Here is a 115,343-nt window from a genome sequence, read left to right as displayed (position 1 = left end):
TCCACGAAACGCTGACGATCGATCGCCAGATTAGCGTCAAGCCGAATCAAGGTAGCTCTCACTCTGTTTCGCATCTGCGGGTTGATGATGGAGTACCTTCTCTTGCCGCTTCTTCGGCCGATCTCGGTTGGAAGCTCCATGGCCCAATGACCTTCACAAGGACAGGCAAGCGAAAGTGCGTAGGCAAGCAGGCCCGCGTAGTCGGTATGGATCTCCTTGGATCCAGGGCTCACATTATCGTGATATCGACGTACGACAGTGTCGATCACGCGGCCGACGCTGTAGCGACAACGGTCATTGATCACGCAGTTCTCGCGACGGCCGATGCGGGTATTCGATTGCACAACGAACTCCTGGTGCAAGGAAGTTTCTTCCCATGCACCAGCCGAGGGCGGCTGGGATGGCCGCCAGGCTGCACTTCCTTATTCGCAGGCCTGACGGCCAAACTTTCAGAAGTCGCGCTGTTCGATTGTTTCACCGAGCCAAAGCCCGCAGACGAAAATCTACGTCAGGCCAGCCGGCTCGTCAACCTTTCGCGTAGCAGGTCGGACACCTCGGCGGCAGCACCGCGCACGTTGTCCACGATAACGAGGGTATCCCCCTTTCCACCCGAAACAGACCGGGAGTAGTCGTGACCAACACAGTGGGTCCAATCAACACCACCGCCGCGGATACTGCGGCGAACTCCGGCAGCGGCCTCGCTGCATCGCGGAGCAGGTTGCGGTCGGTGAATGCCTCCGCACTCGAGGGGTTGTGCGCCCTGCCTCTTGCGGCGTTAGCAACGCTTGGGGCAGGGCTGGTGCTCGTGCAGTCCGCCGCCACCGCGGCCGAGTTCGTCTTCCTGCGGTCCTCGCTGGCATTGATCATGCCGGAACAGCCTGCGGCGCTCAGATCGGTGATCTCCGCTGGAATTCTGCTAGGGTACGCGACTTTATGGTTCATGGTGGGTCACCGCTTGGCCGCAGCTCAGGATGCCAAGATCGCAGGCAGCACTGCGAAATCCGGTGACGGAGTAAGAGCATTCGGGGTGCTCGGCATGCTGTACGCAGTCCTTGCCTTATTGGCCTTGGGCGGACTGACGTGGCGACGCTCCTCGGTTTTGGCCGACCGCGAGGCTGCGAAAGCCCGCGCCACCGCGGATACCGGTAGCGGCGTTCTTGGTGGGTCCGCCTCAGGCGGAGTCGATCCCGCGGTGGCCGCACAGAAGGCCCACGACTCGGCACTGATCTCCGACGCTCTGTTCGTCGGCGGAGTGATGCTGATGTTGGCGGCTGTCTCGGTCGTCGTCGGTGCCGCGTTCCACCTGCTCGTGCGGGCCTGGCGAGTGGTCGCCGCGGAAAAGGTAGCCGCCCGCGCAGAGCGCACCGCCCGTGTTGCTGACACCGTGCGTCACCGCGCTCATTGCGACCTGTTGAGCCGAGACCGGATGCGGGAGGACCGTGCCGTTCTGGCCGAACGCTACCTCGATGCGTTGAACGCGCGGTTCGAGCATGCTCGCCGTCACGCACGTGTGTATCTAGCGGTGCGCCTGGGTGATCCGTCCATGACCAGCCACATCATCACCGACCCTGAACCCTCCGATTCACGGCCCACCGAACCGGGTATCGCCCTTCCGAAGACCGCGCCTGACTTCCCCGAACTCGACGCACGCTGACATCTCTGTTGCTGCCGGCGGCCACCACCGCCGGCGGCTGTGGACCACGTCTTGTCCCCGACATCACCGGTGGACCCCCCATACCTCAGGAGTTGACCCATCGTGTACTCGACCAGTCGCAGATTGATCCGCCGCCTCACGGCCGGTGTCACAGCAGCCTCCACCGCGGTACTGCTCACCGCGTGCGGTACCGATGTTCCAGAGCCAACCACCCCGTGCGGGATGATCACTGATCTCTCCGAAAGTGCGAGGGCCGTCACCGATAGCGCCCGCGCGGTGGTCACCAGCTTCGCCACCGAGGAAGGCTGCGCCTCGATTCAGGTGATTCCCATCACTTCGAACTCGTCAGGTGAACAGTGCTCGGCCACCCCGGTCTCCCTTACGAACCTCACTGCAGCTCGCGACAACCCAGACGGTATCGCCGCCGAGGTTGAAGACGTCAAGATCCCGGAATTGTTCGGACGTATCCGTGGTCTCGCCGACTGCATCGCCACTGCCGGCACAGGAGGAGCGTCCGACATCACGGGCGCTTTCCGCCAACTCGACCGGATTCTCGGCGCGGGGCAGACGCCGACGGTCTTGGTGGTCAGCGATCTGATGCACAACATCGACGTCGCACTGGAATCTGCACCCCAGGACACGCCCGAGGAGCGCACGGCCCTGGCCGCTGCGATCGCTGAACAACTCCCCGACCTTTCGGGGTGGGAACTTATTTCTGTCGGTGGCGCGGCAGGTACAACTGGCATCGGCGCGAAGCGATCGGACACTGTTCAGAGGGTCTGGGAGGAAGCGGTAACCACCCGCGGAGGCACATGGACACAGGCGGCGATGTGAGTCCAGGTCACCACCCGTCCACCTGGGTCGGTCGGTTGAATGATCGGCACATCGAACCTCAACCCAATACAGTCGGCTATTCAAGTGTCCGCGCTACCGGCGCGACCGACCCGGGAGGACCGCAGTTGCGCCAGTGGTACATCCACGTCGACTTGACCGGAATACAATCCTACGTCTACCGGTCCCGCACGCTTCTCGACGGCATCGGACGTGCCGCGCAGATCGAGGACCTCACCGATCCGGCCTGGCTCGAAAGCCACCACATTCTCGAGTCCGGTCAGCACCTCGTCCATCGTGGTGCCGGAGCGATAACATTCGGCGTCGACGACACCTCGTCAGGTGAGAGCGAGGTGCCCCCGGAAACCGTTCGCACCCTCGTGAGCCGCTATACCCGCGCTGTTTTCGATGTATCCGACGCGCTCTCCCCGGTGGTAGCGATCCAACTCGTCCCCGATAAGCAGGCCCCGCATGACGCGCTCGACCTGGCAGCGAAGTTGCTCGTCGCGGCCCGCCACACCACGCTCCCGCACCTGGCCGGGGCTCTTCCACATGCCGCTGTGGCCTGCACGATCACAGGAGTGCCCGCCACCACCGAAAGACGCAGACCCGACGGCACCGTTGTTCCGGTCGCCGACGAAGCACTACGCGCCCGCAGCCGCGGAAGAGACTGGCACCGCGAGCGGCAGGAGCAATGGCTTTCCGCCGCACCACTGCCTAGCGGCCTCGAATTTGCCCTCCCTACAAGCATCGACGCACTCGGGCGCAGCGAATCGGTGACCAGCCACATCGCAGTACTCGTCATCGACGTCAACGACCTCGGAGCAATACTCGCCTCGGTTGAACATCGTGACACCGCGACCGTCGCCGACGCCCTGCGCGGCCTCACCAACGGCATGGTCCAAGCGATGATCGACCGCGTCGCTATTGCAGTGACCGTTCGTGAGGAACCGGACGGCACTGCGGTCCCCTGGGTCAGCGGAGCGCCGGTCGCTCTCGAATTCCCATTGCACCGCTCGGACAGCGACGGAATAGACGAGATCGATGACGTCGACGCCAACGACGCAAGAAAGTGGTTGCTCCCGATACGCCCTTGGGTAACGGCCGGTGACGACGTGGTCCTGGTCTGCGAGTCGCGCATCGCTTGGACCCTCGCCGCCGCTGTCATCGACTGGCTCGACTCTGCCGACACCGCGCACACAGATGAACACGACCCGCGCACCCGGTTGCGCAAGGCGTCCCCGGTCTTCGGTCGCGACGACCATCTCGCTGTCACCGTAGGTATCGGAATCGCTGTCGTACCGGTCGGATACTCATTGGCTGCAGCACACGACCTCGCTGCCGGGTTGTGCACCTCCGCGAAACAGACACGGCGCTTGCACCACAGCACCGATGGTGGCCACATCGTCGACTGGTACCGGGGCACCGCCGACCCTGCCGTCGTGTTGTCCGATCGCGCGGATCCAGGCGGCGGGCTTCGCCCCTATCACTCGCCCCCGCCGTGGCAGCCTCACCGAAGCAACTCGGCGACGTGGGAGCATCTTCTCACTGCACTCGACCCCGCCCGCACCGATGGGATACGCGGCACCGGGACCTGGGCGGACCGTCGTAGCTGGGTCAAGACAGATCTCCGTGCCGCCGCACTCGCCAGCGACCCCACGACCGAATCCCTCGACGGGGTCATCGCTGCGAAGATTGCCCGTGAAGTCGCGCTCACCGGCACGACCCTGCCGACTCCTCGGCTCCTACTCGCACCGGTCCCACCGACCTGGGCGCCCAAAGGAAGCATCGTCGTCGACGTGATCGATCTGCTCGACGACCACCTGATCCTGACCGACCACCGACTCGATCCCGCACCGCAGAAGGACCCGGCGGAACAGGATCATCCGGCCGCGCAGAACCATCTCGATGAGGCTCAGTCATGAGCGAAACCGAAGTCGAACAACCACGCTCGGTCCCGGCCGAGCTGACCATCCGTCTGCTGACCCCGGCGCAGATCGGAATCGCTACCACTGATCCGCTCGACGTCGACCTGGACGTCGTCGTCGACGACACCGGGCTGCCGTACATCCCTCGCCATCGCATCGCCCAACGGCTGCGTGAGGTGGGCTCCATCGCCGCCCTGTCCGATGCCAACGCTGTTGGCGCGACCACCAGACTGCTCGGAGCCGCCCGATCGACCACTGGGCGCCGACTTCTGCGAATCGGACATGCTCACCACCCCACGGACGTCCGGATCACAGTGGCGCGATCGGTTGCCGCCGACCGTGGCACCCACGGTGCGGCAGCGCGACTGCACACTCGAATTCGTGACGCCTACACCACTATTGTCACCTCGACGCAGATCAGTGACGACGGCGCACCCACTCCTGGCACGCTCCGCACTGTCCGAGCCGTCCGCGCCTCGCTGATTCTCCACGCCCCGCTGCAGTGGCTCGCGCCCCCGACCGAAGCCGACGTCACCCACCTGGCTCGGTTGTGTGTATTCCTCGATCAGATCGGAGCCGGTCAGAGCCGAGGCCCCGGACAGATCGAATGTGCGCTCGACTGCGACCGCGAACACACCGTCGCACTGGCTTTTCCCACCACGCCTACCGTCACCACAGCACTCGGCGGGAGTACCCGATGATCACCTTCCTCGATGTCACATTCGCCCTACGCGAACGGGCACTGCTCAATCCCAGCGCACGCGGAGTTGCGCCGCGCACCAGCCACGAGATTCCCGGTGCAGCTCTGCGCGGGATGATTGCCAGCGCTTGCACACAGGACGAGCTGAGCATTCTCGTCGCCAACGAAGGAGTCTGGTGTGCACCGGCCCTACCGCTTTTCCAACCCACCAACACTCCGGTGCTCGCGTACCCTGCTGCCCGCAGCACGCTCGTCGATAACACTGTCGGCGCCCGCCACGGCACCATCCATGACGCACGCGACCTTCCGAACCTCACCGATGTCACCGACTGGACCACACCCGCCGGCCCCACCATCACCGACCGCGGCACCCTACGCCCAGCACCGACCCCAACCACCGTCATCGACCGGATGCGCCGTAGTGACACCACCGACACCACTGCACGCTCAGGACCATTCACCGAAACGGTGCTCGCACCAGGTACCGAATTCAAAGCGACTTTCCGTATCGTCGACGAACGCGCGCCCGACATCCTGATCGAAGTCCTGAACCGCAGCACACTGACCGTCGGCGCCAGCTCCGACGGTGCATACGGCGGGGACCTCGTGGTCCTCGGTCACCGCGTCCACGAGCACCCCTGGCCTGAGCCCCAGCGAAACACGGCTGAGGGAGAAACCCTCGACCTGGTGTTGGTCACCCCTGCACTGGTCCGCAGCTCATGGACCGGCGACTACGATCCATCCGCAGTCGGCGACGCGCTCGTCGAGTCCATCGACCGCCATACCGCAACCGACGGTGCCGCCCACCCTGCAAGGCCCGCTTCGGTCGCTGCGACCCGCGTCGGCGGCTTCAATCGAATGTTCGGTGGGCCTCGCCCAGAACACTGGGCGGCCGACGCAGGCAGCGTCGTCTCGATTACCACCACCATCGACATCGACGCGGACACCTGGACCGCGATACTGACCAATCGCATCGGTGACCGCCGAGCCGACGGATACGGACTTGTGCGCATGAGCACCCCCGCGACGCGGGCGACCACCATGACCGTCCCCACTCACCGCAGTGGTACTGCGGCCGTGCGGCTGCCCGACGGGACTCCCATCGCCGACGACACACCGGTATCCAACACGCCGGCAGTGCAGTCGCTGCAGGACCGCCTTTTCCGTGGTCATGCAACACCCCGCATCACCGACGATGCGCGCGTGATCGCACGTACCGCCACCTCACCGCCGTCTCGGCACACTCTCTCCCGGCTGCTCGCGGCCCTTCCCAGCCCCAATCCCGACACCGATACCGCGACTGCTGAACTGGACACGCTCATCCGCACCATCGCTTCCTTCCCTGACCGCGGAGTCGCACACAGTTCCCTGATCCGCTGCAGGCTTCGCGTCGACCCGTGGGCCCTGCCTTCCGGCACCACCACGCCGAACACCATCACCCTGGCCCGGTGGATCGCCGACGCATCCCAACCGAACGGCACCGCCCCTCTCGATCCCTACGACCTGGTCGATGTAGCCCTCATCACGGACACCACCGCCAACGACACTGCCCAAGACTGGATCAAAAACCACCGACCCCTCCTTGCCCATCTAAAGGTGCGCCGCTTACTGCGCGCGCTCCGTACCAGCGAGGCAACTTCATGACCGCCGCAGGCCCGGTGATAGTCCACGTCCGAGCACGCGTGCACCTACGTAGCGACACCACGCTGTCCACGGGACGCGGCACCGCCGGTGCAGAACTCGTCCGAGACGGCTCCACCGGGCGACCAATATGGCTGGGCACCAGCCAAGCCGGGCTCCTGAGACATCACCTACAAGCCGTCGCCGGACTCGATGTGGCGAACCGCCTGTTCGGCACCGGTGACCGACCCAGCACCGTCCATACGTTCGACGCAGTCGCCCACAACCCCGAGCAGGTCACCCCGGCCATCGGATTTCGTACCGGTAATCGCACCGATCCTGCCACTGCTACCGTGGCCCCCGGCGCAGTGTTCACCGACGAGGTCCTCCAACCACCAGCCGCGTTCGACTGCGAGTGGGCCCTGCATATCGACTCCACGCGCGCCGACGCCGCCCACTGGGTCGCCGCGTTCGCTGTCGCGCTGACGGGTCTGACCAACGGGTCCATCACATTGGGGATGCGCAGCGGGCGAGGCCGTGGCAGCGTCTTGGCCGACTCGTGGACAATCACCGTCCACGACCTGCGGACAGCTCACGGTGTACGCGGATGGTTTCTCCGAGACCGCGTCGATCCCGGCCGCGATCTCACAGCCGAGAACTCCGAGATCAGGACTGCCCTCGATTCCGCGTGCGCCGCGGCGCCGAAACCGGCCCGCATCACCGGTGTTGCCGACGCATTCGACTCGATCGACGCAGCCGACCGCCGCAACCAACTCACTCTCACCATGACGCTCGCATCTCGAGAACTGTTGGCCAACAATGCTTCACACCCTGCAACGTTGCTGCACGGCTCCCCGCCCGACCCCGCACGCGCTGACCTCGGCACTGCCGAACGCCCGCTGCCCGTGCAGCGAGCGCCGTTGCACCGTCCCCGAAGCGGCGGCGACCCTGTAAGTGTCGACTCCGGTACAGCACTGCACAATTGGTTCGCACGGCACGCCCGATGGATCCTCGGCGCTCTTGCCGCCGACTCCACCGACCCCGACGCGTCACAGACGCGAGCGGAAGCGCTCCACGCCGAGCTGTTCGGAGCACACGGTTCCACGGCGCGCCCATCACGAGTGCGAGTTGACGAGCCACCGCTGGTAGGCGGAACAGTCGAGACCCTCCCACGCGTGCGAATCAACCCACTCACCCTCGGGTCGGTCGAAACAGCGCTGTTCGCCGACCGCGTCCTTGTGGGCGCCACATCGACAGCCACCGTGAGGATCCGCTGCACCGAAGACATACTCGACGTCACCACAGGCTTGTTCGCGTTGATTCTGCGCGACCTCACCGACGGCCACGCACCTCCCCTCGGCGGTGGTGTCAGTGTCGGTCACGGCCGCCGCATTCTGACCGCCGCCACCATCACCGGGCCGCGGGAGATGTTCCCTACCTGGGAACGGTTCCGAGACTCCACTTCCCGTGTCGCCGCAGTCACCGCACTGATCGACTTCATCGACCGAGGCCAGGAGATACCGTGACCACGCCCACCATCACAGGCCTACGACTGACCACCGTCGCACGGGATCAGGTCCTCACTGCCCTCACCACGGGCGCTGCGCCGACGCCGCCGGATACCGACAACATCGACGGAGCGGGTGCCGCACCGACGTGGTGGATGATCGCCGAACGCCCCGGTGACGGTTATACCGTCGGCCGGCTCGCACCCGGCGACAGCTGGCATTTCGCCGACACCTTCGGAGCACCTGCACGATTCGACCCCTCCACGTTCATGCACCTACGCATCTTCACCAGTGGCACAGAATGTCTCGTCGTCGGCGTCGACACGCCGGCCGTCTGGCGAACCGCCATAACCACTGAACCGAACACCCCCACCACACCGCGCATTCGAAGGGTGCTGCTCGAGCAATCCAATCGGCCCTCTGTCGCTGCCTACCCCCAGAACAGTCCCGCGGTCACCGTCATCGTCGATCCCGCCACCGGCAGGAGAACTGTTGTACCCGAACCACGCAGCAGCACTGCGCCACTGACGCTGACCATTCGGGAACACTTCGCCGCAGACCCGAGAACCGGCGCCGTCCGCGTTGCCGCCGTGTGCTTCGACCACTACACCGCCTGACGCGGACCGACCACACTTCTTTACGACCGGAAGGCGAATGATGACCGCCCCCTACACCTTCATCCCGTTCACCCCACCGCTGCCCTCCGTTGCTCTCGACGTCGACCGCTCGAGTGCACGACACGACCGCCCAGTGACCGGCCGACTCAGCGGGCACATCGATCTCACCATCACCGCACTGAGCCCGGTGTTCATAGGTTCCGCCGAGCGCGAGGAACGCCACCTCACACTCGGTGGACACCCCGCCATCCCCGGATCGACGCTCAAAGGTCTACTCAGGTCGACACTCGGTTCGATGATCGGAACAAACATCGGCTCACAACCGGAAGGGCAGAAGCACTTTTGGTACCGCAATCCCGTTGAACCCCGAGTCAACAGGCGTACGGACACAGCATTCGAGCGCGCCGACAAGGCCCGAATCGCCGCACTCGCACAGCGCTATCACAAGCGCCGCGACGGCCAAGGCGCGCCCGGTAGACAGAGAATCGGGCTGCTCGTTGCCCGCGAAGACGGACGCTACGAGGTCATCGAGAGCGCCCGATTGCGGCTGAAGCTACCCGAGCACGTCCGCAGCTCTCACACCACTCACTACGCGTCGATCCCGAAGGTCCGCCGCGCCGTCCTCTCGCGCGACCTCGGAATCGGAACGTTCGAGGCATCGAATGAGACATTGCGCCACATCAACGACCGGCTGATCCACGTCGTGTGGGCAGCGGTATGGGCGCGCGGAGCAGACTTTAAACAAAGAAATGATTGGGTGGCGCGACCACGGACGATGCGTTGCGTACCGTATGCGGTCGGGTCCACCGCCAAGCATGCCCAACAGAATGCTCTTGCTCGGCTGCGGACCGACCGCACCAACGAATCGGTGCCCGCCGACTGCATCGATGCGGAAACGGCGTTCGACAGTTTCCTCGATGAGTACGGGTTCGAGGATGGCCGAACCGGAAATCCGGACACCGCCGAGATGGTCCTTCACGCCACCGGCCTAGTTCACGATGGCAATACGTCCACCGTGCACGCCTACCTGTTCAGCATTCCCGGCACCTACGCTGACGACTGGATCGCCGACACGTGGATCGCGGATGAAACCAAAGCCAACAAAGGCAATAGCCAACGTCGCGATACCCTCCGAGTACCGCCGGAAGTCGTCAGGACGCTCGATGACCCCGACCAACTTACCGAGTACCAGAACGCGCTTCCCGACTGGAAGCAGTTGGCCGACATGCACGGTGCGGGTGCCGAGGGTCTGCCAGTGTTCTTCGACACCGCCACCCACGACGTCTCCGGCCGAACAGTCGAGGAGGTGGTCCGAATCGGCCGCGCAGGCGGCTTTCGAATCCCTGCCAGCGGCACAGTCCTTCAGACCGTTCCCCCGTACGTGCACCACCGACCTGGCAAACTCGCCGACGAAGGAGCTGACGCCGTCCAGGCTTTGTTCGGCGACGTCGACGGCACCGACGCGATCGCGGCACGAGTGCACTGCGGACACGCTCTATCCGACTTCGGCAGTGCCACAGAACTGAGCAGGGCAGCGATTCCGTTGTTGAGCCCGAAAATTCAGGCCTGGCATACCCGGTTACGGCAACCAGCATCGGACACACCTTCGGGGCAAGTGACTTACGACATCGAAGGAGATATGTCCTATCGTGGCCGAGAGGTCTATCTACATCGCTGGGACCAACCAGCCTCGGCAGGCCTCGAGGCGCACGCCAGTGAATGGACAAAGGCAGTCACCGCCCACGCCGAGATTGCTCCAGAAGGTGCAACCAACACCGGTGAGAGCACCGATACCACCATTCGCCCCGTCGCGCCCGGCACCGTCTATACCGGCCGGATCACTTTCGTCAACCTCACCAGCGCCGAACTCGGCGCACTGCTCACCGCCATCACTCTCGCCAACCCCGCCAGCACCGGCAGTCCGGAACCAGTCAGAGCCCACAAAGTCGGCGCCGCCAAGCCCCTCGGCCTCGGATCAGTACATCTTGTTCCGCAACTTTTCCTGCGAGGCACTCGCCGGTACCGATGGACGGACCAGTCCGACATGCCAGCACCGAACCCGGCAGACCACTCTGTGTATGTCGAGGCGTTTCGCGAGGCGCTGAGAATCCACCACGGCGGAGACAGCAACTGGGTGAGCGCTGCAGACCATGAAAAATGGCCAGCCACCATCGCCGCGGTCTTCCGCGCAGCCCAGTGGGCCCAACGTCCTCCCCGACACGCCACCCGAGAAATGACGGTGAAAGAGCATGCCGCGCGCCGGGTACCCCGGCCGCTGGAGACGCTGCCATTCACGGGACCACCGATACACCAACCCCCTGCCGTATCCAGCCCACCCACGAGTTCGGCGAAACCCACACCAGCCACCGCACCACGGAAAGTACCGACGAAAGCGCATCGACCGAAGCCCGGTGACCGCCGCCGCCGGTAGCAACCGCCACAACGGTGGCCCACTCCAGCGTCGTATGCAACTGTTACATCGTGAATGCGCCCCCCACGACGCTCGGCAACACCAGAACGTTGGTAGCGTCGGTCGGCACCAGTCCGTTGCCGATCGTGCTGTCGGTTAGAACCATCGTCCCGCAGAGGCTGATCCTGGTTCATTCGACCGCGACAAGAGCGGTAGCCGTACGTCTCGTGAGTGTGCTCAGTGACCTGGGGCAGTTCGACATCGAATTGGTCGATTGCGGGGAAGGGACATCGTTCGCCGACACGTACCGCTCGCTGACTGCCGCTAGCGGAGTGCCATCGTCGTTACGGTCCCTCCTCGACGGCATCCCCTACCTACTCGACTACACCGGCGGGACATCGGTGATGGTCGCCACGGCAGTCGCTGTCCATATCGAAGACCACCACGGAGATATCCCGAACCTGCGCTTCTACGTCGATGACACCACCGGCGTACTCGTCTCCGACGCAGGTGTCAGCTATCCCATCTCCGCAGACATCACGATCGGCGACAATGCCGCCCTGCACGGGTTCACCGTCGACGGCTGCTTCGCACCACCCGGCTACAGCCCACCTACCGATTCCGAAGTGGCGCCTGCCAGGAGTGAGATCGAGGCCCGCGCAACGCGGGGAGAGGACGAGGACGGCGTCCAAGATATTCCCTGCGTGAGAAACGCATTGGCTCGCCAGTTCACTGTCGTCGCTCCTGGTGAACAACCAGTGCACTCTGCCGAATTGGTCGCAGAGCGACTCGAGAAGGATCGAACGGCAGCAGGGTACGCACTCGAATTGATCACCTGTGCAGCCCTATTGCACGGTACGTGGGACGAAGTGGCTCTAGATGTCACGATCGGATACCCGATCGCCGCTGACGGCGCGCCCAAAGGCCCGGTCGCGCAATTCGACGCAATCGTTCGACGAGGACACCGCATCGTCACCATCGAGGTGAAGAGCTCGCAGAAGCACCTGTTCGAAAAAGCAGGATCCCGCTTGGCCGCGTCTGCACTCGTCTTCGGCGGAGCTACTCGCGTGTTGTCTGTATCCGGCGAGGCCGTTGCCAGCGAACACACCGCCCACCAGAGTTGGGCACCGATCCTCGCCGACCTCGTGCACTGGGACATCCACCATCTCGATATCGCCGACAACTCGTCCGATGCCGGAGAGAAGCTCGACAAAATTTTGCGTGTACTTTCTCGAAGTGATTCCCAAGCAAGAAAATTCGACTGGGATGAGCTAGCTCGGAACGTCGAGAGACTGCAGCGCGCTCGACGACCTGGACCACCTCGCTCGTTGGGTCAACCCTCTGCCGATACTTCACCATCATGGAACGAGCTACTGGCCTCCCACCCGCCTGCATACATTGCAACCGCACTCGGCAACAGTCCACTCGCCGTGTCGCGAGCACTGTCTTTGGGAATCAAGCAGAAGCTGGTCGGAACCACGAGTGCCCTGAACGCCTACAACAGTTTCGCTCCAGAGCAGGCTCAAACAGTGAGTCTCGGTGAGATACTCAGTTTCGAAACGGTACGAAGCACGCTCCACACAGCGCTGTCAACGGGCGCTGATCCTGCGGCATTGGTCATCACACCTTCAACGAAATCAACGACCTCGGCCATGGTCTCACTCGCCGCAGCCACGCATCACGACCTCGTCCACGTCGACGCGCTCCGCGATACCGTGCAGTCCTGGCGTCACGGATCAGGAACGCACCGCAGCACCGAACTATGGGCCACCCTCTCGGACCCCGCTTACGGCAGCTTCGATCATGACGTGCCCCACGGCGATTGGCTCACCGTTTACAACGACCGAATCAGTGGTACCAATAACCCGAGTCGTAGACCGAGCGCCGACCTGTTGATCACCGCATGCCAGACCGTCCGAGACGCATCTCCTGGCAGTCGCGTCGTCTACAGTCCCCAACCCGCAGCGCAATGGTGGTCGCCTGCTTTGCTCCTCGGCGGACGTCGACTCCTCGCTATCGTCCCCGTCGCAGGTGTCGGAAAGAATGCGCCGTGGGACATAGCTGCTGCACGGCAGATGCTCTACGCCGTCGACCAGCACGTCAACCGCCTCGCCGGCGACGTCGGAGCCCTGCTCGTCCTCCTGCCCACAGAAGAGAATCGCGACGACCGCACGGCGGAGAGGCTCGCCGTCGATACTCGATTGCTGCGTAAAACACCACAGCCGTGGATCGGATACTGGTCGCCCACAGAGCCCGACAAACCAATTATTGCCAAGACAACCCTCGAGGAGATCGCGGCATTTCTCCAAACCTGATCCCCCTCGCGCAGACAGCGGTGAAAAAGAGTCCTGCGCAAACGTCCGGCGGCTGACCGAGTGCTGGTGTCCACGACAACACATGTGCCCCACCATTCACCGGACATCAGGACAGGACCCACCCCATGCCATCGCTACGTCGCCGCCACAAAGTACCCACCGAAACAGGGCTGACCGAGGCACCTGAAACTGCCCATAGTCGACTCACTCGCCGCCGTTCGCAGCGGACCTTCTACGCCGTCACCCCGACCTACTGGGAACGCTACCTCGCCCGCCAGACGGGCCGACGTGACGGCCGGCGCGGGACCATCCCCGACCCGGAACACGGGCACACTGCCCACAGCCACGGCATCGAATCCAAGTTCCGGACCACCGCCGAGATCGAACAAATAGAGCTCGCTCGGATCCTCGCCAAGACCGACGAACGTCGCGAACGCCTTGCCACCGAACTCGACCTGCTTCACGTCACACTCGAGGCGGCTCTCGATCGGGCAACCAATGCTCCCGAGCCAGCCAGCGATCCACTCGTGCCAGCCAACGTCGACGAACGACGCCGACATAGAGCTCGAAAGCGTCTCGAACAGTCCGCAACCGCTCACCTCGACGCCACCCGTACACGGCAGCGCGAGCTCCAGATCGAAATCGCGGCTATCGATGTCCTCCGTTCCCATCAAATCCACGTCACCGATCACCGCATCCACTGCGATCAGATGAGCCGTCAACAACTCATCGACGTGTACTGGCGCTCCTACCTCCACACGCACCCAGAACAGGCAGACGTTCGAGCTGGGTATCCGATACCCCAACTCGCACTACCGGCCCTCGACGCCGTCGCCACCCACCACACATCGAACGGACGCAAGTCATGATCCGCAAACGACGACCCCGCACAAGGCCAATCGATGACCAGCGATACTCCACCCGCCCTGTCGATGCTCCGATGAGCCTGCCGCTGATTACCCTCGACATCCCCACCGAAGAACAGCTGCGCGCCGATGCCGCGCACTGGATCGACCAAGCTGTCGCCACAGGCGCCGTCGACGACGCCAACCGAGACCTACTCGACGACTGGTTCGACACCCGAAAAACCAGCGCGCTCACGGCACTTCGAGAACTCATCGACCAACAACGACGCGTCGACGACGCCCTCGTCGACGAAGCCAGCGAACACCACCATCGCGCGCACACCGAGCACAGCGCGCTCGACACCCAAGCAATCGCACATCGCTCTCGTGCGGCCGAGGTTCGCTGCCACACTCTCAGGCCTGACGAGCACTCCGATAGCAGTCCGACCATGTGAGCACTCAGAGAAAGGAGCCCTCGATCATGGGACATCTACTTTCTGCCGCGGCGGCCGAACAGAACATCCTCGACGCCTGGCAACGCACCTTGGACCGCTCGCATGCCGAGCACATTCCTGCACCCGAGGTCGAGAGATTCCGTTCCGAACTGCTACGCAATCTCGCCGCAATCAGCACTGCGCTGCGGACGATGGAGTGGACACCGCAACCGCTGCGGAAAGCAACGATCCCGAAGGTCGATGGCACGCGGACCCTGCATATTCCGACCGTGGCCGACCGTATCGCCGAACGTGCACTCGCCGCGTGCTCACTCGAGCCGTCGATCATCGACTCCAACCCGACAGCTATGCCTTCAGGCCCGGTCTAGGAATCGTCGACGCACGTGAGGCGCTACGAGCTCGAATAGATGCCGGCAATCGTTGGGTCGTACGCACCGACATCGCAGACTACCTCGACGGACTCGACCAAGAACTGTGGACCAACGGGGCAGACATAGTCCGATACGCCGACGACATCGCGTGCGCCGCCGATACCCCTCAGCGAGCTCACGACCATCTCGAATGGATCCGAACGGTCGCCGGCCGTAGGACACTGCAACTGAATCAAGCAAAGACCGCAGTCCACGATCGGCGCTTCGTGCCCGCGGCACCAAGTTCGTCATCACCGCCCCACAGCACCCTCCCGTGATACATCCGGCGTCGAGAACCCGCATGATCGTCTGCAACGACCGCACCATGCTCACCACCGGGGCACTGACACTCGCTGCTCGCAGCGGAGTCAACATCGCAGTTGTCGACCGCTACTCGGGCCTGACCGCATTCCTGAACACACCCCACGACCGCAGCACGATCAGACGTGCTCAGTACACCTATGTCGACGACCCGACGCACAGGCTCGACATCGCGCGACGAATCGTCGATGCGAAAGTCGCAAACAGCGTCACCCTGCTACGTCGCACACCTGCACGTTGGCAACGCATCCCCCTCGATACAGCCGTCCGACTCAACCATCCCCGAGTATCGGCACGCACAGCACCAACGCCAGCTGCGCTTCTCGGCATCGAAGGAAGCGCAGCGCGCCTCTACTTCCACGGCCTCAAAGCCTTGATACCCGAGGACTACTCCTTCACCGGCCGACGCCGTAGACCGCCCACCGACCCCGTCAACGCAATGCTGTCTTACGGCTACACAATTCGGCTCGCCGAGACGACACGCGCACTGGAACTCGCGTCACTGGACGCGACGATCGGATTCCTACACACACCGCACCGAGGGCGACCAAGCCTGGCGCTCGACCTCATGGAGGAGTTCAGAACCCTCATCGTCGACACCGCAGTCCTACGGATAATCGCCACTCACGCCGTCACGCCGGAAGGATTCGACACCCCCCACTGGCTGTCGCATGGACAAACCCACGAAACATGCCCTGATCACAGAAATCGAACGGAGACTATCAACCCAAGTCAAACACCCACACCATCAGCGCGCGATGTCATACAGGGACTGCCTCGGCGAACAGGCCCGCCTCATCGCCAGAATCGTCTCGACCCCCAATATCCACTACACGCCAATGCCATGGCGCTGACACAAGGAATCCGACATGACATATGCGCTCGCAATGTACGACATCGCATGCAACCGGCGCCGCGCACGACTGTCAGACCTTCTCATCGAACTCGGCCCACGAGTGCAGCAAAGCGTATTCGAACTCGACATCAATAAATCTCGCGACCTCGCAGCACTCCGATCGAGCATCACCAACGTCATCGACCCCGCCGAAGACCAAGTCCGCCTTTACCAACTCCCCGCCATCGCGCCACACCGCACCATCATCGGCAACCGCACATTCCAAGAACGAATTCCCTACCTAATCCTCTGACATACTCACCCCCGATCTCAGTTGCTCGTATTCGTTCCCTTTTGTGCCCGTAGGCATTGGTTCCGTCGGTGACTTACTCGTCGGTGACCTGAGACCAGAGCTCTAAGTTTCTGTGCCCGTAGGCATTGGTTCCGTCGATGACTCAATGCGCGTGGACTCGAAGGAAACAAGATGGGTTTCTGTACCCGTAGATATTGGTTCCGTCGGTGACATCAACCTCGCGAGAAGCAGCTGGAATACGGTCCACGTTTCTGTGCCCGTAGGCATTGGTTCCGTCGGCGACAAAGAAAGCGACAACTTATGTCTGCAGGTGTAGTTTCTGTGCCCGTAGGCATTGGTTCCGTCGGTGACAAATCCGGCAATCAGAAAGACTGAAAACATGATCGTCGTTTCTGTGCCCGTAGGCATTGGTTCCGTCGGTGACGTCTACTGCGAGGTGGTTCTATGTCAAATCGAATGTTTCTGTGCCCGTAGGCATTGGTTCCGTCGGTGACTGAAAGTGAGTAATTATGGATCGCAACGTCACAGTTTCTGTGCCCGTAGGCATTGGTTCCGTCGGTGACGAAAGATCGTGTCGAACGCGATCAAGTACTGGTTTCTGTGCCCGTAGGCATTGGTTCCGTCGGTGATCCAAGATCACCAAGGAGCGAGACGAGCTCAAGAGTTTCTGTGCCCGTAGGCATTGGTTCCGTCGGTGACTCCTACATCAGGAGAACCTATGAACAATCTACCGTTTCTGCGCCCGTAGGCATTGGCTCCGTCGGTGACGCGCGCCGGCGAACGGAGAGATCAGCAAGTTGAGTTTCTGTGCCCGTAGGCATTGGTTCCGTCGGTGACCCTACCCGATTTTTCGGCACTGTGACCAGCAGTTCCTTGCTCGTCTTGCACGCACCCCCTCTGCGTTGTCTGAGCCGCCCGGCCGACTTGGTTGACCCCACTTGACCTGGCGAAATGGCTGCACGCATCGTTTGTTGCACGGATCAATTTTCCGGGTGCGACCTGAACCCGTTCATACTGCCATCCCAATCGCGTCGAGCGAAGCCGTCGGATGCGTGCCCGTCAGCACCCGAGTCGGCATCTTGGGCGGAGAACGCGGCGCTCGACCCCTCGACGCAGAAAGACCCTCCAACCGCGCGATATGATCGCAGGTCAGAGGGTCTATCAGCGCTCCCCCGGCTGGACTCGAACCAGCAACCGTCCGATTAACAGTCGGAAGCTCTGCCAATTGAGCTACAGGGGATTACCTAGCGGCTCCGCACTCTCGTGCGGGCCGTGAGAAACAATAGCGCACACACCCATGGGAGTACCAAATCGCCCTGGTCGGGACGAGTCAGGCAGGATGGAGGTACGCCGTGATGTGTATTCAGGAGGACTTTGATGATTCGTTTGGTTCTGGCGGCCGGGGCCGCGTACGTTCTCGGAGCCAAAGCAGGCCGTGGGCGCTACGAGCAGATCCGCAAGACTGCTGCGGTGGTCGCGAGTAGCCCTGCGACGAAGAAAATTATCGAGGTGAGCAGGCAGAAGCTGTCGGATTCGTTGAACACGCAGCCGCGACTCGAACCGATGAAGCCCATCGACGACGAGACTCAGCTCTACGTTCCTCAGGATCAACTCCGGAGGCGTTAGCCTGCGGCGGAGTCGTCCTCGACGTTGCCGATGGCCTGCTCGAGCAGGCTGCGTCGATACTGTTCGAGGGCGATGACATCGCCGAGCAGCGCGTAGTACTCGTCCGGGTTCTCCTGCGGCGACATGCGCTGCATCTTGGATTTGAGCTCGGCCACCTGCTCCCCCACCCACACCTCCTGCAGACGCGCGAGAACGCCGCCGATGTAGCGCGTGAGAGCGATCTCCGACACCGGAATGTGCTCGACGGCCAGTTCCATCACCAGAGACTTCACCACCGGCGTCTGAGCCTTCCTGGCGACGGCATCGACCCACTCACCTCCACCGAGCCCGGCAGCGGTACCGCCGGCAGCGATAACAGCTGCACTGACCGCCGCGTACGCGGCATGAGTGAACGTCTCCGGTGGCAGCGAATCGAACACCGATCCCGCGATCGCCGGATTCTGCAGCGCGGACTTGAGCGCCTCCCGCTGCGGCCAGAGCGCCGGGTCCTTCGGGTGCGGCCTGAGCGGCCCAGCGGGCACCTCGGTGCTCGGTGCCTGACGCTTCTCGAAGGGCACCCGCTTACCCTTCGTCTCGCCGCCCCCGCGGGCATTCTTCTTGGCCTCGTCGCGCACCCGGGCCAACACCATCGCGGTGTCGTCCCAACCGGTCCAACCGGCAAGTTGGCGAGCGTACTCGTCGCGCAGGGAGGTGTCCTTGATGCGTGCGACCACCGGGACCGTTCGCCGGAGCGCCTCGACGCGCCCCTCGGGTGTGTCCAGATCATGTTCGCTCAGCAGCGATTTGACGACGAAGGCAAACATCGGCGTACGCCGAGCCACCAGATCGCGCACGGAAGCATCACCGGATTTCTGACGCAGCTCGCACGGGTCCATACCCTCGGGCGCGATGGCCACGAAGGTTTGCCCGGCGATCTTCTGATCGCCCTCGAACGCCTTCATCGCCGCGGCCTGACCGGCGGCATCGCCGTCGAAGGTGTAGATCACTTCGCCGCGAAAGTAACTGTCGTCCATCATCAGTCGTCTCAGCATGGCCAGGTGGTCCTCGCCGAAAGCGGTACCGCACGAGGCCACAGCCGTCTTGACACCGGAGAGGTGCATCGCCATCACGTCGGTGTACCCCTCGACGATGACGGCCTGATGCGATTTCGCGATGTCCTTGCGCGCCATGTCGAGACCGAACAGCACCTGAGACTTCTTGTACAGCATGGTTTCCGGCGTGTTGATGTACTTGCCGGGCATGGTGTCGTCGTCGAACAGTTTGCGGGCGCCGAAGCCGATGACGTCGCCGCTCTGGCTTCGGATCGGCCACACGAGCCTGCGACGGAACCGATCGATGGGGGTGCCGCGCTTGCCGGGACTGGCGAGCCCGGCGTCGACGATCTCCTTCGATTCGAACCCGCGCCCCAGCAGATGTTTGGTCAGTGTGTCCCAGCCGTCGGGCGCGTATCCGCAGCCGTAGGCGAGCGCAGCTTGGCCGTCGAAGTTGCGTTCGGTGAGATAGTCCCGCGCGGCTTGGGCGTCGGGACCGCTGAGCCTGCCCGCGTAGAACTCCTGCGCTGCCGCGTTCGCGGCGATCAACCTCGCTCGCGTCCCTCGATCACGTTGGACCGATGGCCCTCCGCCCTCGTAGGTGATGGAGTAGTTCAGCCTGTCCGCGAGTTGCTCGACGGCCTCGACGAAGGAGATGTGTTCGATCTTCTGCAGGAACGAGTAGGCATCACCGCCCTCGCCGCAGCCGAAGCAGTGGAAATGCCCATGGTTGGGACGCACATGGAACGACGGCGACTTCTCGTCGTGAAACGGGCACAGGCCCTTCATCGAGTCGCCGCCCGCGCGCTTGAGCGAGACGTAATCGCCCACCACGTCTTCGATCCGTGTGCGTTCGCGAATGGCGGCTACGTCGCGTTCAGGTATTCGGCCGGCCACGAAGAGCAGTCTAGTCCCGAGCTAGACACCCTAGACAGCCCGTCGCCCTGCAGGATCAGCCCCAGCTGGCTTGAGCTCCCAGGCTGCGCTTGTCGATCAGTTCGAGCCTGCTCTCGGTGTACGAGGCGATCTGATCGACCACCACCCGGGTGCGCTCGGAGTCGCTGCCGGCGCGAGTGAAAGCGGGCACGAACACGGGGTCCAGCTCCCCCGGTGCCGAGCGCTGCAGCCACTGCGCAACCCGGTGAATGCGGTCCCGTTGCCGTTCCTGACGAATCTTGTGTCCGGCATCGGACATCACGTACCGCAGCGCCATCGTCTTGAGCAACGCCACCTCCGAGCCCACGATCGGCGGAATCACCAGATCAGCGTCGTACCTGGCCAGCGGATCCGTTCCCCACTTGCCCCGGGTGGCGTCGATGGCAGCGGTCGCGAATCTTCCGACCAGCTCACTCGTCAGGTGTTTGAGCGCCACCGAGGCTTCCAACGTGCCGTCGAATTGCCCTACGGCCTTGACCACGGGCATGAGGGACAGGCGGGTTGCTGCCTCGATGAGTTCGTTGGCATCGAGGTCCCGAAATTCCCGGACACCCAGCTCGGCGAGTTCGCGCTGATCGGCCGGATCGCCCAACGCCCGAAGATCGATCCGTGCGTCGATGACACCGTCTTCCACGTCGTGAACGGAATAGGCCACATCGTCGGCCCAGTCCATCGATTGCGCTTCCAAGCATCTACGACGGTCGGGGGCGCCGTCGCGAACCCACTCGAGGAAGGGCGCATCGTCGTCGTACGCGCCGAACTTCGCCCCGGGCGCCGGACGCAGCCACGGATACTTCGTCGCGGCGTCGAGGGACGCCCGGGTCAGGTTCAGCCCCACGCTGCGGCCGTCCCCGTCGAGAATCTTCGGTTCCAGCCCGGTCAGGATGCGCAGGTTCTGCGCGTTACCCTCGAAGCCGCCGCAGTCGGCGGCAACCTCGTCGAGCGCCCGTTCGCCGTTGTGCCCGTACGGGGGATGCCCGATGTCGTGCGCGAGCCCGGCGAGATCGACGAGGTCTGGATCGCAGCCGAGGCCCTCACCGATACTTCGACCGATCTGCGCCACCTCGAGCGAATGCGTCAACCGCGTCCGTGGAGTGTCCCCGTCTCGCGGCCCGGTGACCTGGGTCTTGTCGGCAAGTCTACGCAGCGCGGCGCTGTGCAGAACGCGCGCGCGATCGCGGGCGAAGGCGCTGCGGTGCGAGGCGTTCTCCCGGCCACCGTTTTCTCGCACGCTGTTGATTCCGGCTGTCTTGGACGATTCGAGAACGAATCGCTCGACGTCGTGTTCGGTGTAGTCGCTCATGGTCACTGACCTGCCGTGTACGCGAAGTCCGCGGTGAAGTGCGTCAGCTGGTACCAGAGCAGTGCACCGGTCTCACGGGCTATTCCGTGCGCCTGAGATTCACGGGTGTAGACCGCGGGCCCGGTTCGAGTTGGCGCCGTCCACGCATCGAGCCCGGCATCTCGCGCCATCGTTCGCGTGCGCAGCGAATGCCATGGGTCGCTCACCAGAACCACCGAGGACAGCCCGCGTGCGAGAAGCAACTCGCTCACCGCCTCGATGCTCTCCAAGGTGTCCGAACCTTGCTCGACAGCGACGATGTCCTCGGCCGGCACGCCCTGCTCGATCAGATAGTTCCGCCCGGATGCCGCCTCGGTGTACAGGTCACCTTCCTGCTTGCCGCCCACCGTGACCACCTCGGGGGCAACCCCCTGCTCGTACAGCGAGGCAGCCTGCGACAGCCTTGCCTCGAAGACCGTCGAGGGTGTGCCCGAGTACTGCGCCGCGCCGAGGACGACGATGGCATCGGCCGGGGAATAGTCGTCGATGCGCGCCACCTGCCACACCCGAACTGCTGTGCCGCCCACGACGATCAGCGCCATCAGCACGACCCCCGCGACGAGACGGACAGTCCATCGACCGAGCGTGCCGAAGAAGCCGAGCCGCTCCGGCTCGTGCTCGGTGTCCCCATGGGCCTCCCCGTATGGGTCGCCGTAGGGATCGCGGTCGAGAGTCGAGTTCACCCCACAAGTTTGCCAGCCGCGCACGACGGCGGGCATTGGGGCGCGCTCGAGCGTGGATCTGCGCCGTCCGAGAGCTGTGCGTGGTTGCACACAAGTTGCCTCGACAGGGCTGCTTGTGACCCCAGGACGCGACTTGTGTGCAGTCAGGACACATCGCCGCACCCTGCCTGCCGGTAGATTCAGTATTCATGGCAGTCGAACACGCACAGCCCGGATCCATTCACCCCCCGTTTCGGCGCCTTCTGGCATCGATCGCCCTCGGCTCGCTACTCGGGTTCGCAGTGCTCCTGGGTGCCGCGGGAACGGCGTCGGCCGAGCCACCGTCTCGCTTGGCAACGGAGATCACCGACACCGTGCAGGCCCTCGACGCGGGTGGCCGCGCGGACGTCGAAGCGTCGATCGACGACCTGTACGAGAGCAGCCAGCTTCGGTTGTGGGTGACCTATGTTGCCGACTTCGACGGGTTGTCACCCGAGCAGTGGGCAGTCAGCACTGCCGGCGCGAGCGACTTCGGACCTCGCGACGTGCTCCTGGCGGTGGCGACGGTGGATCGGGCGTACTACCTCGGCGTCAACACCTCACTGTCCCAGGTCTCCGCGAGCGAGCAGGAGAACATTCGAGTCAACGACGTCGAACCCGCTCTACGCGAAGAGGATTGGTCAGGCGCGGCCATCGCCGCAGCGGTCGCCCTCGAAGAGGCCTATTCCTCCAGCGGTGGCGGTTCCTCGGCTCCTCTGTTGATCGGAATCGGTGCGCTCGCAGTGGCCGGCGGCGGAGCCGTTTTCTACTCCTCCAGGCGAAAGAAAGCACGTATCGCAGCAGAGGTCGACGCGGTGGCCAAGATCGACCCGAGCGATCCGGTGGCACTGGCAAGCTTCCCCAACGACGTACTCGACACCCGCGCCAAGGAAATACTCGTCGAGACCGACAACGCGGTGCGTGCCAGCGCCGAGGAGCTCACGCTCGCGCGAGACGAATTCGGCGATTCCGCGGCTGCACCGTTCATCACGGCGTACGACAACGCCAAGAAGGCGCTGGCATCGGCCTTCGAGATTCGGCAGCGTCTCGACGACGCGATCCCGGAGACTCCTGATCAGCAGCGCGCAATGCTCATCGAGATCATCACCTCGTGTGGACAGGCAGACCGCGAACTCGATTCGCGCGTCGAAGAATTCGAGAGCCTGCGAGATCTGGTCGTCAACGCCGATGCACACCTCGACGAGCTGACCAGGGCCGTCGTGGAACTCAACGTGCGCATTCCGCAGTCCGCGGACACGCTCACCGAGCTGGAGTCCGAGTTCGCGGCAGCTGTGCTTCATTCGATCGCGGAGAACGTTTCCATGGCACGTGAAAGCCTGGAACTTGCCGAGGAGAACATCGCGGCCGGACGCAAGGCCGCCGCCCTCCCTCCAGGTAAGCAGGGCCCGGCCGTCGCGACGATCCGCACCGCGGAACGAGCAGTCGAGCAGGCGAAGGCGCTGCTGGATGGAGTCGATCATGCACGCGACGACATCCGGCACGCGATCGCCACCCTCCCCGAGGCGATCGCGGACGTGCGCCGCGACATCGAGGAGGCGCGTTCGTTGTCCGAGCACGGCGGTGCCGAACTCGAAGCCGCCAAGAACGCCGCCATAGCAGCGATGAAGAACGCCGAAGCGGCGCAAAAATCCGACCCCCTCGGCAGCTACAACGAGCTCGCCGCCGCGGATGCGGAACTCGAGCGGGTCATGGCCGACGCCTCCGCAGACAAAGTCGCGGAGGACCGGTTGCGTGCACGCCTGGCCCGTGACATCGCTGCGGCTCAGGCTCAGATCACCGCAGCCGCGGACTACATTTCGACGCGACGCGGCGGAGTGGGGGCGCAGGCTCGAACGCGTCTCGCCGAGGCCGAGCGTCATCTCGCGGCTGCGCTGCAGCTCGAGGACGAGAACTCCGACGAGGCGCTCAAGCATGCCCACGCGGCGGCGCAGCTGGCCACGCGTGCAACGCAGCTCGCCCAGGCCGACGTCCGAGATTGGGAGGACCGTCACCGCCCGCGCGGCGGCAGTGGCGGCGGGAACATCGCGGGGGCCGTGCTCGGTGGAATCCTCATCAACAGCGTCCTCCGCGGCGGCGGCAGTAGCGGTGGCGGCTTCGGTGGCGGAGGATTCAGCGGCGGCTTCGGGGGCGGCGGCGGAGGATTCGGCGGAGGCGGAGGTTTCGGAGGCGGCGGGGGCCGGTTCTGACCCACTGCCCCGTGTGTGCATGGTTACGTTCGGCGGTAACCATGCACACACGGGGGGTGTGAAGGTCAGGCGCCGAGCAGCCTGGTCGCGAGGTAACCCTCGACCTGATCGAGCGCGACACGCTCCTGCGCCATGCTGTCACGCTCACGGATCGTGACGGCCTGGTCGTCGAGGGTGTCGAAGTCGACCGTGATGCAGAACGGGGTGCCGATCTCGTCCTGGCGACGGTAGCGGCGGCCGATGGCTCCGGCGTCGTCGAATTCGACGTTCCAGTACTGCCGCAGCTGCTGCGCGAGATCCTTGGCCTTCGGTGTCAGATCGGCGTTGCGCGAGAGTGGCAGCACGGCCACCTTCACCGGCGCAAGTCGACGGTCCAGCTTGAGTACGACGCGCTTGTCCACGCCACCCTTGGCATTCGGTGCCTCGTCCTCGGTGTACGCGTCGACGAGGAACGCCATGAGCGAACGCGTGAGACCGGCAGCGGGCTCGATGACATACGGGGTGTAGCGGGTGTCGGTGGCCTGCTCGTAGTAGCTCAGGTCCTGGCCGGACGCCTTGGAGTGCACCGTGAGGTCGTAATCGGTGCGGTTGGCGACGCCTTCGAGCTCGCCCCACTCGCTGCCCTGGAAACGGAAGCGGTACTCGATGTCGACGGTCCGCTTGGAGTAGTGCGAGAGCTTCTCCGGCGCGTGCTCGTAGAGCCGCAGGTTCTCGGGATCGATTCCGAGATCGGTGTACCACTTCATCCGGTAGTCGATCCAGTACTGGTGCCACTCGTCGTCCTCGCCGGGCTTGACGAAGAATTCCATCTCCATCTGCTCGAACTCACGGGTGCGGAAGATGAAGTTTCCGGGGGTGATCTCGTTGCGGAAGCTCTTGCCGATCTGGCCGATGCCGAACGGCGGCTTCTTGCGCGAGGTGGTCAGGACGTTGGCGAAGTTGACGAAGATGCCCTGCGCTGTCTCGGGCCGCAGGTAATGCAGGCCCTCCTCGTTGTCCACCGGTCCGAGGAAGGTCTTGAGCAGCCCGGAGAAAGCGCGGGGCTCGGTCCACTGGCCCGGATCACCGGTTTCGGGATCGCGGATATCGGCCAGGCCGTTCTCGGGCGGGCGACCGTGCTTTTCCTCGTACGCCTCGATGAGGTGATCGGCGCGGTAGCGCTTGTGCGTGATGAGTGATTCGACGAGCGGGTCACTGAAGGTTTCGACGTGGCCCGAGGCCTCCCACACCTGGCGCGGGAGGATGACCGAGGAGTCGAGTCCGACGGTGTCCTCGCGGGTGGTGACCATGTTGCGCCACCACTGCTTCTTGATGTTCTCCTTGAGTTCGACGCCCAGCGGGCCGTAGTCCCAGGCCGACTTGGTACCGCCGTAGATCTCGCCGCAGGGGTACACGAGCCCTCGACGCTTGGCGAGGTTGGCGACGGTTTCGACTTTGGACTTGGGTGCCACTGGCGGAGCTCTCCATCTGGTGTTTTGTTCGAGGACAGGTGCGGGCAGATGCCACCGGTAGCCTATCGGGCGCGGCCCGTTTCTCCGAACACCCTCCGCTCGGTTGACATGCACAGCCATGCATATCAAAATGGAAGTGGTTTGCATTAACAGTCGCTGGACTACTGTGGGGCAGGCACCGAGCGCCGAATCGAAGGAGAACTCTGTTGGCAATTGTGGAGACAGACCCTTCCCCTGTCGGCGAGGACACTCACGACAGTCACACCCTGTCCAGCGACTCCGAACACGCACGTGATCCGTTCGTGTCGGCACCGCCCGCTCCCGTTCCACCCAAGGAAACTCTCACCGCCGCCGGTGACATCCTGCGCGCGCTCGCTGCCCCGGTTCGCATCGCGATAGTGCTTCAGCTTCGCGAATCCGAACGCTGCGTGCACGAGCTGGTGGGCGCGCTCGGCGTCACCCAGCCGCTGATCAGCCAGCATCTTCGGGTGCTCAAATCGGCGGGAGTCGTCCAGGGCGAGCGCAACGGCCGGGAAGTTCTGTACCGCCTCGTCGACGATCATCTCGCTCACATCGTCATCGACGCGGTCGCCCACGCAGAGGAAGGCTGAAGTCAGTGCCCGAGAAGTCGTCGACCGAAACCACCAGATCTCGCAAGCCCGTCGCCGTCGGCGTTCGTGCGACCAAGCAGCGCAGCGCGATCTCCGATCTGCTCGACGACATCGAGGAGTTCCGCTCCGCACAGGATCTGCACGACGAGTTGCGCAAACGTGGTGAGGGCATCGGCCTGACCACCGTCTACCGCACCCTGCAGACCCTCGCCGACGCAGGCACCGTCGACGTCCTACGCATCGACACCGGTGAGTCCGTCTACCGGCGTTGCTCGACCGGCCACCACCATCACCTGGTGTGTCGAGACTGCGGCTACACCGTCGAGGTCGAGGGCCCGACGGTCGAGCAGTGGTCACAGAACGTCGCCGAGGAAAACAAGTTCACCGACGTCAGCCACACTATCGAAATCTTCGGCACCTGCAGCGAGTGCAAGGCCAACTGAGCCGGGCGCACTCGACACCTCAGGGCAGCAAATTCTCGCGGGCTTTCTCCACACCGCCGAGGACGAGTACCAGCATCGTCATCAGAGCTTCGTCGTCCAAGCCGCTGGCGGGAAATATGTAGCGCAGCAACACGTCGGCCATCTTCTCGTGCACGTTGATCGAGATGGACCCGAACTGGGACTCTGCGTTTCGGTCGGCAACCTTCTTGTGCAACGACGCCTTGAGCGGGCGATCCCAGGCAAGCACTGCCGTCAGGGACAGCACTTCCAAACCGGGTGAAAGTTCCAACGATCGCAGCGAGCACAGCGCGCCGGCGTAGTCGAAGCCGAGCGAACCTTCTTCTCCCACTGCGACGGTCGCGAACTGTGACAGCGCGACCTCTGCTCGAGACTGCAACGACATCTGCTCACTCATACTTGACTCCACCGAATCTGCGGTCTCGCGAGGCGTATTCGACGCATGCTTCCCACAGGTCCCGGCGGTCGAAGTCCGGAAAAAGCTTCTTCTGAAATACGAACTCCGCGTAGGCCGATTGCCACAGTAGGAAGTTCGACGTCCGCTGCTCCCCCGACGGACGCAGGAACAGGTCGACATCGGGCATGTCCGCCTCGTCGAGATATTTCGCGACGGTCGCCTCGGTGATCTTCTCCGGATCGAGCTTGCCGGCAGCTGCCAGACGAGCGATTTCCTTGGTCGCGTCGGCGATTTCCGCGCGGCCACCGTAGTTGACACACATCGTCAGAGTCATGACGGTGTTCTTCTTCGTCAACTCCTCGGCGACCTCGAGCTCCTTGATGACACTGCGCCACAACCGCGGCCGACGCCCCGCCCACCGAACACGCACGCCCATCTCGTTCATTTCGTCTCGACGACGACGGATGACATCCCTGTTGAAGCCCATCAGGAACTTGACCTCATCGGGACTGCGCTTCCAATTCTCGGTAGAGAAGGCATACGCGGACAACCACTTCACGCCGATATCAATGCACCCGCAGACGGTGTCCATGAGGACCGCCTCGCCGCGTTCGTGCCCGGCCGTGCGCGGCAGGCCACGGTCCTGAGCCCAACGCCCGTTGCCGTCCATCACCAACGCGACGTGACGCGGGATCAGTTCCGGTTGCAGGATCGGCGGACGAGCACCCGACGGATGTGGATCGGGAGGACGTACGGTCGCCCCTTCTTCAGGCTGGGTGCGCGGTTCGCGTCGTCGAATCACGTTCTTCATCCTGCCCGACGACGCCTTCGAGGACGGAAGCAGGCTGGGCCTCGTGCGGCTTGGCGCGCTCGATCAGCGGGAGTGTGCGGAGCTGTCGCTCGAGGTGCCACTGCAGATGAGCGGCGACGAGGCCGCTCGTCTGATTTCGCACCAGCGTCGATGTCGTCTCCGTGAACGCCCACTCACCACGCTCGAGCGCGATCATCAGATCGAGAACACCTGCCATCGGCGTGGCCGAACCCGGCGGCCGGCAATGCACACAGACCGATCCGCCCGCCGCGACATGGAACGCTCGGTGTGGTCCGGGGGCCGCGCAGCGTGCGCACTCGGTCAGTGCCGGTGCCCAGCCGGAAAAGCCCATCGCACGCAGCAGGAAGGCGTCGAGAACCAGTTCGGGAGGTCGAGTTCGCTCGCCCAGTGCACGCAGAGCACCGACCGTCAGTTGATGCAGGCGACGGGCCGGCGCGTGCTCCTCGCCCGCGAGCCGTTCCGCTGTCTCGAGAACGGCGCACCCAGTGGTGTAGCAGCCGTAGTCGGTCACGATGTCGCCGCCGAAGGCATCGATCGTGTGCACCTGAGTGATGATGTCGAGGTTGCGCCCCGGATAGAGCAGAACATCGATGTGGGCGAAGGGTTCGAGCCGAGCACCGAACTTCGATTTGGTGCGGCGTACCCCTTTTGCGACGGCGCGGACGATGCCGTTGTCCCGGGTCAACAGCGTGACGATGCGGTCGGCCTCGCCCAGCTTGTGCTGGCGCAGCACCACTGCGTTGTCCCGGTAGAGCCTCACCCGGTCCAGTCTTCCACGTCGTGGCCCCGGCACCGGCCCACCACACGGGCGTGCACGTCAGAAACCGAGCTTGCCCATCTGCTTGGGATCGGTCTGCCAGTCCTTGGCGATCTTGACGTGCAGGTCGAGGTAGATCCTGGTGCCCAGCAGCTTCTCGATCTGCAGTCGTGAGGCGGTACCCACTTCCTTGAGCCGGGACCCTCCCTTGCCGATGATGATCGCCTTCTGGCTGGACCGTTCGACGTACAGAATGGCGTGCACATCGAGCATGTTGTCGTGGCCCTCGCGGGGGGTGATTTCCTCGATGACGACGGCGAGCGAGTGCGGGAGTTCGTCTCGCACCCCTTCGAGTGCGGCCTCGCGAATGAGCTCGGCCATCAGAATCTCTTCGGGTTCGTCGGTGAGCTCGCCGTCCGGGTAGAACGCAGGCCCTGGTGGCAGTTCGGAGGCAAACAGATCGACGAGCTTTTCCACCTGCTCCCCGGATTCTGCGGATACGGGAATGACGTGGCAGTCGACCCCGAGAAGCTTCGACAGTGCCATGAGCTGCTGCACCACGCGTTCCTTCTTGACCTTGTCGATCTTGGTGACGATGCCGATCAACGTGGTCTTGGGGGCAATGTGGCGCACCTGCTCGAGAATCCACCGATCCCCGGGGCCGATCTTCTCGTCCGCTGGGATGCACAACCCGATGATGTCGACCTCGGAATAGGTGTCCTGGACGAGGTCGTTGAGCCGCTGACCGAGCAGCGTCCTCGGGCGGTGCAGTCCCGGGGTGTCGACGAGAATCAGTTGCGCGTTCTCGCGGTGGACGATGCCGCGGATGGTGTGCCGTGTCGTCTGCGGCCGCGAGGACGTGATCGCGATCTTGGCTCCGACCAGCGCATTGGTCAGCGTCGACTTTCCGGTGTTCGGTCGACCCACGAAGCAGATGAATCCGGATCTGAAGTTCTCGTCACTCGATTCAGGCACCGAGTACCTCCCAGCTCTTCCCGCCGCGCCGCGCCGGGATCGTTGTCTTCGATGTGCCCGCGCGCTCACGCGTCACAGGTCGGTGCCTCGGGCGAATCCTGTCTTGCCGAGCAAACGGTTGTCGCGCGCAGCCTGAAGCTCCGCTTCCTCGGCGCGGCGCAGTTCCTCGTACCACTCCTCGAGGATGCGATTCTGCAGGGCGAACATTTCCTTCTCTTCGTCCGGCTCGGCGTGGTCGTAGCCGAGCAGGTGCAGCACACCGTGCACGGTCAGCAGCGCCAGTTCCTGTTCGAGCGGATGACCGGCGGCGGCGGCTTGATCCGCCGCGAACGACGGACACAGCACGATGTCACCGAGCATCGCTGGCCCAGGCTCCGGCGCGTCCGGTCGACCTCCGGGTTCGAGCTCGTCCATCGGGAACGACATCACGTCTGTCGGGCCCGGCAGATCCATCCATCGCATGTGCAGATCGGCCATGGTGGAGGAGTCGACCAGCACCATCGACAGCTCCGCCGCGGGGTGCACGTCCATGCTCGCAATCGCGAATCTGGCTACGCTCACCAATTCCGACTCGGAGACGTCCATCCCTGATTCGTTGGACACCTCGATACTCATCTGTTGCTCGTTCTCTCTCGGTTCTTGCGCGGCTTGGCAGATCGCCCTTGACTGTTCGGCGGAAATTCTATCGACGGGCCGAGCGCGGGCCGGAGCGTCGCTGCGCGCGATTACCGACGGACACGTCGGTCTCTCGGGAGGACTCGAACCGCTCGTAGGCATCGACGATCTCCGATACCAACCGGTGGCGCACCACGTCACTGCTGGTCAAGTGCGCGAAATGGATATCATCCACATCGTCGAGGATCTCGCTTGCAGCGCGCAGCCCGGACCTCGAGCCGCCCGGAAGATCGACCTGAGTGACGTCACCGGTCACCACGATCTTCGAACCGAATCCGAGCCTGGTGAGGAACATCTTCATCTGTTCGGCGGTGGTGTTCTGGGCTTCGTCGAGGATGATGAAGGCGTCGTTGAGGGTGCGGCCGCGCATGTACGCCAGCGGTGCCACCTCGATGACACCGGCCTGCATCAGCTTCGGAATGGCCTCGACGTCCATCATGTCGTGGAGCGCATCGTGCAGCGGCCGGAGATACGGATCGATCTTCTCGTGCAGAGTGCCGGGCAGGAAGCCCAGCCGCTCCCCCGCTTCCACCGCTGGCCGCGTCAGGATGATCCTGCTGACCTGCTTGGCCTGGAGTGCCTGAACCGCCTTGGCCATGGCGAGGTAGGTCTTCCCAGTACCTGCGGGGCCGATCCCGAACACGATGGTGTTGGTGTCGATAGCGTCGACGTACCGCTTCTGGTTCAGAGTTTTCGGACGAATGGTCTTGCCGCGACGCGAGAGAATGTCCAGGCTCAGCACCTCGGCCGGCGACTCGGACACACCCTCGGTGAGCATTGCCACAGTGCGCCGAACCGCATCGGGTGTCAGCGGCTGGGCACGCTTGACGACGGCGGCGAGCTCGGACACGACCCGCTCGGCCAGCGCAACGTCGGCCACCTTGCCACTCAACGTCACGGCGTTTCCGCGAACATGAATGTCGGCGCTCAGTACCTGCTCCAACGTGCGCAGATTTTCATCCGAGGCTCCCAGCAGCGGAAGAACCGCCGCGGGTGCCAGTTCCATGCTGGACCGAACCTCACGTTCGGCGGGAAGTTCGCTGTGTTCACTCACGTGGTGGCTATGGCCTGCTCTCGGTGTCGATAGTTCTTTTGTTCCAAAGTTTAACGCCCTCACCGGCGAGCGCATTCCAATTACAGATCGACCGGCGACTGCCCCCAACGATCGGTGAGGACTCCGATCGCCCCGAGGGCCACAGCCCCGGCCGTGGACGTGCGCAGAACTGTGGGCCCCAACATCACCGGAGTCGCGCCGACCTCGGTCAGACGTGCGATTTCCCTGTCGTCGATGCCCCCTTCGGGGCCCACGACGAGCATCACTTCGTTCACCTCCGCGAACGGGAGGGACGCAAACCCTCGGGTGGCGGACTCGTGCAGCACGGCGACGATGCCGCCCCGAGCAACGATCGAGCCTGCGAGCGCCACGACTGCCGCTGTGTCGTGCAGATCGTCCACCTCGGGCACGAAGGGTCGACGCGATTGCTTGGCGGCAGCAGCAGCGACTCCGCGCCACCGGGACACACCCTTGATCGCTTTCGCGCCCTCCCAGCGAGCCACGCACCGTGCCGATTGCCACGGGACGATTGCGTCGATGCCTGCTTCGGTGGCGAGCTCGACCGACAGCTCGGAGCGATCCGCCTTGGGCAGCGCCTGGACGAGAGTGACCGTCGGGGTTGGTCGAGCAACCACGGACCTCGACGTCACCGCCAACTCCAGCCGGTCGCGCTCGACGCTGGTGACGACGGTGTCCGCAAGCGAGCCGGAGCCGTCGGAGAGCACCAATCGCTCACCGACGCGTATGCGGCGCACCGTGGCAGCGTGGTGCCCTTCCTTGCCGTCGAGCACGGCAGTGCCGCCCACGTCCGGCAGCGGATTGAGATAGAAGACGGTCGCCGCCATCGTCAGCGACCGCTGAACGCTTCCCGCAACCTGGAGAACAGACCGCCGCTGTGCTGTGAGCCCGTGGTGACCACTTCGGCCGCGTCGCGATCACGCAGACGCTTGAGGTCTTCCAGCAGCTGGGTCTGCTTGCTGTCCAGCCGCGAAGGTACGACCACTTCGAGGTGTGCGTGCAGGTCGCCCCGAACACCCGAGCGCAACCTCGGCATACCGTGTCCGCGCAGAACTGCCACGGCACCCGGCTGGGTTCCCTGATCCACCGAGATCTCGGTGGGTCCGTCGATGATCGCATCCACGGAGACCGAAGTGCCGAGCGCGGCGTCGACCATCGGGACCCGGATGGTGCAGTGCAGGTCGTCTCCGTCGCGGACGAAGACCTCGTGCGGCTGTTCGACGATTTCGACGTACAGATCGCCCGCCGGTCCGCCACCCGGTCCGACCTCGCCCTGCGAGGCCAGACGGATCCGCATGCCACTGCTGACACCGACGGGCACCTTGACGGCGATCTCGCGACGAGACCGCACACGACCGTCGCCACCGCACTTGCGGCAGGGGTCGGGAATCGTTTCACCGGCACCACGGCACGTCGGGCACGGCCGCGATGTCATGACCTGCCCGAGGAAGGAACGCTGAACCGACTGAACCTCTCCGGCTCCGCCACAGGTGTCACAGCGAACCGGTTCCGAATCACCATTGGTGCCCGCGCCCGTGCACACATCGCAGAGAATCGCGGTGTCGACCGTGATCTGCTTGGTCACTCCGCTCGCGCATTCATCGAGTGTCAGTTTCGTGCGCAGCAACGAGTCGGCCCCGGGTTGCACGCGTCCACGCGGACCACGCGTGCCGCCTCCCCCGCCGCCGCCGAAGAACGCTTCGAACACGTCGCCGAGACCGCCACCGAATCCGGCGTTGCCGAACCCGGCGCCACCGCCACCGCCCTGCTGCAGTGGATCGCCACCGAGATCGACGATGCGCCGCTTCTCCGGGTCCGAGAGCACCTCGTATGCGGTCGAGATCTCCTTGAAACGGGCTTGAGCAGCCTCGTCTGGGTTTACATCGGGGTGGAGTTCACGGGCGAGCTTGCGGTATGCGCGCTTGATCTCCTGGTCGGTCGCCTTCTGACCGACCCCGAGCGTTGCGTAGTAATCCCGTGCCACTTGTCGTCTCTTCCGTCCATGTCGTTCCAACATCCTGGTGGATCGTTTGCGCGCCGCAAGCTACTCCCGTAGTGCCTTGCGGCGCGCGTGTGTGGCTCTCAGCGTTCAGCGAGAACCTCACCGATGTATCTCGCAACGGCTGCGACCGATGCAATTGTTCCTGGGTAGTCCATTCGTGTGGGCCCGAGGACGCCCATTCCTCCCAGCACCATGCCAGCCGAACCGTATCCGGTGGAAATCATCGAGGCTCCGCGCATCTCCTCGACCTGGGTTTCCTCGCCGATTCGCACGGTCACCGTGCGCGTGTCCTGTGTCACAGCAAGCAGTTTCAGGACCACGACTTGCTCCTCGAGCGCTTCCAGCACGGCTCGCAACGAACCGGGGAAACCAGCGTCGCCGGCGAAGTCCGCGGCATTGCGGGTGAGATTGGCCGTGCCACCGAGAACGAGACGTTCCTCCGGGTGCTCGACGAGTGATTCGATCAACACCGTCGCCGACCTGATCATCGCGTCACGCAGGGACGGCGGTGCATTCTCGGCCAACTCGGCCACGGCAGCCGATGCTGCCGCGAGACGCTTTCCCTCGAGCGCGCCCCCGAGCAGTCGGCGCAGCTGTGACAGGTCTTCATCGTCGATGACGTCACCGAGTTCGACGATGCGTTGATCGACGCGGCCGGAATCGGTGATCAGGACCATCAGCAGTCGCGCAGGTGTGAGTGCCACGATCTCGAGGTGGCGGACAGACGAGACCGACAGCGTCGGATACTGGACCACGGCCACCTGACGCGTCAGCTGCGCCAACAGGCGAACACCGCGTCGCAACACATCGTCCAAGTCGACGCCGTTCTCGAGGAACTCGAGAATCGCACGACGTTCTGGACCCGACAGCGGCTTGACGTCGGCGATGCGGTCGACGAACTGCCGATAGCCCTTGTCGGTGGGTACCCGACCCGAACTGGTGTGGGGTTGGGCGATGTAGCCCTCGGCTTCGAGTACTGCCATGTCGTTTCGGACCGTGGCACTGGATACGCCGAGATTGTGTCGCTCGACCAGCGCGCGGGAGCCGACCGGTTCCTGAGTAGAGACGTAGTCCGCAACGATCGCGCGCAAAATCTCGAATCGTCTGTCTTCGGTGCTAGACAACTTCCGTCCCCTCCGATCCTCCGCTGCGGGCAGCTACGACGCCGCCACTATCGATCCATCGCTCGAGTCTAGTAGCCGCCGCACGATCACCGCCGAAAGGCCTTACTGTGGTCCGGTGGCCAACTCGACTTCGACGACGTACGACACATGATCTTCAAGGGTGTCAGGGACGGAAAGCCGTATCCGGATCACGGGCTCTCACTTCGAGACTGGGCCAGGATCCCGCCGCGTCAACTGCGTCTGGACGAGATCGTGACGACTACCAAGGTGCTCGAACTCGACCGGCTGCTCTCCGAGGATTCGACGTTCTACGGCGACCTGTTTCCGCATGCCGTGCACTACCGCGGAGTGGTTTATCTCGAGGACGGTCTGCACCGAGCCGTGCGGGCAGCGCTCCGGAGTCGGACCGTCCTGCATGCCCGCGTGTTCGATTACGACCTCCTCGGCGCCTGATCCCCTCCCCCGCCGAGATCGAAGTTGTGTAGCAATTCGGCGCGTTTTCGGGGCACAACCTCGATCTCGGCGGAACTAGGTCGCAATAGAGCGCACGACGGCGTCGGCGAGCAGGCGTCCGCGATCGGTCAGAACGAAGCGGTCCCCCTCAGCTGTCATCAGCCCATCGGCCACCACCTGCTCGGCGGCACGACGTTCGCTGTCGTCGAGAACCGCCGCCGGTAGCCCGGTCCGCAGCCGGATCCTGAGCATGAGCTCCTCGAGGTGCCGATCCTGCGCGGTGAGCAGTTCACTGCCCGCCACCGGGAATTCACCCGCCGCCAACTTCTCGGCATATCGAGCAGGATGCTTGACGTTCCAGAACCGCGTGCCACCGATGTGACTGTGCGCACCGGGGCCGGCACCCCACCAGTCACCGCCGTCCCAGTAGCCGACATTGTGCTTGCACTCGGCAGCTGAGTTCGCGGCCCAGTTCGACACCTCGTACCAGTGCAGACCCGCGCGTGCGAGCACCTCGTCGATGCGCTCGTACCTGCTTGCCAGCACGTCGTCGTCGGGCATGGGCAGTTCACCGCGCCGGACCTTACGAGCCATTGCGGTGCCGTCCTCGACGATGAGCGCGTACGCCGACACGTGATCGACGCCCGCATCCAAGACAGCGTCGAGCGACCGGTCGAGGTCCTTCGGACGTTCTCCAGGAGTTCCGTAGATCAAATCGAGGTTGACGTGATCGAAGCCTGCAGAACGCGCCTCCTTCGCTGCCTCGACGGCGCGTCCCGGTGTGTGCGTGCGATCGAGGACGGCAAGCACATGAGGCGCTGCCGACTGCATACCGAGGGAAATCCTTGTGAAACCGGCGCTGCGCAGGCGCTCGAAGAATGCCGGGGAGGTCGATTCCGGATTCGATTCCGTCGTCACCTCGGCACTCTCGCTCAGTCCGACGCTCTCGCGAACGGCGCCGAGTACATCGGCCAAGCCGTCCCCGCCGAGCAGCGACGGGGTTCCGCCGCCGACGAACACCGTGTCCGCGGTCGGGACGCGCCCGCCGCGCTGCTCCATCAACGCCGCTGCGGCGTCGAGCTCGCGGCGCAATCCCTCGAGCCACGACTGCGGGGAGGCGGACGTGCCCAGCTCACCGGCGGTGTAGGTGTTGAAGTCGCAGTACCCACATCGGGTGGCACAGAACGGCACGTGCACGTAGATCCCGAACGGACGCTGTCCTAGACCCTCGAACGCCTCGTCGGGCAGATCGAGCGTCTTCGATGGCTGCGCGTCGAGAAGGTTCACCGGATCAGTCTCCCAGAGCGCGCGCCTCTCCCGCGCCGTGCGGCCGTCCTCGGCTCTGCCAGCCTATTTACCGAAAAAATGGGGTAAATAGGCTCCCCGGGACGGACCAGGGCCGATGCCATGGCACAATGGTCGTCGTGACCGACTTCGGGATTAGACTTGTGGCGCGACGCCACGTCGATCTCAAGCGTGTCTGCAGCTCGTCGTGTCGATGCCGAATGAGCCTGTAGCCGAGCTTCGCGCCCGGCCCGCTCGATTCCGACCCCCTCAGAACCAACATCCGTCCGGATGCGTGTGCGAGTGATGAGTCTCATGCCCGCTCGACCGCGCGGAAGTACCCAAGATGCAGGAGCTACAGATGTCGTCGACCACCGACGCCTCCCAAGAAGCCGTAGAGGCGCCCGTCGCCCGTCGCGAGCGGACCGCACGGCCGACGAAACGCCGCGCCGAAGGCCAGTGGGCGCTCGGCTACCGAGAGCCCCTGAACGCCAACGAGCAGTCCAAGAAGGACGACAATCCGCTCAACGTGCGCGCCCGGATCGAGAATATCTACTCCAAACAGGGCTTCGACAGCATCGACAAGGGCGACCTGCGCGGCCGCTTCCGCTGGTGGGGCCTCTACACCCAGCGCGAGCAGGGGTACGACGGCACGTTCACGGGCGATGAGAACATCGACCTACTCGAAGCCAAGTACTTCATGATGCGCATCCGCTGCGACGCCGGAGCGCTGAACATCGAACAGTTCCGCACCCTCGCGGGTATCTCACAGGAGTTCGCGCGTGACACCGCGGACCTGTCGGATCGCGAGAACGTGCAGTACCACTGGATCGAGGTGGAGAACGTTCCCGAGATCTGGCGCCGCATCGAAGCCGTCGGCCTCAAGACGACCGAAGCATGCGGCGACTGCCCCCGCGTCGTCCTCGGATCGCCACTGGCCGGCGAGGCTGTCGACGAGATACTCGACCCGACCCCAGCCATCGACCAGATCGTCGAGCGCTACATCGGCAAACCCGAATACTCGAATCTGCCGCGCAAGTTCAAGACGGCCATCTCCGGTTTGCAGGACGTGGTACACGAGATCAACGACGTCGCATTCATCGGCGTGAACCATCCCGAACACGGCCCCGGGCTGGACCTGTGGGTCGGCGGCGGCTTGTCCACCAACCCGATGCTCGCGCAGCGCGTCGGGGTCTGGGTGCCACTCGAGGACGTGCCCGACGTGTGGGAAGGCGTCGTGTCGATCTTCCGGGACTACGGCTACCGTCGCCTGCGCACCAAGGCACGCCTGAAGTTCCTGATCAAGGATTGGGGCATCGAGAAGTTTCGGCAGGTACTCGAGGACGAGTACCTGCACCGCAAGCTGACCGACGGGCCCGCGCCCGAAAAGCCTGCTCGGCCACGTGATCACGTGGGCGTCCAGAAGCTCAAGAACGGCCTCAATGCCGTCGGTGTCGCCCCGATTGCGGGTCGGATATCGGGCACGATCATGGCCAAGATCGCCGACGCCGCCGAGAAAGCCGGCTCGGACCGCCTGCGCTTCACTCCGTACCAGAAGTTGATCGTGCTCGACGTTGCCGACGACAAGCTCGAAGAGCTCATCGCCGACCTGGATGCGCTGGGCCTGCCCGCTCGCCCGTCGCACTGGCGAAAAAATCTGATGGCGTGCAGTGGAATCGAGTTCTGCAAGCTCTCGTTCGCCGAAACCCGCAAGCGCTCGCAGGTCCTCGTTCCCGACCTCGAACAGCGCCTGGCAGATATCAACAACCAACTCGACGTACCGGTGACCATCAACATCAACGGGTGCCCCAACTCCTGCGCGCGGTCGCAGATCGCCGACATCGGATTCAAGGGCCAACTCGTCGACGACGGCGACGGGAATCAAGTCGAGGGCTTCCAGGTTCACTTGGGTGGCAGCCTCGGCCTGGACAGTGCGTTCGGCCGAAAGCTGCGACAGCACAAGGTGAACAGCACCGAGCTCGGTGACTACATCGAACGAGTGGTGCGCAATTTCGTCAAGAACAAGGACGAGGACGAGCGGTTCGCGCAATGGGCAGTACGAGCAGACGAGGCGGATTTGCGATGAACGCACAGAGTTCGACACGGATGGACCTCTCGGTGGAGGAACTGAAGGCGATCGCCGAACGAGGCGCCCGCGACCTGGACGGAGCGGGCGCGACCGACTTGCTGGAGTGGACCGAACGCGAGTTCGGTAAGCACTTCATCGTCGCGTCCAACATGCAAGATGCGGTGCTGGTTCACCTTGCCGCCCAAGTACATCCGGGCGTCGACGTCTTGTTCCTCGACACCGGCTACCACTTCGCCGAGACCATCGGAACTCGCGACGCCGTCGAGGCCGTCTACGGCGTCAACATCGTCAACGCACGCGCCGAACAGACCGTCGCCCAGCAGGACGTGGCAGAGGGCAAAGACCTGTTCGCACGCGAGCCCAACCGCTGCTGCGCGCTCCGCAAGGTCGCCCCCTTGAAGAAGGAACTGGCGAACTACAGCGCCTGGGTCACGGGCATCCGCCGCGTCGAAGCACCCACGCGCGCCAACGCGCCTCTCATCTCCTTCGACGACGCATTCGGGCTCGTGAAGATCAACCCGATCGCAGCCTGGTCGGATGACGACATGCAGCGCTATATCGACGAGCACTCCATTCTCGTCAACCCCCTCGTCGACGAGGGGTATCCATCGATCGGGTGCGCTCCGTGCACCGTCAAGCCAGCCCCCGGCGCCGATCCGCGCAGCGGCCGATGGGCCGGCAAAGCCAAGACCGAATGCGGATTGCACGCATCATGACAGTGGAAACGGACATCACCGTGACGACATCGACAGCGATCGACCCAGCGAGAACCCAGACACCAACGAACGGGGCGACTGTGACGACGGCAGGGCGGACCCTTCTCGACAGCGACCGCTTCGACACCCTCGACGCGCTCGAGTCCGAGGCCATCCACATCTTTCGCGAGGTGGCGGGCGAGTTCGAGCGCCCTGTCATCCTGTTCTCGGGCGGCAAGGATTCGACGGTGCTCCTGCACCTGGCCATCAAGGCGTTCTGGCCGGCTCCGCTGCCGTTCGCGCTCCTGCACGTCGACACCGGCCACAACCTGCAAGAAGTACTGGACTTCCGAGACCACGTCGTGGCGAAGTACAACCTGCGCCTGCACGTGGCCAAGGTCGAGGACTACCTCGCCGACGGTCGACTCACCGAACGTCCCGACGGCATTCGCAACCCACTTCAGACGGTTCCACTGCTCGACGCCATCTCGGAGAACCGTTTCGACGCCGTCTTCGGCGGCGCTCGCCGCGACGAGGAACGCGCACGCGCCAAGGAGCGAATCTTTTCCTTGCGCAACGCTTTCGGTCAGTGGGATCCGAAGAAGCAGCGCCCCGAACTGTGGAACCTGTACAACGGTAAGCACTCCCCCGGCGAGCAGGTGCGTGTCTTCCCGCTCAGCAACTTCACCGAACTCGACATCTGGCGCTACATCGCTCGCGACAACGTCGAACTCGCCAGCATCTACTACGCGCACCAGCGCCCCGTGTATCAACGCGACGGCATGTGGATGACCCCCGGTGTCTGGGGTGGTCCGACCGAATCGGAGGACCTGCAGACACTGTCCGTCCGCTACCGCACCGTCGGCGACGGCTCCACCACCGGAGCGGTCCTGTCCGAGGCCGCCGACAACGAAGCCATCCTCGCCGAGGTCGCTGCGTCCAGGCTCACCGAACGTGGAGCCACCCGAGGCGACGACCGCGTTTCCGAGGCCGCCATGGAAGACCGCAAGCGCGAAGGATACTTCTGATGAGCATTTCAACTTCTGCCCCCTCGCGTCATTCCGCAGGCTCACAGCTTCTGCGCTTGGCTACCGCCGGCAGTGTGGACGACGGCAAGTCCACCCTCGTCGGCCGCCTGCTGTACGACACCAAATCGGTTCTCGCCGACCAGATCGACGCAGTCACTCGCGCGTCGGTCGACCGGGGACTGAGCACTCCGGACCTGTCGCTACTGGTCGACGGTCTGCGCGCCGAACGCGAACAGGGCATCACGATCGACGTGGCCTACCGGTATTTCGCCACTCCCGCAAGATCGTTCGTACTCGCCGACACTCCGGGCCACGTGCAGTACACCCGCAACACGGTCTCCGGCGCGTCTACGGCCCAGCTGGTGATTCTCCTGGTCGACGCCCGGAAGGGTGTCATCACTCAGACTCGCCGACACGCCGCCGTGCTGGCGCTCCTCGGTGTACCCAGGCTGGTCTTGGCGGTCAACAAGATCGACCTCGTCGAGGACCCGGCTCGGGTGTTCGCCGACATCTCCGCCGAATTCAACTCACTCACCTCGTCCCTCGGCTGGGCCACCGAAGACGTCATCGAAATCCCTGTGTCGGCCCTGCACGGCGACAACGTCGCGGTCCGTTCCACCAACACCCCGTACTACGACGGGCCAACCCTCATCGAGCACCTGGAGTCGGTGCCGGTGGACGCCGAACCGCACCGTGTGGGTCTGCGTTTCCCGGTGCAGTACGTGATCCGTCCGCGCACTGCAGACTTCCCCGACTACCGCGGGTACGCGGGTCAGGTGGCCGCGGGAACCGTCTCCCCCGGTGACGAGGTCCTCGTCCTCCCGTCGGGAACACGCACGACGGTCGAACGCATCGACACCGCCGACGGCGAACTCGGCACGGCAAGTGCCGGCCGGAGCGTCACCCTCATCCTGGCCGACGACGTCGACGTCTCACGCGGCGATACCATCGTCTCTCCCTCCGATGCCCCGGACCCAATCGGTGAATTCGAGGCCACGGTCTGCTGGCTCGCCGAAAAGCCTCTGCGCCCCGGTGCACGGCTGCTCCTCAAGCACGGAACGCGAACCACCCAGGCCATCGTGGGTTCTCTCGTAGAAAAGTTCGACGAGCAGAACCTCACCGCTGAGCCGTCACCGGAGTCGTTGGAGCTCAACGACATCGGCCGGATATCGGTGCGTGTCGCGGAGCCGATCGTCGCCGACGACTATGCCGTCAACCGTCACACCGGCAGCTTCCTGCTCATCGACCCGGCGGGCGGAAACACTTTGGCCGCCGGTCTCGTCGGCGACGCCCTCTCGGCCGTCGAGCTCGGTATCCCAGAAGCCAGTACTGCAGAATCCGGTACTGCAGAGCCTGTATGAGCACTCTGATCGCCGTCGCCCATGGCAGTCGTGATCCGCGTTCGGCGCGGACCGTCGCCACCGTCGTCGATCGGATCCGTGCACGTAGGCCCGATCTGGACGTGCGGGTGGCGTTTCTGGACTTGTCCGAGCCGAGCGTCGAGGACGTTGTCGACGACGTCGTGGCTGGGGGCGCCGAGGCGGCTGTGATCGTCCCGCTGCTACTCGGAAGCGCGTTCCATGCGCGTGTGGATCTGCCGGCGATTGTCGACGCGGCGCGTCGGCGGCACCCGCGGTCGACCCTCGTCCAGAGCGAGGTTCTCGGCGATGATCGGCTTCTGGTGGATGCCCTTCGTGACCGGATACTGGAAGCGGGTGTCGAGTCGGACGATCCAGATATCGGTATCGCCGTCGCCGCCGTCGGATCATCGAGTGCACCCGCCAACCTCCGCGCGTGTGCGCTCGCCGAACGCGTCCGGTTCGGAACGTCATGGAGAGCTGCCGTGACGTGTTTCGCCACGGCGCCGAGTCCGGGCCCCGCCGAGTCGCTCACGCGGTTGAGAGCGGCGGGGGCTCGCACGCTCGTCGTCGCGCCATGGTTCCTCGCGCCCGGTCTGTTGACCGACCGCGTGTCCGGTGCCATCGATACTTACACCCGCGACGCACCTCTCACCGAGGTGCGTCTGGCCTCCGTTCTCGGGGACCATGCCCTCGTGGCCGAGGTGGTATCCAATCGCTACGACGCCGCAGTGCGTCGATTGCGTACACGGCGATCCGCCTGATCGAGTCCGATCTCGAGCTTGCAGTCAGTGTTCGTCCGCCGCGGAGGCAGCCTCTCCGAAGAAGGGCACCGGCCCATCGACCACCAAACGCACGGTGGATCCGATCGCGATGGAGCCGCTTCCAGTGACCCATGAGGTCACCGAGTCACCGGTCACAACGTGTCGGGAGGTGACAAGCGTGTAGGGACCGGCGAACTCCGTTGCGACGACGTGGAAGCTCCCGTTCGGGTCGATGACCGGCTCGAGCTGCTCCGGCCGCACCAACACCTGACCTCGCCCTGCAGCGCTCCCGACGACGGCGATGGTTCCGAGTACGGTTTCGGCCGCGGCCCCTGTGCGGTCCGCGTCGAGGAGGATCGATTCACCGACGAATGTACCGACGTCGATGGAACTCGGCAGGCGGTACAGCTGCTCCGGAGTAGCAGTCTGTGCAGCTCGGCCACCGAGCAGCACAGTGACGCGGTCTGCGGTGGTCATCGCCTCGGCGCGATCGTGTGTGACCAGCAGCGCGGGCGTCTTGCTCTCTTTCAGCAATGCTCGGACCTCCTGGCGGATTCCCACACGGAGGCCTGGATCGAGCGAGGCGAACGGCTCGTCCATCAGAATTACCGCGGGCTTCGGCGCGAGGGCGCGGGCCAGCGCGATACGTTGCTGCTGCCCGCCCGACATCTCGCTGGGCCTGGCATCGGTTGCCCCCGGCAACCCCACGAGCTCGAGCATGGCCTCGATCCGTGCACGCCGTTGTTTGCGATCCGCGATTCTCTTGTGCGGGAATGCTTTCACCAAGCCGAAGCCGATATTCTCCCCGACGCTCAGATGCGGAAACAGCCCACCTTCCTGAGGCATCAGACCGATCTTGCGATCCTCGGGAGCAATGTGGATCGATGCCGGCTCCGCCAACACCCGTTCATCGAGTTCCACTCGCCCTCGATCGATGCGGTGCAATCCCGCAATCGACCGCAGCAGGGTGGTTTTTCCGCAACCGGAAGGGCCGAGGATGGCGAGCATTTCCCCCGCAGCTAGATCCAGGTCGACACCGGAGAGAACCTCCCGGGCGCCGTAGGACGCGACTAGTCCGCGTACCGACAGCCCGTTCACAGCTGACCCGCCGGTACTGCAGCCACGTGACGCCGACGAATGGCACGATCGAGAACGAACGTCGGAACGGCAGAGACGAGAATGAGAGCGAATGCATAGGGTGCGGCTTCGCCGTACTTGAAAACCTGTGTGGTCGACCATAGTTCGGTGGCCAAGGTATCTACACCTCGTGGACGCAACAGCAACGTCGCCGGCAGTTCCTTGGCGACCGTGAGGAACACCAGGGCACCGCCCGCGGCGATTCCGGGCAGTGCGATTGGAAGGGTCACTCTCAGATCCGTTCTGGTACGGGAGCTTCCGAGCGAGCGCGAGACATCCTCGAGCACGAGGGGGCTCGCAGCGATTGCCGCTCGCGCAGAGCCGACGGCCAAGGGCAGGAACAACACAGCGTAGGCCAGAACAAGCAGTGCCGCGGTCTGGTAGATCGACGGCAGAAAGCGAATGCCCAGAAACACCACGGCCAGTCCGACGGTGATCCCCGGCAGACCGTGCGCAACGAAAGTGGACACCTCCGCGGCGCGTGCGAGTGGTGACGTGGATCGGGCCGCGTAGAGCGCGACGGGCAGGGCGATGATCACCACGAAAATGGCAGCGAAGGTAGAGAACCGCAGTGTCGCGAGCGTGGTCTCCAGCACGTCCCCCCAATCGATGGTGAAGCGCAACGAACGAACGAGCCAGCGAACGAGGCCGAGCAGCGGAACTGCAACCGCCATGGCGAACAGAACCGCGATCGCCGCAAGCGCGGGCAGCGTCCATCGCCCGAGCATGACCGGCTCCGCGGACCGCGGTGCGCCGGAACCGACCCGCGCGGTGGCTCCTCTTCGGGCGCGTCGTTCAGCGAGTGTCAGAACGAGGGCCATCAGCACGAGAACGGCACCGAGCACCGACGCCGCGGTTCGATCCAGACCGCCGCGATAGGCGCTGTAGATGCCCAGCGTGAAGGCGTCGTAGCGCATGAGGGCGACGGCCCCGAAGTCACTGATCGTGTAGAGCGAGACCAACAGCGCTCCCGCAGCTGCCGACGGTACGACGTGGCGTGCTTCCACCGTCAGAGCCGTACGGAGCGCGCTGCGGCCCAGCGTCCTCGACACCTCGGCTCGGCCCGGATCGGCCGAGGCGAACGCCGCCGCGACCGGGAGCATGACGAGCGGAAAACACGACATCGTCAACACCAGCGCAGCTCCCGCGAATCCGGCGAGCGCCGGGAATTCTGCTATCCACACGTACCCGGAGACGTAGGACGGTATGGCGAGTGGCGCGGTCAGTGCGATCGCGAAGAACGAGCGCCCCGGGAGATCGGTGCGCGTCACCGCCCACGCGGCGAGCATCCCCAGCACGAGACAGGCGATCGCGACCACCGATGTCAATGCCACCGTACGCAGAGCGAGGTCCGCTGTGCGCTGCCGAAAGAGCAGGCGCGCAGCCTTGTCCACCCCGCCGTCCAAGGATCGAATTCCGAGGTATACCAGTGGAGTCAGCGCACCCAGCGCTACGACGGACGCGGCAACCGCCAGCAGCGGACGGCCGCGAAACTGTGGACCCAACTAGATCATTCCGACCTCGGTGAGCAGCTTCTGGGTCTCCTCGAGCGAGGCCAGCCGGCCCAGGTCGATATCCGAGGCGCCGAGCTCGGTGAGCGGCGGCAGGTCGTAGTCGGATGTGACACCGTCGATGACCGGGTACTCGGCTGTCTCGTTCGCGAAGTACATCTGCGATTCCTCGGTCAGCAGCGACCGTACGAAATCCTGCGCAGCTTCTTGGTTGTCCGAGGCCGCGAGCACGCCGGCACCGGCGACGTTGACCAGCGCACCGGGATCACCGGGCTCGAAGTAGTGCAGCTCGATGGGTGCGTCGTCTCCGTTCTCTGCCTTGAACGGGTACCAGTAGTAGTGGTTGGTGAGCCCGGCGGCGACCTGGCCGTCGTTGACCGCGGTCATCAGCGGGCCGTTGCCCTCGAATGCCACCGGTTCGTTGGCGGCGAATGCCTCGAGCCACTCGCGGGCGCCGTCCTCACCGCGTTGCACTCGAAGCGCAGTGACGAAGGACTGGAACGAGGCGTTCGTCGGTGCATATCCGACCTGTCCGCGCCAGCGTGGGTCCAGCAGTCCGTCGATGCCGGTCGGCAGGTCCGCGGCCTCTACCTCGTCGGAGTTGTAGGCGAGTACGCGGGCGCGCGCCGAGGTGGCGACCCAGGTGCCGTCCGCGCCGCGGTACTGCTCGGGAACGAGCTCGAGGATGTCCTGCGGCAATGGCGCCAGTAGGCCGGCCTCGTCGAGTGCGCCCAGTGCGCCCGCGTCCTGGCCGTAGAACACGTCGGCCGGCGTCGCATCGCCCTCTTCGAGGATTTTGGCGGCCTGGGCGTTGGTGTTTCCGGAGTAGTCGACCTCGATCTCGCCACCGATTCGTTCGATGAGCGGGTCGACGAGATCCTCGTCGCGGCCGGAGTACACGACAACGGTGGACTCGGCTTCGGATGCCTCGGTCGCTTCGGAATCAGTGGACGAAGAACTGCAGGCGACCAGGCCTACGGCGAGGGTTGCACTGCACGAGAGCAGAGCCAGACGACGGGTGAGGTTCACGATTCTCCTGAAGGTCGAAAAGAAACCGACATAACAGAGAAAACATACACCCTTAGGCCAGCCTCAACTACATTGCCCTACCCTCAGTTCGATTCCGTCGAGCCACTGGGCGCAGCGATCCTGGGAATCCGCGTCGCTCGCACGTACACCGTGTCACCTGGATTCAACTGCAGTGCCTCACTGTCTCCGCGAGTGATCTGCGCGGTGAACTGTTCGCCTGTCGCCGAGTTCTCGAGCTCCACCTTCACCTCGAATCCGAGGTGAACGACGCGTTCGACGACGGCGCGGGTGACCCCGGCCGATCCCGCCGTGCCGTTCTCCTCCGCGAGCGCGAGCGAAGGATCGCGGCCCACCCGGATATCGTGCGGGCGCACGAGCAACCCGTTCAACCTGGCGACCTGCCCGAGAAACGACATCACGAAGTCGTTTCCCGGACGGTCGTAGAGATCCTCCGGTGTACCGACCTGCTCGATTCGTCCCTTGTTGAGCACGGCGATGCGATCGGCCACGTCCAGAGCTTCCTCCTGGTCATGTGTGACGAGAACCGTGGTGACATGCACTTCGTCGTGCAGGCGGCGCAACCAGCTGCGCAGATCCTCGCGGACCTTGGCATCGAGGGCGCCGAAGGGCTCGTCCAGAAGCAGAACCTGTGGGTCGACAGCGAGGGCCCGCGCCAGCGCCATACGTTGGCGCTGGCCACCGGACAGCTGCGCCGGAAAGCGGGCCTGAAATCCGGCTAGACCGACGATTTCCAACAGCTCGTCGACCTTGCGCTTGATCTCGGCCTTCGGCCGCTTTCTGATCTTGAGGCCGAATGCCACGTTGTCGCGCACGCTCAGGTGTTTGAAGGCCGCATAATGCTGGAAGACGAACCCGATCTCGCGGCGTTGCGGACTGATCCAGGTCACATCCTGTCCCGCCAAGATCACCTGTCCGGAATCGAGTTGCTCGAGGCCTGCTATCGACCGGAGCAGCGTGGACTTACCGGAGCCGCTTGGCCCGAGCAGCGCAGTCAGTGACCCCTTCGGGATGTCGATGCTGACATTGTCGAGGGCCGCGAAATCGCCGTAGTTCTTGTTGGCGCCGACGACCGAGATCTCGATCTCGCCGGAGGTTCGTGCGGTCATTGATTCGTCCTCTTCTTGTCGAGGGCAGTCATCAGCAGCAACACGATGACGGCGATGGCCATGAGCAGGGTGGACGCGGCATACGCCCCCTGCTGGTTGAAGTCCTCGTACCGCGAGCTGACCAGGAGCGTCAGCGTCTGCGATATCCCGGGCAGGTTGGTCGAGACCATGATGACGGCGCCGAACTCGCCGAGCGAGCGAGCCACCGTCAGGACGATTCCGTAGGTCAGACCCCATCGAATAGCGGGGAGGGTGATGCGGAAGAACGTCTGCAACGAGGATGCGCCGAGTGTCGAGGCCGCCTCTTCTTGCTCCTCGCCGATCTCGTACAACACGGGTTCGACTTCACGAACGACGAACGGAAGGGTGACGAAGATGGTGGCGATCACCATGCCGGGCAGCGCGAAAATGACCGTGAAGCCAAGGCTCTCGAGCCCCCCGAACCACCCGTTCGCACCCCACAGCAAGATCAGTGCGACGCCGATGACGATGGGCGACACCGCGAACGGCAGGTCGACGATGGCCTCGACGATGCCTTTGCCCCGGAACCGACCTCGCACGAGCGCCAGCGCGGTGATGACCCCGAAAACCACATTGAGGGGCACGACGATCGCGACGATCAGGAGCGAGAGCTGCAGCGCCGATTGCGCCGCCGGGGTCGTGATCAGACCCCAGAACTCCAGGAAACCGTTCTCGAACGTGCGGTAGAGGATGGCGCCGAGCGGAAACAGCACCAGCACGGCGAGATACAGCAGCGCGGCCGCGCGCAGGGAAAGCTTGACCGGCAATCCGATCTTCATCGAATCTGCTCCTCTCGGCGAGCCAGACGATTGCCGACGATGCGAAGGACGAAGAGCACGACGAAAGCCAACGCAAGCAACACCACTGAGATGGCTGCCGCTTCCGTCGCCTGGTCGTACTCGATCAGTTCCCGGATGTACTGCGACGCGATCTGTGTTTCTCCGGGAATATTGCCGCCGATGAGGACCACCGATCCGAACTCACCGATGGCCCGGGCGAACGCCAACCCGGCACCGCTGAGGATGGCGGGCAAGAGGACCGGCAGCACGATCGACCGGAAGATGGTCCAGTTGTTCGCCCCCAGCGACGCGGCTGCCTCCTCGACCTCGCGGTCGAGTTCGATGAGCACAGGCTGCACCGCACGCACCACGAACGGCAGGGTCACGAAGAGCAGGGCTACCACAACAGCCGGCTTGGTGGCGTTGAAGACCAGACCGATCGGACTACCCGGACCGTACAGAGACAACAGGACCAGACTCGCCACGATGGTCGGCAGCGCGAACGGGAGATCGATGATCGCGTTGACGAACCGCTTACCGGGAAACTCGTCACGCACGAGCACCCACGCGATGAGCGTGCCGAACACGAGGTTGATCACGGCTGCAGCGGCCGACACCTCCAGTGTCACCTTGAACGTCGCGAGCGCGCGGGGGGATGTCACTGCGTCCCAGAATCCACCGAGACCGGCGTCGAACGAGGTGACCGTCAGCGCCGCGAGCGGCAGCAGAACGATGACGCTCAGCCACAGAACCGCGACGCCGAGACCGAGCGGACCCACCGAACCTGGCCCACGGAATTTGCGCCCCGTCGTCGGCGCGGGGTGCCGATTTTTCGGTTCAGTGGCCATCAGCGGGTGCTTTCTTCGTAGATGACCGTGATGGCCCCGTTCTCGCCGAACAGTTCGTCGTCGATCGTCGTCCAGCCGCCGAGATCGTCGATCGTGTACAGGTTCTCCGGGGTGTGGAAGATGTCGGAGTACTCCGCTGCGATGGCGGGGTCGACGGGCCGAAAGCCGGAGTCGGCCCAAACTCGCTGACCCTGCTCGGTGTAAAGGTAGTCGTTGAGTTCGTTGGCCTTGTCGAGTTGGGAACTCGTGTTCACCACCGCCACCGGGTTGTCGATTCTGAACGTGTCCGCGAGGTCGACATGTTCGACATTCTGGCCCATCTCCTCGATCAGGAGGGCTTCGTTCTCATAGCTCAACAGCACATCTCCCTGCCCCTGCAGAAATGCCTCCGTTGCGGCGCGGCCGGATTCGGGTTGCACCGGGAAATGCTCGGACACCAATTCCTCGACGTACGCCAGACCCGCTGCTCGGTCCTGCCCGCCGTTGCTCTTGGCGGCGTACGGAGCGAGCAGATTCCATTTGGCCGATCCGGAGCTCAGTGGGCTGGGGCTGATCACCTCGATGCCCGGCTCGAGCAGATCGTCCCACGTCTGTATGTTCTTGGGGTTGCCCTCGCGGACCACCAACGTCACCACGGATCCGAAAGGTACTCCGCCGTAGGCATTCTGGTTCCAGTCCTCGTCCACCTTCCCGGCGTCGACCAGGCGGGTCATATCGGGCTCGACCGAGAAGTTGACAATGTCGGCGGGCGCACCGTCGACGACCTTGCGCGACTGATTTCCGGACGGTCCGTAGTCGCCGTTGATCGAGCTTTCTTCGCTGTCCCCACCGGCACCGAACGCCACGGCGATCGCGTCCCACCCATTCTTCGGCACCGCATAGGCGACCAGAATCAGACCCTCACCGTCGCTTGTCGGCGATTCTCCGCCCACGACGTCACTCGAACCTCCCGCACACGCGCCGAGAACGAGGCTGCATACAACGGCGATCGTGGTGACCAGGTATCGAGAGTTGCGCCTCATCGAGAAGTGCCTTTCGTCATCGGAAGTGAACTACGATCGAAGCAGAGCACATCGGCACCCTGCATCATTCGATTTCCGAGCGCACCGGTGCGACCTCGCGCGAAGCGTGTTGCATGCGAGGCGCAGATCGATGCCGGACCGGTCACGGTGCGCGTTTCACGTCGGAGACGGGGCAGCGTGGCCTGGTGGGCAGCCGGGCGCTAGGAGATGGATCGACAACAGTCGATATCAGCAACCGCGAGCATGCCGACTGCGATCAACGCCAGTTCATGGCGGACCCGGTAGGCGGCAGCGGCAGACACGGAGCAAAATCTAGCAGAGTGGCGCGGCCGGACCCAATCACGCGGCCGACGAACCGCTCGCGCTACCGGGTGAAGAACCAGGCGAGCACGACGAGCACGAGCAGTGCGATCAGCGCGAGGGTGACTCTCGACTTGGGCATCAGCGACCTTCCGTAGGCGGTACGTCAGATGCGGGCGAGACCGCATCGCTCTCGGGGCGCGCATCGCGTCCGAGAACGCGGAGAATTTCGGCGAGCACGTGATCGAACAATCGGGACAAACCGAAGGCGATGGGAACCACCACGAGCAGCACGACGATCGACTGCGGGATGAAAGGCAGCCCGATGATCCACAGTTCCACCCCGTCCCACCACGTCGCGATCGCATTCACGCTCTCACCCTAACGGTGCGCCACACCGACAACAGCCAGCGGTCGACGGGTCAGCAGTGGACGGCGGGCAGTTCGGCACCGATGATTGACCGATGACTGCCTTCGAGGAGCCGGTGAACGTTGAACCCGTGCGCAGCGACGAGTTGCCGCCGCCCGACATGCGCGAACCCCAGGAAGAGCTGAAGGAGGGTGCGTTGACGAGCCTCGAGGCTCCGGTCACCGCCCCACTCTCCTATCGCAGCTCCTTTCCCCCGATCGACGACTACGCGTTCCTGTCCGATTGCGAGACGACGTGCCTCATCGCACGCAACGGCTCCGTCGAGTGGATGTGCATTCCCCGCGCAGACTCCCCCAGCATCTTCGGGGCAGTACTGGACCGCAGCGCCGGCCACTTCAGAGTGGGACCGTACGGCCACTCGGTTCCAGCGGCCCGCCGTTATCTCCCTGGCGGACTCATCGTCGAGACAACCTGGCAGACCGAGACGGGATGGCTCATCGTCCGCGACGCGCTCGTCATGGGACCGTGGCACAACACAGATCAGCGCTCACGCACGCACAAGCGTGCCCCGTCGGACTGGGACGCGGAACACATTCTTCTTCGAACGGTCAAGTGCGTCAGTGGCACCGTCGAACTCGAGTTGAGTTGCGAACCCGCCTTCGACTACCACCGTGCAACGGCGCAATGGGAATACACCGGCAAGGTGTACGAGGAGGCCACCGCGACCTGCGAGGCCAGTTCGATCGGTGATCAGCCATCGCTGAAGCTGACCACCAACCTTCGTATCGGCATCGAGGGTCGCGAAGCTCGCGCCCGAACGCGCCTGACCGAGGGCGACAACATCTTCGTCGCACTGTCGTGGTCCGAGCTACCGGCACCGCAGACATTCGAGGAGGCCTCGGAGAAGATGTGGCGTACCTCCGAGTGCTGGCGGCAGTGGATCACCATCGGCCGCTTCCCTGATCACCCGTGGCGCGGCTACCTGCAGCGCAGCGCTCTGACGCTGAAGGGTTTGACCTACGCCCCGACCGGAGCACTGCTCGCTGCGTCGACCACGTCTCTGCCGGAAACCCCTGGTGGAGAGCGTAATTGGGACTACCGGTTCACCTGGGTCCGCGATTCTACCTTTGCCCTGTGGGGCCTATACACGCTCGGACTGGACCGTGAGGCAAACGATTTCTTTTCCTTCATGTCTGATGTGTCGATGGCCGAGAACGGCGAGGCCAATCCCCTCCAGGTCATGTACGGCATCGGCGGCGAGAAGACTCTCGAAGAAACCGAGCTGTCACATCTGTCGGGCTATGACGGGGCGCGGCCGGTCCGCATCGGGAACGGGGCGTACAACCAAGAGCAGCACGACATCTGGGGAACGATGCTCGATTCGGTCTACCTGCACGTCCGCTCACGCGAGCACGTTCCGGAGTCGTTGTGGCCGCTGCTCAAGAGGCAGGTGGAGGAAGCGATCGCGAACTGGAGGAAACCGGACCGCGGGATCTGGGAAGTCCGCGGCGAGCCACAGCATTTCACCTCGTCGAAGGTCATGTGCTGGGTTGCCCTCGATCGTGGCGCGAAACTGGCAGCCATTCACGGTGAGAGCGACTACGCCATCAAGTGGGGCGGGATCGCCGACGAGATCAAGGAGGACATCCTCGCGAACGGCGTCGACAGCCGTGGCGTCTTCACACAGCGCTACGGGCATGATTCGCTGGATGCCTCGCTGCTGCTGGCGCCTCTACTACGGTTCCTTCCGGCCGACGATCCGCGCATCCGGGCAACTGTGCTCGCCATCGCCGACGAGTTGACGGTGGACGGTCTCGTTCTCCGATACAAGATCGAAACCACGGACGACGGTTTGGAAGGCGAGGAGGGCACGTTCACCATCTGTTCCTTCTGGCTGGTGTCGGCACTCGTCGAGATCGGTGAGCTGCCGCGTGCGAAGCATCTGTGCGAGCGCCTGCTCGGCTATGCGAGTCCGCTCAAGCTCTATGCGGAGGAAATCGACGTGCACACCGGGCGGCACCTCGGCAACTACCCGCAGGCCTTCACCCATCTGGCGCTGATCAATGCGGTCGTCCACGTCATCCGCGTAGAAGAAGCCCAGGCGACCGGCCACTTTCAGCCGGCCCACACCAACTGACACGCAGGACTGTCAGCGTCCGAGCTGTTGCGCCCACTCGGCCATCAGCTCGGACGCTGCTGCGTTGCGTGCCCGCGAGTGCCCGGTCCCGGCCCACATCGACAGCGCCGACGGATCCCCGGCGGCACCGGCTTTCGCCCGCATCGGGGCCGTCAAATAGTGCACATCCGGGTATGCCAGTGGCGCGTCCGCTCCGAATGTCTGCATGAACTCGTTCACCAGTCCGCGAGCCGGTCGGCCTGAAAAGGCGCGTGTGACTGCTGTTTCCGGATTCGCCGTGAGTTGCTCCCGATGCACTGGTCGGGTGCCGGCCTCGTGGGTGTCGAGGAATGCAGTGCCGAGTTGCGCGGCGTGCGCGGAGCCTCCGGCGAGGAGAGGCGCGATGTCGTGGCCGTCCATGAGTCCCCCCGCCGCGATCCGCGGCAGGTCGGAGGCCGAACGCACATCGGCGAGCAGGTCGATCAGCGATACCTCCGGCGCGGAGCCGTCGAAGCTGCCCCGGTGACCGCCTGCTTCGGGGCCCTGCACGATCAGCGCGTCGACGCCTGCGGCGTCCGCTTCCATTGCCTCGGCGCCGGAGGTGACCGTGCACCACACCTCGGTGCCGACCTGATGCAGCGCTTCGGTTTCGGCGGCGTCGAAGGTGCCGAACGTACTCGTTACGAGGGGGACGGGATGCTCGACCAACCAGGCGAACTTCTCCCGGTAGCGGTCATCGCGTCGAGGCATGTCACCTGGGGATACGTCGAACTTGCGGAACCACGGCGCCAGAGTGTGGGCGTAGGCGTCCACATCGGCCTCGGTGGGGTCGTCGGGAAGAAACAGATTGACGCCGAACGTGAGCTCCCGAAGCGAATCGATCTGGGCGGCGAAAGTCTCCATATCGAGCAGCGCACCGGCCAGCATCCCGAGGCCCCCGGCCCGCGTCACCGCAGCTGCAAGCTCTGGAGTCGACGGCCCCCCTGCCATCGGCGCACTGATGATCGGAACCGACAACTGGCTCAGAGTTCGCGTCGTCACCCGGTCAACCTACCTCGTCACTTCTTGGGTTTGTCAGTCGACGATTCGGACGAGAGCGCCGCGACGAAGGCTTCCTGCGGCACCTCCACGCGGCCGATCGTCTTCATCCGCTTCTTACCGGCCTTCTGCTTCTCGATCAGTTTCCGCTTGCGGCTGATGTCGCCGCCATAGCACTTGGCGAGGACGTCCTTGCGGATCGCACGGATGTTCTCGCGGGCAATGATTCGCGAACCGATGGCAGCCTGGATCGGCACCTCGAACTGTTGACGGGGAATGAGTTCCTTGAGCTTGGTCGTCATCTTGTTGCCGTAGGCGGCAGCGGCGTCCTTGTGCACGATCGCCGAGAACGCATCGACCGCTTCCCCCTGCAGCAGGATGTCCACCTTGACGAGCGCGGCGCTCTGCTCGCCGATTTCCTCGTAGTCGAGGCTGGCGTACCCGCGGGTACGCGACTTCAAGATGTCGAAGAAGTCGAAGATGATCTCGGCCATGGGGATCGTGTAGCGCAGTTCCACGCGAGTCTCGGACAGGTAGTCCATGCCACCGAGTTCGCCGCGTCGCGCCTGACACAGCTCCATGATCGATCCGATGAACTCGCTCGGCGAAATGATGGTGCACTTGACCATCGGCTCGAACACATCGCGGGGTTTGCCCTCGGGCCAGTAGGACGGGTTGGTGACCACGTGCTCGGAACCGTCCTCCATTTCCACGCGGTACACCACGTTGGGGGAGGTCGAGATCAGATCGAGGTCGAACTCGCGCTCGAGGCGCTCGCGCGTGATCTCCATGTGCAGCAGCCCGAGGAACCCGCAGCGAAACCCGAACCCCAACGCGACCGAGGTTTCCGGTTCGTACGTCAGCGCTGCATCGTTGAGCTGCAGCTTCTCCAGCGCGTCGCGCAGATCCGGGTAGTCCGAGCCGTCGAGTGGGTACAGGCCGGAGTAGACCATCGGCCGCGGCTCGCGGTAACCCGTCAACGGTTCGGTTGCACCCTTGCGCGCGGTGGTCACCGTATCGCCGACCTTCGACTGGCGAACGTCCTTGACACCGGTGATGAGGTACCCGACCTCGCCGACGCCGAGACCCTTGGTCGCTTTCGGGTCGGGCGAGACGATGCCGACTTCGAGGAGTTCGTGTGTCGACCCGGTCGACATCATGGTGACTTTCTCACGCGGATTCAGCGCCCCGTCGACCACACGAACATAGGTGACGACGCCACGATAGGTGTCGTAGACGGAGTCGAAGATCATCGCGCGAGCCGGGCCGTCGGCGTTGCCGACCGGTGCCGGCACGAGCTTGACCACTTCGTTGAGCAGCTCCTCGACCCCGACACCGGTCTTGCCGGATACGCGCAATACGTCACCGGGTTCGCAGCCGATGATGTGCGCGATCTCGGCGGCGTAGCGGTCCGGGTCCGCGGCAGGCAGGTCGATCTTGTTCAGTACCGGGATGATCGTCAGCTCTTTGTCGAGCGCCAGATAGAGATTTGCCAGTGTCTGAGCTTCGATGCCTTGCGCGGCGTCGACCAACAGAACCGCACCCTCACACGCTTCGAGGGCACGCGAGACCTCGTAGGTGAAGTCGACGTGGCCGGGCGTGTCGATGAGGTGCAGGACGAATTCTTCGCCGTCGACCACCCAGGGCAGCCGGACGTTCTGGGCCTTGATGGTGATGCCGCGCTCGCGCTCGATGTCCATGCGGTCGAGGTACTGGGCCCGCATCGACCGGTCGTCGACGACGCCCGTGAGTTGCAGCATCCGGTCTGCCAGCGTCGACTTACCGTGGTCGATGTGGGCAATGATGCAGAAGTTCCTGATCCGAGAGGGATCGGTGAACGTCGTGTCGGCGAAGCTGGTAATGGGACACTCCTGAGCTATGAACGATATGGGTGATGCAACAGCACGTCAAGCGATAGTCTACTGTCGCATCTCTCGCGATCGCGAAGGCTCCGGCCTGGGCGTGGACAGGCAAGAAACGGACTGTCGTGAACTAGCCGAACGACTGGGCTGGACAGTGGTCCGAGTAGAGACCGACAACGACATTTCGGCGGCGTCGGGCAAGAGTCGACCAGGCTACCTCGCAACTCTAGCGGCCGTTCAAAACGGCGTAGCGAATGCCATCGTCGCCTGGCACACCGACCGACTGCACCGGCAGCCGATCGAGCTCGAGTCCTTCATCGAAGTCATCGAGAAACATGGCGTCGCAATTCAAACCGTCCGTGCAGGGATTCTCGATCTGTCGACTCCGTCGGGCCAGATGGTCGCACGTGTTCTCGGCGCGACTGCGCGCCACGAAGTAGACCAGACCCGCGGACGTATCCGAAGACAGAAGTTGCAGGCCGCTCTCGACGGCAAGTACCGCGGCGGGCCCCGGCCGTTCGGGTACGAACGCGGCGGGATGATCGTGCGCGAGTCGGAAGCGGAGTTGGTCCGCGGCGCGATCAAGCGCGTCCTCGCGGGAACCTCGCTCCGCTCACTCGTCGTGCGGTGGTCCGAAGAAGGCGTGGTGTCCTCGCTCGGCAAACCGTTCACCGTGACCGGTCTCCGCACGCTGCTCATGCGATGGCGCAACGCGGGGCGTATCGAGCGTCATGGCGTACTGCTTGACGGCAAGGCGCAATGGCCCCCGCTGGTGTCGGAGGACGAGCTGCGCGCGGTCCGATCCGTCCTCAACGATTCCTCGCGCCGGACGACTCTCAAGCGACAGCGGCAATGGCTCGGAAGCGGCGTCTATCGCTGCATCTGCGGTTCGACGATGCGTTCTTCCGGTACCGGGCGGACGGCAAAAGGTCAGCGACGAACTGTCTACCGCTGCAGATGGGCCACACAACACCCCGGGCAAGGCGAGCACTCGAGCCGAGGAGCCGAGGCAACGGATCTATTCGTCGAGACCGCGGTCGTCGAGCGGCTGCAGCAACCGGAGGCGGTCAAATTGTTCGTTCCCGACGGCGTCGACGTCGGCGAGCTCCGGCTCCAGCGAGATGTACTCGGAGGTCGCTTGACCGAGGTCGCCGACATGTTCGCGACCGGCGCAGTCACTTCGGACCAGCTACGCACCATCACCGCTCGACTCACCACTGAGCGAGACGCAATAGACAGCGAACTCTCGAGGGTTCGCGCAAGCGGCGACCTCGCCGACATCGTCCTGTCCGAGAACATCGCCGAACGCTGGGCGAACGACCTCGACCTCGACGTCCGAGCGCGCATCGTCGATGCCATGGCCACCGTGACCATTTTGCCCGGTAATACCCGCGGGCCGGCAGGCGGCTACTTCAACGAGGACCTGGTCCGGATCGACTGGAACTGATCGCCCCGAAAGATGTAAGTATCGAGACTCGACTCGTTCCGAAATCTGTTGTAAGACTTGCGACTTGAGCTTCACAAGCTTGCACAGTCAGCGGTCCTCGAAGTACTGTCTGTCCTATCAACCGAAGCGCCGAACATCGATCGCGCTTCGTTCGGCAGACCACAGTGGAGCGAAACCGACATGACACAAGCAACCGAACCGACAGGGATGCTGTCCACCACATTTTTCGATCGATTCCCGCAGGGTGAGCACGTCACCCATGACGAGCATGTACGGGTGTTCTGGGGTTCTCCGAGCATCAAGAGCACAGAACTTGCAGTCGAGTACCTGATGACCGCCAGAGGGGTACCGGTCACCAAGGGCATCATCACCAGCGCGGTCCGCAACGGAGAGCTCACCGCCTACCGGATCGGCCCCAGCAACCTCTACCGCCCCGCTGATCTGGACACTTGGCTCGAATCACGCAAGGTCGGAGCATGACCGACGACGAGCGGCAGCGGATCGTCGAGGCAGGTAGGCGTGCAGCCGCCGGCGCACCAACCCCATGACGGAGTCCGCCGCGAAGATCATTCGCGAGGCGCTATCGGACAAAAACCGATCAGTGTCAGGCGAGGTCGAAACGGCCGATGAGCAGAGAAACGCGGTCAGGGCCCGTCGAGCCAGCGACTAACCACCACCACCACCACCGAAAAGGCGTGACATCAGACATGCATCCACAACACACATGCCGAGCAAAAAGGAAGCGCCATGGAAACGAGAGTCCACGCCGGACATAGAAAATCCCGCGCACCGGGAGGAACGCGGGATCATCTGAACGCCACAGGAGACGTCGCTTACCACCACAGCAAGCTTTCAAGCGACTCGAATGTTACCACCGCGCAGCCACATAGCGCCACAGCCACAATAGACTCGTTGATCGAAGACATCTCTCGTCTCGAACGACCAAACACTGAAACTATTGAGCGCAAGAGGTTTTCGTGGCTATCGCCCGCAGCGGCCACGGAATTCTCCGCCGATTCGCGCACTTTCAATCGTCGCCAAGCCGAACTCAAGGCCGTCGAGGCTTTCTTCGCCGGCCTTCGGTGGACGACGCGAACAACGTGGTCGAGCGACCGTTTCGACATCACGCCGACGACCGAACTCTTGGTTCACCCCAGCGTTCGTAGCGGTGATGACGTCGGCGTCGTTCTCCGAGGACAGGGTTGGCGTTGCACACGCAACGGTAGTTGCGGCCACGAAGATCTCACAGGGCAACTGATGCGTAGAGGGACCGTCGAGATCGTCGATCTCGACGCAACCGTTGCGAAACTGTCGACCGGCACGTCGTGAAAACCCGCGAGGCCAAACTCGACGGGTACCGGGAATGGTGCATCGAGCAGGCCGAGAGGCAGGCAGCCGCATTGCCCCGCGCGGCGAGAGACCGCAGGTACCTCCGATTGGGGTCGGCCGAGAAGCCTGCTCTAGTTCGATCGGGAGCGTCATACCCGATCGATGATCCGCGGTGGTGGGTCGAAGACCGCTATTGCCACGACTTGCGTACCTGCTATCGGCTCATCGACACCATCCCCGACGCCCTGATCCTGAAGTTTCGGGACGGTGTAGTCGACACGTCGACCATCAAGCACGAGTTTCTGTTCTGGCTCGACGGCGATGACTTCCGCGCCGACCTGATCGAGACGTTTCGCGTCGAACTACTGAACGAGGACTTCTTCTGATGGCTACCAAGACTCGGCCGGCACGCCTGTCGCGCCAGCACGAGGGACAGGCGCGATGGGCGTACATGCTCGCCGAGAAGCATCCGAGCGATCTCCTGTACGTGAGCGGGATCGGCTGGCACTGGTACGACGGCGCACGGTGGGTCGAGGACGTCGACTCGGCACGAGCGAAACGTCTCGTTCTCGAATTGCTGAGGACAGGGCGCTCGGCCCCCTCCGTTGACAAGGATCTGTTGCGCGAGATCGTGGCGTGCGAGAAGGCGTCGGCGATCAATGGGATTCTCTCGCTCGCAGCAGCTCTCGAACAATTCCACACACCGGTCGACCAGCTCGACGCCGACCCGAACGCGCTCAACGTCGCCAACGGCACTCTCGACCTCCTGACTCTCGAACTTCGCCCGCACTCACCGGCCGACAGAATCACGAAGATCACCCGAGCCGCGTTCGATCCGAGCGCAAGTTCGGAACGCTGGGACCGATTTCTGCGGTCATCGCTGCCCGATTCCGACGTGCGCGACTTCTTGGCACGTTATGCCGGCCTCGCCCTTCTCGGCCGGGTCGTCGAGCACATTCTGGTCATCCTTATAGGCAAGGGACGCAACGGGAAAGGGGTGTTCTACACGACCGTCGGATTCGCTCTCGGCGACTATGCGGGCACACCGTCGCCGGACCTGTTCAACCGCGCCGACGGCACCCACAGCGCCCCCGAGATGGCCCTGATGGGCAAACGATGGGTTGCGGTGTCCGAGACGGGAGAAGAAGCAACACTGTCGGTCGCGACGACGAAGCGTTTGGTCGGCGGCGATCCGATTACGGCTCGACGTCTGTACGGGCACGAGGTCACATTCAATCCAAGCCACACGGCCGCAATGATCACCAACCACCTACCAAAGGTCAAAGGCGATGATCCTGCCATCTGGGAGCGGCTAAGGGTGGTCCCGTTCGAGGTAGTCATTCCCGAGAGCGAACGCCAGAAAGACTTGCCCGAGATGCTCGAGCTCGACGCGGACGCGGTGCTCGCCTGGGCCCTGCGCGGGTTGGCCGACTACCGGAAGCGGGGCGGTCTCGACGCCCCTGACGCCGTCTCGGCGGCGACCACGCGCTACCACCGAAACGAGGACGCGGTCACGCAGTTCGTCGAGCAGACGCTCGAAAAGGTCGAGCGGGGGAAGGTCGTGTTCGCCGTCGTGTACCTCCACTGGCAGAAGTGGGCCGCGCGGAATCAGAATCCGGATCTGACCAAGGCGAAGTTCTCAAACGCGTTGTCGGAGAGAGGTTTCGACGTCAGAAAGGGGGCCGGTAACAAGATCTACGTCCACGGATACGAGCTCGCGGTCTCCCCGTAGTGAACTAACTCCCACACACCCCCTGACCTGGGAATAGTTAGTCGAGTTAGTTTCAATACCCAACTTTCTCATATCCGCGTATAGGGGAAAAGGTACTTCTGAAACTAACTTGGCTAACTCTCCGCAGGTCACAGCGTCGCAGCGGTTAGTCGCAGACCTCGAAAAGCCGAAAAACGAGCACAAAACCACCCAAAACCAATGAAGGACTACACCATGAGCCAATCAAGAGCACGATCCGAAACACGTCGAGCGGCCCGCAGAGCCAAGGACGACGGCAGCGGGAAGCGCCCGAGTGGCGACCCCCTAGCGATCGTCCGGCGTGTCATCGACAGCGTCGTCGGTCTCGAGGTCGACCCGAACGGCGACACTGTCCCACTCGATCTGAGCGTCGACCAGTTGCTCGCCGTCGGACAGTTGGCCGCGAAGCTCGCCGAGATCCAGCAAACCGAGTATCGCGATGGCCTCGAGCTTGCACGACTCGCACTCGAACACCAGAACCCCAACGAGCCTGCACCGACCGGCGCAGGCAGCACAAACACCGAAGGAGACACGAAATGACGAACGCAAAGGACATCGAGTCGAACAACGCCGACCATCGGAGTGACGACGAACTGGTCCTCGCTCCGGGGACGACACGCCTACCCGGGTTCGGTACCCGTGAAGCCAACGAGATTGTCGGCACCACCGACGCCGAGAACCATCGTCAGGCCCTCGCCGAGAGGGCGGGCCGAGAGTCACGTCGAGCGGCCGAGCAGGACCGCGAACGGGCAAGCGGCATCGGTGTGTCGCCGACGCTCGACCACGAGTTCGGACAGCGACTCACCGACGGACTGCTGAAGGGCATCAGGCGCAACGCTGCGGCAGCGCGCAAGATCGAACATCGACTCGACGAGGAGTTCGAGCACCTGACGAGTCTCGCGGCCGGCCAGCGAGACGGTGAGCTGTTGGCAGCGGCATGGGACGCGGCACAGGCAAAAGCCAAGGTGCCAGGAATCATGGTTCCGGCTCTCGAGTTCGACCGATCGGCGATCCCGACGACTCACCCCATTGCTCGGCGCAAACTGCTTCTCGACAAGATGCACGGGCATTGGGCATTCGAGAACCGCGAAGCCGTCCTTGCGGTGTGGGTCGAAGTCGAGCAGGTTCTCGGCGAGGAGTCGACGTCGATCCTCGATGAATCGGTGCGCGCGTACCGATTGCTCATCGACGCAACCGGGGAAACCGACAACGCAAACGCAGTGATCGCCGACGGTCGACCTGACGTACTCGAGGCGTTCCAGCAGTGGCCGGGACTGGTCGAACGCTGGCGACAGGTCCAATGCGTTCGTCAGTGGCTAGCACTGGTCCAGAACAACGGCTTTCGGGAGGATCACCCCGAGTCGCTGATCCGGACCGACGCTCAGGTCATCGAGCAGGAAGTGTGGCGCAGCCAGTTCGTCGCCCAATGTGGCGTCCAGATCGCTCACGTCGACACCCCCGACAGTGCGTTGCAGTGGTTCGCAGACACACAAATGGTCGGTGAGCCCAACGGCTTCATCCATACACGCGGACCCGGCGAGGGTCTGCCCGTCAGTGCCGAGGAGCAGCAGCGATGACCGATCGTCGCCCCACAGGCCCCCGCAGCATGGGCGATCTTTTGGCACGCCAGCGAACGCGGGACGACACTCTCGCCGAGCTGGTCGAGCAGACGCATCCGACACCGACCGACGGCGTCACCGTGACGAGCACACCGGAAGGTCAAGCGGCTACAGCACTCGCCCGCGACCCCGACAAGCGTCGAGAACTGGACGAGGAGCGGCGACGGCAGCGAGATGCCGACAAGCCGATTCCGCGCGATCGCGGGGTCGGGAAGTATCTCCCCGAGGACCGACGAAAGCGCAAGGTCGAGGATTAGCAAGGTCGATTGCTCACCACCACCACCACCACCACCACGCGGTCGCGGTCCCATGAATTGCTGCTCGACTTCGACGCACTACCGATTGCTCGATCCTTGAACCTCGGCCGACGAATCAACAAGCTGCTCAAGTTCTTTACGATGCACAGCAGGCGTACCGGACCCTGACCGACGCGACCGACGCGACCGGCGAGACCGGCAACGCCGACCTTGTGATCGCGAACGGTCGGCCCGACACGCTTGCACGCGTCGAAACCGACACGCTCGAGCTGGAGACCTGGCAGACGCAGTTTGCCGGCCGTCGGATCGACGGCGATACCCCAGAAGCAGCGCTCGCGTGGTGCATCGAGACTTTCGACGACATGCACGCTGCACTCGGCCTGGCAGACGCAGACAACGCGTAGAGAACGAAAGCTGCTCAAGTACAGAACGAAAGGAATGCCCATGGACAGGCAGAGAGCAAACGTAGGCAAGGTCGGGGTGGCGCGGTACCTGACCGCCCCACCCGCGAACGCGTCGCAGGAACACCAAGAGCAGCAACGACAGCGCATTCAAGAGCGAGAACGGTCGGCATCGGTCGTGGTCGACGTCAGCTCGGCACACGGGAAGGAGCTTCGTCACCTCGCTCGGGACCCCGAAGCACGCAAGGCGAAGCTTGACGCCGAACGCGCAGAACGAGATCGGATCGACTCAGAGCGTGAGGCCGCACGGGTGCAGCGCGCGAAAGACGCTCTCGCACGACGGACCCCGATACCCAACCCGACGGCTCGAGGTATGGCTCGGTTACGCGCAAGGTGTCGCCGGCAGGGAGTAAGCCGTGACTCAGATCGACACAGGCTCATCGGCTTCGGCTGGCGAGGCCCCTGCGTCGTATCGGCGGTCCGAGGCCGGGAGCGCGACGATGAGCTGCGCTTACGGCCACGCCGAGGGTAGGGGTGGGAGCCCCCTCCCACCCTCGCGCAGCGGGGGCAGCCAGGTACTGCCTTTCCTGCTGTGTACGGGGCGAAATGTATCGAATTTCGGGCAATTTTGGGGCGCATGAGAGGGCTTGAGCAGCGCAAACACGCCCAAACTGGGGTTTGACGTACCCCTGCACTCGACATGGAGTAGATCGAATGCATGTTCCCCTAGTCCAAAGCGGCTTGCGCTCAACGAATTACGAGGCAGTCGTCGACAACATTAGACAGATCGCCGTATGGCGTACGAGTATTGACCTCTCATCGTTCACCAGCAGGAAGAGGCACACCATGGCAGCGATTACGCCCGCATACCCCGTCGAGACAGCCACCCAGGAGCAGCATCTGGAGATGGCCAAGATCTCTCTCGCCAATGCGTACAAGCACGCAAATGTGACCGATATCGTCGATAGCGTGTTTTGGCGCGAGGTTGCTGGACTGCATTCATTCCTCGCTGGGCCGAGCTGAGCGCGTGTTCACGGACGTGGAGATGGCGAAGTGGCTCGTCGCCGAGCGAGACCACCGAATCGACGAGCTCAACGCCACCGTGCTCGACCGAGACGACCTCCTGGACGGCCTCCGCAGTCAGGTTGTCGATGCGGCAATCGACCGCGTACTGGATGCGTCCGGCATCAAGCGCGAGCACACCGCGGACCTGCTCGATGCGGTAGATCGCACCAAGCTTCTCCGATCGGACGGGACGGTCGACGTCGAACGCGTTCAGTCGGTTATCGGCACCCTGGCCTCGAGCCCTGCTCGCGAGCACAGGCCACCCCCGCGGACGGCGGACCGTGCACTGAACCGCGGTCAAGGCCGCTACCTCGAAAGGGAGTCGTGAAGTGGCCGAATCAAGCGACTCCATACGCGGCTTCTACGAGTCGAAGGCAGCCGAGGCCAAAATTGTGCTTGAGGCCGACGATCTCGCGCTCATTTCAGACCTGCAAGCCACGACCGACGACATCGCTGCGCTCGATGCGTGTCTCGCGGCGGAGGGGCGAATGATCACGTCGAAGTCCGGCACGATCAAGAGCCATCCGGCGCTAGCCGCCGTTCGACAACATCGACTCGCGCGAGCTCGGCTGGCAGCTCATATCGACTCGCGGATCCTGGCCGCGAAAGCAGGGGCTACCGTTCCTGGTGGTGGGCAGACTGGCGTCCGCGGAATCTACACCGGCGACGGTTCCCAAAACCAGGAACGGAACGGCGAGCGCGGTTCTCGCCGCGGAGTCGGCCGGGTGGCGCGCCCCCGGGCGGGTCGGGGTCTCTGATGGCGCGCTTGGCGACACCCGACGAAGTGAATGCGCTCGGACGCTCGAATCCGCTTTCCTTTGCCAACGTCCCAAAAGAACTGCGCCCGTCCGGATGGCGATACTGGGCCGAACGAGTCACCGAAGCCCAGTTGAGAGAAGCGCTCGCCGGAGGAGTAGACCGGTCGCGCGCGGTCGAGATGGCGGCGGGCGAACTACAGAGCGAGGGTTATACGCGGTGGCTCGACGATCACGATCTGTTGTCGGACGCAGGTCGCCCCGTCCGCGGATGGTCATCGACTGCGCTCGCTCGGTGGGAGGAATCAACGTGACGTTGCAAGTGCCGGCCCGGTGCCATATCGGCCACCACCTCGAACCGCGGACTGTCTATGTCAGGCACACCGGAGCCACAGCGTCACGGTCGGGCCTGACACCCGTCGGTTGGGAGTGCGTCGTGTGCGTTCGAGTTGCCTGCTGGCGGGCACAATTCCCGAATCAAACGGTGCCAGCTGAGCTACTCGAGCCCGAGAGCTACAAGCGACAGCTCGAAGGCGTCTTCAGGTCCCGGATGCCGAAATTTACTAGCGCCGTTGACTTTCAATCGGGATGGCAGTTCTCGGACCCCGACTCGACACCTGCAGAGCGTGCCGAGCGGCAGCGCACAGCCGCTGAGAACGAACGCCGAAAGGTTGCTCGACGTGAACGAGAGCAACAGGACGCCGAGGATCGTCGAGCTCGGGAGATCCGGCGCGAGCAGGCCGACGAATCCCTGCGGTCCATCCGCGCTCTGATGGGTGCCGCATCGTGATCGTCGTGCGGCTGTTCGGCGTCGAAGTGCTGGCCGTAGGCACTACCGAGCCAGACGGACCCGACCTGGACACTTTCGACAACACCGCTGGCAGCTTCGAGCTCGCGGAGGCAGAGCTTGCCGAACGAGACCACGATGTCTACCTCTCGAGCAAGCGGCAACGACCGGCCATCGTTGCCATCGGGTCGAGGTACCACCGCGCCGCTACGGCACCCCCGCGCGCCTTCGGATTCCGTCCGAAAGTGTAAGCATCAAGTCTCGATACTGTTGCGGCGCAATATGAGTCGAACAGTAAGATTCGACAAGACCTGCTCAATCGCCCTACTCTGATTCCAAAGGCACTCCCCGAGAAACCGGGGGTGCCTTTCGTCTTTTCAAGGGAGGGTGACCGGTGGCTGGTCGGACTTACATCGCGGGCCAAGCAGCGGTCGTTTTGGTTCCTCACAGCGCCCAGTTCCACAACACTGCGCGTCGCGAGTTGGCGACACAGAAGCTCAGCACGGGTGTAAATCTCGTCGCCGACGCAAAGGGGTTTCGGGCCGACGCGCGCGAGCGACTCTCTCGCGGACCAAAACTCACTCACAAGGTTCATCTCGTCGCCGACACCACCGGCTTCAAGCAGTCGGCTCAGGCGCGACTCGACGCGACCCGGCTCACCGTCAAGGTAGCCCCGAAGTTCGACTCGGCCTCACCGGAACTGACTCGACTCAAGACTCACCTCGAGTCGATGAAGTTGTCGGTCACCGTCAAGGTCAATCTCGACACGAATGGCTACGAGGCCAAGCTTGCGGCGCTCACCCGAACTCGAAATCAGCGGATCCGTGTCGACGTCGACCAGGATTCCATCGACGCGTTGCGTGAAGCGCTCGACGGGGTGTCTGCAACAGTCAACAACACCACCAACAACATCACTCGCATGGGCCGCAACGGCACCCGAGTGATGCGACCACTGCTCTACTCGTTCGTGGCCCTCGCGGCCGTGTCGCTCATCCCCCTGATCGGACAGTTGACGCAGGCGCTCGGCGTGATCGTCCTCATCCCGGCCATGGCCGCATCGGCCGTCGCGGGTCTGGCCGCGCTCGCCATCGGGTTCAGTGGGATCGGCAAGGCCTTCACTGCGAAAGCACCGAAGGTCACCGATACTGCCGGCGCACAGAACCGTCAGGCTTCGGCGCTTCGGAGCATGGCGGCAGCCGAGCGGAGCCTTGCCGGCGCTCAGCGTTCTGGGGTTTCCGCGCAGAAGCGTCTCAACGACGAACGCAAGATGGCGGTACGCCGACTCCGCGACATGAACGACGAGCTCGACTCCGCGGTCCTCAACGAGGAAGACGCGCGGATCGCGATCATCGAGGCGCAGAACGACCTCAACCAGGCATACATGGATGGCGACACTCTCGGCATCCGAAAAGGACAGAACGCCGTCCGGCAGGCCGAAGAGGGCCTCGACCAGATGATGAAGAAGAACCAGGACTTGCGAGCGGACGTCGAAGCCGCCAGCAAGGCCGGGGTCGAGGGTGACGAACAGGTGGTCGCCGCGAAGGAGGGGGTCCTCGACGCTCAAGAGGCCATCCTGTCGGCACAGGAGTCGTTGCTGGATGCGCAGGAAGCGTTCAACCAGTCGACACAGAGCGGCGTCGCTGCGATCGACGAGCTGGAAGAGGCGTTGGCGAACCTCTCGCCGAGCGCGCGTCTGTTCGTCGAGACCGTCCGCGGGATGTCTGCGGAGTGGCGAGACCTCCGGCTGGCAGTGCAGGAGTCGCTCTTCTCCGGCCTACACACCGAGATCCGTGAGCTCGCGGACCTGTACCTTCCGAGCCTGAAAGAGGGCCTCTCCGGGATCGCCACCGAGATCAACGGCGGTCTCAAGTACGCGCTCGATTCGCTCATGTCCGACGGGGCACGAGAGAACCTCGACAAGATCATGGAGATGACGCGGATCTCGATCGGTCCGCTGATCCAAGGACTCACCGATCTGGCGGGGGCGCTCGGAAACATCGCGACCGTCGGCTCCGAATTCCTGCCCGGAATCGCCGACAGTTTCGCGAACTCGATGGCCGAGTTCAAAGCCTGGACCGGATCGGACGACGGACAGAACAGGATCCGCGACTACATCGCGGAGTCGATCCGCACGTTCGACAAGGTGTGGGAGTTCCTCAAAGCCTTCAAGCGCGTGCTGGGAGGCATCTTCGCGACCTCCGACGAGGCCGGCGAGACCATGCTGCAGTCGCTCACCGACAGTATGAACAGCTTCGCCGATTGGATGGAGACCGCCGAAGGCCAGGCCCGAATGGGAGAGTTCTGGGAAGCGGTACGAGTCGCGATCACCGACATCATGAACATGATCGGCACAGCAATCAAGCTGGTCGACAAGATCGCAGCCATCATGGATCCGAAGCCATCGTCGAATCAGGGAATGCTCTCCAACGCCTTTGGCGGCAACAGCACGGCGCAGGAGCGAGGGGACGGTCTAGGGCGCATCCTGAGGAAGGCCAGTGGCGCTGACGTCGAAGGAGAAACCGGAACCGGAACCCTGTTCGGCCGACTCGGATCAATGGTTCCCGGGCTGGGACGATTCACCGCGAGCGGTGGGCAGTGGGTTGGCGACAAACTCGACCCCTTCATTCGAGGCCCTTTACGAGGCTGGCTCAGCGACACCTTCCTAGGCTCGGACAGCAACGTCCCGGACAACGTCTATGGCACCAATGGTGCGCCGAGGCAAGGCGTCGGCCAAGGACCGCGCGGTGCTCGCGACTACGAGACGTTGGCCAACCAACTCGAGGCTCCGAAGGACCTGTCCGGCTGGGACCGTTTTCGAGAGAAGGTCTCCGGACTCAAAGACACCGTGCTCGGCGAGAACAGCATGTCCGGATGGCTCACCTCACTCGGCGAGACGTTCGGAGGTCTTGGCGACAAGGTCGGTGGGGTCGGCGACACAATCGGCGACAAGCTCGGCGAAGTCAAGGACTGGCTCGGCGACCTCAAGGACAGCGCGATCGAGTCGCTCGGGAACATGGGAGGTTCGTTCAGCGGTCTCGGGACCAAGGTAGGCGATGTTCTCGGCGACATCATCAACGACAAGTTCCCCTGGCTGAGCACCGCGCTCGAGAACATGCGTGGCTGGTGGGAATCGGTGACGTCCGGAATCGGCACGACCTGGGCAACGCTCAAGGAAAAAGCCGCCGAGCCGATCAACTGGATCATCGACAACGTCATCAACGGCGCTCTCAAGAACGCGTGGAACGCCGTCGCAAAGGTCATCCCCGGGCTCAAGGAATGGGACGGCGTCGACAACGTCGGCGGCGGGTCCGTTCTGGATGCTCGAGGCAACGACGGCGGCGCAACCGGTTACTGGACCGGCGGCGTGGCCGGCGTCATGCCGGGGTACACCCCGGGCCGCGACCCGTTCACCATCGGAGTGTCCGGCGGCGAGGCTATCATGCGTCCCGAGTTCACCCGGGCCGTCGGCCCCGAGTGGGTCGACGACATGAACGTCGCTGCCAGACGCGGCGGGATGGCCGCCGTGAAGGATCGCATGGCGAACTACGCCTTCGGCGGCGTCGTCGACTCGTCGCTGTGGGACGCGGTATCCGGAGCGTTCCCGAACGCCACGTTGAACTCCGCATACCGACCCGGTCACAGCGGATACCACGGACGCGGCGGCGCAATCGACATCGGCGGCCCGATGCAGTCGGTCGCCGACTGGATCTTCCAGAAGTTCCCGAGTTCGGCGCAGCTCATCTGGGGACCGGGACCGCTCATCGCTGCCGGCAACACCGACCAGGCGTACGCGCAGAACTACTTCCGCGATGACCTGGCCGGCCACTTCGACCACGTTCACTGGGCATCGGACGTACCGGTCACCTCCGACGGCAAGATGGTTTCCGACGAGCGCGGCGGACTGCTGTCGACGATCGGCGGCGCGATTTCCGGGGCAGTCAGTTCCGGTCGCTCGCTCGCCGCAAGCGGTCTCAACACGGCGCTGTCCGGTATCGAGAACTCGATCCCCGATTTCGGCGGCTCGATGCTCGGATCGATCCCGAAGGACTTCTTCGGCGCGATGAAGACCGCCATGCTCGGCGCAGTGAGCGGGTCTAGTGGCGGCGGTGCCGGCGCGGACGCACCATGGCTGCCGTCGGCCGGTGCCGAGCAGTGGCGTCAGATGTTCGTCGACGCTTACAAGAACCAGGGCTACGACCCCTTGCCGGCCAAGATCGACGCATGGGTACGCCAGACGGACACCGAGTCTCACGGCGACCCGAACATCGCGCAGCAGATCGTCGACATCAACGGCACCGGTGAGGAAGCCGGCGTCGGTCTTGGTCAGATGATCCCGACGACGTGGCAGGCATATCGCGACCCGGCGCTGCCGGACAACCGTCGCGATCCGTGGGCCATGACGAACGCCATGGTCCGGTATGGCGAGCAGAAGTACGGCGACCAACTACTCAACATGATCGGGCAGGGGCACGGCTACGACCAGGGCGGTCTCGCCAACGCGATGGGCTTGCTGCCGAAGTACACCGTCGAGCCCGAGCGCGTCCTCTCCCCCGCGCAGACCGCGTCGTTCGAGAAGCTCATCCCGCTCCTTGAATTCATCCTGCCCAACCTCAAGCCTCCGGGTCAGAACGACCCGATTCCGGTCACGATCGCCGACACCGGCACGCTCAACGGACAGCCGTTGCAGGGTGCCACCGTCGGGCCGAACGGGGAGTACATCGCCGCACCCGGAGCAAGTACGCGAGGGCTCTACGACGTCGGCCCGAGGGGAACTGGCTACGAGAAGCCTGTCGCGTTCTCGACGACGCCAGCCGGGAAGACGGCGATGTCCCTCGCCGGCACCTTCGGATTCGGCAATCAGGCCGCGAAGCTGCAGAGCAAGGAAGAGCCGCTCATGCAGCTTGCCGGCGGAATCACCGGTGCCATGGCGGCGGCTGCAGGTGGTCCCGAAGCGTTCGCACTCCACGCGGCCAACACCAGCGCCGCAGCCGCGGCAAATATCGGCAAGAACTTCGCAGAGTACCTCCCGTCGGCCGCTGGCGGAATGGCCGAGTCTGCACTGTCGGCCATCGCCGGACCGCTCATCGGCACGGTCAACACCGGTATGAGCAAGAACGAGGTCATAACCACGATCGGCGACGCGACCAACAGGGCAATGCGACGCACCAACATTGGACGGAGAAGGGCGCAGTGACCCGCGGCGCGACACGCCCATTGCGTCTCGTGTCGCGCCGAAGCTGGCGTCACCTCCCCATAGGGTCTGCGCTAACCTGCACGTCGCACGCAGAACGGCCCCGCCTCAACCGGGAGATCAAGGGCTGGGCCGTTCTTCAAACATCGCGTCGATGCAGCCCGCGGTGTTGGTTACATCGTGCCCGACGCCGCGGGGCAACGCGAAAGCTTCGGACGCGCTACGCGCCGAATACAACCGCCGAGAGACCACCCATCGATCCGTTCGCGATGGGTTCGGGATCCGCGGGGGTCAGGGCACGCCCGAACTTCGCGTCGAGCTGTCGGTCGAGCTCGGCCGTTCGTTCGAGGTGTTCGGCGTACCCGGTACGGATCGCGAAAGTCAGTAGGTCGAACTCCTCACGGCTCAAGTTGACCGCGAGTGTCGACGTGAACTCGATCGAGACGTCGAAATCATCGAAGTGGACGACCGGCTCGAACTCGATTGCGTTCTCGGTGGTGGTGGTGTGTGCGAACATGCCTGGCCCTCTCCTGCGTGGGGATCTGCCTCAGAATCAGGAGTGTCTTATCGCAACCTTGTGTCGGCGAAGCTGGGCACTCGTATCCTTTGCTGGCGTCATAGCAGAATGCTGTCGGACTCGATGTCAATAGTCCCACGTCTGCGACCCGGCGTACTTAGCGCATCCGGTCGCGGGTCGCCCGCCGGCTCACCAGGACGTAGCGGCGTTGCGGATGAACACTGACTAAACTCCGTGTCCATGGCTGGCAAGTGGAGTACGTACGGGAAGCAATTCGGCATGGTCGCCCTGCGTGAGGGACCGAAACTGTTTCGCCAACTGCAGAGGTCCGGTGCCCTGCAAAAGGGCCTGGACGCAGTCACCGGCAAGTCCTCGACCGGGCCAGACGTTCCGGCCGGTCGGCCGGTCGCCTCACACACCGTGCCCACTGCCCAGCGGGCTCGACGCGTCGAGTACTCCCCCGACCTGGACGGTGAGGCCGACCCGGGCGAAATCGTCTGGACGTGGGTGGCATACGAGGAGGATCCAACCCAGGGCAAGGATCGGCCGGTACTCGTCGTCGGGCGTGACGGGCAGACGCTGCTGGGTCTGATGCTCTCCAGCCAAAGCGACCGTGACGGGGAGGCCAACTGGGTCTCGATCGGCTCGGGTTCGTGGGACAGCGCAGGACGCGCGAGCTGGATCCGTCTCGACCGCGTTCTCGACGTGCCCGAGAACGGAATCCGTCGCGAAGGCGCCATCCTCGCCAGAGGCAAGTTCGACGCCGTCGCGTCACGGCTACGTTCGGACTACAGCTGGTCCTAGGAGTCCATCCGGTTGTACCGACCGAACACCCCGCGGTAGGTCAGCGCACCGAGCGCCCCACCGATCAACGGGAAGACGATGAACAACCACACCTGGCCGAGCGCCCCCGGCTGCCACGGGGCGACGGCAAGGCTTCGTGCCGGGTTGACGGACGTGTTGTCGATCGGGATCGACACGAGGTGGATCGCCGCGAGAGTGAATCCGATCGAGACACCGGCCAGCGGGACATCGGAAATCTGGTCGGTGGAGGCGAGAACCACGAACACGAGCAACGCGGTGAGCAACACCTCGATCGCGATGGCGGCACCGATCCCGTAACCGTTCTCGAGCACGCCGCCGAGTGGACCCTTGATAGCCGACGGGCTGTGCTGGCCCCAACCATTGCCACCGAGCCCGTTCTCGGCGCGGTCGTACGACGGCAGCGAATTGGCCACGGCGAAGAGAACGGCGCCCGCAACGAGACCGCCGATCACCTGGGCGACGATGTAGAGACCGGCCTTCCCGGCGGACAACCTACCGAGCAGAGCCTGCCCGACGGTCACCGCCGGGTTGACGTGGCATCCGGAAATCGGCCCGATCGCGTACACCAGAAACAGAAGCGTCAAGCCGAAGGCCAGAGCCACCCCGAGATTGCCGACCTTGTCTCCGGCGAACACCGCCGTGCCGACGGCGACGAACACCAGAACGAACGTTCCTATCGCTTCTGCAATGTACTTCTTCGTTTCGGAGATGACTTCCGGTTCCACGTGCTCCTGTGCTGTCGACATGTGCCCGCCTCTGCTCGATGGTCTTCGAACGAAACCTGCCGAGCAGTACGTTACGCCAGGCGTGTGATCTCTACTACAACATCGAGTGCTGTCGACCCACCGCCGGAGAAGATGCCTTTGAGCGGCGGGACGTCTGCGTAGTCGCGACCGAGGCCCACCGACACGTGCTGCTCGTTGACCGCTATCGCGTTGGTGGGGTCGTACCCCCACCAGGCGCCGGTCCACGCCTCGACCCACGCGTGGGACTGCCCCTCGACCGAACTGCCGACCACGGCTTCCCGCGTCGGGTGCAGATAGCCCGACACGTACCGCGCGGGGATGCCGATGCTCCGCAACATCAGCAGCGTCAGGTGGGCGTAGTCCTGGCAGACGCCCTTCTGCTCACTCCACGCTTCCACGGCGGAGGTGTGCACACCCGTGGTGCCGGGCACGTAGGACATCTCCTGGTGCACCCAGTTGGCGATCTCCACCACGGACTCCTGTGGCGGCAACCCCTTGGACAGCTTTTTCGCCACCGCGGCGAGCTGTCGATTCTTCGGGACGTACGCCGAGTTGTCGAGAACCTCGTTGAAGCGGTCGACGATAGGTTCGCTCGCCAGTTCCTCCCACGATGCCGACTCCTCCGGAGGCGAGAACGGATCGGTCTCGACGACAGAGGATCCCGTCACCTCCAACTCCGTGTGCGGCGCGTGCAGGTCGAAGGCCGTCACAGCGGTGCCCCAGTAATCGGTGTACCGGTAACTGCGGGTCACGGGATTGGTTTCGACGCGGTTGAGAATGACGTTCTGACGATTGTCGCTGCGCGGGGTGAGACGGGCCTCGTTGTACGACGACGTCACCGGCGCGTCGTACTGATAGCCCGTGGTGTGGACAACGCGCATACGCCAGCTCACAATTCACCTTCCAGTTGGTCTTCGAATGCGCCGGAACCGGCGTCTGTCCACGCGACCCAGGGCGCGGCGTGGAAGTACTGCTTCGAAATCGCTTCACCGAGGTCGCGACACGTCTCCTGTAGCGAGAGCAGTCGTTCCTGCAGATCGTCCAACAACGCTCCGGGGCGCAGGAATTCGAGTTCGCTGCGTGCGCGACCCAAAAGGCGCTGCGCTTCCGCGCGCGCGCCGACGCGACTGTTCGGTTGATGGTCCAGTCGATCGAGGGATCGCTCCGCTTCACTGAGCGCGTAGAACACCGACCGCGGAAAGAGCCTGTCCAGCAACATGAACTCGAGCACGCGCTGAGCGTCGAGAGCCCCGCGATACGTGCGCAGGTACGTATCGTGCGCACCGGCCGAACGGAGCACCGTCACCCACGCCGGCGAGGAGGGTCGGTCGCCTGCGCGCGACAGCAGCAGGCGCACGGTCATGTCGATCCGCTCCACCGAGCGACCGAGAATGAGGAAGCGGTAGCCGTCGTCGTGGCTGAGCGTCGAATCGGCAAGCCCGGCGAACATGGCCGCGCGTTCCTCGATATAGCTGAAGAACTCGTGCGGGCCGGTGCGTTTGGACGCTCTGATGCTTTCGTTGAGACCGTTGTAGGTGGTGTTGAGGCATTCCCACATCTCACTGGAGGTGACCTCACGTGCACCGCGCGCGTTTTCGCGTGCGCTGGACAGTGAGTCGACGATCGATCCGCTTCCGTCGCGACTGAATGCGACGAGTTCGGTCAGCGACCACACATCGAGAGAGACGTCCGGCTCGTGCTTGAAGCCCAGCACCCTGAGCAGAACTCGAGAAATCTGATCCGGGTCCACGGTGGCGTCTTCGAGCAGTTGATGGACGGTCACATCCAGGATGCGAGCAGTGTCGTCTGCCCGCTCCACGTAACGCCCGATCCAGTAGAGCGATTCTGCGTTCCGAGCGAGCATCTAGTGTCCACCACCGTTCGCGAGCTGTTGCTGTTGCTGTTGCTGTTGTTGATCCATCGTCAGCTCGGGCCCCTGTTCCACACTGGGCGATTCCGGTGGCTCGCTGACGATCTCCTCACCGGCGAGCTCCTGCTCTTCCTGGGAGGTACGTGAGGCCAGTACCCACGTGTCCTTGCTGCCACCGCCTTGGCTCGAGTTCACCACGAGCGAGCCCTCGGGTAGCGCCACTCGGGTGAGTCCGCCTGGGAGAACCCACACGTCGTCTCCGTCGTTGACGGCGAAAGGCCGAAGGTCGACGTGCCGCGGAACCAGCCGGTCACCGATCTTGGTCGGCACGGTGGACAGCTGCACCACCGGCTGCGCGATCCACCCACGCGGGTCTGCCTTGATCTTCTTGGTGATGGTCGCGAGCTCTTTCGGCGAGGCATCGGGACCGAAGACGATGCCGTACCCGCCCGATCCTTCGACGGGCTTGATGACGAGTTCGTCGACCCGATCCAGGACTTCCTCGCACTCCGCGTCGAGCCAGCACCGGAAGGTGTCCACATTGGCGAGCTGCGGCTTCTCGTTCAAGTAGTAGTCGATGATGGTGGGCACGTAGGTGTAGACGAGTTTGTCGTCGCCGACGCCGTTGCCGACTGCACTGGAGATGACCACATTGCCGGCGCGCGCGGCGTTGACGATGCCTGCCACACCCAGCACCGAGTCAGGCCGGAACTGCATCGGATCGAGATAATCGTCGTCGATACGGCGATAGATGACGTCGACCTGGCGTTCGCCTTCGGTGGTACGCATGTAGACCACATTGTCGCGACAGAACAGGTCGCGGCCCTCGACCAACTCCACACCCATCAGCCGCGCCAGCAGCGAGTGTTCGAAGTAGGCGGAATTGGCCACGCCGGGGGTGAGCACGACCACGGTCGGGTCGGCCTCGTTGAGGGCAGCCGCAGCCCGGAGCGCCCGCAACAGATGCGAGGCGTAATCCCCCACTGCGCGCACGCGGTGCGAGGCGAACAGATCCGGGAAGACCCGGGCCATTGTGCGACGGTTCTCCATGACGTAGGAGACACCGGAGGGTGACCTGAGATTGTCCTCGAGTACCCGGAAGGTGCCTTGCGCGTCACGGATGAGGTCGATGCCGGCGACGTGAATTCGGACACCGTTGGGCGGCACGATGCCGATCGCTTCACGGTGAAAGTGTTGGCAGGAGGTCACCAGGCGCTTCGGCACCACACCGTCGCGCAGGATTTCTTGATCGCCGTAGATGTCGGCGAGGAACATCTCGAGCGCTTTGACTCGCTGTTTGATGCCCCGCTCGAGACGGGTCCATTCGCCCGCGGCGATGACGCGCGGTACCTGGTCCAGCGGGAACGGTCGTTCCTGGCCGGACAGCGAGAAGGTGATGCCCTGATCGATGAACGCGCGTCCGAGGGCGTCGGACCGCGCGTCGAGGTCTACGGGGCTGGCGGGCTCGAGTGCAGTGTGGATGCCCTTGTACGGCGAACGGGTCTTGCCGTCTGCGTCGAACATCTCGTCGAAGGCCAGACCGTATTTGCCGACATCCGAGTAGCCACTGAAAACACCGTCTGCCTGGGGTTTCTCGCGAGTTACCGGTTTCGATCTGCCAGATTTGGTCTTTGCTCGTTCGGAAGCTGCGGATCGCGGACTCATCCGAGTCATGTTGCTACAGGTGGGCCGGTCGGGCGCGCTGGACACGTTAATTTCTCGAGACGGACCGCATCTGTTCGCACCCGTCCCTCGGCCCGGCCCGAGCCGGGGGACGGCTGCTGACTGCCGGAATTGGGTTCTGCCCTGTGTACTGGTATTCTCGATCTTCGGCGCTGGGCTGTACAGCTCGGCAGCAGACTTCGGGCATTCCAGCATGGATCGCCCTGACCGGAATACCGACGAAGACAGAAGGATTTTACGCGTGGCCAACATCAAGTCCCAGAAGAAGCGGATTCTCACCAACGAGCGCAGCCGTCTGCGTAACCAGTCGGTGAAGTCCTCGCTGCGGACGATCATTCGCTCCTTCCGTGCTGCCGAAACTGCAGGCGACAAGGAAAAGGCATCCGCCATTCTCCTGACCGCAGGACGCCAGCTGGACAAGGCTGCCAGCAAGGGTGTCATCCACAAGAACCAGGCGGCCAACAAGAAGTCGGCTCTGGCTCTGGCAGTCAACAAGCTCTGAGGCTCACCTCTTCGAAAAACCCGCTCGGTTCACCGAGCGGGTTTTTTCGTGTTCACGCGCTGTCGGTCAGTTGCTCAGACCGGCCACGACCGAGACAGCGTTCTCGACGGCGTAGTCCGCGTCGGCGGCCTGCCCTTTCACGTCCGCATTGAGCTGCGACACGACACACAGGGCCCGTCCGATCGACTGGCCGGTCCACCCGCGCGCCTGGGCCTGTGCTTTCTTGATTTTCCACGGTGGCATACCGAGTTCGCTCGCCATCGCGAACGGGTCTCCCCGCCCCGCGGATCCGACCAGAGCGATGGTCCGAACCGCATCCGCAAGTGCGTCGGCGAGCAGTACGTGCGGAACTCCGCGGTGCATGGCCCAGCGCAGCGCTTCGAGTGCACCGGGCCGGTCCCCCGCTACCGCTCGGTCGGCCACGTCGAAACCGGAAACCTCGGCCTTGCCGGAGTAGTAGCGCCCCACCGCCGCCACGTCGACTTTGCCGCCGGTGTCGGCCACCAATTGCGAGCAGGCTGCGGCCAGTTCGCGTAGCTCCGAACCAACGGCCTCGACGACGGCCTCCACCACGTCCCCGCCGACTCGAACCCCGGCTGCGCTGAATTCGCGGCGAACGAACTCCACGCGTTCGGCCGACTTGGTGAGCTTGGCGCACTCGTGGGTGACGGCCCCTGCCTTCTGCAGCGCACCGACCATCGCCTTGGCGCGGCCACCCCCGGAATGCATGATGACGAGCACCGCGCCCTCCGGCGGGTCCGCGGCCGCGTCGAGGACCAGAGCTACCGCGTCCTTGCCTGCTTCTGCAGCAGCTTCGAGCACCACCACCCGGTCCTCGGCGAACAACGACGGGCTGAGCAGCTCTAGGAGTTCCGGTGCGCTCGCGTCACCGGTCCGCAGTTTCGTCACCGGCAGGTCCTCGGCCCCGGGCGCAGCCGCTCGCACCCGCGCGACAATCTGTGCCACCGCGCGATCCATCAGTAGTTCTTCGTCACCGAGAACCAGGTGCAGAGGCTCCACCGCCGGATTGTTGGCATTCACAGCACCGATCGTGCCATGCCGGTCCGACCGAATACACATCGCTCGCTACAGAACCGAAGCACCGAGCCACCACAGCAGCACAGTCGAGGCGGCCGCGCCGGCCAGCCACCGCAGCACGCGACTGCGCAGCGACACGAGCACCACGATCGTCGCAGCAACGACCACCGCGGCCCCTGTGAGACCGTCCTGAGTCTGCAGACCTGCCGACGGGACCGACGCGCTCCAGTGCGCCACGGTGATCAGCCACCAGAGCGGTGCGGATGCCAACTCGAGGATCCACGAGGCGGGTGCACTGGCCCACGGAGCTATCACGGCAGCCAGGGCTCCGACGACGGTGATCGGCGCCACCATCGGCGCCACTGCGATATTGGCGAGCACCCCGACGACCGAGAACGTACCCGCCATCGCCGCCACGATCGGCGCTGTCACCGCGTGGGCCGCAGCGGCAACTGCAACGATTTCGGCGGCCCCGCGTCCCCATCCGTGGCCTCGCAGCCAATCGACCCAGACCGGGGCGACTACAACCAGACCGGCGGTGGCCAGCACCGAGAGTGCGAATCCGTAGTCCACCGCCAGCTGCGGCCACCACGCGAGCAAAGCCAACACCGCCGTACACAGCGCGGGCACTGCCTGACGACGTCGGCCGGTAACAAGGGCGAGCAGTCCGATGCCGCCCATCACTGCCGCCCGCAGCACGCTCGGCGACGGTCGAGCGATCACGACGAACGCGATCAGCACCACCGCGCACACGGCGACAGTCCAATACGGCCCGATACCGATCCAGCGGGTCGCCAACAGAACCGCTCCGAGGACGATCGCGAAGTTCGCTCCGGACACCGCTGTGAGGTGAGTCAATCCCGCAGCGCGAAAGTCGTCCTCGACCGACTCAGGCAGGGCGGAGACATCACCGACCACGAGGCCGGGAAGCAGTCCGGCTTGATCCGGGGGTAAGGCGTCGGCGGCAGCGGCCAGCAGGGACTCCCGCACCACCGACGCCATCCGCGCGATCGCCCCCGGTGGATCCACTTGCAGCGGAGGACCGCTCACGCGCACTACGGCGACGGTGAGATCTGCGCGGATGGGCGGTGCCAGTTTTCCGCGCAGCGTGATCGATTGCCCGGGCAGGACATCCTCCCAGCCCTCGGCGGGTGCCATCACCAGGACGCGGCCACCGAGTTCGACAGGGCTGCCGGCGATGTCCGCTCGCCTCAGTTCGGCCCGGATGGACACTGTTTCCGGGCCGGGAAACCGCACTCTGCGCGGATCCTCGCGGACCTCGACGACGGCGCTCACCCACCCGCCCTCTGCCGCTGCGGCGCCGACAGGATGGGACTCGAACTGTGAAGACCGCAGTGCTGCCGCGCCCGAGTAGCACCCCGCAATCAGCGCCAACGCGACCACACCTGTTGCCCACCCACCCAACCGGGAGTGTCCGAGTGCTGCCAATATCGCGGTGACACCGCATGCAGCGGCGACGGCCGCGACCGTGCCGGATCCGAACAGGACACCGACGATGGTGACGCCCCACCCGGCGACCGCCGCTGGAACCAAGCGAATGTCGTACGGTCGAACAAGCGGCTCGGTCACACGGTCACCTGGGGTCTGAGCTTGTCCAGTCGCACGGGCCCGATGCCGTCCACCTCCGCCAATTGGCCGACGTCGGTGAAAGGCCCGTTCGAATCGCGCCAGGCGATGATGCTCGCGGCGGTCACCGGTCCCACTCCGCTGAGGGTGTCCAGCTCTGCGACGGTCGCGGTGTTGAGGTTCACGGCTCCACCGGATCCGCCGGCTGTTCCCGGCGACGCGTTTGCCTCTGGGCCCGCTCCGTCGTCTTTCATCGTCGTGCTGACGGTTGCCCGCCCCTCGGCCGGGACGGCGCCGACGACGATTTGGTCGCCGTCGCTGAGTTTCGCAGCGAGATTGAGCGCCAACACATCTGCGCCCGCAAGCGGACCACCGGCCGCAGCCAAGGCGTCCGCGATGCGGGATTCGGGTGGGAGATGGACGAGCCCGGACGAGGAGACGAGGCCGACGACACTGACGACGATGAGCGCGGGCTTCTCTGGAACCGCTTCGGGGGTTTCGGCCGAGCCTGACGGCTCGACGGCCAGCGGTGCAACGACCGGCAGCGCCGGCACGGGGGCAACAGCCGGCGAGTCACGCATGACTGCAAAGCCGGCGACAGCGAGGACGATCACTCCTACACCGCACAGCGCGAGCATGCCCCGGTGTCCGGGATCGAGCCGCGCCGCGCGCCAGCGCTCCGGGAGATACGGCGTCAGGGCCGACTCGTGCCGGTCGTCGTGCATGTCTCGCCCCGGGCGCAGTGTGCTGCCGTCGGAGGTGTCCGGATCGGGGCCGAGAAGGGACCTGTCGCGGCCTAGAGGCCGGGCGTCGACACCACGTGACATGCCCGGGACGGTATCGTTCGCCGGCGGCAGCGAGGGCGCGGAACGCGAATCGGGCTGTGGATGAAGCTGCGGCCTGTGGAGAACCCCAGTGAAGGGCGGCTGAATCAGCCCTCGGGGCAGACCGCGACTCCGACCGCGCCGGGCCCTACATGGGCGCCCAGAACTGCCCCGAGAGGGACGATGTCCAGCTGGCTGACCTCGGGAATCCGCGTGCGCAGCATCGAGGCAACGGTCTCGGCGCGATCCTCGCACTGCATATGGTGCACGGTCAGCGCAACCCCCCGTTTTCCGGCGACGTCCGCGACCGCATCGACCAGCTTGCCCAGAGCCTTGCTCGTTGTGCGAGTTTTCTCGGCCAGGACGAGCTTGCCGTCGTTGAGATGCAGGACTGGTTTCATGGCCAACGCCGTGCCCAGCAGTGCGGCGGCTGTTCCGATTCGGCCACCGCGCCGCAGATGATCGAGCCGGTCCACCACGACGAACGTTCGACACCGAGCTGCCACGCCGACGGCCTCGTCGTAGACCTCGTCCGCGTTCTTTCCTTGCGAGGCTGCTCGCGCCGCGGCCAGTACCGCGTACCCGAGGCCCATGCCCACCGAGGCCGAGTCGACGATCCGGACGCGGTCGCCGATGTCGTGTGCCGCTCTCCGCGCGGCTTCCCAGGTGCTGGAAAGCCCGCGCGATACGTGCACCGCTACCACTCCCGCTCCCCCACTGCGTTCGAGTGCTTCGCGGTACACACCGATCAGCTCACCCGGTGAGGCTCCTGCCGTCGTCACCGATCCACCGGCGGTGAAGTCGTCCGGGATGGTGTCGACTCCTTCGCGCAGATCGACACCGTCCACCAACACATGAAGCGGCGCCACGGCGATGTCGAGATCCCGTGTGATCCTGCCGTCGAGGCACGCCGACGAGTCGGTCACCACAGCAACTCTCACGGGTGTCCGCCTTTCACGCGTACCGGCTCGAGTTCAGCCAACATGGCCTCGGCGACAGCGACGTGCGCGTCCCAACCCCAGTGGATTCCGTCCGGGTTGGCCTCCTCGGAAAAGATGTTGCTGCGGACCGCTGCGGCGAGGTCTACCAGCGGCACGCCGGTGTCGGCGCTCCACGCACGCAGCGCTCGCTCGGCCGCCGGGCGGCCCGAGTGCACCCTGCCGTACGCATCGCACCGATGCACCGAGGGCAGTGTGCCGATCACTGGCAGCTCCGGTCGTACGTATGCCAGAGCGGCCCGCGTTTGCTCGAGGTAGCTGACACTGAGCTTCGGGGGCAATGCCACCGGCCAGCCGAGATGCGACAGTCGGGGTTGCAACCATCCGTACCCCGCGCGTACTGCCCGTCTGAGAAGAGGAGGACGCACATACCGAATCTGCTCGCGCAGCGCTGTCGGCAGCGGCGACGGGAGCGAGTCCATTCCACCGACTCCGAACACGACGGCGCCGGCTCTGGGGATGGCCGCCCACACCCGGGGGTCCTGTGTCAGAGCCCACCAGATGTCACGACTGGTCCATCCGATCCGCGCGACCAGTTCGACCTTCCAGCCCAGTTCTGCGGCGACCAGGTTGGGCCACAGACGCGGGTCGTCGACCGGCAGCCCACCCTCGGGGCCGTAGTAACTCAACGAATCAGCAAGTACCAAAAGGACAGGAGTGGAGCCTGCGGAATGACCCGAAGAAGCAGGAGTGGAGCCTGCGGAATGACCCGAAGAAGCAGGCGGATTTTCAGAGGACGTCACTGGCCACTCTCGCGGACGCGTTCCATACGTCGAGCCGCCACCGGAGAGACTCGTCGTTTCCGTGACTGCTCAGTTGCACCCAGCTCGTGTTGGACAGTCCGCCCAGCACCGGCCACCTTTCGACCGGTAGGTCCAGCAGAGCCGCTGTCAGGGCCGCGATGAGGCCACCGTGCGCGACCAGGATCACGGGGGCGGTCGAGGCGCCGCCCCAGTCCGGCAGTTCAGCACACAGTTCGGTGACGACGGGGACGCTGCGCCGCGCAACGTCGACGCGGCTCTCACCGGACGGCGGGGCCATGGTTGCGTCGGCGCGCCAGGCGACGCGAGCGCCTGGTGAACGCTCGTCGACCTCGTGGTGCGTCAACCCCTGCCAGTCGCCCAGGTGAGTTTCACGGAGTCTGGTATCGACTGTGACCGACAGATCGCTTGCGTCGCCGAGCGCGACGGCTGTGTCGAAGGCTCGCCGCAGATCGGAGGCGACGATGCGCATCGGCGAGCGAGTGGCGAGTTCAGCGGCGGCGGTCTTGGCCTGGGTCTGTCCCAGTTCCGTGAGATCGGTGTCGAGTTGGCCCTGCATCCTGTCGGTCGCGTTGTAGTCGGTCTGGCCGTGGCGCAACAGGATGAGCTGACGCTTCACCTCTTGGGTCATTGCTCCGGTTCCGGGTTCGACGCCTCGTCATTCGATGCACCGTTGTCCTCGGTGTCCGTTCGCTCGCCGAGCCCGGGCACCGCCACGGTCGGGCAGTCCTTCCACAGTCGCTCGAGCGCGTAGAAGTTGCGTTCGTCGTTGTGTTGCACGTGGACGACGACGTCGATGTAGTCGAGCAGGGCCCAGCGTCCCTCGCGTGTTCCCTCTTTGCGAATCGGCTTGAATCCCTCTTCGCGGAGTTTGTCTTCGATATTCTCGACGATGGCGTTGACCTGGCGTTCGTTGGGGGCAGACGCGATGACGAAGCAGTCGGTGATGACCAACTGCTCCGAGACGTCGAGAACTACTACGTCGGTCGCGAGTTTGTCATCGGCGGCGAGTGCGGCGATGCGCGCGATCGAGGTGGCCTGGTCTGTTGCAGTCACGTGTTCTTCTCTCCCAAGGTTGATCCATGTTGCTCCGAAACGGGCTGCGTCGGGCCGTCATGTTCTGGCTGCGCCGGTTCTGGCGGGTCGGTCTCTGTCTTGCGTGGGACCGGCTCGGACATGGTGACCGAGCCGTCCATCCGCTGTTCGTCACGCGGCCTGTAGAGATTTCTCTTCGAGATGTACTGGACCACACCGTCCGGGACGAGGTACCAGACGGGCCGATTCTCGCTGGCTCTGAGCCGACACTCGGACGAGGAGATGGCCAGGGCCGGGATCTCGATGAGGGTCAGTGCGTCCTGCGGGAGATCTTGGAGATGGTCGGCCAGATGTTCGACCCCGAGTTCGAAGCCGGGCCTCGATACTCCGACGAATTTTGCCAGCTCGAACAGCTCCTCCCAGTTCTGCCAGGTCAGGATACTCTCGAGCGCGTCGGCTCCGGTGATGAAGTACAGCTCGGCGGCAGGGTGCTGTGCACGGAGGTCGCGGAGGGTGTCGACGGTGTAGGTCAGCTTCTCTCGGTCCACGTCGACCCGGCTGACCGAGAATCGAGGGTTGGACGCGGTCGCGATCACGGTCATCAGGTAGCGGTCCTCGGCGGGGCTGACCACCTTGCCCTGCTTCTGCCATGGCGTTCCGGTGGGCACGAAGATGACCTCGTCGAGCCCGAAGCTGTTGGCGACCTCGCTGGCTGCGACGAGGTGGCCGTGGTGGATGGGGTCGAATGTCCCGCCCATCACTCCCAGCCTGCGGACCGTCCGGTGTTGTTGCTGCACGGTTGACGAGCTTACTTCGCGCTCAGACCGGCAGTAGCCGGGAGACGATGTCACTGAGCTGCTGGGCGGTGCGGCACTCGTACATGCTGATGACTTCGGCGTATGCCCGGGTCGCGGAGTCGCCCGATCCCCATTGCCCTTTGGGCTCGGGATTGAGCCAGTAGGCGTGTTTGGCCACCGAAACGGTGTGCGCCAACGCGGCGACTTTTGGGTCGCGGTAGTTGGTGCGAGCGTCGCCGAGGACGAGCACCGATGTCCGTGACGTCACTGACTGCGCGTACTTGTCGTCGAATGTTTCGAAGGCGTTCCCGTAGTCGGAGTGACCGTCGTAGGTGATCAGGTTCGACTCGGCCATGATGGCTGCCATCGCTGCCCCGAGATCGGAACCGGAGTCGAAGAATCGCGTGACTTCGTCGGTGGAGTCGATGAACGCGAAGATTCGGACGCGGGAGAACTGTTCTCGAAGGGCGTGCACGAGCAGCAACGTGAAGTGGCTGAAGCCGGCCACCGATCCGGACACGTCGCACAGCACCACGAGCTCCGGTCGCGCACGACGGGGTTTGCGTTGCACCAGGTCTATGGGTACACCACCAGTCGACATGGACTTGCGGAGTGTGCGCCGCAGGTCGATAGATCCAGCTCGGCTGCGCTTTCTGCGCGCGGCGAGCCTGCTGGCAAGTAGCCGCGCCAGGGGCGTCACACTCCGACGCAGGGCCACCATTTCGGTGTCCGATGCGCGCAGGAAGTCGACGTCCTCAGCAAGCTTCGGGACGCTGTAGCTCGCGACTCGGTTGCGGCCGAGCTGTTCGGCTGCGCGTCGTCGTGTCTCTTTGTCGACCATTTTGCGTAGGTCTGCGATGCGCTGTGCGGCGGTGCGCTTGGCGACCTCGTCCTCGTAGCTACCGGACGCGCGATCCGGTCCGGCGTCGGCGTTGCCGAGGAGACCATCAAGGATCTTGCTCAGCAGAGTGTCGGGGGCGACGTCACGCAGTGCCTGGTACGAGGAGAAGGACGGTCCGTTCGCGGATTTGTACTGTCCCAGCTCCTCGACCATCTGAGCGGCCAACATCTCGGTCAGTTCGATGGCGTCGGAGCCGCCGTCGATGAGGAGTTCGGTGATCAGCTCCCGCAACGCGGTGTAGTCGATCTCACCTTCGTCGGTTCGGGGCAGTGCAGTGTCGATTTTTCCCGAGTCTCGTTGTCCGGTTGCCACTGGAAACCACAGGTCGAACAGCGCGTCGAAGGTGGCGCGGTGAGTCGGCCTGCGTAGCAGCGAGCAGGCCAGTCCCTCGCGGACAGCCTCTCTATCGAGCAGGTCGAGCACGGACATCACTCGGCCGGCGTCGACGGTTTCCGAGGGCCCGACGTCGATTCCGCGCCGACGGAGTGCTTCGACGAAGTCGACCAGGTGTCCGGGCAGACCGCGCGGGGAGTACACGTCAGTTCAACCGGAGCTCGGCCGCGGCCTTGTCCTGGTCGGATCGGTGTTTGAGCACCACTCCGAGCGTGGCGCGGACTGCATCGTCGTCGAGGGTGTCCATGCCCAAGGCGAGCAGTGTTCGGCCCCAGTCGATGGTCTCGGCCACCGAAGGCAGTTTCTTGAGCTGCATGCCGCGCAGCACACGCACCGTTCGGACCATCTGCTCGGCAATTGCCTCCGGTAGTTCCGGTACGCGGCTCGCGAGGATTCTCAGTTCGAGGTCTGCGTCGGGGAAGTCGAGGTGCAGAAACAGACACCGACGTTTGAGCGCCTCGGACAACTCACGGGTGGCGTTGGAGGTCAGCACCACGAAAGGCTTTCGCGTTGCGGTGATGGTGCCGAGCTCGGGGATGGTCACGGCGAAATCACTCAGTACTTCGAGCAGCAAGCCCTCGATCTCGACGTCGGCCTTGTCCGTCTCGTCGATCAGCAGCACCGTCGGATCCTCGCGGCGGATGGCGTGGAGCAGCGGCCGTGCGAGCAGGAATTCCTCGGAGAACACATCGAGTTTGGTCGCGTCCCAGTTCTGGTGATCGGCCGAGCCCGACTGGATACGCAAGATCTGCTTGGCGTGGTTCCACTCGTACAGCGCCCGGGCCTCGTCCACCCCCTCGTAGCATTGCAGCCGAACCAGCTCGGCGTCCGTCGTCTGTGCGACGGCACGGGCGAGCTCGGTCTTGCCCACACCCGCCGGGCCCTCGATGAGCAGTGGCTTGCCGAGTCGATCGGCCAGGAAGACCGATGTCGCGGTCGCCTTGTCTGCCAGGTAGCCGGTTTCGGCGAGGCGCGTGACGACATCGTCGACGCTGCCGAACAGCGGCGGTGCCGTCGGTACTGCTCGGTCCACGTGAACTCCCTTGTTTCGGTGCGCGTAGCAGGAATCTGCCATCGCGATCAGAGTGTGCGCGTGTGCCCTTCGCCCCACACGATCCACTTGGTGGAGGTCAGTTCGGGAAGCCCCATCGGTCCGCGTGCATGCAGCTTCTGCGTCGAGATGCCGATCTCGGCACCGAAGCCGAACTGTTCACCGTCGGTGAAGGCGGTCGAGGCGTTGACCATCACCGCGGCGGCGTCGACGCGGGTGCTGAACTCGCGGGCGGCGCGGAGGTCGCTGGTCACGATTGCCTCGGTGTGGCCGGTGCCGTAGGTATCGATGTGGGAGATTGCGGCGTCGATGTCCTCGACGACCTTGAGTGCGACGTCGAGCGAGAGGTACTCCTCCGACCAGTCTCTGTCGGTGGCGGGGACGAGGCCTGGCAGGTCGCCGTGCACGACGACGCTGTGGGCCTGAAATGCCTGCAGTAACCGTGGCACCGCGGTCTCGGCCACCGCGGCGTCGACCAGGATCGTCTCGGCAGCATTGCAGACACTCACCCGCCGAGTCTTCGAGTTCAGCACGATCTTCTCGGCCATCTCGAGATCGGCGGCCGAATGCACGTAGATGTGGCAGTTTCCGACACCGGTCTCGATGGTCGGGACCGTCGCGTCACGGACCACCGCAGAGATCAGTCCGGCGCCGCCGCGCGGTATGACGACGTCGACCAGCCCTCTGGCCTGGATCAGGTGTGTGACGGAGGAGCGGTCGGCGCTGGAGAGCAGCTGAACTGCGTCGATCGGGAGATCCTCGCTACCGAGCGAGGTGCGGATAGCGTCCACCAGTGCCGCGTTGGTCTGCGCGGCACTCGAGGAACCGCGCAGCAGCGCAGCATTGCCGGACTTGAACGCCAGCCCGAAAGCATCGACGGTGACGTTCGGTCGAGCCTCGTAGACCATTCCGACGACACCGAGCGGCACACGCAACTGCCGGATCTCCAGACCGTTCGGCAGTGTGGAACCACGTACCACCTCGCCGATCGGATCCGGTAGGCCCGCTACCTGACGGAGACCGGACGCGATCCCATCGATGCGGTCCTCGGTGAGCCTGAGCCGGTCGAGCAGACCTTCGTCGGTCCCGGCGGCGCGAGCTGCCTCCACGTCGGCGACGTTGGCGGCGAGAACCTGTGGTGCTGCAGCCAGTACTGCCTCGGCTGCGGCGTGCAGGGCGGCATCCTTCTCGGCCGTGGTCAGCAGAGCCAACGATCGAGCGGCGACTCGAGCGCGGCGCGCGGCGGAGTGAACATCCTCACGTCCGTCCGACGAACCCGGCGCCGATTCGGCAGAAACTTGTGCTGCGGTCATGCTCTACACACTAGTCAGTGGTACGGGACGCACCCGAGTCACCGCTACGGCACGAACCCGAGTCGCTTGTCGACGACGTTCTTCAGGTCCTCACCGCGTCCGAACCGTTCGAAATTCTCCACGAACAATTCAGCCAGCCGAGCGCGCCAGCCGAGCGCGTCTCCACACATGTGCGGCGTCATCACGAGGTTCTCGGTGGTCCACACCGGGCTGTCCTCCGGCACCGGCTCCTGCTCGAACACGTCGAGCGCCGCGCCGGCGACCTGCCCGGAGCGCATGTGTGTCAGGAGCGCTTCGGTATCGAGCAGTTCACCCCGTCCCACATTGATCACGCGCACACCGGGTTTCGCTGCGCCGAGAACCTCGGAGTCGACCACCCCTCTGGTCGCATCCGTCAGCGGCGCGACCAGTACGAGGTAGTCCACGTCGTGAACGACCTGGGACAGTTCGGAACTGGCGTGCACGACCCCGAAGTCCGTATCGCCGCCGCGTGCGGTGCGTCCCACCCCGGATACCGACATTCCCACCGCCGACAACAGCCGTGCGATCTCACGCCCGATGGCTCCGGTGCCGAGGATCATCGCGTGCGCGGTATCGATGCGCTCGGTCTCGCGGTGCTTCCAGACCTTCCTCTGTTGCAGATCGGCCGAGCGTGCCGAGTCCTTCGCGAACGCGAGGATCTGCCCGAGGACGAATTCCGCTATGGGGCGGTCGAAGATTCCGCGCGAGTTGGTCACCATGACCTCGGATTGCACGAGCTCGTCGAACATCAGCGAATCGACACCCGCCGCGGCGATGTGAATCCACTTCAACGAGTCGCATCGATCCCACACGCGCCGCACCGCGGGCGAAAAGAAGTCCCAGAGCAGTAGCACGTCCGCGCCGGGCATCGCGTCGCCGAGGTTCTCGGCCGTGGCGTAGCGCACCTCGGCCACTGCGGAGACGGAGTCCATGTGCTCGGGAAGGTTGTCTGCGTGCAGCACCACTACCACTGGTTTCGTCGTCATCGGCGCTTGTACCCCACTAGTTCGTATCCGGCAGCGGCAACCTCGTCGTCGTTGTCACCCGGGCATTGGGTGCCACGTAGCGAGCGACCAGCCGTCTCGGGCATGAGCAGAATCGGGACGAACGCGATCGCCGCGGCGAGCATCATGTACCAGCCCGGGATCAGATTCGATCCGGTCTTGTCGATCAGGAAGGTCAGGATCAGCGGCGCTGTCCCGCCGAACAAGGATGTGGACAGGTTGTACCCGATTGCGAAGCCGCCGTAACGAACCTGGGTGGGGAACAACGCCGGAAGGGTGGACGAAATGCACGAGGTCATCGTCACGAGCAGCAGTCCGAGTCCGAGCAGTGCGATCGACTGCCCGACCAGACCGGTGTTGATGATCAGCAGGAACAGCGGGACGCTGAACACGAAAAATCCGACGCAGGCTGCGAGCAGCAGCGGCTTGCGCCCGATTCGGTCCGACAGGGCACCGATCGGCGAGATGATTGCCATCATGATGAGCATGATGACGACCAGGGTGAAGTTGGACTGAGTTGTGCTGTGGCCGAGCGTATCGCTGAGATACGTCGGCAGGAACGTCAGCACCGTGTAGTAGGCGATGTTCAGCAGCAGAACGAATCCCATGAGGATCAGGATTCGCTGCCAGTAGGTGAGGGTGAACTTCAGCGACTCGATCGCGCCACCTGCCGCGCCCTCGGTGGAGACGGTGCCGCCCTCGGCTTTGGCTTCGGCGAAGACCGGTGGGTCGTCGAGTCTGGTGCGCAGCCACAGTGCCACGATACCGAGCGGGAGGGTCACCAGGAACGGGATTCGCCAGCCCCAGGCTTCCATCGTCTCGTCTCCGAGTCCGAGGTTGAGCAGCGTGACCAGTGTGGCGCCGGTGACTGTGCCGGCCAGGGTGCCGAATTCGAGGAACGATCCGAAGAATCCGCGTCGCTTGTCCGGCGCGTATTCGGCCATGAACACGGCCGCGCCGCCGTATTCGCCACCGGTGGAGAACCCCTGCACCAGACGACACATCAGCAGCAAGATCGGTGCCAGGATCCCGATGGTGTCGAACGTGGGCAACAACCCGATGGTCGCGGTGGCCAACGACATCAGTGTGATGGTGAGCACCAGAACCTTTTGGCGTCCGATCCGGTCACCCAGTGGCCCGAGCACGATTCCGCCGATCGGGCGGATGATGAACGATGCCGCGAGCACCGCGAATGTCGAGAGCAGACTCGCGCCACCATCCTCCGACGGGAAGAAGTTGGCGGCGATGTACACGGCCAGGTAGCCGTAGACCGCGTAGTCGAACCACTCCACAGCGTTGCCGAGAGCGGACCCCCCGACGGCGCGGTGGAGAATCTTGCTTTCGTCTGGACTCAGATCGTGATGATTCGGCGGATATCCGGTGGTCGAATTGTCGGAATCTTTACTGCCGGCAAGGTTGCTGGGTGACTGCGTCACGTCCAATACCTTTCGCTTCGTGGGAAATATGGAGCGTCGGGTTGGTTCTGTGCAGCGCTCGACCTTACGGAACGCACTTGTGCCGTTCTGGCGCTACCCCGTTCTTTGTGCCATAACCGCTGGTGACGTGATGAGTCTGGACGCCAGAAGTACGTACGCCCTTGCGCTGTCACGCAATTGATCGACCGAGACCGACTCGTCGGGCTGGTGCGCTTGAGTTTCGATCTCTCCCGGCCCCAGCACGATGGTCGGGATACCCAGGTCTCTCGCTATGAAACCGCCGTCACACGAGGCCGTCCACACGTCGGTCCCGCGGGGTGAGACTGCGTCGGTCACCGCTTCTACCGCCGCGATACAGAGCTCGGCACGGTCGCTGGTGGAGAAGCCGGGCATGTCCATCGACACACGTACTTCCACCTCGATCCCGTCGCCGCCGATACCTGCCGCAGCGATGCGGGTTTTCAGTTGCGCCGCGATGTCCGCAGCGTTCTCCCCCGGAAGGAGCCGGCGGTCGGCCGTGAGCACGCACCGGTCGGCCACCATCGATGTACCGGTACCGCCCTCGATCGTCCCGACATTCCAGGTCGCGGGCCCGAGCAGTGGATCAGCGCACGCGCGTAGTTCCGACGCAAGGGAGTCGATGAGGACGACAATTCGCGCAGCTGCTGATATGGCGTTGCGTCCGTTGCTGGGTCGTCCGGCGTGTGCCGATCGGCCGGTCACCGAAATCTCGAGATTGGCTGCGCCCCGGCACCCGGTGATGGTCACCAGGTCGGTCGGTTCGGCGACGATACAGTGCGAGTACCGGCGCCGGGCAGGGGCACGGACGAACTCGCGGATCCCGATTCCAGTCTCCTCTTCGTCGACGAGGCACGCCAGGGAAATCGGTGCATCACCCACTGCGCCACAATGTTTCAGCGCAGCCATCGCGATCACAACTGCGGCCAGCCCACCTTTCATATCGCATGCCCCGCGGCCGTACAGTCGGCCGCCGTGCACCACTGACTCGAACGGGTCGGTGGTCCAGCCTCCGCCCGCGGGCACGACATCGGAGTGTCCGACGAACAGCAAGCCGGGTCGATCCGAGCCACCGATACTGACGATCACGTTGGGGCGGCCCGGCGCAACCTCGTCGATCTCGATGTCGAAGCCCAGCGATCTACACCTGTCGACGAGAACGTTCGCCACGGATTGCTCGGTGTCGCCGGGGTTCTCGCCACCGGCATCGATCAGCGCCGACGCCAGCGAGACGATGTCGTCGGCGTCGATGCTGTCGAGCAGGAGCTGCTCCAGCGAACTCGAGTCGGGCCGCGTCATCGAGTGGGGTCGCTGGCGAGCATCGAAGTCGCCTTGTCCACCGCCGCCGCAAGCCTCTTGACGCCCTCGTCGATCCGCTCCGGGCTCGAGGATGCGAAGCACAGGCGAAGCGAGTCGTGAAACTTGCCCCCGACCGACAGCGCCGGTCCTGGAATGTAGGCGACCCCTTCGGCGAGCGCGACCTCGAAGAGGTCCTGCGTCGATATCGATGCGGCACTGCCGCGCAGCGTTGCCCAGAGGAAGAACCCACCCTCCGGATCGGTCGTCGACACGAGGTCCCCGAAGTGCTTCTTCAGGCTCCGCTGCATCGCGACCTTGCGCGGGCGATACACCCCGGCCAGGGAGGTGATGTGTGTTGCGAGGTGGCCCCTGTCGATGAACTCGGCGATCATCCGTTGAGCCGGAAGATTGGTGCACGTGTCCATCGCCTGCTTGGCGTTGATCAACAGCTGCCGCGCCTCGGGAGCTGCGTCCACCCAGCCGACTCGCAGACCGGGCGCAATCATCTTGGAGAAGGTTCGGACCGAAAAGAGCAGTGGGTCGTTCGGACTCAGCGCGGCAAAACTCGGAATGTGCTCACCCTCGAACCGCAAGAGACCGTATGGGTCGTCGTCGAGAATGATCGAGCCCCATTTGTGCGCCAGCTCGAGCAGGAGTACACGCCGGGCCTGCGACATCGTTGTGCCCGAGGGATTCTGGAAGTTGGGGATGACGTAGATCATCTTCGGCCGACGGCCGGCCTGCTCGACGAGGTCTTCGAGAGCCTCCACGACGAGCCCGTCGGCGTCCATCGGCGCTTCCAGCACGTCGCCGCCGTAGCTGAGCACCGTGGCAGTCCCGTTCGTGTATGTGGGGCTCTCGACGATGACGAGATCACCTGGATCGACGAACAGCTTGCAGGCGAGATCGAGGCCCTGCATTCCACCGGAGGTGATCACGATCCGATCGGCCGAGGACGGCTCGCCCACCGAGTCGAGGTACCCGATCAAGGAATCGAGCAGGCGCGGATCTCCTTCGGTTGCCCCGTAATCCATCGCGTCCGATGTCATCACCGTCGATGCGATATCCGAAAATGCTGCTGCTGGAACTGTTTCTGCGGCCGGTGAGCCCATCGCGAAGCGAACGATGTCATGTTTCTGCGCGGCGAGCAGCGATGTCGACGAATCGATCACCGACCCCACCAGCTTGTCGGTGCGCAGGGACCATGGAATGGTGGTGGCGATCATGTCTCACTCCTTCGTCAGTAGGTGTCGCGGGTAGTCGGTGAAGGTCTCCACACCGCTGTCGGTCACACGCACGGCCTCGGACACCTCGTATCCGTAGTCGTCCATCCACATTCCGCCGATGATGTGGAATGTCATGTTCTCGGTGAGGACCGTGTCGTCATCCGTACGGATGCTCACCGTCCGCTCGCCCCAGTCGGGGGCATATGCGATGCCGATCGAGTAGCCGATTCGCGACGGTTTGTGCAGTCCGTGCTTGGCGAGGCTGACATTCCAGACCTGGGCCAACTCGGTGGTGGTCGCCCCTGGTCGGACCTCTGCGAGAACTTCGTTCAGCGCGTCACCGGTGGACTTTGCGAGGTAGTCCAGACGCGCGCTCGGCTTACCGAGCACGATCGTGCGCGCCATCGGAACGTGGTAACGGCGGAACACGCCGGCCAGTTCCACCACCGTGGTCTCGCCGCCGAGGAAGACCTGATCGGACCACGTCAGATGCGGGGTGTCGGCACCCGCGCCGGTCGGCAGCATCGGCACGATGGCGGGGTGGTCACCACCGAAATCGGACGTTCCTTTGATCTGTGCGTTCGTGATCGCGGCGGCGGCGTCGCACTGACGCGCGCCCACAGCGATCGACTCGAAGGCCGCTGTCATCGCCGAATTGCAGACGAGTGCGGCACCGCGCATGAGATCGATCTCCGCCGGGGATTTGACCACTCGAACCCAGTTGATGAGCTCGTAGGAGTCGGTGAAGCGGTACTCGGGGAGTGATTTGACGAGTGCTTCGAAAGCCTTGGGGCTGAAGTAGTAGGAGTCCATCTCGAGGCCGACCTGACCGTGCGAGAAGTTGTTGACCACACCCAGTTCTCGGAGCTTCTGGGACACCCACACGAAGGGATGGGTGTCCTTTCGTTGAACGAATGTCTCGGGGTACCCGAACGTCTGCTCGCCGGGAAGCCAGGACGTGCGAAATGCGCCGTTGGCATCCATCTCGCGTGCGAAGAAGTACAGGTCACCCTCGAGCGGGACGTACAGCATCTGTGGCGTGTAGAACGACAGAGCGTTGTAGCCGGTCAGGTAGTACAGGTTCGATGGGTCCGTGACGATCAAGGCGGTCAAATTCTGGAACACCATCCGCGTTCGTACCGATGCAAGCCGCGTGGAGTACTCGCTGTCGGTGAACGTGATCGGCGTGCTGTTGGGCGAATCGAAGTATTCGGCAAGCCCTGGCGCGTGATCAGCTCCGACCGCGCTGGTGAGTGCCGCTTCGTGGTAGTCGTTCTCGTTCACTGGTACCCCCTCTCGAGGCATTTCGGGTGTGGAGGACCAGCCCGTATGCATTTTGCAGATTGTTGACAATCAGGCTAGGCGGGGGGCGGTATTACTGCAAGACGAGTCGTGTAACTTCTGCGTTGCGTCAGGACGGTTCGGCGAGAACGGAATCTGCGCGTTTTGCGGCCTCGTCGCGCATCGCGCGCGTCAGGTCTTCGATAGCAGTGTCCATGTGCTCGTGCACACCGGCTTCCATAGCGGCCCAGTCGCCGCCGACCAGCAGATCTACCAGGAGCTGATGCTCCTCGACCAGCGCTTCGGGCCGAAAGTACGCGGTTTCGAGATTCGCCATACAGATGCGCGCCTCCGCAGCGAGCGTGGCATACATGCGTGACATTCGACTGTTGCCCGTCGCGGCCACCAAAGCAGTGTGGAACGCCAGATCGCGTTCGGCCAGTCCCAGCCAGTCAGCCTTGTCGATGAACGGCTGCATCTGCGTGACGATCGCGGACAGTTCCACGGCCGTGTCCTTCAACACCGTCGGATCGCCGTGCACCAACGTCCACGCGGCGCCCACCTCGATGGCCGCACGAGACTCATAGATCTCGGCGACGTCATCGCTGCTGAGCTCCACCACGAACACACCGCGATTGCGGTAGCTCACCAGCAAACCCTCCTGATTGAGACGTTGCAGCGCCTCGCGCACCGGTCCGCGAGAAATCTCGAGTTGAGCAGCAACGTTCGCTTCGTTGATCTGCTCGCCCGGCGAATACGAGCCGTCGATGATGCGATCGCGAATCTGGTCGGCGATCACCATAGAAGTGTTGCGCGCATTGAGTGGTGTGAGTCTTCGAGAATGAACCATCGAACGAACCTCCTTCTGTGAACCCGGATTGCAGCACAACCCGAGACTCGATCACGAGCGAGAGTCGGTCATGAGCGGGGAATAGCGAAGTACTTGTACTCCAGGAACTCGTCGATACCGACTTTGCCACCTTCGCGACCCAGCCCGGACTGCTTGACGCCGCCGAAGGGTGCAGCCGGATTCGATACCAGGCCGGTGTTGATGCCGACCATTCCCACCTCGAGCCGCTCCCCCATCCGCAGGGCGCGGTCGATGTCCTGAGTGAACACGTAGCCGACCAGGCCCCATTCGGTGTCGTTGGCCAACCCGATGACCTCGTCCTCGGTGTCGTAGGGCACCACGGCCGCCACGGGCCCGAAGATCTCGGTGGACATCAGCTCGGATGTCGGATTGACGCAGTCCAACACGGTTGGCGGGTAGAAGTATCCGGGTCCGGCACCTTCCTTGCCTCCGACAACCGCGCGTGCGCCGCGCTCGACCGCGTCGTCGACGAGTCGCTGTACCTTGGCACGTCCGTCCTGGTCGATGAGAGGCCCGACCTCCACCCCGTCGGCGCTACCTGCACCCACCTCGAGCGCGCCCATCCTGGACCCGAGCTTCTCGGCGAACTCGACGGCGACACTGCGATGCACGAAGAACCGGTTGGCGGCGGTGCAGGCCTCCCCCATGTTCCGCATCTTCGCGACCATGGCGCCGTCCACCGCCTTGTCGATATCGGCATCGAAAGCGACGATGAACGGTGCGTTGCCGCCGAGTTCCATCGAGGTGCGCATCACGGTCGGTGCAGCCTGCGCGAGCAGGATCTTCCCGACTTCGGTCGATCCGGTGAAGCTGATCTTGCGTGCCTGTCCGCTGGCCATCCACGAGCCGACCACACCGGCTGCATCGGTGGTGGGGACGACATTGACCACACCGTCGGGAACACCGGCATCGGCAAGAATCTCTGCCAGCGCCAGGGCGGTCAGCGGTGTCTGCTCGGCCGGCTTGAACACCACCGTGCACCCCGCCGCCAGAGCCGGGCCGATCTTTCGGGTACCCATTGCCAGCGGAAAGTTCCACGGCGTCACCAGAATGCACGGCCCGACGGGTTCGCGTGTCACGATGATCCGGTTCTTGCCGTCGCCGGTCAACGTGTGGTCGCCGGAAATGCGCACTGCCTCCTCGGAAAACCATCGGAAGAACTCGGCTGCATACGCGACCTCCCCGCGAGCATCGGCGAGTGGCTTGCCCATCTCGGCGGTGATGATCCGGGCGAGTTCCTCGGTGCGTTCGATGATCCCGTCGAACGCACGGCGCAGAATCACGCTGCGTTCCCTCGGTGCTGTCGCCGCCCATGCCCGCTGAGCGTCTGCGGCTGCGGTCAGGGCAGCCTCGGCGTCGACGACGCCGCCGTCGGCGACCTCTGCGATGACCTCACCCGTCGCCGGGTCGATGACATCGAACGTGGCACTGCTCTCGGCGGGTCGCCAGCTGCCGCCGATGAACAGTGCGGTGGGTGTCTCGATTGCGGTGGGCGTCAAGGATGTGGTCACGAGGGTGCGTCCTCTCCATCTGTACGTGGTTCGAATTCGGTACGGGGGTCGAGTATGTGCGCCAGGTGCGTCGAGGCTCCCGCGGTGTGGTCACCGGTCAGTTCGCGCACCTGCATGTGGCAGGAGAAGCCGTCAGTGAGGATCGGGTTGTCACCGGCCCGTCGGAGCGCCGGAGCGAGAGCCTGCTCAGCAACCTTCATGCTGATCTCGAAGTGATTCGGTTCGAAGCCGAAATTGCCTGCGACGCCGCAGCACCCGGTGGCTTCGTCGACGGCGTCGATGCCGACCGCCGCGAGGGCTTTTCGCTGCGTCGCCTCGCCGAACACCGCATATTCGTGACAGTGCGTCTGCACCGTCACCGCTGTCGGTACCTGCGCGGACGGTGTCCACCCTCCGCGAGACTGGTCGATGACCGCGCCGGCGAAGCTTTGCACCCGGGCGGCGACACGACGGGCGGCATCGGAGTTCACCAGCTCCGGCAGGTCCTTCTTCAGTGCGGCCGCGCAACTGGGTTCCAGCACGACGATCGGGCGGTCCGTTCCGTCGTCGAGTGCCTCGGCGGCGCGGTTGAGTCGGGTGCGGGCGGCGGCGAGCTGACCTGTCGAAATCCAGGTCAGGCCGCAGCATGCGTCGGTGCTGCACTCGGCCGAGCGGCCGGCATCACCGAGCACGCGAATCGCCGCGCCCACCACCTCGGGCCGGAAACCCTTGGTGAACGAGTCGACGAACAGTACGACGTCTCCGCCCGGTACCGACTCCGCCGTCTGGGCCCGCAATTGCTTGCGCGAGGCGAAGCGTGGCAGTGACCGCTCGGTGGTCAGACCACCCAGCTTGGCTGCGAGCACTCCCATTCGCGGTGTGAGCAGGCGGTTGAGGATCGGGGCCGTTCGAGAGGTGATCGCCAGCCATCGAGGAAGCCATCCGAGCGAATAGTGCGAGAGCGGCCGCAGCTTTCGGGCGTAGTGGTGATCGAGGAATTCTGCCTTGTACGTTGCCATGTCGACGCCGACCGGGCAGTCCGAGGAGCACGCCTTGCAGGACAGACACAGATCCAGCGATTGCTTGACATCCTCCGAGGCCCAGCCGTCGGCAATGGTCGGCGAAGTACGCACCATCTCCGCCAGCACGCGGGCACGTCCACGTGTGGAGTCCTTCTCGTCACCGGTGGCGCGGAAGCTCGGACACATGACGCCGCCGCTGCTCGATCGGCAGCGCCCGACACCGACGCACGCCTGCGTCGCATGGACGAACGGGTCGAGATCGGGTCCGGTTCCGATCTGATGGAGATCGAAGGTCGTCTTCCATTCCCGCGATGGGATCCCCTGCAGCGACAGATTGTCCATCATCGGTACGGGATCGACGATGCTGCCGGGGTTGAGCGTTCCTGCCGGATCCCAGATCGTCTTGAATCGCGCGAACGCGTCGAGCATCGCCTCCGAGTACATCACCGGGAGCAGTTCTGAGCGGGCACGTCCGTCACCGTGTTCACCGGACAACGATCCGCCGTGTCGGACCACCAACGCCGCCGCCTCGCGTAGGAACGCGCGCATGACGGTACGGCCGCTTTCGGTGCGTTGATCGAACGTGATACGTACGTGCATGCATCCGGCCCCGAAGTGCCCGTACATCACTCCCGTCAGCGAATGTGCGGCAAGCAGATCACGAAAATCGGCGAGATAGGCCGCGAGGTTCTCCGGTGCGACAGCCGAATCCTCCCAACCGGGCCACGATTCGGTGAGGGCGGTGGTTCCGCCGCCCAGCCGTGCCGACAGACCCGCCCCGTCCTCGCGCACGCGCCACAGCGATTTGCGCTCTGCCGCATCGGCCACAACCCGGCCGGCCTTCAACCTGCCGCGCTCGATCAGCCGTGCGAGCAGATCCTTCGCCTTTCCCTCGACCTCGGCCACGTTCTCGCCGTCGAGGTCGACGTACAACCAGGCGTTGCCGGACGGTAGTCCGCGAACCGCATCCGCCCCACGGCGAAACTGCATCGTCTCGACGATCTTCTCGTCGATACCTTCCACCGCGGCGGGCGCGAACTCCAGAATGGTCATCACGTCCTCGGCGGCCTCGACGACGTCCTCGTAGCCGAGGCACAGCAGCAGTGCTGCAGGAGGTACCGGAACCAGTGCGACGGTCACCGCCACCACGACGGCACACGTGCCTTCACTCCCGACGAGTGCGCGCGCGACGTCGAACCCGTTCTCCGGCAGTAAGGTCGACAGGTGAAACCCGGACACCTGCCGCGCGATGCGGCCGAGCTCGAGCCGGAAGCCTGCCAGGTTCTGCGCCACCAGCGCCTCGAGCTCAGCGGTGATTCGGGCCGCCGACGACGTCGCGGCCGGGTCGGTCGGATCAACAGCTTCGAGACCGGAACGCGTTGCGCGCAAAAGATATCCGTCTGCCGTGACCACATCGAGAGATACAGTGTGATCGGCAGTGCGGCCGTAGCGAACGGAGTGATTGCCGCAGGCATCGTTTCCCACGGCTCCGCCGACCGTCGCCCGCGATTTGCTCGATGGATCCGGGGCGTAGGTCAGGGTTGCTGACGTAGCAGCCGAAACCGACTCCGCCAGTTCGGAGATCACGACACCGGGTTGCACGACGGCGGTTCGCGAGACCTCGTCGACGGCCAGCACCCGGTTCATGTGACGCGAGAAGTCCAGGACGACACCTGCGCCGATTGCGTTGCCTGCCATCGACGTCCCACCTCCACGGCTGATCACCGGGACGCCCGCAGCGGCACACACGCGCATCGTCGCCTGCACGTCCTCAGCGGAGCGCGGGAACACCACCGCCACCGGCGGGACACGGTAGTTGGAGGCATCGTAGGAATACTCCGAACGGCGGCGCGAGGAGAAGTCGACCTCCGCTCCCGTGCCGCGCAGCGCGTGGAGAATCGGGTGCTCGGCGCCCACAACCGTCACAGCGACCGCTTCAGGGTTCGCGCGATCGCATCCACACCCTCCGCGATCTCGGCCTCGGTCACCACGAGCGCGGGAATGACGCGAACGACGTTGCCGAAGGCACCACAGGTCAGTAGGAGCAGGCCCTCCGAGATTGCAGTCTGCTGCACCCGCGCAGCCGCCGCAGCGTCGGGCTTGCCGTTTTCGTCGACGAACTCGAGGGCCTGCATCAGTCCCAGACCGCGCGCGTCTCCGATCGCCCAGTACTGCTCCTTCAACGCCTTCAAGCCGTCGAGAAGGACGGCGCCTTGAACGGCCGCGTTCTCCACCAGGCCCTCGTCACGCACGACGTCCAGCGTCGCGACAGCGGCAGCGGCGGCGACCGCGTTGCCGCCGTACGTCCCACCCTGCGAACCTGGCCATGCCTTGGACATCAGCTCTGTCGACGCCGCGATCGCGGAGATCGGGAACCCCGACGCCAGGCCCTTTGCAGTGATGACGATGTCGGGTTTCGCCGTGGAATGCTCGTGGCCCCAGAATTTTCCGGTACGACCGACGCCAGCCTGGACCTCGTCGATGATCAGCAGGATGTCGTGCTCGTCGGCGCGTTGGCGAAGTCCTTCGAGGAATGCCGGCGGCGTCGGCAGATAACCACCGTCGCCCAGGACCGGCTCGATGATGAACGCCGCCGTATCGGCCGGGCTCGAGATCGTCGCGAGCAGGTAGTCGAGTTCGTCGAGTGCGAATTTCACGGCCGTCTCCATGTCCCACCCGTAGCGAAATGCGTACGGGAACGGCGCGATGTGCACGCCGCCCATGATGGGTGAGAAACCGGAGCGGAACTTCGTCCCCGCGGTTGTCAGCGATGCGGCGGCGACGGTTCGGCCGTGGAAGCCGCCGTGGAAGGCGATGATGTTCGGCCTGCCGGTGGCCATCCGGGCCAGGCGGATGGAGGCTTCGACGGCCTCCGATCCGGAGTTCGCGTAGAAGATGCTGTCGAGCCCGGTGGGCAGGAAGTCACCGAGCTTGTCGGTGAGTTCGAGGAGAGGCTTGTGCATAACGGTGGTGTATTGCGCGTGGATGATCTTGCCCACCTGCTCGCGAGCTGCCTCGACCACGCGCGGGTGGCAGTGGCCGGTGCTCGTGACGCCGATGCCGGTGGTGAAGTCGAGGTACTTCTTGCCGTCGGTGCCGAAGATCCAGCTGCCGAGTGCATGGTCGACGACCACCGGGGTGGCTTGCTTGAGGGCGGGGCTGAGGCGAGGGCGAGTCGACGCTGTCATGCGAGCAATGGTGGACGAGAAATTGCACATTGTCAACAATCTGCAACCTCGGATTTCAAGACCGCATATCGTCGTGCCATGACTGCGACCCGCGTGGCTGTTCTGGGCAGCGCCAACATGGATCTGACCACCGTCACCGAACGCTTGCCGGAGCCGGGACAGACCGTCCTGGGTAGTTCCTTCGGCACATCCCAGGGAGGCAAGGGCGCGAACCAGGCCATCGCCTCGGCTCGCTCCGGGGCGATCACGACGTTCCTGGGCGCTGTCGGCGACGACCCTTTCGCGGACGAGCTGCTGCAACGGCTGGACGAGGCTGGGGTGGACACCCGGTGGACTCGTCGAGCAGCCGGCCCCAGCGGAATCGCGGCCATCACCGTCGACGCGAACGGCGAGAACACCATCGTGGTGGTCCCCGGCGCGAACAGTGCGGTCACCGACCTGAGCGAGGACGAGCTGGCGGCGATCGCCGAAGCCGACCTGCTCCTGTGCCAGTTCGAGATTCCGATGTCCACGGTCGTGTCCGGCGCCGTGCACGCAAGGGCGAACAACACACTCGTGGTGCTCAACCCCTCCCCTGTGCAGGCGGTGCCGGACGCCCTCCTCGCCGCAGTCGACATCCTCGTCGTCAACGAGTCCGAGGCGCAGGCACTCGGGGCCACGGTTCTGGCGGCTGTTCCCCACGTCGTCACCACGCTGGGCGCATCGGGTGCGCACTACACCGGGCCGCACGAGAGTGTGCGGGTGCCAGCGCCGCAGATCGACCCGATCGACACGACCGGTGCGGGCGATGCATTCACCGGGGCACTCGCAGCGGAATGGGCACACGGACCGAAACCCGCCCTGCGCTGGGCCTGCGCAGCAGGGGCGTTGGCCGCCACCTGGGTCGGCGCCGGTGCGTCCTCGGGCACACGCGAGGCGATCTCGACGCTGCTCGACGCCTGAACAATCCATCGATCATCGGGTCGGGATCTGCGGCTACGGTACTGAGCATGACGCTCTCACCCCGGGTGCCCGACCTCGCTGCGCTCGATGTGATGGTCTCGGTTGCGCGCCTGGGCAGCATGAGTGCAGCCGGCCGCGAGCTCGGACTCAGTCAGCAGGCAGTCAGCGCACGCGTGCGCGCAGCCGAACGCGATGTGGGGCTGCGTGTGTTCGAGCGCACCAGCAGCGGTGTCGCACTCACTCCGGAGGGCGTAGCCGTCCTCGAATGGGCGCAGAACGTACTCGTCGCCGCCGAGAAGTTCGCCACAGGCGTGCGGTCGCTGCTGCGTGAAGAACGCGCGAACCTCACCGTCGCGGCATCGATGACGGTCGCCGAGCACCTGGTACCCGGCTGGATCGTGCGCATGCGCACCTCCCACCCCGACGTCCACATTCTGATGAGATTGATGAACTCCGCCGAGGTCGCCCAGCAGGTACTCGACGGTCGAGCCGACATCGGTTTCATCGAAGGCCCGGACATCCCGTCGGGTCTCGGCGTCCGCGTCGTCGCGACCGACGAGTTGGTGGTGGTCACCGGGCCCGAACACGACTGGGCGCGCAGGGCTTCGGTCGAGGTGGATGAGCTCGCCCGCACCGCGCTGGTGCAACGCGAGCCGGGTTCAGGTACCCGAACGACCTACGAGAGCGCCGTCCGTCCGTCCGAACCGCCTCTGCTCGAACTCAATTCGGTGACGGCCATCAAGTCCGCCGTGGTCACTGCGAATGCCCCTACCGTACTGTCCTCGCTCGCCGTCGAAGCGGAGCTTCGCGACGGCCGTCTCGTACGGATCGACGTCGACGGCGTGGCCATGCGCCGCCGACTTCGTGCCGTCTGGAACAATCAGGAGCCACTACGTGGTCCGCGACGCGACTTCCTCGACATCGCCGTCTCACACAGCAGATAGCGGAGTTTTCAGAGCAAACCGGCGAGGGCGAAACCTGCCGCGCAGGCACCGACCGACAGCACCAGCGTTCCGACCGCATTGGCAAGGGCATACGAGCGCTTTCCCGATTGCACGAGCCGAACGGTCTCGAAGCTTGCCGTGCTGAATGTCGTGTACCCACCGCAGAATCCGGTGCCGACGACAGTCTGCAAGTCGATCGAGCCGCCTTGCACCATGACGAGTCCGGCGAGAAAGCCGAGTAGTAGCGATCCGGAGATGTTGATGCCCACGGTTGCGAACGGGAACGCACTGTTCGCGAACTTCGACTTCACGTAGGAGTCGACCACGAACCGAGTGAGCGCTCCGAATGCGCCGGCCACCGCGAGGAGAGCGACGATCATCGCGCCTCTGTCTTCCGGTGCATCGCGGCCTTTCGGTGTGCCGAGGCACCGGCAACGATGCCCAGCCAGGCCGCCGCCGCACCGAGTACGACGGTCGCTACGCCGTACGCGAGGGCCGTAGTCGCATGACCGTCCCTGGTGAGCAGCACAGCCTCCAACGCGAACGTGCTGTAAGTGGTGAATGCGCCGCAGAATCCGGTACCGAGCAGCAACCGAGCCCTCTTGCGTACCCCGATGTCGGCTCCGCGCCGCATGAGGATTTCCAACAGCAGACCCAGCAGGAAGGCGCCCAGGACGTTGACTGCGAACGTGCCCATCGGCCAGTCCGGGCTGCGATGCGGAACCGCTTCCTCCACACCGTATCGCGCCAGAGTGCCGAACACTCCCCCGACGAACACCAGAGCCAGCACCGACGGTCGCAGATACGCGTGGCTGGCACGGCGAACGGACGAAGCATCATCGACGTCGGGGTCCATCGGCAGCTCACCGCGCGGATCACCTGCGCTCGGACCGTCGACCATGCCACCTCCCTCGATGTGCGCGATCAGCTTAGCGCTCCAACGAGGGCGGTCGTCGTGTCGGACCCGTGCGGCAGGATGGGGCCATGAGCATCGACGGCGACACACCCAGCTCGCTGACAGCACCCACAGATCTGCGCGCAGACGCCGAGCATCTGCTCCGCGAACTTGCCGGGCCGGAGGCGAGCCTGCGCGAGGATCAGTGGGTTGCCATCGAAGCCCTCGTGGTTCAGCGCAGACGCGCACTCGTGGTGCAGCGCACGGGCTGGGGCAAGTCCGCCGTGTACTTCATCGCCGCGAAACTATTGCGCGCGCAGGGCCTCGGCCCGACGGTCATCGTCTCGCCTCTGTTGGCGCTCATGCGAAACCAGGTGGCATCGGCCGAGCGCGCCGGCGTTCGCGCGGCCACCATCAACTCCGGCAACATGACCGAGTGGGAGGACGTTCACGCGGCCGTCACCGCAGGCGAACTCGACGTGCTCCTCGTGAGCCCCGAGCGGCTCAACAACCCCGACTTCCGCGATCAGGTACTTCCGTCGCTGGCCGCCGACGCCGGGCTCGTCGTGGTCGACGAGGCCCATTGCGTTTCCGACTGGGGTCATGATTTCCGTCCGGACTATCGGCGGATCAGGACCCTCGTATCCGAGTTGCGGGAGGGGATTCCGGTTCTCGCCACCACCGCCACGGCCAACGACCGCGTCGTCGCCGATGTTGCTGCGCAGCTCGGCGTCGGCGGCGGCGACACGTTGGTCCTACGCGGCGGCCTCGAGCGCGAATCCCTGCACCTGTCGGTGGTGAAGATCGACAACGCCACCGAGCGCGCAGCCTGGCTCGCCTCCCACCTTGCGTCGCTGCCCGGGTCCGGCATCATCTACACCCTGACCGTCGCCGCGGCTCGAGATCTGGCGGGACTGTTGTCCGATCAGGGGTTGGCGGTCGCGGCTTACACGGGCCAGACCGACACCACCGAACGTGAATCGCTCGAGTCCGAGTTGCTGAACAACGAGGTCAAAGCTTTGGTTGCGACCTCGGCGCTCGGAATGGGATTCGACAAGCCGGATCTTGGCTTCGTTGTGCACATGGGCGCACCGTCCTCGCCGATCTCGTACTACCAGCAGGTCGGTCGTGCAGGCCGTGCCACCGAGCGAGCCGATGTCATTCTGCTGCCCGGCCACGAGGACAAGCAGATATGGAGCTATTTCGCATCGGTCGCCTTCCCGCGAGAACACGTCGTCAGGCAGGTCATCGACGCACTGGATCCGGCAAAGCCGCAGTCGACACCGGCGCTCGAACCGCTCGTCGACCTTGGGCGGAGCCGACTGGAGATGGTGCTCAAGGTGCTCGATGTCGATGGCGCCGTTCAGCGCGTCCGAGGTGGTTGGATCTCCACCGGCGAACCTTGGGTGTACGACGCCGAGCGGTACGAGCGCCTCGAGCAAGCCAGGGACGCCGAACAGCAGGCGATGATCGACTATCAGCGCACCGAGGGTTGTCGGATGGAGTTCTTGCGCCGCCAACTCGACGATCCTGAGCTCACTGACGGCTCCGACCGTTGTGGGCGCTGTGACAACTGCACCGGGCAGAGGTACGACGTGGAGGTGGACGCGGACGCTGTCGAGACCACCCGGGCTCGGCTGGACCGTCCCGGTTTCGATCTGGCTCCCCGCAAGCAGTGGCCCACCGGCATGAAGAAGCTGGGCGTCACGCTGTCGGGCAAGATCACTGACGGCCCGGAGCCCGGGCGCGTCCTGGGGCGGCTCACCGACCTCGCTTGGGGTGGGCGTCTGCGCACACTGCTCGACGGACCGGACGGGCCCGCGCCTTCGGCGCTGGTGGACGGCTGCATCAAGGTGCTGGCGTCGTGGGACTGGAAGAAACGGCCCGTCGCGGTGATCGCGCTCGAATCGAGTTCTCACCCTGTTCTGGTTCGGTCGATCGCGAGCGAGTTGGCCCGCATCGGACGTCTCGACGACCTGGGCGTCCTGCGCAAGGTCCCCGGGCACCCCGTGGTGACTGCCGCGAACTCGGCGTTTCGAGTGGCCGGGCTCGTGGGTTCGTGGGAGGTACCCGATCTGTCCGGTGTCGACGGGCCGATTCTGCTGGTCGACCTGTCGACCGACACCGGGTGGACTCTCACGTGCGCGGCGGTGGCGCTGCGCGGCGCTGGCGCCGATGCAGTGCTTCCATTCGCGTTGGCCACCCCTAAGTAGCCGCCGGCGCCGGTGAGGGCAGCCTGAGGCAAACAGCACGATCATTGCCCCTTTTACCTCACGATGTCGCCCCCGAGGCGGCAAGTGTGACCAAAGTCACATTCACCCCGTCACCTGCGCAAGAGTGTCCGTTTTGGACACCAATATTGCGACGCACGTGAAATGCCCTCGCCAGCTTGTTAAGTTTGTATTTCCTATGAAGCCAGCACAGCTGAGAGCGACCCCAATCACTGCGCCGGACGCAGTGACTTTCCGTAGCCCCAAGATTTCCGACGGAGTCCGGCTCTGGGAAATTGCAAGAGATTCGAAAGTGCTCGATCTGAACTCGAGCTACTCGTACATTCTGTGGTGCAGAGACTTTGCACAGACATCGGTGGTGTCCGATGTGGACGGTCGAGCCGTAGGCTTCGTCACCGGCTACATCCGCCAGGACTCGCCCACAACATTTTTCGTGTGGCAGGTCGCAGTCGACGCCGATCAGCGCGGCAAAGGCCTCGCCGGACGCATGCTCAACAGTTTGTTGGACCGGCTTACGCCGCAGGGTATTACACACTTGGAAACGACGATCAGCCCCGACAACGAGGCGTCGATCGCATTGTTCACGGCCCTGGCACGTAAGCGGGGAACCGAGATCACAAAATCAGCTCTGTTCGCGCCCAACGATTTCCCTGATAGCCACGAGGCAGAAGAGCTCTACACAGTGGGGCCCGCCGCCGTGCGCACATACGAAAGGAACAAGCAGAACATGACCGAGAAACCGAACACCACAAGCAAGCCCGACGTCTTCGAGGCTGTCGAGTCCTCAGTCCGCAGCTACAGCCGCCAGTGGCCGGCAGTGTTCAAGACCGCGAAGAACTCGACCATGGTGGACGAGAATGGCCGTGAGTACCTCGATTTCTTCGGTGGCGCAGGCGCGTTGAACTACGGGCACAACAATCAGATCCTCAAGGATGCCCTCGTCGACTACATCCAGAGCGACGGCGTTACGCACAGCCTGGATATGTCAACCGTCGCCAAGCGCGAGTTCCTGGAGTCGTTCAAGAAGAACATCCTCGATCCGCGCGGACTGAACTACAAGGTTCAGTTCCCCGGCCCCACCGGTACCAACACTGTCGAGGCTGCACTCAAGCTGGCCCGCAAGGTGACCGGCCGCGAGGCGATCATCAACTTCACCAACGCATTCCACGGCATGACACTCGGCGCGCTGTCGGTCACCGGCAACTCGATGAAGCGAGCTGGCGCCGGAATTCCGTTGGTGCACACCACGCCGATGCCGTACGACAACTACTTCGGCGGCGTGACAGAGGACTTCCAGTGGTTCGAGCGCGTGCTCGACGACTCGGGTAGCGGGTTCAATCGCCCCGCCGCGGTGATCGTGGAAACCATCCAGGGTGAGGGCGGCATCAACGTCGCGCGTCCCGAATGGTTGCGCGCTCTGGCTGAGCTGTGCTCGCGCCGGGAGATCTTGTTGATCGTCGACGACGTCCAGATGGGCTGTGGACGCACCGGCCAGTTCTTCTCGTTCGAAGAGGCAGGCATCGTTCCCGACATCGTCACACTGTCGAAGTCGATCGGTGGATACGGCATGCCTATGGCACTGACGCTGTTCAAGCCGGAGCTCGACGTGTGGTCACCCGGTGAGCACAACGGAACATTCCGCGGCTTCAACCCGTCCTTCGTCACCGCGAAGACCGCCATCGACACCTACTGGACCGATGACGCATTCGAGAAGGAGATCATCGCCAAGGGCGAGCACATCCGAGACCGCTTCATCAAGATGTGCGCCAAGTACGACGGCGTTTCCACCCGCGGTCGCGGCATGGTCCAGGCGTTGGTGTTCGACGATGCAGAGAAGGCGGGCAAGGTCGCCGCACTCTGCTACGACGAGGCGCTGCTCGTGGAGACGGCCGGCCCCTCCGACGAGGTCGTCAAGTTGCTGCCGCCGTTGACAACCACCGTCGAGGAACTGGACCGTGGCCTGGACATTCTCGAGGCCATGACCGCTAAAGTGTGCTCCTGAAGATCGCACACGAGCACTGCAGGCCAGCTGAAGGGAGAACGACGTGATCGTACGTAGCACGCAGGAAATCACCGGCACCGAGCGCGATATCGAGAGCGAGGACGGCAGCTGGCGAAGCAAGCGCATCGTCCTCGGCGGCGACCGGGTTGGCTTCTCGTTCCACGAGACCACCATCAAGGCCGGAACGGTGAACAATTTCCACTACGCCAATCACATCGAAGCCGTGTGGCTCATCGAAGGTGAAGGCACGCTCACCGACCGCGAGACCGGGGAAGAGTACGAGATCGGACCCGGGTCGATGTACCTGCTCGACGGCAATGAGCGCCACACCGTGGCGCCACGTACACAGATGCGCATGATGTGCGTTTTCAATCCGCCGGTCGTGGGCAGCGAAGTACACGATGAACACGGCGTCTACCCCCTCGTGGAGGTACCGGCTTAACAGCCCACGCTCAACCGATTCCGCCCCGCTCGGACACGCTTTCGTGAACCGAGCGGGGCGGAGGTGTATCCGATGCGCGAGTTAACCTGGACTACGTGGCTGCACGTGTTCGACCCCGCATCGTCGAGTTGCTCTCGCGTCGGCGGATCGTCGTCGTGTCGGGAGCCGGGATGTCCACCGACTCCGGAATTCCCGATTACCGCGGACCCGACTCACCACCGCGCAATCCGATGACCTACCAGCAGTTCATCGGTGACGACGAGTTCCGCCGCCACTACTGGGCCCGCAATCATGTCGGGTGGCGCCACATGGACGCCGCTCGCCCCAACGCCGGGCATCGTGCGCTTGCGGAACTGGAACGGCGCGGCATCGTCACCGGGATCATCACGCAGAACGTGGACATGCTGCACACCAAGGCGGGAAGCCGCCGCGTCATCGACCTGCACGGTGTGTACGCCCGAGTCCGCTGCTTGAGTTGCGAACAGCTGGTTTCGCGATTCACGCTGGCTCGACGTCTGGACGAACGCAATCCTGCCTTTCTCGACAGCGTCTCGCCCGCGAAGGGCGTCGAGATCGCGCCGGACGCCGACGCCGTCATCACCAGCACCGCGCACTTCCGGATGGTCGACTGCGAGCAGTGCGGCGGCGTACTCAAGCCCGATATCGTCTACTTCGGCGAGAGTGTGCCCAAACCACGGGTGGCCGAGGCATTCGATCTGGTGGACAACGCCGACGCCCTGATGGTGCTCGGCTCATCGCTGACCGTCATGTCCGGACTGCGCTTCGTTCGACGCGCCGCGAAAGCTTCGATACCGATTGTCATCGTCAACCGCGGGGCCACCAGGGGCGACCAGTTCGCATCGGCCATCAGCCACGACGGCTGCTCCGAAACGCTGACCGCACTCGTCGACGCGCTTCCCTCGATCCACCGGGAGTGAACTACGGGGTGACGGGCACCAGGTCGTCGGCATGCACCACAGGTCGTTGCAGCTCCTGTGAGAGGTCGCCACGAGACTTTCCGAGCATCCCCGTCAACTCGGCCGCGTCGAACGCGACCACGCCACGAGCGACGACTTCACCATCGGGTGCACGCAGCGCTACGACGTCACCACCGTAGAAGCGTCCGCTGACGCCGGTGACCCCTGCAGAGAGCAACGATCGACGCCTGTTCACCACGGCGCCCACAGCACCGGCGTCGAGATGCAGGTCGCCCTGCACGTCGGCGGCATGACGTACCCAGAATTTGCGCGCCGACAAACGCGTTGGGCGTGCGGCGAAGGCGGTGCCCACTCCAGCGTCCGTCAGGGCTGCTTGCACATCGGCCGCGGCGGCGAGCAACACCGGTACACCAGCATCCGCTGCCAGGCGAGCCGCAGAAAGCTTCGATGCCATTCCGCCCGTTCCGAGCGCTCCCCCGGATCCCGCGACCACACCGTCGAGGTCCTCGGGGCTGTCGACCTCGGGGATCAGTGTCGCGTTTCCCTTTCGCGGGTCGCCGTCGTAGAGCCCGTCCACATCCGAGAGCAGCACCAATGCGTCGGCGCCGACGAGATGCGCGACGAGCGCTGCGAGCCGATCGTTGTCGCCGAATCGAATCTCCGCCGTTGCCACCGTGTCGTTCTCGTTGACGACGGCCACTGCCCCCAGTGACCGCAACCGATCGAGGGTGCGTTGAGCATTGCGATGATTGGTGCGCCGCGCGATGTCCTCGGCCGTGAGCAACACCTGCCCGACGGTACGGTCGTACCGCGCGAACGATGTGCCCCATGCGTGCGCAAGTGCAAGTTGCCCGACGCTGGCTGCGGCCTGCTTCGTCGCAAGGTCTCGCGGCCGCTTGGTCAGCCCCAGCGGTGCGATCCCCGCGCCGATGGCCCCAGACGAGACGACGACGACATCGGTGCCCGCGCGCATCCGTGCTTCCACGGCGTCGGCCAGCAGATCGAGCCGGTCGACGTCGAGCCCACCGACAAGCGATGTCAGCGCCGAGGACCCGATCTTGACCACGATTCGCCGCGCTTCGGCAACTTTCGTTCGCGTCGCCGAAGTCATTGCGACAGAGCCGGATTCAGCCGACACGTTCCCTCACTCTTCGGTGTCGAGTCCGCGCCGGACCCGACGAGCATGCTTGCGTTCGTCGGCGCCGATACGTTCGACCTGATCGAGCCGTGCGTCGCTGCCACGCCCGGTCATGGTCACCTCGACACCGGCAGGGGTCTGAGGTTCCCAGTCGAACGAGACGTCACCGATCGTGACGGAGGCACCGGGTACTGCGCCCTGCTTGATCAACGCATCCTCGACGCCGAGTCGGGCCAGTCTGTCGGCCAAGTAGCCGACAGCTTCGTCGTTGCTGAACTGAGTCTGAGCAACCCACCGTTCCGGGCGCGTTCCGCGAACGATGAATCCACCCGGTATATGGGGATCCTTGATGACCTCGAATCCCTCCTCGTTGCGCGCAATCGGCCGCAGCACCGGTCGACGCGGCTCGGCAGGCGGGTGCGCAACACGGTAATCCTCGACCATTTTCGCCAGCGCGAAAATCAGCGGCTTGAGGCCTTCTCGGCTGACGGCGGAGATAGTGAAGACGGGCCATCCTCGCGCCTGAAAGTCCGGGGTCACCATCTCGGCCAGTTCCGCTGCCTCGGGGACGTCTGCCTTGTTCAGCACGACGATCCGTGGGCGATCCGCGAGATCTCCGAGGCTTGCATCGCCCGACAATGCCGGTTTGTAGGCCGAGAGTTCGGCTTCGAGTGCATCGACATCCGAAACCGGGTCGCGCCCGGGATCGAGTGTCGCGCAGTCCACGACGTGCGCCAGTACCGCGCAACGCTCGAGATGGCGAAGAAACTCGAGACCGAGTCCGCGGCCGTCGCTGGCACCGGGGATCAGACCGGGCACATCGGCGACGGTGAATGTGGTGTCACCACTGGACACAACACCCAGATTGGGGACGAGTGTGGTGAATGGGTAGTCGGCAATCTTTGGTTTTGCTGCCGAGAGCACCGATACGAGCGAGGACTTTCCGGCGGAGGGGAATCCGACGAGTCCGACATCGGCAACGGATTTGAGTTCGAGGACCAGGTCACGCTCGACGCCATCTTCACCGAGCAGGGCGAAGCCGGGGGCCTTGCGGGCCTTCGACGCCAATGCGGCGTTGCCGAGTCCGCCGCGACCACCGGGGGCGGCGTCGAAGCGCGTGCCCTCCCCCACCATGTCGGCGAGGATGCGTCCGTCCTTGTCGAGTACGACGGTGCCGTCGGGGACCCGGAGTATCAGATCCTCACCGTTGGCGCCCTCACGGTTGCTGCCCATCCCCTGGGTTCCGTTGGTGGCCTTGGCATGGGACTGGAAGTGGAAGTCGAGGAGCGTGTGCACGCTGCGGTCGACGACGAACACGACGTCACCGCCACGGCCGCCGTTGCCGCCGTCCGGTCCGCCGAGCGGCTTGAACTTCTCACGATGGACGGAAGAGCAGCCGTTGCCACCTTTGCCTGCGGTCACGTGCAAGACCACGCGGTCGATGAATCGCGACATAGCTGCCTTCGATCCTTTCTCGATCGAGTACTCGATCGAATGTGTTCGGTGCCAAAACGCGTCAAGGGCGGACCGGGTGGTGACCCTGGTCCGCCCTTGACGACTCGCTTTGGGCGCTTCAGCGACTCCCAGAGGTTTCCGGGAGTCTGCCGTCGCAGATGATGCAGCTTCGGACTAGGCCTCTACTGCGACCGGAACGATGTTCACGGTCTTGCGTCCACGCTTGGCGCCGAACTCGACTGCACCGGCAGAGAGCGCGAACAGCGTGTCGTCGCCGCCACGGCCGACGTTGACGCCGGGGTGGAAGTGCGTTCCGCGCTGACGAACCAGGATCTCGCCTGCGCTGACGGTCTGGCCGCCGAATCGCTTGACGCCGAGGCGCTGAGCATTCGAGTCGCGACCGTTACGGGAGCTCGATGCACCCTTCTTGTGTGCCATGTTGCATACCCTCCTCGGGTGAGGTGTTTGAGAGAAGAACGCCGACCCACTCAGGCCGACTACCTGCGAAAGTCCTGGTTACTCGATACCGGTGACCTTGAGGACAGTCAGCTTCTGCCTGTGTCCCTGGCGCTTGTGGTAGCCGGTCTTGTTCTTGAACTTGTGGATGCGGATCTTCGGACCCTTGGTGTGCTCGACGACCTCACCGGTGACCGAGATCTTCGCCAGCTTGTCGGCGTCGGTGGTCAGATCGGATCCGTCAACGACGAGGACCGGAGCAAGCGAGACAGCAGTGCCGGGCGCTCCCTCGATCTTCTCGACCTTGACGAGGTCACCAACAGCGACCTTGTACTGCTTTCCGCCGGTCTTGACGATCGCGTACGTTGCCATCGGAGGGCTACCCCTTGCTTCTTCGAACTTGCTCGCGCTGCCCATGGCAACACGACTGGTCTGATCTAGCTTGTTTCTTGCTTCCGGGTAGATGCGTCCGCTCGGGCCGCAAGCGGCCATGTGCGTCTAGGCACAGCAGAACAGTGTCACCGGAAGCGACTTATCAAGGTTACGGCAGACGGGCGGCCGTGGTCAAACCGCCCGTCTGCTGCGCCCTATGCGTCGACCGGCGGCCCAGCCGGTCGCGCCGCCGCACGCCGACGACGCGGCTTGCCGACCGGGACTTCCTGTTCGACCGCTGGGGCATCAACCTGGGGATCGACCTGCGCGAACGCCGGTGCCGTGACTGGTGGCGGACCCGACTCCTCGGGCTCACCCCCGCCGTCCGAGGACGCCGGGATGACGAACACCGCAGCCGCATCCGGGGTATCCGCAGTTGGCGCCGCAGCCTTGCGGGCAACGCGGCGGGTACGACGGGCCTTCACCACAGGAACAGCGTCCTCGGCCGTCTCCGGCTCGGGTGTCGGTTGCGGCTCAGGTGTCGGTTGCAGCTCGGGTGCCGGTTCCGACTCGGGAGCCGGTTCCGACTCGGGAGCAACCTCGGCCGAGGCTGCAGCCTCGCCTGGAGTGCTGTCTTCTGCCGAACTGGGCTCGGGTTCCACAGACGGCGAGGTCGTGGGCCGCGATGCCTTGCGACGCACGCGGCGGCTCGGCGTCCGGATTTCTTCGACCGGGGTCGGCTCCGCGTCACCCACGGCTGCCGCGACCTCGGCTGCGTCGATGACCCGGGTACTCGCCTCGACTGCCCCGCTTCCGTCGGAAGCAGGACCGTCCTGTGGCGCCCCGCCCTGCGGCATGGTGTCTACGACATCGGCGGGCGTGACATCGTCGACGACCTCGTCGTGATGCGCCGCCATGGCGAGTGCGACCGGATGCGCACGTTTGATGGACGGATCCACCACGGGCTCGTGAGTTTCGGCCACTGTCGAAGTCGAATTCACATTGTCCGACTTGTCACGTCCGCGACGCTTACGTGGCGCGCCCGACTCGCCCCGCGCTGGGCCCGACCGCGAGCCGTCGTCCGGCTTGGTCTCGACCGGGAACGGATGAACGTGGATGCCCCGGCCCTGGCAGTGCTCACACGTGGTGGAAAACGCCTCGACCAGTCCAGTTCCGAGCTTCTTGCGGGTCATCTGCACCAGACCGAGCGAGGTGACCTCGGAGACCTGGTGCCGGGTGCGGTCGCGCCCGAGAGCCTCGGTGAGCCGACGCAGTACGAGATCGCGGTTCTGCTCGAGCACCATGTCGATGAAGTCGACGACGATCATGCCGCCGATATCGCGCAGGCGCATCTGCCGAACGACTTCCTCGGCAGCTTCGAGATTGTTGCGCGTCACCGTCTCCTCGAGGTTGCCACCGGAACCGGTGAACTTCCCGGTGTTCACGTCGACGACGGTCATCGCCTCGGTGCGGTCGATCACCAGGGTGCCGCCCGACGGCAGCCAGACCTTGCGGTCGAGTGCCTTGGCGAGTTGTTCGTCGATGCGGTGCGCCTCGAACACGTCCGGCCGACCCGGCTCCGCTTCGTGCCGCTCGAGCTTCGACAACATGTCGTTCGCGACCGACTCGATGTAGTTCGACGTGGTGGTCCAGGCCTTCTCGCCCTCGATGACGAGTTTGACGAAATCCTCGTTGAACAAGTCGCGGATGACCTTGACCAGCAGGTCTGGCTCCTCGTAGAGCGTCTGCGGCTGGCTGCCCTTGCCCGATTCGGCCTTCGCGGACGCTTCCTCGATCGTCGCCCACTGAGATTGCAGCCGCGAGACATCCCGCGCCAGCTCTTCCTCACTGACACCTTCGGCGGCCGTTCGGATGATGACACCGGCCTCGGCGGGCACGATGTCGCGGAGGATTTCCTTGAGTCGTTTGCGTTCGGTGTCGGGGAGCTTGCGGCTGATCCCCGTCGAACTTCCGCCGGGAACATAGACGAGGTAGCGGCCGGCGAGCGAGAGCTGCGTTGTCAGGCGGGCACCCTTGTGACCGACCGGGTCCTTGCTGACCTGGACCAGTACCTGATCGCCTGGCTTGAGTGCCTGCTCGATCTTGCGCGAGTTGCCGCCCAGACCTGCCGCATCCCAGTTCACTTCACCGGCGTAGAGCACACCGTTTCGACCGCGACCGATGTCGATGAACGCTGCCTCCATGCTGGGCAGAACGTTCTGCACGCGTCCGAGGTAGACATTGCCGACCATCGACGCAGAGGCGCTGCTCGTGACGAAGTGCTCCACCAGAACACCGTCTTCGAGCACTGCGACCTGCGTGGTGTCGCCGTGGTCCGGGAGCGACTTCTCGCGAACGACCATCACGCGGTCGACGGATTCGCGCCGTGCCAGGAACTCGGATTCGGTCAGAATCGGTGGACGCCTGCGCCCTGCGTCGCGGCCGTCCCGACGTCGCTGCCGCTTGGCTTCGAGACGGGTCGAGCCGGTGATGCCCTGAACCTCGTCCTTGCCACTGCCACCGCCACTGCCGCGCGACTTGTTCCGCGGTTCGCGCTCATGCACGACGGTGTTGGGGGGATCGTCCTCGGAGGCGGCACCATCCGAGGAGGATTCACCGGAGCTGCGCCGACGACGGCGACGACGGCGACGACGGCTCGAGCCGTCGGAACCGTCCTGATCGTCGTCCGAGTCTTCTGCGGAGGCATCGGCAGAAGAACCCTCTGCCGCGGACTCGTCCAGGTCGCTCTCCGATTCCGATGAATCGGTCGTTGCGCTCGCGTCGGCGTCCTCGGTGGCGTCGGAGGCCTTGGCTCCCCCGCGCGAACGACTGCGACGACGCGATCGACGCTCACCGGTCGGCTTGTCGTCCTCACCGGACTCCGCGTCCTCGGAGGTCGAGTCCGTACCCTCGGACGCCGAGTCCGTGTCCTCGGACGCCGAGTCCGTGTCCTCGGAGTCCGAGTCGGTGTCTCGAGCGGTGGACTCGTCGACATCCTCGCCCGAGTTGTCCTCACCCGAGTTGTCCTCACCGGACTGGTCACCACGTCCACGCCCGCGACCGCGGCGCCCACGCCTGCGACGCCTCGGCTGCGACTGGTCGTCGTCGTCCGAGCCCGGTGACGTACCGGCCTCTTCGGTATCGTTGCCGCCACCGGTTTCCGTCTTCTCGGCTGTGTCGACCAGGGCCACCGGGGACTCGACCGCCGGGGACTCGACTGCGTCGGTGACTGTCGCCTGGGTTGTCGCGGTGGGCTCAGTCGGCTGAGTGGGCTCGGACGCGCCCGCCTCCTCGGCTGGGCCGGCAGCTTTGCGGCTGCGCCTGCGCGCGCGAGGCGGCTCGGCCGCAACCTCGGGCTGCAGAAACAGCGGGGTCGCGACCGATGGCCGAGTCTGTGCCGACTCGGGATCCGTATCGGTGCTCAACGGTTCCGGCGT

General features: G+C 64.4%; 106 protein-coding genes, 1 tRNA gene, 2 pseudogenes and 1 CRISPR repeat array (1 of these 110 only partly in view). Of the genes and pseudogenes, 50 read left to right on the top strand and 59 right to left on the bottom strand.

Features of this window, described 5'->3' with window-relative positions; genetic code table 11:
* Positions 1-631 precede the first annotated feature (631 nt).
* The 12 genes from KVY23_RS05720 (at position 632) to KVY23_RS05665 (ending at position 15,251) form a co-directional block, all read left to right on the top strand.
* Positions 632-1,654 (top strand): hypothetical protein, encoded by a 1,023-nt coding sequence (locus tag KVY23_RS05720; RefSeq protein ID WP_230555652.1) that lies wholly within the window; start codon positions 632-634, stop codon positions 1,652-1,654.
* A gap of 102 nt (positions 1,655-1,756) precedes the next feature.
* Positions 1,757-2,488 (top strand): hypothetical protein, encoded by a 732-nt coding sequence (locus KVY23_RS05715; RefSeq protein WP_230555651.1) that lies wholly within the window; start codon positions 1,757-1,759, stop codon positions 2,486-2,488.
* 152 nt (positions 2,489-2,640) lie between these two features.
* Positions 2,641-4,410 carry a hypothetical protein gene (locus KVY23_RS05710; protein ID WP_230555650.1) on the top strand — a complete coding sequence of 590 codons (1,770 nt, stop codon included), beginning with the start codon at positions 2,641-2,643 and terminating at the stop codon, positions 4,408-4,410.
* Complete coding sequence (locus tag KVY23_RS05705) at positions 4,407-5,114, top strand: hypothetical protein (RefSeq protein ID WP_230555649.1); 708 nt, start codon at positions 4,407-4,409, stop codon at positions 5,112-5,114. Before KVY23_RS05710 ends, KVY23_RS05705 begins: the two co-directional genes overlap by 4 nt.
* Complete coding sequence (locus KVY23_RS05700; protein WP_230555648.1) at positions 5,111-6,757, top strand: hypothetical protein; 1,647 nt, start codon at positions 5,111-5,113, stop codon at positions 6,755-6,757. The genes KVY23_RS05705 and KVY23_RS05700 overlap by 4 nt, the downstream gene beginning before the upstream one ends.
* Positions 6,754-8,259, top strand: a complete 1,506-nt coding sequence (locus tag KVY23_RS05695; protein WP_230555647.1) for an RAMP superfamily CRISPR-associated protein — start codon at positions 6,754-6,756, stop codon at positions 8,257-8,259. The genes KVY23_RS05700 and KVY23_RS05695 overlap by 4 nt, the downstream gene beginning before the upstream one ends.
* Positions 8,256-8,858 carry a hypothetical protein gene (locus tag KVY23_RS05690; protein WP_230555646.1) on the top strand — a complete coding sequence of 201 codons (603 nt, stop codon included), beginning with the start codon at positions 8,256-8,258 and terminating at the stop codon, positions 8,856-8,858. The genes KVY23_RS05695 and KVY23_RS05690 overlap by 4 nt, the downstream gene beginning before the upstream one ends.
* 40 nt (positions 8,859-8,898) lie before the next feature.
* Positions 8,899-11,289, top strand: coding sequence for an RAMP superfamily CRISPR-associated protein (locus KVY23_RS05685; RefSeq protein ID WP_230555645.1), 2,391 nt, complete (start codon positions 8,899-8,901; stop codon positions 11,287-11,289).
* 50 nt (positions 11,290-11,339) lie between these two features.
* Positions 11,340-13,583: a hypothetical protein gene (locus KVY23_RS05680; RefSeq protein ID WP_230555644.1), complete on the top strand. Its 2,244-nt coding sequence runs from the start codon at positions 11,340-11,342 to the stop codon at positions 13,581-13,583.
* 125 nt (positions 13,584-13,708) lie between these two features.
* A complete protein-coding gene (locus KVY23_RS05675; protein ID WP_230555643.1) occupies positions 13,709-14,452 on the top strand; it encodes a hypothetical protein in 744 nt (247 codons plus the stop codon).
* Positions 14,453-14,523: 71 nt separating this feature from the next.
* Positions 14,524-14,883, top strand: a complete 360-nt coding sequence (locus KVY23_RS05670) for a hypothetical protein (RefSeq protein ID WP_230555642.1) — start codon at positions 14,524-14,526, stop codon at positions 14,881-14,883.
* 26 nt (positions 14,884-14,909) lie between these two features.
* Entirely contained in the window at positions 14,910-15,251 is a 342-nt protein-coding gene (locus KVY23_RS05665; RefSeq protein WP_230555641.1) for a hypothetical protein, read from the top strand.
* A gap of 23 nt (positions 15,252-15,274) precedes the next feature.
* On the opposite strand, the gene KVY23_RS05660 is transcribed toward KVY23_RS05665, so the two are convergent.
* Positions 15,275-15,433 carry a hypothetical protein gene (locus KVY23_RS05660; protein ID WP_230555640.1) on the bottom strand — a complete coding sequence of 53 codons (159 nt, stop codon included), beginning with the start codon at positions 15,431-15,433 and terminating at the stop codon, positions 15,275-15,277.
* Positions 15,434-15,516: 83 nt separating this feature from the next.
* On the opposite strand from KVY23_RS05660, the pseudogene cas1 reads away from it, so the two are divergent.
* Together cas1 and cas2 are read left to right on the top strand one after the other, a co-directional pair.
* Positions 15,517-16,260 (top strand): annotated as a pseudogene (gene cas1 / locus KVY23_RS25260) (CRISPR-associated endonuclease Cas1); the annotation flags it as partial.
* 223 nt (positions 16,261-16,483) lie between these two features.
* Positions 16,484-16,762 (top strand): CRISPR-associated endonuclease Cas2, encoded by a 279-nt coding sequence (cas2, locus tag KVY23_RS05655; protein ID WP_230555639.1) that lies wholly within the window; start codon positions 16,484-16,486, stop codon positions 16,760-16,762.
* A 37-nt stretch (positions 16,763-16,799) separates the two neighbouring features.
* Positions 16,800-17,599: direct repeats of the CRISPR family, unit length 36 nt; unit sequence GTTTCTGTGCCCGTAGGCATTGGTTCCGTCGGTGAC.
* A gap of 330 nt (positions 17,600-17,929) precedes the next feature.
* Here cas2 and KVY23_RS05650 read toward each other — a convergent pair.
* Positions 17,930-18,002, bottom strand: a tRNA-Asn gene (locus KVY23_RS05650).
* A gap of 137 nt (positions 18,003-18,139) precedes the next feature.
* Between KVY23_RS05650 and KVY23_RS05645 the strand changes: the two genes are divergently transcribed.
* The gene (locus tag KVY23_RS05645) at positions 18,140-18,388 is read left to right on the top strand and encodes a hypothetical protein (protein WP_230555638.1); all 249 of its coding nucleotides are present in this window, start codon (positions 18,140-18,142) and stop codon (positions 18,386-18,388) included.
* Here KVY23_RS05645 and dnaG read toward each other — a convergent pair.
* Genes dnaG through KVY23_RS05630 form a run of 3 tightly spaced genes read right to left on the bottom strand, consistent with a single transcriptional unit; the run spans position 18,385 to position 22,380 of the window.
* Complete coding sequence (gene dnaG, locus KVY23_RS05640; protein WP_230555637.1) at positions 18,385-20,316, bottom strand: DNA primase; 1,932 nt, start codon at positions 20,314-20,316, stop codon at positions 18,385-18,387. The genes KVY23_RS05645 and dnaG overlap by 4 nt on opposite strands.
* 55 nt (positions 20,317-20,371) lie before the next feature.
* Entirely contained in the window at positions 20,372-21,658 is a 1,287-nt protein-coding gene (locus KVY23_RS05635) for a deoxyguanosinetriphosphate triphosphohydrolase (protein WP_230555636.1), read from the bottom strand.
* A gap of 2 nt (positions 21,659-21,660) precedes the next feature.
* Complete coding sequence (locus KVY23_RS05630; protein WP_230555635.1) at positions 21,661-22,380, bottom strand: YdcF family protein; 720 nt, start codon at positions 22,378-22,380, stop codon at positions 21,661-21,663.
* A gap of 188 nt (positions 22,381-22,568) precedes the next feature.
* On the opposite strand from KVY23_RS05630, the gene KVY23_RS24865 reads away from it, so the two are divergent.
* Positions 22,569-24,605, top strand: coding sequence for a TPM domain-containing protein (locus KVY23_RS24865; RefSeq protein WP_268994756.1), 2,037 nt, complete (start codon positions 22,569-22,571; stop codon positions 24,603-24,605).
* A 65-nt stretch (positions 24,606-24,670) separates the two neighbouring features.
* On the opposite strand, the gene KVY23_RS05620 is transcribed toward KVY23_RS24865, so the two are convergent.
* A complete protein-coding gene (locus KVY23_RS05620; protein ID WP_075840425.1) occupies positions 24,671-26,056 on the bottom strand; it encodes a glycine--tRNA ligase in 1,386 nt (461 codons plus the stop codon).
* A gap of 215 nt (positions 26,057-26,271) precedes the next feature.
* Here KVY23_RS05620 and KVY23_RS05615 point away from each other — a divergent pair, with 215 nt between their 5' ends.
* Together KVY23_RS05615 and KVY23_RS05610 are read left to right on the top strand one after the other, a co-directional pair.
* Positions 26,272-26,667 (top strand): ArsR/SmtB family transcription factor, encoded by a 396-nt coding sequence (locus tag KVY23_RS05615; protein WP_371829763.1) that lies wholly within the window; start codon positions 26,272-26,274, stop codon positions 26,665-26,667.
* Positions 26,668-26,672: 5 nt separating this feature from the next.
* Entirely contained in the window at positions 26,673-27,110 is a 438-nt protein-coding gene (locus KVY23_RS05610) for a Fur family transcriptional regulator (RefSeq protein WP_230555634.1), read from the top strand.
* Positions 27,111-27,129: 19 nt separating this feature from the next.
* Here KVY23_RS05610 and KVY23_RS05605 read toward each other — a convergent pair whose 3' ends face one another.
* The 9 genes from KVY23_RS05605 to hrcA form a co-directional block, all read right to left on the bottom strand.
* Complete coding sequence (locus KVY23_RS05605; RefSeq protein ID WP_075840423.1) at positions 27,130-27,525, bottom strand: hypothetical protein; 396 nt, start codon at positions 27,523-27,525, stop codon at positions 27,130-27,132.
* On the bottom strand, positions 27,518-28,336 hold the full coding sequence (locus KVY23_RS05600; protein ID WP_075840422.1) for an isoprenyl transferase: 819 nt from the start codon (positions 28,334-28,336) through the stop codon (positions 27,518-27,520). The genes KVY23_RS05605 and KVY23_RS05600 overlap by 8 nt, the downstream gene beginning before the upstream one ends.
* On the bottom strand, positions 28,293-29,117 hold the full coding sequence (recO, locus tag KVY23_RS05595; RefSeq protein WP_075840421.1) for a DNA repair protein RecO: 825 nt from the start codon (positions 29,115-29,117) through the stop codon (positions 28,293-28,295). The genes KVY23_RS05600 and recO overlap by 44 nt, the downstream gene beginning before the upstream one ends.
* A 57-nt stretch (positions 29,118-29,174) precedes the next feature.
* Positions 29,175-30,089 (bottom strand): GTPase Era, encoded by a 915-nt coding sequence (gene era, locus KVY23_RS05590; RefSeq protein ID WP_230555633.1) that lies wholly within the window; start codon positions 30,087-30,089, stop codon positions 29,175-29,177.
* A 72-nt stretch (positions 30,090-30,161) separates the two neighbouring features.
* Positions 30,162-30,704 (bottom strand): rRNA maturation RNase YbeY, encoded by a 543-nt coding sequence (ybeY, locus tag KVY23_RS05585; protein ID WP_075840419.1) that lies wholly within the window; start codon positions 30,702-30,704, stop codon positions 30,162-30,164.
* A gap of 67 nt (positions 30,705-30,771) precedes the next feature.
* The gene (locus KVY23_RS05580; RefSeq protein ID WP_230555720.1) at positions 30,772-31,770 is read right to left on the bottom strand and encodes a PhoH family protein; all 999 of its coding nucleotides are present in this window, start codon (positions 31,768-31,770) and stop codon (positions 30,772-30,774) included.
* Between the two features lie 128 nt (positions 31,771-31,898).
* The gene (locus KVY23_RS05575; RefSeq protein ID WP_230555632.1) at positions 31,899-32,663 is read right to left on the bottom strand and encodes a 16S rRNA (uracil(1498)-N(3))-methyltransferase; all 765 of its coding nucleotides are present in this window, start codon (positions 32,661-32,663) and stop codon (positions 31,899-31,901) included.
* A 2-nt stretch (positions 32,664-32,665) separates the two neighbouring features.
* Complete coding sequence (gene dnaJ, locus KVY23_RS05570) at positions 32,666-33,820, bottom strand: molecular chaperone DnaJ (RefSeq protein WP_230555631.1); 1,155 nt, start codon at positions 33,818-33,820, stop codon at positions 32,666-32,668.
* Positions 33,821-33,918: 98 nt separating this feature from the next.
* Positions 33,919-34,962, bottom strand: coding sequence for a heat-inducible transcriptional repressor HrcA (gene hrcA / locus KVY23_RS05565; protein WP_206508593.1), 1,044 nt, complete (start codon positions 34,960-34,962; stop codon positions 33,919-33,921).
* A 147-nt stretch (positions 34,963-35,109) separates the two neighbouring features.
* Between hrcA and KVY23_RS05560 the strand changes: the two genes are divergently transcribed.
* Entirely contained in the window at positions 35,110-35,415 is a 306-nt protein-coding gene (locus KVY23_RS05560) for a type II toxin-antitoxin system VapB family antitoxin (protein ID WP_075840416.1), read from the top strand.
* 75 nt (positions 35,416-35,490) lie between these two features.
* Here the strand turns inward: KVY23_RS05560 and hemW are convergent, their stop codons facing one another.
* Positions 35,491-36,702, bottom strand: a complete 1,212-nt coding sequence (hemW, locus tag KVY23_RS05555; RefSeq protein WP_230555630.1) for a radical SAM family heme chaperone HemW — start codon at positions 36,700-36,702, stop codon at positions 35,491-35,493.
* A gap of 358 nt (positions 36,703-37,060) precedes the next feature.
* On the opposite strand from hemW, the gene KVY23_RS05550 reads away from it, so the two are divergent.
* From KVY23_RS05550 to KVY23_RS05530, 5 genes are read left to right on the top strand one after another with little or no spacing between them, the layout of a single operon-like run.
* On the top strand, positions 37,061-38,785 hold the full coding sequence (locus KVY23_RS05550; RefSeq protein ID WP_230555629.1) for a nitrite/sulfite reductase: 1,725 nt from the start codon (positions 37,061-37,063) through the stop codon (positions 38,783-38,785).
* Complete coding sequence (locus KVY23_RS05545) at positions 38,782-39,504, top strand: phosphoadenylyl-sulfate reductase (protein WP_230555628.1); 723 nt, start codon at positions 38,782-38,784, stop codon at positions 39,502-39,504. Before KVY23_RS05550 ends, KVY23_RS05545 begins: the two co-directional genes overlap by 4 nt.
* Entirely contained in the window at positions 39,483-40,511 is a 1,029-nt protein-coding gene (cysD, locus tag KVY23_RS05540; protein ID WP_371829762.1) for a sulfate adenylyltransferase subunit CysD, read from the top strand. Before KVY23_RS05545 ends, cysD begins: the two co-directional genes overlap by 22 nt.
* Positions 40,511-41,872 carry a sulfate adenylyltransferase subunit 1 gene (locus tag KVY23_RS05535; RefSeq protein ID WP_230555626.1) on the top strand — a complete coding sequence of 454 codons (1,362 nt, stop codon included), beginning with the start codon at positions 40,511-40,513 and terminating at the stop codon, positions 41,870-41,872. Before cysD ends, KVY23_RS05535 begins: the two co-directional genes overlap by 1 nt.
* Positions 41,869-42,633, top strand: a complete 765-nt coding sequence (locus tag KVY23_RS05530; protein ID WP_230555625.1) for a sirohydrochlorin chelatase — start codon at positions 41,869-41,871, stop codon at positions 42,631-42,633. Before KVY23_RS05535 ends, KVY23_RS05530 begins: the two co-directional genes overlap by 4 nt.
* A 24-nt stretch (positions 42,634-42,657) precedes the next feature.
* On the opposite strand, the gene KVY23_RS05525 is transcribed toward KVY23_RS05530, so the two are convergent.
* From KVY23_RS05525 to KVY23_RS05490, 9 genes are all read right to left on the bottom strand, one after another.
* Positions 42,658-43,731 (bottom strand): ABC transporter ATP-binding protein, encoded by a 1,074-nt coding sequence (locus KVY23_RS05525; protein ID WP_230555624.1) that lies wholly within the window; start codon positions 43,729-43,731, stop codon positions 42,658-42,660.
* A complete protein-coding gene (locus KVY23_RS05520; RefSeq protein WP_230555623.1) occupies positions 43,728-45,275 on the bottom strand; it encodes an iron ABC transporter permease in 1,548 nt (515 codons plus the stop codon). The genes KVY23_RS05525 and KVY23_RS05520 overlap by 4 nt, the downstream gene beginning before the upstream one ends.
* On the bottom strand, positions 45,276-46,310 hold the full coding sequence (locus KVY23_RS05515) for an iron ABC transporter substrate-binding protein (protein ID WP_230555622.1): 1,035 nt from the start codon (positions 46,308-46,310) through the stop codon (positions 45,276-45,278). It lies immediately after the preceding gene.
* 83 nt (positions 46,311-46,393) lie between these two features.
* A complete protein-coding gene (locus tag KVY23_RS05510) occupies positions 46,394-47,437 on the bottom strand; it encodes a sulfate/molybdate ABC transporter ATP-binding protein (protein WP_075840410.1) in 1,044 nt (347 codons plus the stop codon).
* On the bottom strand, positions 47,434-48,237 hold the full coding sequence (gene cysW, locus KVY23_RS05505; RefSeq protein WP_075840409.1) for a sulfate ABC transporter permease subunit CysW: 804 nt from the start codon (positions 48,235-48,237) through the stop codon (positions 47,434-47,436). Before cysW ends, KVY23_RS05510 begins: the two co-directional genes overlap by 4 nt.
* The gene (gene cysT / locus KVY23_RS05500; RefSeq protein ID WP_206508586.1) at positions 48,234-49,085 is read right to left on the bottom strand and encodes a sulfate ABC transporter permease subunit CysT; all 852 of its coding nucleotides are present in this window, start codon (positions 49,083-49,085) and stop codon (positions 48,234-48,236) included. Before cysT ends, cysW begins: the two co-directional genes overlap by 4 nt.
* Entirely contained in the window at positions 49,085-50,107 is a 1,023-nt protein-coding gene (locus KVY23_RS05495; RefSeq protein ID WP_075840408.1) for an extracellular solute-binding protein, read from the bottom strand. Before KVY23_RS05495 ends, cysT begins: the two co-directional genes overlap by 1 nt.
* Before the next feature lie 200 nt (positions 50,108-50,307).
* The gene (locus KVY23_RS25255; RefSeq protein ID WP_331284340.1) at positions 50,308-50,409 is read right to left on the bottom strand and encodes an Ms4533A family Cys-rich leader peptide; all 102 of its coding nucleotides are present in this window, start codon (positions 50,407-50,409) and stop codon (positions 50,308-50,310) included.
* Between the two features lie 139 nt (positions 50,410-50,548).
* Entirely contained in the window at positions 50,549-50,779 is a 231-nt protein-coding gene (locus KVY23_RS05490; RefSeq protein WP_075840404.1) for a hypothetical protein, read from the bottom strand.
* A gap of 92 nt (positions 50,780-50,871) precedes the next feature.
* Between KVY23_RS05490 and KVY23_RS05485 the strand changes: the two genes are divergently transcribed.
* A complete protein-coding gene (locus KVY23_RS05485; RefSeq protein ID WP_230555621.1) occupies positions 50,872-52,914 on the top strand; it encodes a glycoside hydrolase family 15 protein in 2,043 nt (680 codons plus the stop codon).
* A 12-nt stretch (positions 52,915-52,926) separates the two neighbouring features.
* On the opposite strand, the gene KVY23_RS05480 is transcribed toward KVY23_RS05485, so the two are convergent.
* Positions 52,927-53,934, bottom strand: a complete 1,008-nt coding sequence (locus KVY23_RS05480; RefSeq protein ID WP_230555620.1) for a nitronate monooxygenase family protein — start codon at positions 53,932-53,934, stop codon at positions 52,927-52,929.
* Positions 53,935-53,951: 17 nt separating this feature from the next.
* Positions 53,952-55,820 (bottom strand): translation elongation factor 4, encoded by a 1,869-nt coding sequence (gene lepA, locus KVY23_RS05475; protein WP_294634561.1) that lies wholly within the window; start codon positions 55,818-55,820, stop codon positions 53,952-53,954.
* Here lepA and KVY23_RS05470 point away from each other — a divergent pair.
* From KVY23_RS05470 to KVY23_RS05395, 16 genes are all read left to right on the top strand, one after another.
* Positions 55,810-57,240 carry a recombinase family protein gene (locus KVY23_RS05470; RefSeq protein WP_308070489.1) on the top strand — a complete coding sequence of 477 codons (1,431 nt, stop codon included), beginning with the start codon at positions 55,810-55,812 and terminating at the stop codon, positions 57,238-57,240. The two genes, lepA and KVY23_RS05470, sit on opposite strands and share 11 nt — an antisense overlap.
* Positions 57,241-57,420: 180 nt before the next feature.
* Complete coding sequence (locus KVY23_RS05465; RefSeq protein WP_230555618.1) at positions 57,421-57,720, top strand: helix-turn-helix domain-containing protein; 300 nt, start codon at positions 57,421-57,423, stop codon at positions 57,718-57,720.
* A 432-nt stretch (positions 57,721-58,152) separates the two neighbouring features.
* Positions 58,153-58,569: a hypothetical protein gene (locus KVY23_RS05460; RefSeq protein ID WP_230555617.1), complete on the top strand. Its 417-nt coding sequence runs from the start codon at positions 58,153-58,155 to the stop codon at positions 58,567-58,569.
* Complete coding sequence (locus KVY23_RS05455; protein ID WP_230555616.1) at positions 58,566-58,955, top strand: hypothetical protein; 390 nt, start codon at positions 58,566-58,568, stop codon at positions 58,953-58,955. The genes KVY23_RS05460 and KVY23_RS05455 overlap by 4 nt, the downstream gene beginning before the upstream one ends.
* Entirely contained in the window at positions 58,955-60,301 is a 1,347-nt protein-coding gene (locus KVY23_RS05450) for a phage/plasmid primase, P4 family (protein ID WP_230555615.1), read from the top strand. Before KVY23_RS05455 ends, KVY23_RS05450 begins: the two co-directional genes overlap by 1 nt.
* Positions 60,302-60,514: 213 nt before the next feature.
* Positions 60,515-60,859: a hypothetical protein gene (locus tag KVY23_RS05445; protein ID WP_230555614.1), complete on the top strand. Its 345-nt coding sequence runs from the start codon at positions 60,515-60,517 to the stop codon at positions 60,857-60,859.
* Positions 60,856-61,896 carry a hypothetical protein gene (locus tag KVY23_RS05440; RefSeq protein WP_230555613.1) on the top strand — a complete coding sequence of 347 codons (1,041 nt, stop codon included), beginning with the start codon at positions 60,856-60,858 and terminating at the stop codon, positions 61,894-61,896. Before KVY23_RS05445 ends, KVY23_RS05440 begins: the two co-directional genes overlap by 4 nt.
* Positions 61,893-62,195 carry a hypothetical protein gene (locus KVY23_RS05435; protein ID WP_230555612.1) on the top strand — a complete coding sequence of 101 codons (303 nt, stop codon included), beginning with the start codon at positions 61,893-61,895 and terminating at the stop codon, positions 62,193-62,195. The genes KVY23_RS05440 and KVY23_RS05435 overlap by 4 nt, the downstream gene beginning before the upstream one ends.
* 212 nt (positions 62,196-62,407) lie before the next feature.
* Positions 62,408-62,599: a hypothetical protein gene (locus KVY23_RS05430; protein ID WP_230555611.1), complete on the top strand. Its 192-nt coding sequence runs from the start codon at positions 62,408-62,410 to the stop codon at positions 62,597-62,599.
* 843 nt (positions 62,600-63,442) lie between these two features.
* The gene (locus KVY23_RS05425) at positions 63,443-63,619 is read left to right on the top strand and encodes a hypothetical protein (RefSeq protein ID WP_230555610.1); all 177 of its coding nucleotides are present in this window, start codon (positions 63,443-63,445) and stop codon (positions 63,617-63,619) included.
* A gap of 4 nt (positions 63,620-63,623) precedes the next feature.
* The gene (locus KVY23_RS05420) at positions 63,624-63,989 is read left to right on the top strand and encodes a hypothetical protein (protein ID WP_230555609.1); all 366 of its coding nucleotides are present in this window, start codon (positions 63,624-63,626) and stop codon (positions 63,987-63,989) included.
* 1 nt (position 63,990) lies between these two features.
* On the top strand, positions 63,991-64,419 hold the full coding sequence (locus KVY23_RS05415; protein ID WP_230555608.1) for a hypothetical protein: 429 nt from the start codon (positions 63,991-63,993) through the stop codon (positions 64,417-64,419).
* A complete protein-coding gene (locus KVY23_RS05410) occupies positions 64,419-64,730 on the top strand; it encodes a hypothetical protein (RefSeq protein ID WP_230555607.1) in 312 nt (103 codons plus the stop codon). The genes KVY23_RS05415 and KVY23_RS05410 overlap by 1 nt, the downstream gene beginning before the upstream one ends.
* A gap of 236 nt (positions 64,731-64,966) precedes the next feature.
* A complete protein-coding gene (locus KVY23_RS05405; RefSeq protein ID WP_230555606.1) occupies positions 64,967-65,206 on the top strand; it encodes a hypothetical protein in 240 nt (79 codons plus the stop codon).
* A complete protein-coding gene (locus KVY23_RS05400; protein ID WP_230555605.1) occupies positions 65,203-65,454 on the top strand; it encodes a hypothetical protein in 252 nt (83 codons plus the stop codon). Before KVY23_RS05405 ends, KVY23_RS05400 begins: the two co-directional genes overlap by 4 nt.
* A gap of 143 nt (positions 65,455-65,597) precedes the next feature.
* The gene (locus KVY23_RS05395) at positions 65,598-70,397 is read left to right on the top strand and encodes a hypothetical protein (RefSeq protein ID WP_230555604.1); all 4,800 of its coding nucleotides are present in this window, start codon (positions 65,598-65,600) and stop codon (positions 70,395-70,397) included.
* A gap of 217 nt (positions 70,398-70,614) precedes the next feature.
* Here KVY23_RS05395 and KVY23_RS05390 read toward each other — a convergent pair whose 3' ends face one another.
* The gene (locus tag KVY23_RS05390; RefSeq protein ID WP_230555603.1) at positions 70,615-70,911 is read right to left on the bottom strand and encodes a hypothetical protein; all 297 of its coding nucleotides are present in this window, start codon (positions 70,909-70,911) and stop codon (positions 70,615-70,617) included.
* Positions 70,912-71,151: 240 nt separating this feature from the next.
* Here KVY23_RS05390 and KVY23_RS05385 point away from each other — a divergent pair, with 240 nt between their 5' ends.
* On the top strand, positions 71,152-71,715 hold the full coding sequence (locus tag KVY23_RS05385; protein ID WP_075840400.1) for a type II toxin-antitoxin system PemK/MazF family toxin: 564 nt from the start codon (positions 71,152-71,154) through the stop codon (positions 71,713-71,715).
* Here KVY23_RS05385 and KVY23_RS05380 read toward each other — a convergent pair.
* Genes KVY23_RS05380 through KVY23_RS05365 form a run of 4 tightly spaced genes read right to left on the bottom strand, consistent with a single transcriptional unit; the run spans position 71,712 to position 75,876 of the window.
* A complete protein-coding gene (locus tag KVY23_RS05380; protein ID WP_206508583.1) occupies positions 71,712-72,482 on the bottom strand; it encodes an aquaporin in 771 nt (256 codons plus the stop codon). The genes KVY23_RS05385 and KVY23_RS05380 overlap by 4 nt on opposite strands.
* Positions 72,483-72,532: 50 nt before the next feature.
* On the bottom strand, positions 72,533-73,363 hold the full coding sequence (locus KVY23_RS05375) for a transglutaminase family protein (protein ID WP_230555718.1): 831 nt from the start codon (positions 73,361-73,363) through the stop codon (positions 72,533-72,535).
* Positions 73,364-73,371: 8 nt separating this feature from the next.
* A complete protein-coding gene (locus KVY23_RS05370; protein ID WP_230555602.1) occupies positions 73,372-74,346 on the bottom strand; it encodes an alpha-E domain-containing protein in 975 nt (324 codons plus the stop codon).
* Positions 74,347-75,876, bottom strand: coding sequence for a circularly permuted type 2 ATP-grasp protein (locus KVY23_RS05365; RefSeq protein WP_230555717.1), 1,530 nt, complete (start codon positions 75,874-75,876; stop codon positions 74,347-74,349).
* A gap of 400 nt (positions 75,877-76,276) precedes the next feature.
* Here KVY23_RS05365 and rpsT point away from each other — a divergent pair, with 400 nt between their 5' ends.
* Positions 76,277-76,537: a 30S ribosomal protein S20 gene (gene rpsT / locus KVY23_RS05360; protein WP_075840395.1), complete on the top strand. Its 261-nt coding sequence runs from the start codon at positions 76,277-76,279 to the stop codon at positions 76,535-76,537.
* A gap of 66 nt (positions 76,538-76,603) precedes the next feature.
* Here the strand turns inward: rpsT and holA are convergent, their stop codons facing one another.
* The 20 genes from holA to KVY23_RS05260 form a co-directional block, all read right to left on the bottom strand.
* Positions 76,604-77,578, bottom strand: a complete 975-nt coding sequence (holA, locus tag KVY23_RS05355) for a DNA polymerase III subunit delta (RefSeq protein ID WP_269417586.1) — start codon at positions 77,576-77,578, stop codon at positions 76,604-76,606.
* Between the two features lie 45 nt (positions 77,579-77,623).
* Complete coding sequence (locus tag KVY23_RS05350) at positions 77,624-79,165, bottom strand: ComEC/Rec2 family competence protein (RefSeq protein ID WP_230555601.1); 1,542 nt, start codon at positions 79,163-79,165, stop codon at positions 77,624-77,626.
* Positions 79,162-79,989 (bottom strand): ComEA family DNA-binding protein, encoded by an 828-nt coding sequence (locus KVY23_RS05345; RefSeq protein WP_230555600.1) that lies wholly within the window; start codon positions 79,987-79,989, stop codon positions 79,162-79,164. The genes KVY23_RS05350 and KVY23_RS05345 overlap by 4 nt, the downstream gene beginning before the upstream one ends.
* Before the next feature lie 104 nt (positions 79,990-80,093).
* Positions 80,094-80,927 carry a DegV family protein gene (locus KVY23_RS05340; protein WP_230555599.1) on the bottom strand — a complete coding sequence of 278 codons (834 nt, stop codon included), beginning with the start codon at positions 80,925-80,927 and terminating at the stop codon, positions 80,094-80,096.
* A complete protein-coding gene (octT, locus tag KVY23_RS05335; protein WP_371829761.1) occupies positions 80,924-81,613 on the bottom strand; it encodes a diglucosylglycerate octanoyltransferase in 690 nt (229 codons plus the stop codon). The genes KVY23_RS05340 and octT overlap by 4 nt, the downstream gene beginning before the upstream one ends.
* 100 nt (positions 81,614-81,713) lie before the next feature.
* Positions 81,714-82,376: a histidine phosphatase family protein gene (locus KVY23_RS05330; protein ID WP_206508574.1), complete on the bottom strand. Its 663-nt coding sequence runs from the start codon at positions 82,374-82,376 to the stop codon at positions 81,714-81,716.
* The gene (gene rsfS / locus KVY23_RS05325) at positions 82,373-82,801 is read right to left on the bottom strand and encodes a ribosome silencing factor (protein WP_206508573.1); all 429 of its coding nucleotides are present in this window, start codon (positions 82,799-82,801) and stop codon (positions 82,373-82,375) included. The genes KVY23_RS05330 and rsfS overlap by 4 nt, the downstream gene beginning before the upstream one ends.
* Positions 82,798-83,538 (bottom strand): nicotinate-nucleotide adenylyltransferase, encoded by a 741-nt coding sequence (nadD, locus tag KVY23_RS05320; RefSeq protein ID WP_230555715.1) that lies wholly within the window; start codon positions 83,536-83,538, stop codon positions 82,798-82,800. Before nadD ends, rsfS begins: the two co-directional genes overlap by 4 nt.
* 61 nt (positions 83,539-83,599) lie before the next feature.
* Positions 83,600-85,015: a VWA domain-containing protein gene (locus KVY23_RS05315; RefSeq protein WP_230555597.1), complete on the bottom strand. Its 1,416-nt coding sequence runs from the start codon at positions 85,013-85,015 to the stop codon at positions 83,600-83,602.
* A 1-nt stretch (position 85,016) separates the two neighbouring features.
* The gene (locus tag KVY23_RS05310) at positions 85,017-85,904 is read right to left on the bottom strand and encodes a MoxR family ATPase (protein WP_230555714.1); all 888 of its coding nucleotides are present in this window, start codon (positions 85,902-85,904) and stop codon (positions 85,017-85,019) included.
* 47 nt (positions 85,905-85,951) lie between these two features.
* On the bottom strand, positions 85,952-87,235 hold the full coding sequence (locus tag KVY23_RS05305) for a glutamate-5-semialdehyde dehydrogenase (protein WP_075840384.1): 1,284 nt from the start codon (positions 87,233-87,235) through the stop codon (positions 85,952-85,954).
* 44 nt (positions 87,236-87,279) lie between these two features.
* Positions 87,280-88,242: a D-2-hydroxyacid dehydrogenase gene (locus tag KVY23_RS05300; protein ID WP_230555596.1), complete on the bottom strand. Its 963-nt coding sequence runs from the start codon at positions 88,240-88,242 to the stop codon at positions 87,280-87,282.
* Positions 88,239-89,615, bottom strand: coding sequence for an MFS transporter (locus tag KVY23_RS05295; RefSeq protein WP_230555713.1), 1,377 nt, complete (start codon positions 89,613-89,615; stop codon positions 88,239-88,241). Before KVY23_RS05295 ends, KVY23_RS05300 begins: the two co-directional genes overlap by 4 nt.
* Before the next feature lie 174 nt (positions 89,616-89,789).
* Positions 89,790-91,013, bottom strand: coding sequence for a M20 family metallopeptidase (locus KVY23_RS05290; protein WP_230555595.1), 1,224 nt, complete (start codon positions 91,011-91,013; stop codon positions 89,790-89,792).
* Positions 91,010-92,239, bottom strand: a complete 1,230-nt coding sequence (locus KVY23_RS05285; protein WP_230555594.1) for a PLP-dependent aminotransferase family protein — start codon at positions 92,237-92,239, stop codon at positions 91,010-91,012. The genes KVY23_RS05290 and KVY23_RS05285 overlap by 4 nt, the downstream gene beginning before the upstream one ends.
* Before the next feature lie 3 nt (positions 92,240-92,242).
* Positions 92,243-93,421, bottom strand: coding sequence for a Xaa-Pro peptidase family protein (locus KVY23_RS05280; RefSeq protein ID WP_269417616.1), 1,179 nt, complete (start codon positions 93,419-93,421; stop codon positions 92,243-92,245).
* Between the two features lie 229 nt (positions 93,422-93,650).
* On the bottom strand, positions 93,651-94,370 hold the full coding sequence (locus KVY23_RS05275; RefSeq protein WP_230555593.1) for a GntR family transcriptional regulator: 720 nt from the start codon (positions 94,368-94,370) through the stop codon (positions 93,651-93,653).
* Positions 94,371-94,438: 68 nt separating this feature from the next.
* Positions 94,439-95,902 carry an NAD-dependent succinate-semialdehyde dehydrogenase gene (locus KVY23_RS05270; RefSeq protein WP_230555592.1) on the bottom strand — a complete coding sequence of 488 codons (1,464 nt, stop codon included), beginning with the start codon at positions 95,900-95,902 and terminating at the stop codon, positions 94,439-94,441.
* Complete coding sequence (locus KVY23_RS05265; RefSeq protein WP_230555591.1) at positions 95,899-98,829, bottom strand: FAD-binding and (Fe-S)-binding domain-containing protein; 2,931 nt, start codon at positions 98,827-98,829, stop codon at positions 95,899-95,901. Before KVY23_RS05265 ends, KVY23_RS05270 begins: the two co-directional genes overlap by 4 nt.
* Complete coding sequence (locus KVY23_RS05260; protein WP_230555590.1) at positions 98,826-100,091, bottom strand: aspartate aminotransferase family protein; 1,266 nt, start codon at positions 100,089-100,091, stop codon at positions 98,826-98,828. The genes KVY23_RS05265 and KVY23_RS05260 overlap by 4 nt, the downstream gene beginning before the upstream one ends.
* A 78-nt stretch (positions 100,092-100,169) precedes the next feature.
* Between KVY23_RS05260 and KVY23_RS05255 the strand changes: the two genes are divergently transcribed.
* Entirely contained in the window at positions 100,170-101,033 is an 864-nt protein-coding gene (locus KVY23_RS05255) for a ribokinase (protein WP_230555589.1), read from the top strand.
* Between the two features lie 47 nt (positions 101,034-101,080).
* Positions 101,081-101,977, top strand: a complete 897-nt coding sequence (locus KVY23_RS05250; RefSeq protein WP_230555588.1) for a LysR family transcriptional regulator — start codon at positions 101,081-101,083, stop codon at positions 101,975-101,977.
* Positions 101,978-101,985: 8 nt separating this feature from the next.
* Here the strand turns inward: KVY23_RS05250 and crcB (KVY23_RS05245) are convergent, their stop codons facing one another.
* Both crcB (KVY23_RS05245) and crcB (KVY23_RS05240) read right to left on the bottom strand, forming a co-directional pair.
* Positions 101,986-102,357 carry a fluoride efflux transporter CrcB gene (gene crcB / locus KVY23_RS05245; protein ID WP_230555587.1) on the bottom strand — a complete coding sequence of 124 codons (372 nt, stop codon included), beginning with the start codon at positions 102,355-102,357 and terminating at the stop codon, positions 101,986-101,988.
* Positions 102,354-102,878, bottom strand: coding sequence for a fluoride efflux transporter CrcB (gene crcB, locus KVY23_RS05240; RefSeq protein WP_230555586.1), 525 nt, complete (start codon positions 102,876-102,878; stop codon positions 102,354-102,356). Before crcB (KVY23_RS05240) ends, crcB (KVY23_RS05245) begins: the two co-directional genes overlap by 4 nt.
* A gap of 83 nt (positions 102,879-102,961) precedes the next feature.
* Between crcB (KVY23_RS05240) and KVY23_RS05235 the strand changes: the two genes are divergently transcribed.
* From KVY23_RS05235 to KVY23_RS05215, 5 genes and pseudogenes are all read left to right on the top strand, one after another.
* A complete protein-coding gene (locus KVY23_RS05235; protein WP_230555585.1) occupies positions 102,962-105,085 on the top strand; it encodes an ATP-dependent DNA helicase RecQ in 2,124 nt (707 codons plus the stop codon).
* 196 nt (positions 105,086-105,281) lie between these two features.
* Positions 105,282-105,782 (top strand): annotated as a pseudogene (gene ectA / locus KVY23_RS05230) (diaminobutyrate acetyltransferase); the annotation flags it as partial.
* A gap of 48 nt (positions 105,783-105,830) precedes the next feature.
* Positions 105,831-107,105 carry a diaminobutyrate--2-oxoglutarate transaminase gene (gene ectB, locus KVY23_RS05225; RefSeq protein WP_230555711.1) on the top strand — a complete coding sequence of 425 codons (1,275 nt, stop codon included), beginning with the start codon at positions 105,831-105,833 and terminating at the stop codon, positions 107,103-107,105.
* A 43-nt stretch (positions 107,106-107,148) separates the two neighbouring features.
* Positions 107,149-107,547 carry an ectoine synthase gene (locus KVY23_RS05220; protein WP_075839356.1) on the top strand — a complete coding sequence of 133 codons (399 nt, stop codon included), beginning with the start codon at positions 107,149-107,151 and terminating at the stop codon, positions 107,545-107,547.
* A gap of 95 nt (positions 107,548-107,642) precedes the next feature.
* Complete coding sequence (locus KVY23_RS05215) at positions 107,643-108,485, top strand: Sir2 family NAD-dependent protein deacetylase (RefSeq protein WP_230555584.1); 843 nt, start codon at positions 107,643-107,645, stop codon at positions 108,483-108,485.
* A 1-nt stretch (position 108,486) separates the two neighbouring features.
* Here KVY23_RS05215 and proB read toward each other — a convergent pair whose 3' ends face one another.
* The 5 genes from proB to KVY23_RS05190 form a co-directional block, all read right to left on the bottom strand.
* Positions 108,487-109,596 carry a glutamate 5-kinase gene (gene proB / locus KVY23_RS05210; protein ID WP_230555583.1) on the bottom strand — a complete coding sequence of 370 codons (1,110 nt, stop codon included), beginning with the start codon at positions 109,594-109,596 and terminating at the stop codon, positions 108,487-108,489.
* A 33-nt stretch (positions 109,597-109,629) separates the two neighbouring features.
* Positions 109,630-111,078 (bottom strand): GTPase ObgE, encoded by a 1,449-nt coding sequence (gene obgE, locus KVY23_RS05205; protein WP_075839358.1) that lies wholly within the window; start codon positions 111,076-111,078, stop codon positions 109,630-109,632.
* A 174-nt stretch (positions 111,079-111,252) separates the two neighbouring features.
* The gene (rpmA, locus tag KVY23_RS05200; RefSeq protein ID WP_072802495.1) at positions 111,253-111,516 is read right to left on the bottom strand and encodes a 50S ribosomal protein L27; all 264 of its coding nucleotides are present in this window, start codon (positions 111,514-111,516) and stop codon (positions 111,253-111,255) included.
* Between the two features lie 78 nt (positions 111,517-111,594).
* Positions 111,595-111,906: a 50S ribosomal protein L21 gene (gene rplU / locus KVY23_RS05195; RefSeq protein WP_230555582.1), complete on the bottom strand. Its 312-nt coding sequence runs from the start codon at positions 111,904-111,906 to the stop codon at positions 111,595-111,597.
* 215 nt (positions 111,907-112,121) lie between these two features.
* A protein-coding gene (locus KVY23_RS05190) for a translation initiation factor IF-2 N-terminal domain-containing protein (protein WP_230555581.1) crosses the window boundary here: on the bottom strand, positions 112,122-115,343 show its 3' portion. It continues 384 nt past the right edge of the window; the window shows 3,222 of its 3,606 coding nt (coding positions 385-3,606); the start codon falls outside the window, past its right edge — the gene reads right to left on this strand; it ends in the stop codon at positions 112,122-112,124.

The sequence above is a fragment of the Rhodococcus sp. I2R genome (genome assembly GCF_020889545.1).
GTDB lineage: Bacteria > Actinomycetota > Actinomycetes > Mycobacteriales > Mycobacteriaceae > Rhodococcoides.
The sequence above is the reverse complement of the archived record's forward strand: the minus strand, read 5'-3'. Positions and strand labels throughout refer to the sequence as shown.

Coding starts and splice junctions, on each gene's coding strand:
- ectB (WP_230555711.1), top strand. CDS start 105,831: ATGACCGAGAAACCGAACACCACAAGCAAGCCCGACGTCTTCGAGGCT.
- KVY23_RS05495 (WP_075840408.1), bottom strand. CDS start 50,107: ATGAGGCGCAACTCTCGATACCTGGTCACCACGATCGCCGTTGTATGC.
- KVY23_RS05410 (WP_230555607.1), top strand. CDS start 64,419: ATGGCGCGCTTGGCGACACCCGACGAAGTGAATGCGCTCGGACGCTCG.
- KVY23_RS05705 (WP_230555649.1), top strand. CDS start 4,407: ATGAGCGAAACCGAAGTCGAACAACCACGCTCGGTCCCGGCCGAGCTG.
- KVY23_RS05305 (WP_075840384.1), bottom strand. CDS start 87,235: ATGACCGCAGCACAAGTTTCTGCCGAATCGGCGCCGGGTTCGTCGGAC.
- KVY23_RS05385 (WP_075840400.1), top strand. CDS start 71,152: ATGGCTGGCAAGTGGAGTACGTACGGGAAGCAATTCGGCATGGTCGCC.
- KVY23_RS05365 (WP_230555717.1), bottom strand. CDS start 75,876: ATGTTCGACGCAGACGGCAAGACCCGTTCGCCGTACAAGGGCATCCAC.
- KVY23_RS05580 (WP_230555720.1), bottom strand. CDS start 31,770: ATGGAACTGGCACCCGCGGCGGTTCTTCCGCTGCTGGGAGCCTCGGAT.
- KVY23_RS05670 (WP_230555642.1), top strand. CDS start 14,524: ATGAGCCTGCCGCTGATTACCCTCGACATCCCCACCGAAGAACAGCTG.
- KVY23_RS05435 (WP_230555612.1), top strand. CDS start 61,893: ATGACCGATCGTCGCCCCACAGGCCCCCGCAGCATGGGCGATCTTTTG.
- crcB (WP_230555587.1), bottom strand. CDS start 102,357: ATGATCGTCGCTCTCCTCGCGGTGGCCGGCGCATTCGGAGCGCTCACT.
- KVY23_RS05370 (WP_230555602.1), bottom strand. CDS start 74,346: ATGCTCGCTCGGAACGCAGAATCGCTCTACTGGATCGGGCGTTACGTG.
- rplU (WP_230555582.1), bottom strand. CDS start 111,906: ATGGCAACGTACGCGATCGTCAAGACCGGCGGAAAGCAGTACAAGGTC.
- KVY23_RS05285 (WP_230555594.1), bottom strand. CDS start 92,239: ATGATCGCCACCACCATTCCATGGTCCCTGCGCACCGACAAGCTGGTG.
- KVY23_RS05560 (WP_075840416.1), top strand. CDS start 35,110: ATGATCTTCAAGGGTGTCAGGGACGGAAAGCCGTATCCGGATCACGGG.
- KVY23_RS05425 (WP_230555610.1), top strand. CDS start 63,443: ATGGCAGCGATTACGCCCGCATACCCCGTCGAGACAGCCACCCAGGAG.
- KVY23_RS05465 (WP_230555618.1), top strand. CDS start 57,421: ATGACACAAGCAACCGAACCGACAGGGATGCTGTCCACCACATTTTTC.
- KVY23_RS05700 (WP_230555648.1), top strand. CDS start 5,111: ATGATCACCTTCCTCGATGTCACATTCGCCCTACGCGAACGGGCACTG.
- KVY23_RS05255 (WP_230555589.1), top strand. CDS start 100,170: ATGACTGCGACCCGCGTGGCTGTTCTGGGCAGCGCCAACATGGATCTG.
- KVY23_RS05485 (WP_230555621.1), top strand. CDS start 50,872: ATGACTGCCTTCGAGGAGCCGGTGAACGTTGAACCCGTGCGCAGCGAC.
- KVY23_RS05260 (WP_230555590.1), bottom strand. CDS start 100,091: ATGACAGCGTCGACTCGCCCTCGCCTCAGCCCCGCCCTCAAGCAAGCC.
- obgE (WP_075839358.1), bottom strand. CDS start 111,078: ATGTCGCGATTCATCGACCGCGTGGTCTTGCACGTGACCGCAGGCAAA.
- KVY23_RS05445 (WP_230555614.1), top strand. CDS start 60,515: ATGAGCCAATCAAGAGCACGATCCGAAACACGTCGAGCGGCCCGCAGA.
- KVY23_RS05600 (WP_075840422.1), bottom strand. CDS start 28,336: ATGAAGAACGTGATTCGACGACGCGAACCGCGCACCCAGCCTGAAGAA.
- ybeY (WP_075840419.1), bottom strand. CDS start 30,704: ATGAGTATCGAGGTGTCCAACGAATCAGGGATGGACGTCTCCGAGTCG.
- KVY23_RS05375 (WP_230555718.1), bottom strand. CDS start 73,363: ATGCGCGTTGTCCACACCACGGGCTATCAGTACGACGCGCCGGTGACG.
- KVY23_RS05635 (WP_230555636.1), bottom strand. CDS start 21,658: ATGAGCGACTACACCGAACACGACGTCGAGCGATTCGTTCTCGAATCG.
- KVY23_RS05390 (WP_230555603.1), bottom strand. CDS start 70,911: ATGTTCGCACACACCACCACCACCGAGAACGCAATCGAGTTCGAGCCG.
- KVY23_RS05300 (WP_230555596.1), bottom strand. CDS start 88,242: ATGACGACGAAACCAGTGGTAGTGGTGCTGCACGCAGACAACCTTCCC.
- KVY23_RS05275 (WP_230555593.1), bottom strand. CDS start 94,370: ATGGTTCATTCTCGAAGACTCACACCACTCAATGCGCGCAACACTTCT.
- crcB (WP_230555586.1), bottom strand. CDS start 102,878: ATGGTCGACGGTCCGAGCGCAGGTGATCCGCGCGGTGAGCTGCCGATG.
- KVY23_RS05685 (WP_230555645.1), top strand. CDS start 8,899: ATGACCGCCCCCTACACCTTCATCCCGTTCACCCCACCGCTGCCCTCC.
- KVY23_RS05695 (WP_230555647.1), top strand. CDS start 6,754: ATGACCGCCGCAGGCCCGGTGATAGTCCACGTCCGAGCACGCGTGCAC.
- KVY23_RS05450 (WP_230555615.1), top strand. CDS start 58,955: ATGGCTACCAAGACTCGGCCGGCACGCCTGTCGCGCCAGCACGAGGGA.
- KVY23_RS05530 (WP_230555625.1), top strand. CDS start 41,869: ATGAGCACTCTGATCGCCGTCGCCCATGGCAGTCGTGATCCGCGTTCG.
- KVY23_RS05290 (WP_230555595.1), bottom strand. CDS start 91,013: ATGACGCGGCCCGACTCGAGTTCGCTGGAGCAGCTCCTGCTCGACAGC.
- KVY23_RS24865 (WP_268994756.1), top strand. CDS start 22,569: ATGGCAGTCGAACACGCACAGCCCGGATCCATTCACCCCCCGTTTCGG.
- KVY23_RS05535 (WP_230555626.1), top strand. CDS start 40,511: ATGAGCATTTCAACTTCTGCCCCCTCGCGTCATTCCGCAGGCTCACAG.
- KVY23_RS05380 (WP_206508583.1), bottom strand. CDS start 72,482: ATGTCGACAGCACAGGAGCACGTGGAACCGGAAGTCATCTCCGAAACG.
- KVY23_RS05645 (WP_230555638.1), top strand. CDS start 18,140: ATGATTCGTTTGGTTCTGGCGGCCGGGGCCGCGTACGTTCTCGGAGCC.
- KVY23_RS05440 (WP_230555613.1), top strand. CDS start 60,856: ATGACGAACGCAAAGGACATCGAGTCGAACAACGCCGACCATCGGAGT.
- KVY23_RS05675 (WP_230555643.1), top strand. CDS start 13,709: ATGCCATCGCTACGTCGCCGCCACAAAGTACCCACCGAAACAGGGCTG.
- KVY23_RS05550 (WP_230555629.1), top strand. CDS start 37,061: ATGTCGTCGACCACCGACGCCTCCCAAGAAGCCGTAGAGGCGCCCGTC.
- rpmA (WP_072802495.1), bottom strand. CDS start 111,516: ATGGCACACAAGAAGGGTGCATCGAGCTCCCGTAACGGTCGCGACTCG.
- KVY23_RS05605 (WP_075840423.1), bottom strand. CDS start 27,525: ATGAGTGAGCAGATGTCGTTGCAGTCTCGAGCAGAGGTCGCGCTGTCA.
- KVY23_RS05665 (WP_230555641.1), top strand. CDS start 14,910: ATGGGACATCTACTTTCTGCCGCGGCGGCCGAACAGAACATCCTCGAC.
- cysD (WP_371829762.1), top strand. CDS start 39,483: ATGCGGATTGCACGCATCATGACAGTGGAAACGGACATCACCGTGACG.
- KVY23_RS05405 (WP_230555606.1), top strand. CDS start 64,967: ATGCCGAAATTTACTAGCGCCGTTGACTTTCAATCGGGATGGCAGTTC.
- KVY23_RS05510 (WP_075840410.1), bottom strand. CDS start 47,437: ATGACCGCACGAACCTCCGGCGAGATCGAGATCTCGGTCGTCGGCGCC.
- cysT (WP_206508586.1), bottom strand. CDS start 49,085: ATGGCCACTGAACCGAAAAATCGGCACCCCGCGCCGACGACGGGGCGC.
- KVY23_RS05470 (WP_308070489.1), top strand. CDS start 55,810: ATGAACGATATGGGTGATGCAACAGCACGTCAAGCGATAGTCTACTGT.
- KVY23_RS05575 (WP_230555632.1), bottom strand. CDS start 32,663: ATGGCGGCGACCGTCTTCTATCTCAATCCGCTGCCGGACGTGGGCGGC.
- KVY23_RS05250 (WP_230555588.1), top strand. CDS start 101,081: ATGACGCTCTCACCCCGGGTGCCCGACCTCGCTGCGCTCGATGTGATG.
- cysW (WP_075840409.1), bottom strand. CDS start 48,237: ATGAAGATCGGATTGCCGGTCAAGCTTTCCCTGCGCGCGGCCGCGCTG.
- KVY23_RS05235 (WP_230555585.1), top strand. CDS start 102,962: ATGAGCATCGACGGCGACACACCCAGCTCGCTGACAGCACCCACAGAT.
- KVY23_RS05545 (WP_230555628.1), top strand. CDS start 38,782: ATGAACGCACAGAGTTCGACACGGATGGACCTCTCGGTGGAGGAACTG.
- cas2 (WP_230555639.1), top strand. CDS start 16,484: ATGACATATGCGCTCGCAATGTACGACATCGCATGCAACCGGCGCCGC.
- proB (WP_230555583.1), bottom strand. CDS start 109,596: ATGACTTCGGCGACGCGAACGAAAGTTGCCGAAGCGCGGCGAATCGTG.
- KVY23_RS05330 (WP_206508574.1), bottom strand. CDS start 82,376: ATGACCCAAGAGGTGAAGCGTCAGCTCATCCTGTTGCGCCACGGCCAG.
- nadD (WP_230555715.1), bottom strand. CDS start 83,538: ATGGGCGGGACATTCGACCCCATCCACCACGGCCACCTCGTCGCAGCC.
- KVY23_RS05345 (WP_230555600.1), bottom strand. CDS start 79,989: ATGTCACGTGGTGTCGACGCCCGGCCTCTAGGCCGCGACAGGTCCCTT.